This is a genomic window from Microbaculum mangrovi, assembly GCF_051390635.1.
Taxonomy (GTDB): Bacteria; Pseudomonadota; Alphaproteobacteria; order Rhizobiales; family Tepidamorphaceae; genus Microbaculum.
Genome location: NZ_JBPODT010000005.1, coordinates 168,207 through 280,474, shown reverse-complemented (window position 1 = coordinate 280,474; position 112,268 = coordinate 168,207). Strand labels below are relative to the sequence as shown.

Genomic DNA, 112,268 nt, shown 5'->3' with positions numbered 1-112,268 from the left:
GCACGTTGTTCGTGAAGTTGCGGAAGCCGTACGAGGCTGCCGCCAGCAGGCGCAGACCAGATTCTTCGGCCATCTTCTCGCGGACGTCCATGAAGAACGGCGTGTCCACGAACGCCATGCCTTCTTCATCGTTCGCGAACAGGTATGGCGTGGCGAGGATGAGCATGGGCTTGTAGAACGTGCTCATGGTCTGTTCGTCGCCGTGGGCCATCTGGATGGCGCCGCTCTTGGCCTGCTCCAGCGCGTCGGTCATGGAGCCGAGCTGTCCGGCCGGAGCGATCTCGACCGCGATCTTGCCGCCACTGGCACTTTCGACATAGGCCTCGAAGACCTGCCATCCCCTGTGCAGGGCGCTTTCCGTGGATTCGCCGTGACTGGCGCGGATCGTGTATTCCTGTGCCGAGGCGGATGCCGCCCCAAGCACCATCAATGCTCCGGCGAGCGCCAATCCTTTTCGAATAGACATGTGTCTCCTCCACTTGTTGAGAGATTGGATGGTGGGAATCGTGGGTCCGGGTTCGTCCCGGATAGTCCAGGGCTCAGAGAACGCCGTATTTGTCGTAGACGTCCTTCAGCAAGGCACCCTGAAGCAGTTCGTCCCTGGTGCGGTTCTCGCTCTCGACCTTGTCGAGGGCGATCTCGATCGCTTTCTCGGCGACGGCAGCAGGAATAGCGATCACGCCATCCACATCGCCGAAAATGAGATCCCCGGGAGCGACCGCCGCGCCGGCGCACCGCACGGGAACATCCATATTCATCATCTTGCCGCGGCCCTTGGAATCGAGCGGGCCGATCCCGCCGTGAAACACCGGGAACCCGGCAGCGCGGATGTGGCGGACATCGCGGACCAATCCATCGGTGACGCACCCCACCGCGCCGCGCATCCGCGATGCCGTGGTCAGAAGCTCGCCCCAGGGGGCGATCCGCGTGGTCGGGCCGTCGCATGCGAGAACAGCGACATCGCCCGGCTTCAGATCGTCGATGAGCGCGATCTCGATTTCATAGGGGTTTTCGTCGGGAGAGACGGAATAGGTCGGCATGTAGAGGCCGGTCCGCGCATGACCGAATAGGGTCAGGCCCTCATCCAGCGGGCGCACGAAGGGTGCCATCGCCTGGTTCCGATAGCCCAGACCGTCGAGGACATCCGACAGGACGGCCGTATAGAGTTGTGCCGCCAGCTTTTCGAAATCAAATAACGCGGGCATTTGATCCCTTCTGCAGGGGTGTTAAACGTTTAACTACGACGTTAGGGCAGTGCTTTTCAGGCGTCAACTGGAATATGAGAGTGCCATGGCGAAACAGGGTGAACCGACAAGCAGGCGTCCGACCATTCATGGCGTCGCCGCGCGCGCGGGGGTCTCCACGGCAACCGTCTCGAAGGTTGTCAACGGCAAGGAGACCGGCGTTTCCGCTGAGACCCGACGCAGGGTCGAGGCGGCAATTCGGGAGATGGGATACAGGCCCAACCGGATCGGGCGCAATCTGCGCACACAACGTCACGGCGCGGTCGGCCTGGCGATCGTAGACCCGTCTCCGCGTTTTCTGGCCGACCCGTTCACGACCAATCTGGTCGCCGGCCTCAGCAATCACCTGAGCAAGAACGATTTCGGCCTGCTGCTCTATGGCGTCCTGCCCGGGCGGCTGGCGGAATGTTCCCTGATCCGCATTTCCCAGGTCGATGCCATCTGCCTGAACCCCAGCGGCGATCGCGCGGAGCGCATCGAGTCCATGCGGCTTGTCGCCGGCCTGGGCCAACCTCTGGTGGTCTTCCAGGACCAGCCGGTGCCCGATCTGCCGGATGCCTGTTTCGTCCGCCAGGACGATCACGGCGGATCGGCGGCGATCGCGCGGGAACTCCTGCGCCGCAATCCGCGCCGTGCCGCCATGGTGATCACCGACATACAGTGGCCCGCGGTGGAGAATCGTGTCGCCGGGGTCTCGGAAGTCTTCGCCGACCACAATGTCACGTTGGATCTGATCCCATGCGACGAGACCAGCGCCGTTGCGATTACGGATGCCACCACCAGTTATCTCGACCGCAACGGGATACCCGACGTCATTGTCGGCCAGAACGACCAGATCGCCATCGCTGCCATCCAGGTTCTGCGCAGTCGTGGCCTGAGGGTGCCCGAGGATGTGGCGGTGTCCGGCTTCAATGCCTTCCCCTTTACCGGCCTGGCCGTGCCGCCGCTGACCACGGTCAAGTCGCGCGCCTACGACATCGGGGTTACCGCGGCCAGCGCCATCATCGAACGATTGGAGAGCGGCCGCTTCAGCGAGACCGATCATCTGTTGCCGCTCGAACTGGTACGCGGCCAGTCGATCTGAGCAGCCCGACGAAAGCCGGGCTTTCGGGAACAACCGGACCTGCCCGGCGCGCACGGCGCACCGACCGCAGATTATTGGTCGGGAGCGAAGGCTAGCCTCCGACGGAGACTTCGAGCTTTCCGACGCCGGCGATGCTGGCGACGATCTCGTCGCCGGGTATCACCGGGCCGACGCCTGCGGGCGTACCGGTCAGGATCAGGTCGCCCGGCCGCAGCCGAAAGCGGCGTGACAGGGTGGCGATGATCTCCGGCGTCTTCCAGATCATCTGTGCGAGGTCGCCGCTTTGCCGCTCCTCGCCGTTGACCGACAGCGAAATCGTGCCCCGGTCCGGATGGCCAATCCGGGAGGCCGGCGTCAGCGCGCCGCACGGCGCCGAGCCGTCGAACCCCTTGGCCACGTCCCAGGGGCGGCCGAGCGTCTTGGCCTCCGCCTGCAGGTCGCGCAATGTCATGTCTATGCCGACGCCGTAGCCGAACACGCAGTCAAGCGCGGCATCCGGAGAGATGTCCGCGCCGCCGCTGCCCAGGGCGACGACAAGCTCGACCTCGTGATGCACCGCGCCGGCATCGGCGGGATAGGGAAAGATGCCGCTGGTCACGACCGCGGTCGGCGGCTTTAGGAAGAAGAACGGCGGTTCCCGATCGGGATCGTGACCCATTTCGACGGCGTGGGCCGCATAATTGCGTCCGATGCAGAAGAGACGGGCCACGGGAAACCGTCCCGAACGTCCGTCGACCGGCAACGAGACGACAGGGGCGGGCTCTACGACGTATTCCGTGCTCATCTCATGCCCATTCGAGGTTTGGGGTGAGCCAGTGCATGTGCCGCACCAGTTTGCGGGCCGACCGCCCGACGCCGATTGATCCTATGCCGTTTCCCAGTGACGTTGTCACGGCCCGGGTCCGTCTTTTCGATCGTCTTCCGTCTTGACCGTCCCTACAGGCGGGCGAAAGGCGGGGTTGATCGACCGCCGGAGCGGACCTGAGGATTATCGTCCAGTGCCGCGGTGCTCGCCGGCAAAGCCCCTGGCGACGACCGCGATATCGCTGGCCGTCACCGTCAGCGCATAGCCCTGTTCGCTGCGCGACAGGGCCTCCTCGCCGCTGGCACAATAGATGCCGCAGGGCAGGTGGGCGGCGACACAGGCCGAGCGCACCGCGTCGATCGCCGTCTCCAGCGCCGCTTCGACACCGTCAAAGCCGCCCAGCGACAGGGCAAGGTCGCCGGTTCCGATGAAGACGAAATCGAGACCGGGCGTCGCCGCGATCTCCGCCGCGTTGGCAACGCCCTCGACGGTCTCGATCATGGCGCCGACGACGGTCGTTTCGTTGGCTATCCGATAGTAGTCGGCAAAGTCGTGCAGCATCGGACGCACCCCGCCGCCGGATCGTCGGCCGTGCGGGGGATAGCGCGCCGCCTTGACCAGCGCGGCCGCGTCCGCTGCGGTCTCGATCATCGGTGCCAGGACGCCGTCGGCGCCGGAATCGAGTGCGGTGCCGACGGTCTGGGCCAGCGCGTCACCCGTGCGTACCAGGACCGGACGGTCGCCGCGCACCACCCCCGTGGCCTGCTCGATCGAGGTGCGATCCCATAGCCCGTGCTGCGCATCGATGACCACGACATCGAGGCCGGTCGCCGCGGCGACCTCGACAAGCGCGGGCGAGCCAAGCGAGAACCACGCAAGCTTGATGGCCTCGCCGGCGCGCAAGCGCTCGCGCAATCCCGTTTGTGGGCCGTCTTTAGTCAACGCCGCCGCCGCTCCTCTGTATCGGTATCTCGTTCCACCGCGCCGTTCGCCGTGTCGCGGAAATAGCTTTTCTCGGCCTCGTGCATGAAGGCCGCCATCCTGTCGTGCGCTGCCAGCGAGTCCCGACGGACGAAGGCGTCCAGCAGCAGCGCCAGGCCGTCGATCACCACATTCTGGGTCTGGGGGTCCGCGAGCGTGCCACGGCGGACGACCTGGGCCTGATCGGCAAAACGCAGGATCGTGTCGGCAAGCCGGCGATTGCGCAGCGCGGCGATCCAGGTCTCGCGAAACAGGATATTGGCGAGGCCGAGCGCCTCGGCGTCGCCGGCCGCGGCGGCCAGGCGAGCGTCCGTCTCGGCGCGACGCAGGATCTCGAGGCCGGCGTCATCCAGGTCGCGCGCAGCGTTCGCCGCCGCCCGCGGCTCGATCAGCTTGCGCACCTCGAAGATGTCGACGATGTCGCTCTCGTCCAGCCTCGGCAAAGCGAAGCCGCGGGTGGTGCCGACCAGATGGCCCTCGATGATGAGCTGCAGCAGGGCTTCCCGGACCGGCATCCGTGAGACCCCCGCCGACCGGGCGATCTCGACATCGACAAGACGGTCCTCGGCGCTGATTTCGCCGCGCCGCAGCTTATTGCGCAAATCCTCGTAGATACGATGGCGCAGATTGCCGCTCGCGGGGCCGGTTTCGGGGCCGGCCGGGGTGCTGTCGGTCGCGCTGCTCATCGCAAGGATATCCGAGAATCAGTATTCACTTGTGTATGCATGTTTCATTCCCCATCCCTAGCCTCTTGCGCCTTGTTGGCTGGATTGTCAACGCGACAGGGCCGATTATGGGCGGTTTCAGGCGTATATACCGCAATCGCCGATCTAAAACTATATAGAAAAGCCTTGACAGTGCCGCTCCTGGCGACCAGTGTTCCGAAAAATCAGTATACTAATTTGGCGGTCTCGCTCGCGGATCAAGAGGAGGAGAGTATGACGAACCTGAACAGACGGACGGCCCTGCAGGTCCTGGGCGTCGGTGCCCTGGTCGCCGCAGGCGGCGTGCCCCTGGCGTATGGTACCGAGGCGCGCGACAGCGCCAGCATCGCCTGGCCGTCGGATGTGCCCTCCTGGGACCCCAATCAGCGCTTCGGGCCGGACGCCCAGCCGCTGTTCAAGATGGTCTTCGATCAGCCCGTCGGCCAGAATCCCGATCTCGATCTCGTCCCCGAACTGCTGGAAGAGTGGGAGCTGAGCGACGACGCGATGGAGCTGCGCTTCCGCGTGCGCGACGACGTCGTCTTCCATGACGGCACCAAGATGACGGCGGAAGACATCCGCTACACGTTCTTCGAACGCATCAAGGCCGGGCACCCCATCGATATCGCCAACACGTGGCGCCGGGTCGAGGATATCGAAGTCATATCGCCCACCGAAGGCGTCATGCGCTTTTCCTCGCCCATGCCGACGGCGCCGCAGTGGCTTGCCTTCCAGGGCGGGTTCGTGGTGCCCAAGCACTATCTCGAGAAGGTCGGCCTGGAAGGCTTTCGCGAGAAGCCCGTGGGCACGGGGCCCTACCGGCTCGTCGAATATCAGATGAACTCGCGGATGGTGTTCGAGCGCCACGAAGCCTACTGGCGCGGCCCGGCGCCGCTCAAGCGGATCACCGTCGATGTCATCAAGGAATCCTCCGCCCGCGTGGCCGCCATTCAGTCAGGCCAGACCGATCTGACCATCAACGTGCCGGTGCGCGAGGCCGAGCGCCTGGGCGAGAGCGGGAAGTTGATCGCGGAGCTCAATCCGATCACCCGCGTCATCCTTCTGCAGGTGCGCCACGATCTGGCCTTCGCCGACGAGAACGTCCGCCTCGCCGCGCATCACGCGATCGACAAGCAGGCGCTGTCCAAGGCCTTCTACGGCGGGGCCGCGGTGCCGCTTTCGGTAATGGCGCCGCCCGGTACGCCCGGCGAGGTCGCGGACTTCGAGATCCCCTACGATCCCGAGAAAGCCAAGGCGCTGCTCGCGGAGTCCGGGTTCTCGCCGGACAATCCCGTCAAGCTGACGCTGGCGGCCACGAACGGTCATTTTCCCAGCGACTTCGACATTGCGCGCGCCTTGTTGCAAATGTGGAAGAAGGTCGGTATCGAGGCCGAACTCGACGTCATCGAATACGCCAAGTATTTCGAGCTGAACCGCGGCGACAAGCTGCCGGAGGCGACGCTCTATTCGTGGGACAACGCCACCGGCGACCCGGAGATCTTCACCGGCTACATGCTCAATCCGGAGATGCCGTTCTCGTCGTGGAAGGGTGACGAGCCAGGCCCGCAGGTGCTGGAGCTGTTCAAGGAGCCGGACTATGAAAAGCGCGTAGCCGGCTATCGCGATCTCAACCGTCGCGCCAGTGAAATGGGGGCCGTGATGCCGCTTCTGCAAAGCGTTCAGACCCTGGTGCGAAAGCCGGATCTGACCTACGAGAAATTCGGTAACGGCTGGGTTCTCGGCCGCACGCTCGAATGGGACGCGGAGTGATCCGGACAGGTTCAATCGGTGGCGGGCGCATCGCGATGACGCCCGCCAATACCGGCCCGTTCGTCTCGCGGTGATCGTTGTCGGGACCTGACGTTCTGTCGGCAGCGGCCCGGCGGGGCCGGGACAGCCCGGATTGGCCGGGACAGCCGATCGCGTCCCCCGTTGCCCGGTGAGCGCGGCACGGGCCCCGGCTTTCCGCCGGTCCATCTGCACCGGTCGATGCCGCCGGTTGATGCCATTGTGGAGCGGCGATGTTCGCAACCATAGTCAAGCTTGTGCTGCGGCGGCTGTTGATCGCCGTCCCGACACTGGTTCTGGTGTCGCTGCTGCTGTTCGTCATCCTGCGGCTGCTGCCGGTGGATCCGGCCGTCATGTCGCTGCCGCCCAACGCCAGCGTGGCGGATGTCGAGGCGAAGCGGCTGGAGATGGGCCTGCACCTGCCGCTGATCCACCAATACGGCATCTGGCTCGGGCAGTTGCTGACCGGCGATTTCGGGACGTCGATCCATTTCCGCAAGGACGTGTGGGACCTGATCCTGGCGACGCTTCCCGCCACGATCGAGCTGGCGACGCTGGCGATGCTCATGGCGGCGGTCCTCGGCGTCGCCGGCGGTCTTCTGCTGTTCTACACCCGCGACACGCGCAAGGAAGCGGTGATCGATGTCGGATCGATCGCCCTGCTGTCGGTTCCGGATTTCCTTTGGGCGCTGTTCTTCATGCTGGTTTTCGGCGTGACGTTCGACCTGCTGCCGTTCATCGGCCGGCTGAGCGCCGATGTCGAACGGCCGATGGTCACCGGCTTTTTGCTGCTCGACACGCTGCTTGTGGGACGGATCGACGCCTTCATCGACGCCAGCCGTCACATGATACTGCCCGCCCTGGCCCTGGGGCTGTCGGCGGCGCCGCCGATCATGCGGATCCTGAGGTCGAGCCTGTTGGACGTTTATCAGGAGGACTATGTCCAGCAGGCGCGGCTGCGGGGCATTTCGGAGCGGCGCATCCTCGTGCGCCACGCGCTCAAGAACGCCTTCCTGCCGACCCTCAGTCTCATGGGCGTCCAGTTCGGGTTCCTGTTCGGCGGCACCCTGCTGGTCGAGGTGATCTATTCCTATCCCGGCATGGGCAACCTGATGATCGACGCGATCCGCAACGCCGATCTGCCGATCATCCAGATCGTCGGCCTGACCTATTGCGTCATGGTGCTGACGATCAGCGTCGCCGTCGACGCGCTCTACCTGATCCTCAATCCCAAACTCCGGTGAGGACCGTCATGACCGCCTTACCCCTATGGCTGCGCTCGGGGCGCGTTCAGATCGGGCTCGTTCTGCTCGCGGTGGTGACGTTCTGCGCGCTTTTCGCGCCGTTTCTGGCGCCCAACGACCCCAACGAGCAGAACCTGCTGGCGACGCTGCTGCCGCCGATGTGGATGACCGGCGCCGATCCGGCCTATCCGCTCGGCAGCGACAGCCTGGGCCGCTGCATCCTGTCGCGCCTGATCTACGGAGCGCGGGTGGCGCTGACCGTGGCGTTCTTCGCCTCCCTCGGCGCCATGATCCTCGGCGCCGTCCTGGCGCATGTGGCCGGCTATTTCGGCGGCTGGGTCGACTGGCTCATCGGTCGCGTCGTCGATATCTGGCTGTCGTTTCCGCCGGTGATCCTGTCGCTCATCCTCATGGTCGGACTGGGCACCGGTCTGCAGAACGTCATCCTGGCGATCATCCTCGTCGACTGGACGCGGTTCTGCCGGGTCCTGCGCAGCGACGTGATGGTGGTCGCGCGCCGCGACTATGTCGCCGCCGCGCGCCTGCTCGGCTTCTCGCACTGGCGCACGATCACCCGGGAGATCGCGCCGGCCACCTGGCCGCTGCTCATCACCCTGCTCAGCCTGGAAATGGGCGTTGCCGTGGTCGTCGAGGCGATCCTGTCCTTCGTCGGCATGAGCGTCGGCGCCGATACCCCCGCCTGGGGGCAGATGATCGCTGACGCCCGCCAGGACCTCTACCTGGCGCCATGGACCCTGATCGCGCCGATCCTGGCCGTGTTCGCCACCGTCTTCGCGTTCAATATTCTCGGCGACGGCCTGCGCAGGAGCCTCGACACACGCCTGACGCAAACGGAGCGCGCCTGACATGGCCCTATTGGAAGCGGACAGCCTGTCGGTCGGCCTGCACACCAAGGACGGCGTGCTGGACGCGATCACCGAACTCTCGTTCCGCCTGGAGCGTGGCAAGACGCTGGGGCTGGTCGGTGAATCGGGCGCCGGAAAGTCGATGATCGGGCGGACGATCGCGCAGCTCCTGCCCAATGGCTTCGCCGTGACCAAGGGAAGGCTGTCGTTCGACGGCGAGGACCTGGTGGCGATGCCGCCCGCCCGCCGACGGGCGCTGCTCGGCCGCGACATCGCCTTCATCCCGCAGGAGCCGTTGTCGGCGCTCAACCCCGTGCTGACCATCGGCCAGCAGATGCGCGAGCACCTGCATCATATCGGCGGTGAGGACGGCCGACGCTGGCGCGATCGGGCGATCGCGGCGCTCGATGACGTGCATCTTCCCGATCCGGCCGGGCTCCTGGCGAAGTACCCGCACCAGCTTTCCGGCGGCATGTGCCAGCGCGTCCTGATCGCGATGGCCTTCGCCAGCCGTCCCAAGCTGCTGATCGCGGACGAACCGACGACGGCACTGGACGTCACCATCCAGGCGCGGATCGTGGCGCTGATCGGCGAGATGCAGCGCCGCGACCAGAGCGCGGTCCTGTTCATCACCCACGACCTGCGGCTGGCGGCCGAGATCTGCGACGAGGTCATGGTGCTCTACGCCGGCCGCCAGGCCGAGCACGGACCGGCCGCCACGCTCTTCACCGAACCGGCGCATCCCTATACGCGCTGCCTGGAACTGGCGGTGCCGGACATCGATGGCCCGGCCCGGGGGCTCTATGTGTTGCCCGAGCGGATGCCCGGCCTGCGCGCGATCGCCGACCTGACCGGCTGCCGCTTCGCGGCGCGCTGCCCGCTGGCGGCGGATGACTGCCGGGCCAAGGAACCGGCCTTGTCCGAGGTTGCGCCCGGGCATCGTGCGGCGTGTTTCCGCGCCGGCGAGGTCTCCGCCATCCGGCCGCCGGAGGCCGACAGCGTGCCGCCGGCCGTCGGTGACGGCGTGCTGCAGGTCGCTGATATGCGCAAGGACTACGTGACCCGGCGGCGTCTGATCCGGGCCCCCATCGTGTTCCCGGCCGTCAAGGCGGCGAGCTTCGAGCTGCGTGACCGCGAGTTCGTCGGCATCGTCGGCGAGAGCGGCAGTGGCAAGTCGACGATCGCGCGCATGCTGGTCGGCCTCGAACAGCCGACGGCGGGGCGGATGTCGCTGCTCGGCCGCGAGGTCGCCGGAAACGGCCGCGACACGCGCGCCTTCCGCCAGTCACATATGCAGATCGTCTTTCAGGACCCGCAGTCGGCCCTGAACCCGCGCCGGCGGGTCGCCAGCATCATCACCCAGGCCCTGGAGGTGGCCGCCGAGCCGGTCAGCGCGGCCGAGCGGGCCGACATCGTCGCGCGGCTACTCGCCGAGATCGGGCTGGCGCCGGAAACGGCGTCGCGCTACCCCTCGCAACTGTCAGGCGGACAGAAGCAGCGGGTCAACATCGCGCGCGCCATCTGCGGCGTTCCGCGCATCTTGGTGGCCGACGAGATCGCCTCCGGTCTCGACGTCTCGGTGCAGGCCCAGCTCATCAAGCTGTTGCTGCGGCTGCGCGAGGAGCGTGGGTTTTCGATGCTGTTCATTTCGCACGACCTGGCCGTGGTGCGCCACCTGTGCGACCGTGTGCTGGTGATGTTCAAGGGCGAGATCGTCGAGAGCGGTCCGACCGACGACGTATTCCTGAACCCGCAGCACGACTATACCCGCACCTTGGTGGCCTCGGTGCCGCGCGGCGCGTCGGCCGAGACGCCGGCGCCCGAGCGTCAGAGTGCGGCTCAATGACGACGCTGGCGCCCGGGCGGGCTGTCGCCGGGCCGGCCGATTGCGACGGGGACGGACAATGCCGCAGCACGCCGAGCACTTGAACGGCCGCCGCTACTATGGTGGTCGCAATCTGGCCCGGGCGGTCTCGTTTGCGGACCTGCGCCAGATGGCGCAGCGGCGTCTGCCCCGGTTTGTGTTCGAATATCTCGAAGGCGGCGCCGAGCAGGAAGTCACGTTGCGCCGCAACCGCGCTGTCTTCGACGACATTCAGTTGATCCCGCGCACGCTGGTTCCCCTCGACCGTATCGACCTCTCCACGACGTTGCTCGGAAGCCCGGTGCCGTTGCCGGTCGCCGCCGCGCCGACCGGCTTCAACGGTCTACTCTGGCGTGACGGCGATCTTGCGCTGGCCAGGGCCTGCGCGCGGATGGGCGTTCCGTTCATCCAGAGCACGGTGTCGAACGCGCGCCTCGAGGACGTCGCCGGCGTCGCCGGCCTGCGGCACTGGCTCCAGCTCTATGTGTTCCGGTCGCAGGATTTCCTCGAGCGCCTTATCGCCCGCGCCGAGGCGGCGGGATGCGAAGCGCTGGTCCTCACCGTCGACAGCAACGTGTTCGGCAACCGGGAATGGGACAAGCGCAACTATCGCTCCGGCACCGATCCGACGCTCGCGAACAAGATCGAGGCGCTGCGCCACCCGCGCTGGCTCGCCAGCGTTCCGGCCAAGGGCGTGCCGAGCTTCGGCAATCTGCTGGAGTTCCTGCCGGAAGACCAGCGCAAGATGGTGCATGCGGCGAACTGGGCCCGCGAGGCGATGGACACCGGGCTCGACTGGGACAGGGTCGGCTGGCTGCGCAAGCGTTGGACCAGGCCCTTGTTGATCAAGGGATTGCTGTGCGTCGACGATGTCGCCATGGCGCACGCGCAGGGCGCCGACGGTGTCGTCCTCAGCAACCATGGCGGAAGGCAGCTCGACGGCGCGGTCTCGCCGATGTCCGTTCTGCCGGCGATCGCCGAGGCGTTCGCGGGGCGGCTGACGATCCTCGTCGACAGCGGGTTTCGACGGGGCACGGACGTGCTGAAGGCGCTCGCCCTGGGCGCCGACGGCGTTCTTCTCGGGCGGACGTTGCTGTACGGCCTGGCCGCGGGCGGCGAGGCCGGCGCGGGGCGGGCGTTCGACATCCTCTTCGAGGAGACGCGCCGGGCCGCGGCGCTGTCGGGCTGCCGGACACGCTCCGAGATCGTCGCCGACCGATTGGTTGTGCCGGCCAGGGTCGATCCCGCCTACTGAACCTCGTTGACGTAGCGGTGGCTCGTCGTGTCGGCGTGATGGATCGCGAAGATCGTCGGCGTGTTGGTCTGGTCGTAGGCCATCTCCTCGATGACGAGCACCGGCGCATTGGGCGGGAGCTCCAGCGCGCGGGCGATCGTCTCATCGGCCAGTTGCGCGCTGAGTTGCTCGCGCACCGCCGAAATCCGCACGCCGTAGGTCTCCGCGATATGGGCGTAGAGCAGGTTCGGCAGGTCCTCGGCCGGGCGCGATAGCCCGGGAAAGCGCGCCGCGTCCATGACGAAGCGGTCGTGCATCACCGGCTTGCCGTCGACGCAGCGCACCCGGTCGATCCGCAGGACGTTGTCGGCTTCGCCCAGATGCAGCGCCTCGGCCTCCGCGGGCGTGGGTGATCCCACCTGCACCGAAAGCGGACGGGACTCGGCGGTGGTGAGGGCGCCGTCGGCGCGGTGCAGCCTGAAGTACTTCAGCAAGAGCGCCAGGCTGTGCTGCGGCGTCCGGCCGGTGACGACCGTGCCGGTCTTGCGGCGACGGCTCAGCAGGCCGTCATTGGTGAGATCCAGGAGCGCCCGGCGTACCGTGCCGGTCGCCACGCCGAATTGCTCGCCGAGCGCGATTTCGCTCGGCAGCACCGTGCCGGCCGGCCAGCGGCCGGACAGAATGGCCTCGGTGATCTGCCGCTTGACGACCTCGTACAGCGGCATGCTGTGCGCCGCGGCGGGCGTGGGCCACGGCGCATCGCGACCCGTCGCGGGCTTGGCGTCGTCAGAGGCGGACATTTGGCTTGCATCCCTTATTTATATAAACTATATAGTAATACCACAAACAAAGCCAGCCGACATGCGTTTCGGGTGCACCTGAGATCCCACGTGTGTCAGGGGGCTCCGGCAGCAGGAGGAGAGACCCATTATGCCGATTCGACAGAGTGTATTCGCCTTCAGCGGCAGCGCCAGCCGGCCGTCCAAGACGCGCGCGCTGGTGGAGACCGTGGTCGAGCGCCTGGGTCGCCATGCCGACATCGACGCCTGCGTCGAGGATTGCGGCAGCTTCATGAGCGAGCCGTTGACCTACGACCGTGGCCGCCTCTGCGAAGCGGGACGAACGATCCTGGACGGGATCGAGCAGTCCGACCTGCTGGTCGTCGGCTCGCCGGTCTACAAGGGTTCCTATTCCGGCATCTTCAAGCACGTCTTCGATCTCGTCGATCCGATAAAGCTCCACAACAAGCCGGTGCTGATCTGCGCGACAGGTGGCGGCCATCGTCACGCCCTCGTCGTCGAGCACCAGCTTCGGCCGCTCTTTTCCTTCTTTTGCGCGCGCACCGCACCGGTTGCCATCTATGCTGGCGACAGCGATTTCCGCGACGGGTCGGTCTCGGCCCCCGATCTCAACGACCGGATCGACCAGGCGGTCGAGGATTTCGCCATGATGGCGCGCCAACCGGTCCTGCAGGTCGCCTGCTGAGCGGCACCCAGCCTCTCTTTCCATCCTGAATCCGCCGTAGCCGGTCCCGCCGGCCGGCCCGGCCTCTTGCGGCGCATCACTTTCGAAGACAGGAATTGTCATGAAACAGATCAAACTCGGACTGTCGGCCTGGCGCATGGGCTATCACATCGCCGCCTGGCGGCACCCCAGCGTACAACCCGACGGCTCCATGGATCTGAGCCATTTCAAGACGGTTGCGCAAGCCGCTGAGCGTTACCGCTTCGACCTCATCTTCATGCCGGACGAGCTGGCAATTCGCGGCGAGGACAATCCCGAGGGCGCGCGTAGCCGCGGCAGTCATGTCGCCGAGCTGGAGCCGATCACTCTCCTGTCGGCTCTCGCCGCGCTGACGCAGCATGTGGGCCTGGTGTCGACCGGGTCGACCACCTACGCCGAACCCTACAACATCGCCCGCCAGTTCCTGTCGCTCGATCATCTGAGCAACGGCCGCGCCGGCTGGAACGTCGTCACGTCGTGGGGAAAGGAAGACGCGCTGAACTTCGGCCATCTGGCCACGCCCGACTACAACTCGCGCTACGAGCGTGCGTCCGAGTTCGTCGACGTGGTGCGCGGCCTGTGGAACAGCTGGGACGCAGACGCGTTCCTGCGCGACAAGGACTCCGGCCTGTTCTTCGACCCTCAGAAAATGCACGTCCTCGATCACAAGGGCGACCATTTCAACGTTCGCGGCCCGCTGCACATGGCGCGCTCGCCGCAGGGCGAGCCGGTCATCTTCTTCGCCGGTGACTCGGAGGCCGGCCGCGATGTGGCGGCTAGGGCAGCGGACGTGGTCTTCACGGCCAAGCAGACCCTGGAGGACGCGCAGGCCTTCTATGCCTCCGTCAAGGGCCGCCTCGCCGCGAACGGCCGCACCGAGGACGAGCTGCTGATCATGCCCGGGCTGATGCCGATCGTCGGGCGCACGCGCGCGGAAGCCGAGGCCAAGTACGAGGCGCTGCAGAACCTCATTGATCCGCTGATCGGTCTGTCTTCGCTCTACGACCGGCTCGGCGATCTGTCCGGCTACGATCTCGATGGGCCGGTGCCCGAGCCGAAGGATCCGGCCTTCCGCAGCCGCGCCGAGGTGATCTACAAGCTGGCGCAGAAGGAAGGCTATACGATCCGCCAGCTCTACATGGCGCTGGCGTCCGGCCGGGGCCACCGCGTGGTGATCGGCACCGCCGAAGACGTCGCCGATGCCATGCAGGAATGGCAGGAAGGCCGCGCGGCCGACGGCTTTAACATCATTCCGACCCATCTGCCCGAGGCGCTCGACGATTTCGGCACCCTCGTCATTCCCGAGTTGCAGCGGCGCGGGCTTGTGCGAACAGAATATGCCGGCACCAGCCTGCGCGACAATCTCGGCCTGCCGAAACGGGGGCTGTAATGGCCTTGCCGGCGGTTGCCGTCAGCCGCCGGCGCTGACAGACGCGATAGTCGATGAGGCGCGGCCGGCCGAACGGCCGTCCTTGTCGACGACGCGGCTCGCCGGAGCGAGCGCGAAAAGGTGATCCCGGCCTATTACAGCCGCGGTCCCAACCGTGGCGGACTACCTCACGGGGCGCCCAACCATGGTCCGACGACGGCGGTTCTGTCCCCGCCGCGCGCCGATTGTCCGCCTACTCCCCTATTCCCTGACATGCCGGTCGTTGAGAAAAACCGTCGAAACGGCGGCAACCGTCACGACGGCCATTCGGGGGCATAACGCTTCAGTGTCTCGTAGAACCGATCGGCCGCCTCGCTCCAGGGCCAGGGATTGCCGAAATCCGGCAGCGGCTCGGGCAGGGATATCCATGGCCGCGGTTCGGGCGCCAGGAAGTCACGTTTCTGAGCGGCGAGCGCGCGGGCATCGATTTGATTGACGGCGGCGGCGATGGCCACCGGCGGAGGCCAGTCGAGGCCGAAGCGGGCGTGTATCGCGGCGGCGGCGCGTAGTCGCAACTGACGGATAGCGGCCAGCGCCATCGGCGCGAGCACGGTCATCGCATTCAGTTTTGGGCCCTGGTCGTCGCCGAGATAGGCTTCGTGTCCGTCGTTCAGGAGACCGTAGGCGCGCAGTTCGAGCGGCAGCGCCTCGGCGACGAACACCGAATGCTGGGCGACGGAGATCACGATATTCGGCGTGGCGCCGGCGAAGCGGGGAATTTTGGCTAGGTGTTCGGCCAGATCCGCGGGATGAACCTGCTCGGGGGTCGGCTCGAGCAGGTCGAAGGCGCAGCCGCGTGCCGTCTGCACCCACGTGTAGGGATGATTCATCATACTCGACTGGCCTCCGCCTCCAGCCTTGATAGCCACGCGGCGAATGCCGCCTGCAAGTCGCAAATTGGCCTTCTGGCCTTGTTCCGGTGATCGGTGAGGCTGCGACACCACAGCGGTCTGCTGCGCCACACACGGATCCGGCTGCCCGTGGCACAACGTCGGGTAGCCATCCGATTCCGCATCCTGCGTCGGGCTTGGATAACGAGCCGTAAATTTGGAATGCGGTGCAGCAAACGAATTCCATGCTTGTGGAAAACCGGGCACTCCGTGGTCTTAGGCGGGCTCAACCGAAACCGGACTCCTGCTCGGCGTTGGCGCCGGCGGCCAGTTCGACGATCTCGTTGGTGATTTCTTCCTGGCGCAAGCGGCGGTAGACGGCGGTCAGCTCGTCCAGCTTCTCGCCGACGTTGTCGCGGGCGGCAATCATGGCATGCATCCGCGCGTCGTTCTCGGCCGCGAACGACACCATGACCGCCTCGCAGAGTTCGGCGAACATGTACTCCTCGGCCAGCTGGGCGAGGAGCGACCTGGGATCCTGCGTGATCAGTGGCGGGACCAGCCGACCCGAGACCGGAAAACGGGTGAAATCGAGCGGGACCAGAGCCCGGTCCACGATCTCGACCGGTCCACCCGACGCCGGGGCGGCGTGAACGATGGCGACTTGGGTCGCTCCCGCCGACAGCCTTTCATAGACGGCGTCGGCCAATCGGTTGGCGAGCGATGGAACTTCTTCAGCGTGGGCCGCCATGGCTGCCGACCAGTCGACCGACAGGCCACGTTCCTGGGCAACCATGAGCCCGCGATCGCCGGCCAGGAGCAGGTCGGTCGGGGCGCCGTCCGCGGCCTGTATGTGGCGCTCGACCGTGCCAAGCACCCGCTCGTTGAAGGTCCCGGCAAAGCCCTGCTCGGAGCAGAGGGCGATCACGATGTGGTGCTCGGTACCGTGTCGGGGATTGGCCGGAGCCTCTGAAGCCGGCAGCAGCGCGAGCGCTTCGCCGATCGCGTTGCCGACCGTATCGGCATAGGCGCGAATGCCGGCGAGCCGGCTTTTGGCTTCGCGCGCCCGCGAGGCGGCGATGCCGCGCATGGCCGTGACGACGGCCTCAAGCTGGTGGACGCTGCCGATGCGTTGTTCGACGTCGCTCAGCCGTTCGGTCATGGCGCTGCCGTCGAGACTTGCGATGCGGCAGTCACCTCAGCGACCAGGGACTGGACCGCGGCGACAAGACCCTCGCGTGCGGAGGCCTCCAGCGTGCCCGTTTTCGTCACGGAATTCACGGCTTGCGCTGCGCTGGCGTCGAGGTGGCGGGCGAGCCGCGCCCGAACTTCGTTCATCGCGTCAATCGGGCAGGTATCGAAGATCCCGTCGGCCAGCGCCGCAAGCAAGGCCACCTGGTCGGGCAGGCGCAGGGGCGAGAAGCGCGGCTGGGTGAGCAGGGCGCGGATGCGCTCGCCGCGGGCGATCTGCGCCTTGACGCGGGTGTCGGATATGCCGCCGAAACGGGTGAACATCTCCAGTTCGAGAAACTGCGCGTAGTCGAGGCGCACGCGCCCCGAGACGTCGCGCAGGGCGGGCTTCTGCGCCTTCCCGCCAACCCGGCTGACGCTCAGGCCGACATCGACCGCGGGCCGCTGGTTGGCCGCGAACAGGCGGGAATCGAGGACGATCTGGCCGTCCGTGATCGAAATCAGGTTCGTCGGGATATAGGCCGACAGGTTGCCGGCATCGGTCTCCGCGATCGGCAACGCCGTCAGCGATCCGCCGCCGAGAGCTTCGGACAGCTTCGCCGACCGCTCCAGCATGCGCGCGTGCACGTAGAAAACGTCGCCGGGGTAAGCCTCCCGGCCTGGAGGCTCGCGGGTCAGCAGCGCCAGTTCGCGGTGCGTCGCGGCATGCTTGGTCAGGTCGTCGATGACGATCAGCACGTCGCCGCCGCGATCTCGGAAATACTCCGCGATCGTGAAGCCGGCGAAGGGCGCGATCCATTGCAGGCCCGGGGCGACCGCGGCGGGCGCCGTGACGAAGACGCAGCGCTCGGGCGCGCCGTGTGCGCGGACGGCCTCGATCACCCGCTCGATCGCCGAGGCCCGTTGCCCGATGGCGACGTAGACGCAGACGATATCGGAGTCCCGCTGGTTGATGATCGCGTCGACGGCCAGCGACGTCTTGCCCGTCGCGCGGTCGCCGATGATCAGCTCGCGTTGGCCCCGCCCGAGGGCGAAAAGCGCGTCGACGGCGAGGATTCCGGTCTCGACCGGTTCGGATACGAGATCGCGCTCGATGATGGCCGGCGCGGGCCGCTCGATCGGGTGGCGCTCTTCGGCCGCGACCGGCTCGTCGCGATCGAGCGGCCGGCCGAGAGGGTCGACGACGCGGCCCAACAGGCCCGGGCCGACCGGAACGCGCACGACTTCGCCCGTGCCCGTGACCCGGCTGCCGGCCTCGATCTGCGTCACGTCGTCGAGAACGACGACGCCGATCAGGTCGGCATCCAGCGTCATGGCAAAACCGTAGCGATCCCCCTCGAACCGCAGCAACTCGTCCAGCCGGGCGTCGGGCAGGCCGGAGACGAAGGCGATGCCGTCGCCCACCCGCTCGACTCGCCCGATGGTTTCCGCCTGGGGCCCCAGCCGCGCGCTCGCGACGGCCTCGCGGCTCCGCTTGAGCCACAGCTTGTCGAGACCTTCAGACGTGCTTTTCGTCATGGTGGTTCAGATCGGCTTGGAGACGGTCGAGGTCCGCGCGGAAACTGTTGCGAACCTCGGCGTGCGGTCCATGCAGCTCCAGTCCGGCAATCAGCTTCGGATCGACGGACACCTCGATCTCGACTTCTCGGGCGAGGGCCTTTGCCAGCGCCTTGCGGCAGTCCGACTGTTCCTGGTCCGTCATCGATCGCGCCGCGGCGATCCGCAACGGCGTCCCGTCGGCGCCGAGATCGGCGCGGATGTCATCCGGCAGAGCGGCGACGCCGTCCGCCAGGCCATCGACGAAGCCGCCGACGCGCGCCTGGTCGGGAAGGCGGTCGAGCAGCCTGGCGGCGATGTCGACGGCCAGGTTGCCGGCTTTCTCGGCGACCTCGTGCTGGCCAGCGGCGCGCGCCCGGGCAATGTCCTTTTCGGCTTCCGAGCGGATCTTGTCGGCCTCCTCGCGCGCCGTCGCGATCACAGCCGCCTTCCGCTCCTCGGCTTCCTCGTCCGCTTCCTTCAGCGCGTCGCCGCGGCTTGCGGCGAGCCTCGCCGTTTCGGCCTGGGCCTTGGCCTTTTCATCTTCCGCGGCCGCCTTCGCGGCCTCGGCCTGATCAACGATCCGCTCCGCGGCGGCCTGGCGCCGGGCAAGGATGTCGGCGACAGGCCGGAACAGGAACCGGCTCAACAACCAGACGAGGACCAGCGCGTTGATCGCCTGGAGCCCGAGTGTCCACCAGTCGATCCGCATGTACCGACCGCCGCTACTGGACGAACGGATTGGCGAACAGCACGAGCAAGGCGATGACAAGGCAGTAGATCGCCATCGTCTCGATCATCGCGAGGCCGACGAACAGGGTTCGCGAAAGCGTTCCGGCGGCCTCGGGCTGGCGGGCGATCGCGTCCATCGCCGCGGCCACCGCGCGCCCTTCCGCCAGGGCCGGCCCGATCGCACCGAACGACACGGCGATCGCGGCCGCGAGGATGCTGACAATCTCGATCCAGTTCATGATTTGCCTCGTGGTTGGTCGTCGCCTTTGGATCGGTCGGACTGCGTCTCGCTCACGGCCGCGCCGATGAAAACCGTCGCCAGGACCGCGAAAATATAGGCTTGCACGGTGCCGGTCAGCAGATCGAGCGCCATGAGCGGAATGGGCACGAGCAGGCCGGCGAGCGACAGGATGATCCCGATGATGAATACGCCGCTCATGATGTTTCCGAACAGACGCACGATGAGCGAGAAGGTCCGGGTGAACTGCTCGACAACGTTGAGCGGGATCATCACCCATGTCGGTTCGGCGAACGTCTTGAAATAGCCGGCGGGACCGCGCGTGCGGACGCCGAAATAGACGGTCGCGCCCAGCACGACCAAGGCGAGGGCCGCGTCCGTCTCCAGACGTGCCGTCGGCGGTTCCACGCCCGGCACCAGTGAGGACCAGTTGGCGATGAGCACGTAAATGAAGATGGTGCCGATGAGTGGGCGATAGGGTGCGGGATCGACCTGCATCGTGTCGCGGATCTGGCCGTTTACCGCGTCGACGAGAAGTTCCAGCGCCGCCTGGGTCTTGGAGGGGCGAAGCGACAGGCGGCGTGTGGCGATGAGCGACAAGACGACCAGCAGCGCCATGATCGCCCAGGTCACGAGCACCGGTTCGGTGATCGGCATTGGGCCGATGTGGAAAACCGGTTCGAGGACGAAGGGAGATGCGTTCATCCGACAGGTCCCAGGCGCCTAATGACGACCTGACGGGCGACGAGCAGCCCCAGTGCGCCGGCCAGCAGCGGCAGCGCTCCGAACCGCGACAGGAAGATGAAGACCGCTGCCAGCAGGCCAAACCGGCCGAACTGGATGGCGAGCGCCATGACCATGGATCCGGATCGCGCGAATATCTGAGTGTTCCACCACAGCGAGCCGAAGTGCACGGCGCCGACGACGAGACCGACGAGCAGCCCAAGGCCGAGCTGGGAGATCAGGGAAACGGTCGATGCGCTCATTGCCTGTGCATCCATCTCCAGGCGGACCAGAAGCCGAAAGCCGCGCCCAGCATGAGCAGGGGCGCGGAGAAGAACACGCCGGTCTCGAACACCCGGTCAAGCCATCGCCCGGCGAAGAGGCCGACGAGCGTGGGAACGACGATCGTCCAGCCGAGGATACCGATCTGTCCGAACCGCATTCCGAGCGACGGTTCGGGAGTCTCGCGGCCCTCTTCCGTGCGCGCGGCCGCCCGCCTGGCGGCGTCCGCCAGCTTCCCGGATCCATTCGGGTGCTTGGCCGCGCTCACGGCGTTCCTTTCCCCCGGTCCGGCGACATCCGGTCGGGCTGTGGCCAGTCCTGCTGTCGCTCCGGTTGAAGATACCGCATGAGCTGGCGTACGGCACGGGCGTGGAGACGCGTCTGTTCGACGCGCGCGCGGCGGTCGGCGTCGGACTCCTCCGCGCGCCGGGCGCGGACCATTGCCGCCAGCTTGCCGAGGTCTTCGCCAAGGACGCCCTGCCGGCAGGCAATCGCCACGTTCTGGCCGTCGCTGACCGACAGGACGCCGCCGCGGACCGCGCAGTAATGCTCGGCATCGTCGGCCGTGCGCCAGCGCACGACCGAGGCCGGCAGTACCGTCAGCATGTCGGTATGGTTGGGGAGTATCCCGAAACCGCCGCTCAGATCCTCGGCGCGCACGGACCGGATGTCGCCGTTGTCGACGAGCACGGCGGCCGGCGTGGTGATGACGAGATGCAGCGCCGCGCTCACGTCCCCGCTCCCCCGGTTCCGGTTCGCGCCGGCTCGGCCGCGGCCCTGGCCGCCTTCTCCTTCTCGCGGCCCTCCTCGAGCGTGCCGATCATGTAGAACGAGCTTTCCTGCCAGTCGTCGCACTCGCCCGCCAGGATCGCCTTGCACCCGGCGATCGTGTCGGCGACGTTGACCGACCGGCCCGGAACGCCGGTGAAGGCTTCCGTGACACCGAAGGGCTGGGTGAAGAAGCGCTGAAGCCGCCGCGCGCGTTCGGCGATGCGGCGGTCCTCGGCGCCCAGTTCCTCCATGCCGAGCAGCGAGATCACGTCCTGTAGCTCGCGGTAGTGCTCGAGCGTCTGGCGCACCTGGACGGCGACGTTCGCATGCTCGTCGCCGACGACGAGCGGATCGAGCAGGATCGAGGACGAGCCGATCGGGTCGATGGCCGGGTACATGCCCTCGGCCGCCATGGCCCGTGACAGCACGACCATGCTGTCGACGTGGGCTGCGATCGTCGTCACCGCGGGATCGGTGAAGTCGTCGGCGGGCACGTAGACCGCCTCGATGGCGGTGACGGACGAACCGCCGACCGAGGCGATGCGCTCCTGCAGCGCGCCGACCTCGCTGGCCAGCGTCGGCTGGTATCCGACCCGCGAGGGAAGGCGTCCGAGCAGCCCGGAAATTTCCGCGCCGGCCTGAACGAAACGGAAAATGTTGTCCATCAGCAACAGCACGTTGCGATGGCCTTCGTCGCGGAAATACTCGGCGATCGTCAGGGCCGACAGCGGCACCCGCCACCGCGCGCCGGGCGGCTCGTTCATCTGGCCGTAGACGAGAACAGTCCGGTCGAGCACGCCCGACTCGCGCATATCCAACAGCATCTCGTGGCCTTCGCGCGAGCGTTCGCCGACGCCGGCGAAGACGGATATCCCCTGGTAGCCGGAGACCATGGCGTGGATCAGCTCCATCACGAGCACCGTCTTGCCGACGCCCGCGCCGCCGAACATGGCGGCCTTGCCGCCCTGCGCGATCGGTGCGAGCAGGTCGATCACCTTGATGCCGGTGGCGAACAGGTCGGTCGCTCCGGTCTGCCGGGCGAGCGGTGGCGGGCGGCGATGGATCGGGCGTTTCGGCACGTCATCGGGCAGCGGCGCCCCGCTGTCGCCGATGCGGCCGGTGACATCGAGCAGGCGTCCGAGAACGGCATCCCCGACCGGCATCTCCAGCGGACCGCCGGAGAGACGAACCCGGGCGCCGCGCTTGAGCCCGGCGGTTGCCTGCAATGCGACGGCGCGCACGACGTGCCTATCGCGATGGGCCTGTACTTCGACGATGATCGGTTCCGCTTCCGGCGCCTCTATGACGAGGGCATGGTCGATCGGCGGGAGTGGTGGCGCGGCGAAGGATACATCGACGACAGCGCCGCGAACCGCAACCACGCGCCCCGAGACCTGTTCCTCACTTCCCATCGAAGTGCCGCTCTTTGCCAGTCGGTTGGCATTCGGACGGTATCACACGGACCGCCATCCGGCGACATGGTGCCGAGCCGCGCGAAGCAGGTCAAATCGTTGTTACCGGCTCGACGGTCAGGGGGCGAAATGCGCAGATCCCGGAAGCCCGCCGCCGGGATCGGTCACGGTCCGCCGGGACCACGCCGACGCCGATAAAAGTACGGCGTTGCCTCCGCCGGGCCCAGCGATCACGGGCGTCCCGGCGACATGATGATCTCGATCCGGGGGCGAACCATCCGGTGCTGCCGGGCAGCGCACGAGGACCGCCCGGACCCTGGAACACGGTAACCCTTCGACTCGCGGGCGCTTGGAAAGACGGCTATACTTAGGGTTTGCGGCCATGGCGGGCTGGGCATGCCCGTAGCGAGTGTGCGATGCGAGCAGCCCCTGAAAGTGCGAAAATCGACGGTCTCTTCGACAAGATGGAGAGCCGGGCGAAGGCCGTGCTCTTCGCCGATGTCGTCGGGTCTGCACGCCTGTTCAAGACAGACGATGATGACGCCATTCGCTCATGGCTGTCTCTCGTCGGGCACGTGCAGGCCGAACTGCTGCCCGAGCATCGCGGCCGGCTTGTCAAGAACCTGGGAGACGGAATATTCACGGAGTTCCAAGAGGTTGCCGACGCGGTTCGCTTCGCGTTCGCGATCACCGTCGAACTCGACCATGTGAACGCTTCGCTTCCCTCCGGCCGCAAGATGCATCTGCGCGTCGGCATCGATGTCGGTGACGTGCTCACTACCCACGACAACGACCTCTACGGTCAGCACGTCAACATCGCCGCGCGCCTGATGTCCGTCGCCCGCCCGGGCGAGATCGTCGCGACCGCCGAGGTGCGCGATGCGCTGTCGAACGAACTCGACGCCGAATTCGAGGATATCGGCGAGTGCCATCTCAAGAACGTCGCCCATCCCGTGCGCGCATTCCGGGTCCATCCGATCGGAACACACCCCAGCGTTGTGCCCCTGCTCCGGTACGAGGACCTGCTTCCGACGGTCGCCGTCATTCCGTTCGCGCCGCGCAGCCGGTCGCGAGACCACTATGCGCTCGGCGAGGTGCTCGCCGAGGAACTGATCGTCGCACTGTCGCGCTCGTCCGAACTGAACGTCATTTCCCGCCTGTCGACGACAGGTTTCCGCATGCGCGAAAGTCCGCTTGCGCAGATTGGCCAGACGCTGAAGGCCGACTTCGTCATGTCCGGCACCTATAGCGGCGACCGCGATCACGTCGTTCTCGATATCGAGCTTGCCGAAGTGAAGAGCGGCCGGGTGATCTGGTCGAGCCGGATCAGCGAGAACGTGCCGGACCTGCTGAAGGACGCGGCGGCCATCTATCAGATTGCCAAGGATTGCCAGAACGCGATCCTTCGCACCGAGATGCAGCTTGCCCTGTCCAGCCCGATGCAGACGCTGGAAGCCTATTCGCTGCTGATGAGCGCCGTCGGCCTGATCCACAGGCTGTCGCGACGCCATTTCGGCTATGCCGGCGAGCTCCTGGAGGAACTGATACAGCGGTCGTCCAGCCAGCCGGCGACCGCCCTGGCCTGGAAGGCCAAGTGGCATGTTCTTTCCGTGCAGCAGGGCTGGACGGACTCGCCCGCCCGCGAGACGGCCCTGGCCCTTCAGTGTACGCAGAACGCCCTGGACTACGATCCCACGAACGTTCCCGCGCTGGTCGCCGAGGGCTTCGCCCTGACCAATCTGGCGCACCGGCTCGACGAGGCCGAGCACCGCTACGACATGGCGCTCGACTACAATCCGAACGACGCGATGGGACGGTTGCTGCGGGGCACGCTCTATGCGTTCAAGGGGCAGGGTGAGGCGGCGATGACCGACACCGAACTGGCCTTGCACCTGTCGCCGATCGACCCGCACAGGTATTTCTACCTGTCGCTTGCCGCGTCGGCCGCCGTCGCCGCGGAGAACTACGAGCGCGCGCTCGAACTTTCGAAACTGTCGCTGCGCTCGAACCGGGCCCATACGTCGACGCTGCGCGTCAAGGCGGTCGCCGAGATGCGGCTCGGCCAGGTCCGCGAAGCGAAGCAGACGGTTGCGGAGCTTCTCAGTCGACAACCCGATCTGACCGTCCATCGGTGGCTGGAGACTTCACCCAGTGCGTCATTCAAGATCGGGCGCGAGTTCGCCGAAACGCTTAAGCAGGCCGGACTGCCGCCGTAGGCAGACGCGGCAGCATCGACAGGCCGAGGGTAGAGCCAAGGGGAGGACGCCATGACTGGTCCGGAATCTGCATCGCCGGAAGGCGGATTTGGAGGCTTCGGAGGCTTCGGAGGCTTCGGGGGATTTGGTGGTTTCGGAGGCTTTGGTGGATTCGGCGGATTCGGAGGTTTTGGCGGCTTTGGCGGCTTTGGTGGTTTCGGCGGAGCGCCGGCCTTCGACTCGCCGCTCGTCGTCAATGCCCTGATCACCAATCGCGATGGCATCGCGGGAAACTGGATACCGGTCACAGCCGCCATCCAGGAAAACAAACAGGAGTACGACGCCTATCTCGGTCGGCTCTCGCCGGCCGTACGCGGCAGTCTGTTCATATTCGAACTGGCCTCGCGGCTCGGCTACACATTCGAGTCGACGGGCGACGACACCGGCGCGGCCCATGTCTGGCATCTGGAGTTGACGCAGGGCGGAACCGGGCTGGTGCCGCCCGACGCGGCATACAAACCACTCGCGACGCTGATCCGTCCAACGATGGCGATCTTCAAGGCGCAGTTGAACCTCGTCGCCAACTACGCCGACCTGCGGCCGGATCGTGCCTCGGAAGTCATCGCGCAGCTTGCTACGCCGACCGAGTTCCTGCGGTCGATCGCATACATAAATCCATCCCGAACCCCCTACACGATAGAGCTCCTGTCGGTGGCGCAGGGGCTCGCCAATCTGGTCGAGATGCGGTTCAAGTACGCGCTTGCCTGCAAGCGGCCGATCGAGTTCTCGCCGCAGATCCAGCCGATGATCCTGACGCCGACCCACGGGTCGCTGCCGAGCGGCCACGCCACGGAGTCGTTCACGCTTGCCCGCACTCTCCTGCTGCTGCTCCGGGACGCGGGCGTCGTGCCCTACGACGACACGATCTGGTCCGTCATGCTGATGCGGCAGGCCGCGCGAATAGCAATCAACCGTACCGTCGCCGGCGTGCACTTTCCCGTCGACAGCGTTGCCGGCGCGATCCTGGGGCTCACGCTCGGTGTCTATTTCGCCGGCCGGTGCACCGGTCTCGGCAATGCGCTGAAGGCATGGAGCTTCAACGGGACCGAGTATCCCGCCACCGCCGATTTCGATTGGACGCTGCTCTACAACACGGCCACCGAGACCCAGACCGGCCAGGACGACTGGGCCACCGAAACGACCTCGGCACTGGATGCCAACGATCTTCGCTCCGCGCCGCTCGCGTGGCTTTGGCACCACGCGAAGCAGGAGTGGCTCGATCTCGTGGACGAGGGGGCCTGAGGCGGGCGGATCGCTGAACGGAGGGCGTTGCCATGTTGCGCTGGCACGAAGAGAAGAAGCCCGAGGACGTCGTCAATCCGATCGCGGATTTCCGCCTGACATTGGCGACCCAGCTCAAGCCGGGCCTCAAGGACCCCTGGTGGAGCGTCCTCTTCGAACTCGAGGACACCTCGCTGGACGATCTGATCAGGGCGGTCGATGCCAGGGAGGACCTCAAGGGATCGTTGTTCGTTCCCAGCCTCTACGGAAAGGAAGACCGGGAGGCGACTCCCCGGCTCCAGTATCCGACCGTCTATGCGAAGGAGGTGCTGATCCGCGAGGCCAACGACCGCAACAACGAACTCGGCGTGAACCGGATCGTGCTGGGAACGATCGCTCCGCCGGGCGTGATCGACTTCGGGGCCGAGACCCTGGCCGCCGGCCTGCCCGAGATCGAGGTGCCGGACGGAACCGTTGTCACGGCCGTCATCGACAACGGTATCGCCTTCGCGCATGAGCTGTTTCGCACCGCGCAGCTCGACAAGTCGCGTGTTGCGGCGTGCTGGATCATGGACGCGCCGCCGGATCCCGCCCTGGCGCTCGCGGTGCCGCAGGGCCGCGCGCTGACCGGCGGGGAGATCGACGGGATGCTGGCCACCAACATGATGGCCGGCCTGCTGGACGAGGATCGGTTCTACCGGGACGCCGGATTGATCGACTATGCCGTTCCGGGCTTCAAGCCCGCCGCCCTGCGCGTCTCGCACGGAACCCATGTCATGGGGATCGCCGCGGGATATGTTCCCGGCCAGATAGACGAGACGCGGCCGATCGTGTGCGTGCAGCTGCCCACGGAGGTGACGATGGACGTCACCGGCGCGGATCTGTCGCCGCTCCTCGGGCTGGCGATCCAGTTCATCAAGAAGCAGGTCCGGCGCTTCCGATTTTCCGGCGATCCGGGCCGGCGGGTCCCGCTCGTCGTCAATTTCAGCTACGGCAATTTCGCGGGCCCCCACGACGGCACCGGCGTGGTGGAGCGCATGATCGACAGGAAGCTCCGGCCGAACGCCCCCTACGAGCGGCAGGTGACGCTGCCGGCGGGAAACGGCAATCTGGCCCGGGCCCACGCCGAGATCCGGTTTCGGAACGAAGGGGACGTGGCGGAGCTCGACTGGCGTATCCAGCCCGACGACCTGTCGGCGAGCTACGTCGAGATCTGGCTGCCGTACCGGGAAAATCCGGCGGATATGGTGGAGGTGCGCGTCACGCCGGCCGGCGGGCCGCAAAGCGATCCCGTCGTCACCTCTCCCGGCTCGGCCCATGATCTGCTGTCCGGCCAGAACAGCATCGTCGGCCGGCTCTGGTACGCCTTTCAGCCGCACCCGACGCGACGCGGTCTGGTGACCATCAGCGCCCTTCCGACCTATAGCCACGATGATCCGGCGACCGTCGCGCCGGCGGGTGTCTGGAAGATCGAGATCAAGAACCGCTCGCTGACCGAGACGGAGCCTGTCCGGGTCTGGATCCGCCGCGACGAGACGCTGCCCGGCTTCCCCCATTTCGGTCGCCAGTCGTATTTCGACAACGATTGCTATGTCCGCTTCGACGCCATCGGCGCGCCGCTGCCGACGGACCCGCCGGGGTCCGACTGCGTGGTCAGGCGCAGCGGAACGCTGAGCGGCTTCGCCTGCGGCGAACGGCCTTCCGTGCTCGCCGGATTTGTCGAAGCGACCGGCGAGCTGGCGGACTATTCCGCCGCCGGCCCGATCACGGCGGCGTTCAACGAAGTGAACCCGAACCGGACCGGACCCGATGCCGCGGCGGTGAGCGACGATACCCCGGTGTTGCGCGGCGTGCTCAGCGCCGGATCGCGCAGCGGCTCCCTCGTGGCGCTGAACGGGACGAGCGTCGCCGCGCCGCAGGCGGCGCGATGGATCGCCGGTAGGCTCGCCGCCGGTCAGAGCGGCGACCGGGTGGCGGTCAACGCGTGGGGCGCAGCCGAGGACGGCAACTTCGTGCCTCCGCCAAAACCGGCCCTTCCGCGCGTCGGTGGCGGGCGGACGCTCCGCGCCGTCCGTTTCGGACCGGACCGCAAGGCCTGACGGCATCTGATTGTCGTAGCGATCGCCTGTCTGACGGCCGCGGCCTCTTCGGTCCGCCGCGCGGCGACGGACCCGTTCCCCGCCTCGTCGTGATAACCGCAGCCTATGATCCCCAGGGATGATTTACGGCCGAAGGGCCGGCACGCATAAGTTCATAGATCGTTGATCGCTGGAGGATCCCGTGTCGGGTGCAGACGTGCCGTGCGCCGCAGAGCCGGCCTATTCGGGGACGGATGATGCGATGGCCTACGATCGTCGGGCGCGTGCTCTGTCCGACGCGTCGACGCTGACGCCCGAGGCGGTGCTGCGCTACGGCGAGGACCCGGCACAGGCGATCGAGCTCTATGTGCCGACCGGTGCTGCCCGCGGCGACGATCTGCCCGTGCTCGTGTTCCTGCATGGCGGCGCCTGGATCGCCGGCGGGTTCGACTGGCTGCGGTTCATGGCCGAGGCCGTCGTTGCGCAGCCCGCGATATTCGCCGCCGTCACCTATCGTCTGGCCCCCGATCACAAATGGCCCAGCCAGTTGGAAGACGGGATCGGCGCATTGCGGTCGATCCAGGCGCGGATCTCCGACTATGGCGGCGATCCTGATCGCATCGTGCTGGGCGGGCATTCGGCGGGCGGCCAGATCGCTGCCATGACCGTTCTGTCCCGGCAGGCAGCACCGGTCCACGCGTGCATGCCGGTCAGCGCTCCGATGGACCTGCGCTACGGCGGGGTCGCGTCCGACACCGGCAAGGGGCGGGTGTACCGCTTTCTGTTTCGCGCGGCGCAAGACGACGCCGGCGCGAGCCCGATATGCGCGCTTTCCGGCAATCGGACGCCGTTTCACCTCATGTGGGGCGAGAATGATTTCGACCATATCCGCGATTCGAACGCGCGGATGTGCGGAGCCCTGCGCGATGCCGGCCAGCCCGTCACCAGCACCATCGAGCCAGCTGCGGGGCACTTCGACACGCACTTGCGGCTGAACAGCCCCGACGACGACTGGTACCGGGCCTTTCGGGATCTTGCCGGTCGGCCCGGCAGGTCCGTCGGCGCGTGCGGATAGAGACGAAACAACGCAAGGGCAAGCCGCGGATCACGGTTGCCTTGCGCGATCCAATCGTAAAGGAGGAAGACCATGAAATCTTTGTTTGAGACCTTATCTGTTGCCGCAGCGGCCGCTTTCCTGACGGTCTGCGTGTCCGGTTCGGCCGCCGCCCAGACGGTTCTGACCGTGTCCGGGTGGACGCCCCCCAAGCATCACTTCACGCAGCTCATGCAGAACGACTGGGCCGAGATGGTCGAGCGCGAGTCTGGTGGCCTGCTGAAGATCCGCTATCTGCCTAAGGCGCCCATGGGTGCCGCCCAGACGTTCGACGGTGTGCGCGACGGCCTGGTCGACATCAGCTTCATCTCCCATGGCAACAACGCTGGTCGTTTCCGGCTGACCAAGATTGCCGAATTCCCGCTTCTCGCGAACGATGCCGAGACGCTTTCGGTGGCCTATCAGCGTGTCTTCGAGCGCAGTCTGGCCGAAGCCAACGAGCATGACGGCGTCGTGCCGCTCGCGATGTTCACGCCGGGGCCGGGCCATCTGATGTCGCCGAAGACCGCCTATCTGGACAAGGCCTCGCTGCAGGGTCAGAAGCTGCGCGCGCCCGGCGGCATGGCGTTCGAGCTCGCCACCGTCCTCGGCGCGGCTCCGGTGTCCCGTCCGGCCTCGGAGCTCTACGAGCTGCTGAACGGCGGGATCGTCGATGGTGCCTTCATGCCGGCCGACGTCTTCGGCGGCTGGCGGCTGGAGGACCTGATCCAGCACGTCGTTTCGGCTCCCGGCGGCTTCTACAACGCCAGCTTCGCCCTGGTCATGAACGAGGACAAGTACAACTCCCTCACCGATGAGGAAAAGGCGGCCCTGGCCAAGGTGACCGGCGAGACCTTCTCGCGGATCGCCGGTCGTGCATCCGACGAGGCCGATGCCCGCGGCTGGAAGATCTACGAGGAGAAGGGCGGCGAGGTGCATCAGGCCCCGGACGCGTTCGTGGAGGAAATCCGCGCCTCGATCAGCCCGCTCGAAGCGGATTGGGCAAAGTCGGTCGAAGATACCAAGATCGATGCCGCCGCCGCTCTGGCCGACCTCCGCGCCGAGATCGAGAAGATGAACGCCGAATAGGGGTTCATCGCGATGGCAGGGCGACCCAGCGTGACTTCAACGAAGCAATCCGGCCGGATCCGGCTGGTATGGCGACGTGTCGTGCAGGCACTCGAATATGCGGCGGCGCTCATCCTCGCGGGGATCATGCTGCTGACCGTGGTCGATGTCGGGGCACGGTACGCGTTCCAGCGGCCGATCGCCGCCGGCTTCGAGGTCACCGAGATGGCCATGCAGGTGATGATCTATCTCTGCATCGCGGTCGCCGTTGCCAGCAACGATCACATAAGGGTCACCCTTATCGACCCGGTCCTGAAGCGGGTGTCATGGCTCAAGCGAACGATCGACGGTGTGTCGGGCGTGGCGATCGCGATGGCACTCGCCGGGATGGGCATCGCCATGATGGGGCTGGCCGCCGGCAAGTCCGGTGAGGTGACGCTCGTGCTGGGGCTGCCGATCGCGGCCGTGGCCTGGACGATCGCCCTGACCCTGATCCTTTCGGCGGCCCTGGCGGCCTATGCCGTCGTGGCCGGCCCTACCGACGACGAGGCCGAGGATGACTGAGTTCGTCATCGGCCTCGTTGCCCTAGTCGGCTTCATCCTGATCCGGATCCCCGTCGCGCTGGCGATGGGGATCATCGGGTTTGTCGGCTACGCCCACTACATGGGCTTCTCCGTCTCCAGCAAGATGGTGGCGGGCTCGGCTTTCGAGTTGGGCAGTTACATGCTGACCGTCATTCCGCTGTTCGTGCTGATGGGCAATTTCGTTGCCTCCAGCGGGCTCGGCCGCGACCTGTTCCGTGCGGCCTATGCCTTCATCGGCAGGATGCCCGGCGGGCTGGCGATTTCGGCCATTCTCGCCTCGGGTGGATTTGCGGCGATTTCCGGGTCCAGCGTGGCATCCGCCGCCACGATGGCCAAGGTGTCCTATCCGCCGATGCGCTCGTTCGGCTATTCGGAGTCCTTCTCGCTGGCCACTATCGCCGCCGGCGGTACCCTGGGAATCCTCATTCCCCCGAGCGTCGTGCTCATCATCTACGGGATCCTGGCGGAGCAGAATATCGCCAAGCTCTTCCTGGCCGGCATCGTGCCGGGCCTTCTGGGCATGCTTCTCTATACCCTGGCGGTGGGCTTCGTCGTCGCGCGCGACCGGGATGCGGGACCGCGCGGCGAGTATGTTCCCTGGTCCGAGAAGTGGCGCGCCCTGCGCGAGGTCTGGGGCGTGATCGCCCTGTTCGTGCTGGTCATGGGTGGGCTTTACGGCGGCGTTTTCACGGCCACGGAAGGCGCCGGCATCGGGGCGTCCGGCGCGCTGCTTCTCACGTGGATCCGGGGGGCGATGACCCTGGCGGTGTTGCGGGATGCGTTCCTCGGTGCCGTGCGCACGACCGGCGCCCTGTTCCCCATCCTGCTCGGTTCGACGATCCTGGGGAACTTCATCGCCATGACCGGCGCGCCTGAAACGCTCGCCGACTGGATCGGCGACATCGACCCGCATCCGGCGATGCTCCTGTTCATCATCGTGATGCTCTATCTGTTCCTCGGCTTCTTCTTCGAGAGCTTCTCGACGCTGTTCATCACCATGCCGATCATTCTGCCTCTGGTCGATGCGGCGGGTTTCGATCTGATCTGGTTCGGCATCATCGTCGTGGTGACCATCGAGATCGGTCTCCTGACCCCGCCCTTCGGGATGAACGTTTTTGTGTTGACGTCGGTGTTCCGGAATATCGCCCCCGGCCCCGTCTTCAGGGCACTGGTTCCGTTCATCGCCGCAGACTTCATTCGTGTCGCGCTACTCGCGTTGTTTCCGGCGCTCGTCCTTTTCCTGCCGTCCCTTATGTGACGCCCTCGAACCGCGTCCAGGAGTTTCCCATGTCCGAAGTCATCCGCTCCGTTGAAACCGTGGGCGAGGCCATCCTCGAAATGCTGCAGCTTCGCGGTGTCGACACCGTGATCGGCGGCGCGCCGACCTCGATGATCGAGGCGTTCGCGAAGTACAGGTCGCAGGGAAAGCCGGCGCCGCAGGTCATTCTCACGCCGCACGAGCAGACCGCCGTGGCCATGGCGCACGGCTATTTCGCGGCAACCGGTCGGCCCCAGGCGGTCTATCTCTATTCCACGGTCGGTACCGCCAATGGCGTCGGCGGCATCATAAACGCAGCGCGCGCGCGCGTTCCCATGGTCATTCTGTCGGCCCGGTCGCCGATCGCCGAACAGAGGGGCGTCGCCGGCGCGCGCGACATCCATGTGCAGTGGTCGCAGGAAAGCTACGACCAGGCCGCGATGGTGCGCGAATACGTCAAATGGGACTACGAGATCCGCCGGCCCGACCAGGTCGCCGACGTGATCGACCGCGCGCTCGAGGTCGCCATGGCCGAGCCCCAGGGTCCGGTCTACATCTCGATCCCCCGCGACGTGCAGGCGGCCGCCATGGACGAGATCCGCGCGAGCGCGGCATCTCGGCGGATCACCGATGCGCGGCTGATGCCCGATCCGGCCCGACTCGACGAGGCGGCGGACCTGCTCGCGTCGGCCGAAAACCCCGTTATCGTGACCTCCGAGCTCGGCAAGAGCGCTGCCGGCCGCGCGGCGCTTGCCCGCCTCTGCGATGTGGGCGGGTTCGGTGTCCTGGAGGCCAGCCCGGTCTACAGCAATCTCGACCCGGAGCATCCCTGCCACCTCGGCTATATCTTCGCGTCCCAGGTCAGCCCCGATCTCGAAAAGGCGGATGTCATCTTCGTCATCGAGTCGGATGTGCCGTGGTTCACCGCCCGCGTCACCGTTCCGGACAGCGCGAAGGTCATCCAGCTCGGCATCGATCCGTTCTATCAGCGCCTGCCGATGCGCGGGTTTCCGTGCGACGTGCCCCTGATCGGGCATCCGGAGCCTGCCCTGGACGGGCTGATCGCAAGGCTGGAAAGCCGCATTCCGGCCGAACTGCGCGACGGCCGGATCGCCGCGCATCGCAGCCGGCGCGATGACCAGCAGGCACAGCTGCAGGACGCGATCGCGCGCGACGGGCAACTGTCCGAGATCACGCCGCTTTGGGCCAACCATTGCATTTCGCGGCTTCTCGACGACGACACCATCGTCGTGAACGAATATCCGATCGACCTGCGCGTCGTGCAGCCCGGCGCCGCCGGCAGCTATTTCGGCCCCTCCCATGCCGGCGGGCTCGGCTGGGGCTTCGGCGCCGCGCTCGGCGTCAAGGCCGCGCGGCCCGACAAGACGGTCATCTGCACCCTGGGTGACGGGTCATACTATTATTGCGTGCCCGCCTCCTGTCATCAGATCGCGGCGGCGGAAAACCTGCCGATGCTGATCGTCGTCTTCAACAACGGTGGCTGGAACGAGGTCCGCAAGAGCGTCGTCAGCACCCATCCGGAGGGGTGGGCTGCGAAGGCGAACGAAGTTCCCTTGACGCGCTTCGGAGTCCGGGCCGGTTTCGAGAAGATCGCCGATGCCTTCGGCGGTTATGGCGCCGTTGTCGAGGATCCGGCCGAGCTTCTTCCCGCACTCGAGGCGGCGTTGCGCGCGGTCAGGGACGAAGGCCGGCACGCCCTCGTCAACGTCGTCGTCAGCGTCTGACGCCGTGCAGGGGCAGGAGATGAGCGTGACCATCGAAGACATCCTGGCCGAGCAGCGCGCGGCCTTCCGGGCGGAGGGGTTCGCCTCTCTGGAATCCCGGCGCGATCGCCTGACGCGGCTTTCCCGCGCGGTGCTCGTCTCCGAAGCGGAGCTCGTGGAGGCTCTGCAGGCCGATTTCACCAACCGCTCGCCCTTCGCGACACGGGCCGGCGACATCCTTGGCAGCGTCGCGGCGATCGAATATCACCTCGACAACCTCGAAGGCTGGATGAAGGCGGAACGGGTACTGTTGCCGTCCGAGGTCGAGGCGCACGGCACCTTCGCCGAAGTGCACTACCAGCCGTTGGGTGTGCTCGGTGCCATCATCCCGTGGAACGGGCCCGTGCTGATGGGCTGTCTGGCCGCGATGGGCGGCCTGGCCGCCGGCAATCGCGTCATGCTGAAGATGTCGGAACTGGCGCCTGCGACGGGAGAGGCCTTCGCGCGCGCGATATCGCGCTATTTCGACCGCTCGGAACTCGCCGTGATCAACGGGGACGCCACCGTGGCGGCCACGTTCTCCAGCCAGCCCTTCGACCACCTGCTGTTCACCGGCTCGACGGCGACGGGCCGCAAGGTCATGCGCGCGGCAGCGGAGAACCTGGTTCCGGTCACGCTGGAGCTCGGCGGCAAGAGCCCCGTCATCATCGGCGAGAGCGCGGACCTGCGGACTGTCGCCGACAGACTCGTGGCGGGCAAGCTGGCCTCTGCCGGCCAGGTCTGCGTGTCGCCGGACTACGTGCTGGCGCCCGCGGGCAAGGTCGAGGCCCTGGTCGGCGAATGCCGGCGCGCGGCCGAAGAAATCTTCCCGCAGATGATGCAGAATGTCGACTACACCAGCCTGATCGACCGGCGCGCCAATGCGCGCATGACGGCGCTCCTGCACGGGGCCCTGCAAATGGGCGCGCGCCTCGATTTCATTCCTGCCGACATGACGCTCGATGACCTTCCCGCCGAAGGACGCTTTCCCTTCGTGCTGGTCACCGGTGTCAGCGACGACATGGCGGTGATGCAGGAGGAGATTTTCGGGCCCGTGCTGCCCATCGTCGGCTACGAGACCGTCGATCTGGCGCTGGCGAAGGTGGCGTCCGGCGAACACCCCCTGTCCGCCTATTATTTCGGCGAGGACGAGGCGGAGGCGGCTCGCGTCGCGGCCGCGATCCAGACCGGAAGCGTGGTCATCAACGACGTCAGATGCCAGCTCGTCTACGAGGCGCTGCCGTTCGGCGGAGTCGGCAAGAGCGGCATGGGGCGATATCGCGGCAGGGCCGGGTTCGTCACCTTCAGCAACCGCAAGACTGTCCTGCACCAGAAAGCGCCGGACGCGGCCCTGGCGCGCGGCAGGCCGCCCTATTCGCCGCAGGCCCACGAGACGATATGCCAGGCGATCGCGCTGAAGAAGGCGCAGTACGAACTGGATTGAGACCGGGCGGCCGTCTCCTGGCGTCCGCCTATGATCGCGCAAGGGGCGTCCCGTCGATCGGGCGCCCGTAGATCAGGAGGCCGGATCGCGGCCTTCAGCCTTCACCGCGGTTCGCGCAGGACATGGCCCGCCCGATAGAGCGCGGACAGAAGCTCGGACCGGTTCGCATAGCCGGTCTTGGCGAGGATCGCCTTCACGTGGTTCTTGACCGTGGGCAGGGCGATTGCCAGCAGGCGCGAGATGTCCTGGTTGGGATAGCCGGACAGCAGAAGATCGAGGACCTCGCGTTCGCGTACAGTCAGGCCCGTGAGGATCTGTCCTTCCTTGTTGTGCACGAGCGCCGTGCACCACAGGTTGGCGAACATCGGCTGCATCTTCGACAGGCGGGCCATCTCCTCGGCCGTGAATTCCCGCTCTCCGTTCAGCCGGACGTAGCGCAGGCCGGCGCGGATGCTGCCTTCGGCATCGCGCAGGAACACCTCGGCCTTGTGCTTGATGCCCAGAACCTTGCGGAAACCGTCCACATACTCCTGGCTTTCCGCATCGACGCCGAAGCCGGGAGTCGTTCCGAAGACGCTTTCGTTCAGTCGGGCGAAGTACCGCGGATGGTACGGGTCGAGCGCGACAAACTTCGAGTAGAGCCCGCCCCAGTACTCGTTCGTGGCGCTGCTTATGTGGCCGAAGGGCTGAAGGCGATCATCGACCTCGTACAATACAATACGCTCGGCCGGCACGATGAGGCGGGCCGTGTCGAGTATGTAATTCTTGGCGGAGATAATATCCATTGTCGTAGAGCTGTCTCGTGACGGCTTGTCAGACGTGCCAATGCCCGGTCCGGATCGGGAACTAAGCGAGCCGCGACAAGGCTGTCAACCGACCGGCGGTTGGTCGCTTCATGCGGCGAAGGCAAAGGCTGTCCGGATATTTCCGGCCTTGCTGACAAGTTTCGTCGGCTACTGCGCGATATTCGGGAGCTGCCTTGGGCCGCGGTCTGTTTTCTGCCGGGTGCGGGCGCGTTGTTTGCTCCAATCGGGCGCGACGTTCCCGCGGCAGACAACGCGATCGCGCCTTTCGTCGCCTTGCGCCGCCGGAACCCTTTCAAGATCAAGGCGGCGGGACCTGCCTAAGCAAGGCATGTCCCGCCGCCTGAATGTCGCGGCTTTGACGATGTGACCTAGTTGCCGACGCCGGTCGACTTCTCGGTCAGCATGGCCTGGTAAAGGTAGGCCACCTGGGTGCGGTTGGTCGCGTTCAGCTTCCGCATGAGATTGCGGATATGCACCTTGACCGTGCTTTCCCGCATGTTCAGCTCATAGGCGATGATCTTGTTCGGCTTGCCTTCGCGCAGCTTCTCGATGACCGCGTGCTGCCGGTCGGTGAAGAACGAATGCGGAGAGCGTTCGGCCGCTTCGGCCGCGTCCTTCGCCATGTGCCGCGACGCGATCAGGGCGCTCGCGGGGACATAGGTCCCGCCTGCCAACACCAGGTGCAAGGCCTCGACTGCCACCTCGAGCGATACGCTGGAGGGAAGGTATCCCTTGGCGCCGACATCGAGAGCATCGAGAACGTGCGCCGGATCTTCATTGTCAGCGACGATGATGATCGGCGGAACGGAGCCCCGGCCCGAAAACACCTCGGTCACGTTTTCGATTTCCGAACGCACATTGGCCGAGACGGGAACATAGAGAAACACGGCGCTGGGCGGCGGCTGGTCGTCGGCCATGCGGATCCATTCGGTGATATCGGGGATCGCCACAATCCTCGCCGCAGCCGCCGAAAGGCGAAAGCATTCTTCGAAACACTGACGCAGCAGCGTTCTGGGTTCCACAAACAGAACCGGCGCTGCAACGCGGACATCACTTTCGGCCTTATCGCTAAGGCCGGTATCCTTTAGGTGGTCGTCGTTACTGACGTTCATAATTTCCTCTCCGCTCTTACGACGATCGGTTCCCACTTTTGTTGAACGTGAACCGAAACCAATTGGCGGCCTCACCGAACGACTAGCACTATTGTTGCGAAGACGACTAATCGAATTCCGTGAAATGTTTAACTGTTAAGTTTAACTTCCAGGGAGGCACTGATCCGTCCCTCGTCGGTTTCGCGATATCTTCCGGGCGATTCATCTCAGTGTTGAATGTACGCCGGCTAGTAAAATATGTCGGCCCGTCCACGGAGCGCAAGAAGACCGCAGGCGCCAGGCGTCGGATACGCTGATCATGACCACCGCCAAGGGCACGCAGACGAAGAAGGAGCGGCATTGGCTCAAGATCAATCGTGCGCCGGTTCTCAGCTTGTGGGCCGGCGTCGTTGCCGAATGTCTCGGCTTCGATCGCGCCGAAGCGCTGACGCTTGGCCGTGCGGTCGCGGGCCTGAACGCCTATTCCAAAGGCGTCTCGATCGGCCTGTTCCAGCCGGCACCGCACGAGGTCAAGGAAAAGCGCAGATCGCTGCGGAAACACGAAGCCCTGTCGGTCGATCTTCTGGGGCGGGCCGTCCCCGTAGCGCAGACCGATGCCGGGCTTCGAGCCCTCAGCAAGGACAGGCCGATCAAGCCGGACAGCGTTCGGCGCTACCTGGAGAGCAAGTTCGGTGATGCCCTGGACGATGCCCGCGAGGCCATGATGTGCCTGGCCGGGTCGATGACCCGCGCCGAACTCGCGGAGCACGCCTACCGGCTCTACGAGGAATTCCGGCCGGATGTGCCATCCGGGGCGAAGGGATGGGGGGCTGCGGGTCCGCTCGATCTTGATAAGATCCGGCATATGGCAAACTGAGAGGCGGCGTCCGGCCCGTTCCCGAACGTCGCAAAGGGAGGAGATCGACGTCCGATGTTCAAGCTGATCCTGGTTCCGATCGACCTGTCCGATCCCGAATTGTACCAGCGCGCGGTTCACGTCGCCGCCGACATGGCCCGTCAGTCCGGCGGCAAGATCCGATTGATGACGGTCATCTCCGCGGTGCCGCCATCGGTTTCGCAGTATGTTCCGCCCGAAATCCACGGACAGGTCGTCGATGAGGCGAGAACGCGACTGAACCTGCTTGCTACGGAGACCGGCCTTGGCGATGCCGCTTCGGCGATCGTGCGTGACGGCGCCGTCTATCACGAAGTGCTGGCCGAAGCCGAAGACGCTGGCGCCGACCTGATCGTCATGGGGTCTCACCGCCCCGCGATGTCGACCTATCTGCTTGGATCGAACGCGGCGCGCATCGTCCGCCATGCAACCTGTTCGGTGATGGTCATCCGCTGAGTCCGCCGCTGTCGCGCGGCGGGCGCGGGGCCCAAGCCCCGCTTGTCGGCGGAGCGGCGGCCAGCTTACCTTGCCGATCGGACAGCTTGGTCCCAAGACGGAGGCTGGCCCGGAAGGCTGGAACACGACCATTGCGACGCCATCAGACAGCCCAAGGAGCGAAGCGGTCCACATGATGCGGGATTATCACGCTGCCGAGATTGACGCCTGTCTGGACACGCTCGGCGCGACGGCGGCGGGCCTCTCGACCTCGGACGCCGCGCAGCGGCTGGAGACGCATGGCGCCAACAGGCTTCCGCAACCGCCAAGGCGGCCCGCGATCCTGCGGTTCCTGTCCCACTTCCACAATATCCTGATCTACGTTCTGCTCGGCTCCGCCGTGATCACGGCGGTCCTGCAGCACTTCACCGATATGGCCGTCATTCTCGCCGTCGTGATCGCAAACGCGGTGATCGGCTTCATCCAGGAGGGCAAGGCGGAGAGAGCGATGGAATCGATCCGCGGCATGCTCGCGCCCCACGCGGCCGTGCTGCGCGACGGCGAACGCCGCAGCATCGAGGCCGAAGAGCTGGTGCCCGGCGACATCGTTCTGCTGGAGCCCGGTGACAAGGTTCCCGCCGATCTGAGGCTGATCCGCGCGCACGGCCTGCAGGTGCAGGAATCGATCCTGACCGGCGAATCCGTCCCGGTCGACAAAGCCATCGCTCCCGTGGCGGGCGACGCGGCGCTCGGGGATCGTTCCTCGATGGCCTATAGCGGAACGATGGTGACCAGCGGCCAGGGGCGCGGCGTCGTCGTCGCCACCGGCGCACATACCGAGATCGGGCGCATCAGCGGTCTATTGGCGGAGGTGGAGGTTCTCGCCACGCCGCTCGTGCGCCAGATGAACGTGTTCGCGAAGTGGCTGACGATCCTGATCCTGCTGATCGCCGCCGTCCTGCTCGTCTACGGCTACTTCGTCGATCACCACGAATTCTCGGAGATGTTCATGGCCGTGGTTGGCCTGTCGGTGGCCGCCATTCCCGAGGGCCTGCCGGCTGTCCTGACGATCACGCTGGCCGTGGGTGTCCAGGCCATGGCGCGGCGCAACGCGATCGTACGCCGCTTGCCGGCGATCGAGACGCTGGGCTCGGTATCGGTGATCTGCACCGACAAGACCGGGACGCTGACGCGCAACGAGATGATGGTGGCCTCGGTGGCGGTGACCGGCCATCTGTTCTCGTTCGAGGGGACAGGGTACGAGCCCGAAGGCGCCGTGCTGCTCGCCGATAGTCGGGTCAACGGGCTGGACCATCTGCATCTGAACGAGCTGGCGCGGGCCGCTGCGTCCTGCAACGACGCGTCGCTGCACCTTCGCGAGGGATTCTGGACTGTCGAAGGCGATCCGATGGAGGGCGCGCTTCTGGCGCTTGCGGGGAAGGTCGGCGTCGATGTCAGCCAGGAGCTGTCGGCGCGCACGCGCACGGACGAAATACCCTTCGACTCGCGCCACAAGTTCATGGCCACCCTGCATCACGACCATCCGGGCCACGCCGACATATTCGTCAAGGGCGCGCCGGAGCAAATACTCGCGATGTGCGCCGAGCAGCGTGGCGCATCGGGCGACGGCGCGCCGCTGGACGAAGCCTTCTGGACAGACCGCGCCGACAGCATGGCCGCGCAGGGCCAGCGGGTGCTCGCCATCGCGACACGGCAGGTGGAGGCCGGACAGACCGCGATCGATTTCGCCGACGTCGAGGGCGGCCTGGTCCTTGTGGGTCTGGTCGGGCTGATCGATCCGCCGCGGGCGGAATCGATCGAGGCCGTCGCCGAGTGCCGCCGGGCGGGCATACGGGTCAAGATGATCACGGGCGACCATGCCGGAACCGCCGCGGCGATCGGCAAGCTGATCGGTCTGGAAAACACCGGCAAGGTGCTCACCGGCCGGGATCTGGACATGATGGACGACGCGGAACTGGCCGTGGCCGTGTCCACGGTGGACATCTTCGCGCGCACCAATCCCGAGCACAAGCTGCGGCTGGTGATGGCCCTTCAATCGCAGGGTATCACCGTGGCGATGACGGGGGACGGCGTCAACGACGCGCCGGCGCTCAAGCGCGCCGACGCCGGCATCGCCATGGGCAGGAAGGGCAGCGAGGCGGCCAAGGAGGCGGCCGAGCTGGTGCTCGCCGACGACAATTTCGCGTCCATCGTCGCGGCGGTGCGTGAAGGGCGGACGGTCTACGATAACATCAAGAAGGTCATCAGTTGGACCCTACCGACCAATGCGGGCGAGGCGATGACCATCGTCGTGGCGCTATTGTTCGGCATAACGCTGCCGATCACGCCGGTCCAGATCCTGTGGGTCAATCTGATTACCGCGATCACACTGGGCATAGCCCTGGCGTTCGAGCCGACCGAGGACAACACCATGCGTCGGCTGCCGCGGCCACGCGACGAACCGCTGCTGACCGGCGCGCTGGGCTGGCACATCGTGTTCGTGTCGATGCTGTTTCTGGGCGGTGTCTTCGGGATCTACGCCTACGCCGTCGACCGCGGCTACTCGGTCGATCTGGCCCGGACGATGGCGCTCAACACGCTGGTCGTCATGGAGATTTTTCACCTCTTCTTCATTCGGAACATCTACGGCACCTCGCTGACGTTGAAGGCCGTGCGGGCGACGCCGGTGGTCTGGGCGACGGTGATCGCGGTTACCGTGGCGCAGTTCGCGATCACCTATATCGGGCCGTTGCAGCGGGTCTTCGCCACCGAGGCGGTGCCGCTGACCGACGGCGTGCTGATCGTGGCGATGGGCGTCATGCTGTTCGCGATCGTCGAAGTGGAGAAACAGCTGCGCCTGAGCCTTGTCGCGCGGACCAGGTATCGCGCCGGCGTCGAGTAGGACACGGGCTGGTCCCCCGCATTCGACGCCGAGAAAAGCCAGTGTCCTGGCGGGGCCGCCATCGCGCTAGCCGGCGAAGGCGCGGACCGCGGCGAGAGCCTGGTCGATGTCGGCCGGCGTATGGTCGGCGGAAATCTGGAAGCGGATCTCCTCGTCGCCCTTCGGAACCACCGGAAAGCCCAGCCCGGTCGCCAGCACGCCGCTCTCGAACAGGTGCGCCACAAGCCGCGTCGTCTTCGGCGTGTCGCGCACCATCAGCGGCACCACGGGATGCTCGCCGGGGATGGTTTCCCAGCCGAGATCGACGAGCCCCTGCTCGAAACGCCGGGTCATGGCGTGCAGATGGGCAAGCATGTCATGCCCGCGCGCGCTGTCGACGATGTCGACGGCCTTGACGGCGGCCGCCGCCTCGCCGGGCGTGATCGGGTTCGAATAGATGTAGAACGGGGCGGTCTCGCGCAGATAGTCGACGAAGGTCCGGTCGCCGGTGACGTAGCCGCCGTTGACGCCGAACGCCTTGCCGAGCGTGGCGACCAGCAGGTCGCAGGGGCCGGAGGCGGTGACCTCCTCCGTGCCGCGGCCGGTCTTGCCGAAGGCGCCGATGCCGTGGGAATCGTCGACGACGACGAGCACGTTCTCGGGATAGTCGCCGTCGTATTTCTTCGCCAGAGCCATGATCCGGTCGAGCGGGGCATGGTCGCCGCGCATGCTGAAGATGCCGTCGGTGACGACGATCGCGCGCCCGCACGCGCCGCTCGCCTCGCGAAGGTGGCGCTCGAGCTCGTCCATCGCCAGATGGGCGTAGATGCGCTTTTCGCCCGGCTCGGAAAGCCGGATGGCGTTGATGATGCAATTGTGGTTCAGCGCGTCGCTGATCACCGCCGTCTGCGGTGTGATGAGCTGCGGCAATAGCCCCATCACGGTGGCATAGGCGGAGGAGAATATCATCGCCGCCTCGCGGCCGTGGAAGGCGGCAAGCCGTTGTTCGAGCGCGAGATGCGGCGTCCAGGTGCCGGAGATGAAGCGCACCGCGCCCGGCCCGGTGCCATAGGCGCGCACGGCCTGCTCCTCCGCCGCGATCAGATCCGCGGTGAACGACAGGCCGAGATAGCTGTTGGCGTTCATGCGCAGGAACGGCCGGTCGCCGTGGCCTTCCAGCAGGAAGCGCGGACCCTTCCCGTCAGCGGGCGGTATGACCGCGCGGATCACGCGCTCGAGGCCCTTGCGCGTGCCCGCGGCCGTCAGCGCGTCCACCTTCGCGTTCAGCAGGTCCAGCAGCCGGTCATGGGGCATGTCGGGTCTCCCGGTTCGCTCAGGCCCGGCTGGCGGGCTTCAGTCGCGCGCCGAGCTTTTCGATCATGTCCGCGCACATGGCGTCGAGGTCGTAGCGTGGCGCCCAGCCCCAGTCGGCGCGCGCGGCGCTGTCGTCGAGCGATCGCGGCCAGGACTCGGCGATCGCCTGGCGCACCGGGTCGACATCGTAGTCGATGACGAAGCCGGGGATCTGTCGTTCGATCGCCGCCGCCAGCTCGGCCGGCGTGAGGTTCATCGCCGTGACGTTGTAGGCGTTGCGGTGATTGAGCCGCGCGGCGTCCGCCTGCATCAGCTCGATCATCGCGCGTATGGCGTCGGGCATGTACATCATGTCGAGCCGTGTGTCGGCGCTCAGAAAGCAGGTGTAGTGGCGGTAGCGGATCGCCTGATGGAAGATCTCCACCGCATAGTCGGTGGTGCCGCCGCCGGGCGGGGCGGAATAGGAGATCAGGCCGGGCAGCCTCAGGCCCCGCGTGTCGACCCCGAAGCGCTGGGCGTAGTAATCGGCCAGAAGCTCGCCCGACACCTTGGTGAGGCCATACATCGTGGTCGGGCGCTGGACGGTGACCTGCGGCGTGTGATCGCGCGGCGTCGAAGGGCCGAAGGCGCCGATGGAACTGGGGAAGAACACCGCGCAATCGTATTGGCGGGCGACCTCGAGGACGTTGTAGAGCCCGCCCATGTTGACGCTCCAGGCGATCTGCGGCTTGTCCTCGGCGACCGCGGAGAGCAGGGCGGCCATGTGATAGATCGTGCCGATGTCGTGGCGGCGCATCACCTCGTGGATCTGGTGTGGCCGCGTGCAGTCGACATGTTCGTAAGGGCCCGCCGATCCGCCGTTGCCGGGCTGCAGCATGCGGATGTCGGTGGCGATGATGCGCTCCGCCCCGTAGTGGGCCCGCAGCGCGGGAACGAGCTCGCTGCCTATCTGGCCGAGCGCGCCGGTGACCAGGATGTTGCGCACGATCGTCTCGCTTGCCTGCCTGCCTGCGAACCAGCATTGCACGAAACCGGTGATGGCGGCGCGAATAAAATCCCGGTTAGCCCGCGCCGCCGGGGATGCGGTCGGGGGGCTCCGGCTGGACGCAGCGTTCCCACGGCCACAGCCGGCCCATGGCCAGGTAGATGAAGGAGCCGGACCAGGTAATCAGCAGCAGCCCGTTCAGGGCCTCGATGCCCGCGATGAAACGCAGATGGCCTCCGGGGAATACGTCGCCGAGCCCGAGAGACGTGTAGGTGACGATGGAGAAGTAGAGGTAGTCGAGTTCGCTTATGACCGGGCGTCCGCCGAAGTCGCCAAGCCGCAGGACGTTGACCGAGACCGCATAGGCCGCGGCATACAGCACGACTTCGCCGAGATGGGCCATCAGCGTGATGAAGACGATGGACAGCACGCGCTGCCGTGGCCGCATGGCGACGCGCGCCATCCCGCTCGAAAGCCAGTGCAGGATCGAATAGTGAAATCCGGTCGTCGCCAGGACCAGGCAGAGCGAAAGGATCACAGCGATGCCGATGGCGACCCTCCCTGTCCGGGTCCATTGGGGCGTTCGCAGCCGCGTCGGCGACGCCGCGCCGATCATCCATCGTGAATTTGCCTCACCGCGCGACCGAATTGATTGATGCGCGTTAAAGAATGAGGGCCGCTTGAACGGGTAAATGTTTCCCGTGTGGCGGTAATCGAGAAGCCCTGCCGCGGCAGTTGTTTCGCTTGGCGGCGGAGGGGAGTCGATGCGCATCGAGCCGAGACCCGAGCAGGAAACGTCCTGGTATCTGCGGCCCTTCTTCTGGAACCAGCGCCGGAAATACGGGCAGGTTCTGGACGCCGCGCGTCTCTGGGCCCGATCGCCGAAGCTGTTCGTCGCGGTCGCGTGCCTGTACGGAGTGATCGACAGGAGAGGCTCGCCCATCGAACCGTCGCTGCGCTCGCTGATCACGGTCCGGGTGTCGCAAATCAACCACTGCCCGTTCTGCGTCGATCTGAACTCCGCGACACTGCTCAAGCGGGGCGCGGGCTGGGACAAGGTCGTGTCTCTCGGCAACTGGCGGGACAGCGCGATCTACAGCGACCGGGAACGAAGCGCCCTTGATTACGCCGAGGAGATGACGGTATCCGGGCCCGGCGTCCGCGACGACACCGTGAATACGCTGCGCGATCACTTTTCCGATGATGCGATCGTCGAGCTGACCGCGCTGATCGCCTTCCAGAACCTGTCGAGCAAGTTCAACGCGGCCCTCGGTGTTCCGCCGCAGGGGTTCTGCGAACGTCCCGTCGCCGCGGACGGCGAGGCGGTTCCGGACGGGGCGCGTTGGGCACGCGAGCAGACGGTGGGAGAGGCCTGATGCTGGCTCGGGACGTCATGACGACCAATGTCATTACCGTCGGGCCGGAGACCTCGGTCCGCGATATCGCGAGACAGTTGGTGACGTCTCGCATCAGCGCGGTCCCCGTGGTCGACGACGACGGTCAACTCGTGGGCCTCGTCAGCGAAGGCGATCTGATGCGGCGGCCCGAAACCGGCGCCGCGCGTCATCCGTCCTGGTGGCTGCGGCTGCTCGCCGAGCCGGAGACCAGCGCACGCGACTATGTGAAGTCGCACGGGCTCAACGCCCGGGACGTCATGACGCGCGACGTCGTCACCATCGCCGAGGATGCCTCGCTGGAGGACGTGGCGACGCTTCTGGAGGGGTATCGGATCAAGCGCGTGCCGGTGGTTCGCGACGGGAAAGTCGTCGGCATCGTCAGCCGCGCGAACCTGCTGCACGGATTGGTCGCGCGCGGACCGGGCACGGCGCCCTCGCTCGACGATCGCGGGCTTCGCGACGCGCTGGACAAGGCCGTCGCCGATACCGGCATCCGCAAGGAATTCATCAATATCGTCGTGAACGACGGGGTCGTCCGGCTCTGGGGCGCGGTTGAGACCAATGCCGAGAAGCAGGCGTTGCGCGTCGCCGCCGAGGGCACGCCCGGCGTGAAGGGCGTCGAGGATCACGTAGGCGTCCTGCCGCAAATGGTCCGGGCGGTGATCTGGGCCGAGTGAGCGGAGCGCCGAGGCGGTATCGCGCGCGCAGGCCGCGTCACCCGGCACAGTCAAACCGGTCTCGGAGCGCCGGTGTCGTTTCCAAGTGTCCAGCGCAAAAGCAGGGGAGGGAGATAGCGATGAAACGTCCAACAGGGATCGTCGCCGCCATAGTCGCCGTTGGCTTCGTCGCATGGGGCGGAGATGGGGCGCTCGCCAAGAGCCACGGCGAGCCCGGCGAAGCGATGGAAGGGCAGGCGATCGCGCCCGGCCTGGCCATGCCGGGGATGGACCCGATCCGCGGCCGGGACCTGTTCGCCAGCAAGGGGTGCGTCGTCTGCCATGCGATCAACGGGGTCGGCGGCGAGGACGCGCCCGCGCTCGACGCCGATACGATGCCGGCGCCGATGAACCCGTTCGAGTTCGCCGCCAAGATGTGGCGCGGCGCCGAGGCGATGGTCTACCTGCAGCGGGAGGAGCTGGGCGAGCCGATCGCGTTCGACGGCGCGGAGCTGGCCGACATCATCGCCTTCGTCCATGACGCCGAAGCGCAGCGGCAATTCTCGGCCTCTGACATCCCGGCCGGGGTCCGGGATTTGATGCATCACATGGAGGACGGCGACGACGACCACGGGGACGCGGACGAGGACCAGGAGGCGGCCGAAGACCGCGACGAGGCACACGATTGAGGCGGTGTGTTTGTGCTCTGGTGGGTGTACTTCAGGTCGTGGTCGGCAGGTCGCCAACGTCGGAATGTGTCCGATGCGACCTGACCCGGTCTTCGGTCGGTTCGCTATGCGGCATTCCGGCGTGATCGACGCCGGGTCGTGAAAGTGCTTCCCCGTGAGGCTGCAGGCGCCGCGTGAGCCGGGACGGGCGTGTTGGCACAGACGGGGTCGTCCTCCGGCGCTCAATTGATGCCCGGTATCCAAAGTACCAGGGCGGGGAAGGCGATCAGAAAGACGATCTTGAGCAGGTCGATCAGCACGAAGGGAATGACGCCCCGGTAGGCCGTGCCAACCGACAGATCGGGTGCGATACTCTTCAGAATGAAGATGTTTATCCCGAACGGTGGCGTCAGCACGCCGAGCTCGACCAGCAACACCATGATCACACCCCACCACAGCAGGTCGAAGCCCAGGGCCTGGACAATCGCCGCGGATGTCGAGGCGGTGATCATCATCACCGTCGTGCTGTCCATGAAGGCGCCGATCAGAATATAGAAGGCGACCATCAGGCTGAGCACAGCCCATGTCGGAAGTCCCAGGCCGACCACGCCGTCCGTGATCGTCTGGAGCAGAGAGGTGGATGCCAGGAAAAAGGTGATGATCAGGGCTCCGATGATCATGAAATAGATCATCGAAGTCGAGCGCGTCGCGGCAGCGGCGATCGACCAGAAAGCGCCGTTGGATAGCTTTCTGCGCCACAGCGCGACGACGAACGCGAATACGGCGCCGAGCGAGGCGGCCTCGGTCGCCGTCATGATCCCGAAGAAGATCGATCCCATGACCGTCGCGAACATGAGAAACACCGGCAGGCAGACCGCCGCCGATTCCCGCAGTTCCCGACGATCCCAGCGTCCGCCCGACGGCGCCGCGTTCTTGTTTGCGGCGACCCAGATCAACACGACCGCGGCATAGCAAATGACCGTAATCACGGCCGGCACCAGGATCGCGAGGTACATCGCTCCGATCGATTCCTCGACCAGCAGGGCATAGATCACCACGACCGTCGATGGCGGAATCAACTGTCCGAGGGTGCCGCCGGCGGCGATGACGCCGGATACCAGGGGGCGGGCGTAGCCGCGGCTGGTCATCTCGGGATAGGCCGCCGTTCCGATGCTGATGATCGTCGCCATGGAGGAGCCGGTCAGCGCGCCGAACCCGGCGCAGCCGCCGATGGTTGCAAGCGCCAGGCCGCCGCGGAACGGCGCGAACAGGGCATGGGCGAAGCGGTAGATGTCGTTGGACATGCCGCCGGCGATGGCGAACCCGCCCATCAGCAGGAAATAGGGAATGACACCGAGATCGCTGCTGCGCAGCAGGCCCAGCGTTTCGGAGCCGGCGATGTTGAAGGCGGCGTTCGGTCCGAAGGTCGCGGTGATGCCGAGCATGGCGACGCCGCCGAGAACGGCGGCCAGCGGGACGTAGAACAGAAGGGCGCCCCAAACCAGCACGATCACGATCACGCTGGCCGTCAGCATGTCGGACTGGAAAGCGGGCCTGGGGAGCGAGATAGCGGCGACGACAGCGGCGAGGGCGAGGAGCGTGCCGCCGCCGATCACGAGCGTGGAGCGGACCGGGCGCCCTACCCTGCCGGCAAGGTCGAGGGCGGCGACGGCCTGGGCGGGGATGCAAAGCAGGAAGAGAATGAAGATGACCGTGTAGAACGGCCATAGCTTCCACTGGCGGATCGGCGTTTCCATACCGCGCTCGTAGGACAGTACCAACTGGTCGAAGACGGCCACCGCGAGGCAGACGATGAGGAACAGGTAGAGGAAGGCGCCGATCGCCCGAAGGACCGACTGCTGGCGTTCGCTCAAAACCCCCGACAGAAGATCCACCTCGAGATTCGCCCGCTGCGACAGCCCGCTGGCCAGCACCGAGGCGATCGCCACCGAGAACAGGGTCGAGAACAGTTCGTTGGAACCGGTGATCGGGGCGTTGAGCAGCCAGCGAAAGATGATGATGTCGACCAGGTTCAGAATGCCGATCGCCAGCATGATGACGACGCCGAAGGAGGCGATCTTCTGGTTCGCGTTCTTCAACGCAGTATCAATGCGCTGAAGCAGGCTGTCGCGCTGCCCGGTCGCGCCGCCAGCAGTGTCGTTCAATGACGGTTCCATTTGCTCAACGTCGTCCACTTGCTTTCGCTCCGCTGGAGCGATGCGGGATTACTGATCCGAAAGGGGAGCCGGCCCGAAGGAGCCGCCTGGCCAGGGGTGGGCCAAACGGTTCCGGCGACGCGCGCCGACGACGGGCGCGGCTTTGGGGGCGGCGTGTCAGTCGGCCGCGGCGGCGTACTCCGCCTTGAAGGCATCGAGGACGGCTTGGCCGTCGGGAGTGCGTTCGATCCACGACGCGATGACGGGTGATATCAATTCCCTGACCTTCTCCAGCTCGGCCTCGTCGAAACGGCTGGCGGAATACTGAGGCTCGTTGGCGGAGCTGGCCGTGATCCCGTCGATGAATTCGTCATAGGCCTGACCCAGGCGGCGCGTGCCGTCTTCGCCGGTGAACGAGTCAAGCACGGCCCTGCCCTTGGGGCTGAGGCCTTCGTAGAAGGACTTGTTGATCACGACCGCGGTCGGAACGCCACCGAAGGTTACGTTGATCAGATGCTGGTGCAGAAGCTCCGTCAGACGGAACGATTGAAACGTGTCCGGGCTGGTGATCACGGCATCGACCACACCCCTGCTCGCCGCCTGATACATCTCGGTGGGCGATATGAACGCGGGCGAGGCCCCAAGGGCGGACATGGCATCGGCGGTGTTCTTGTCGCTTACCCGGACCTTCAGCCCGGCGAGCGACTCCAACGACGTGATCGGTTCGCGCGAGCGAAGCGTATTGGAGGCGAGCACGCCGAAGAGCAGCAGCTTTCCCTCGGCGAACTCGTCGCCAAGCAAGCCCTTCTCCTGAAGTTTCCATAGCGCCAGGGAGGCGCGGGCTGGGTCGCCGCCGACCAGCGGCAGTGTCGTGACGGTAGACCGCGGGAACGGCTGGCCGGTGGCGGGCAGAACCCAGATCCCCATTTCAGCAACGCCGGTCACAACCCTGTCGACGATGTTCGCCGTGTTGGCGAAGGTCGGGCCGAGGATCTGTATCTCGAACTCCCCGTCCGCGGCCTTGTTGATCTCCTCAGCCCAGGGCCGGTAGACCTCTTCGATCAACGGGCTCGTCTCGGGCAGCGTCGTGGCGAAGCGGACGACGGTCTGCGCCCATGCGGACGTGCTGAAGGACGCAAGCCCCAAAGCCAGAAGAGACGTTGTTGCCTTCGCTTTCCACCAGGCCTTTGCGGAACTGGCGTCTGTATTGATGAATATCACGGTTATTCCTCCACTCGATGAAGCACGGTGTCTCAATCGCCCACCTGCCGTTGCGTGCTGTCAGGTGAACGCCTCTTGGATCATGTCGCTGTCGGGGACGGACGCCTTCCCATCTGCTGCGATGGGACGACCGGTTCCTTCCCGGAGCGCCTTCCGTTCACCGGAAAGCGCGACGACGTCGCCTCTGTCGGTAGCGTTCGCGGCATCGTTCCGGGGGACGTGAATCGCTTGGATGGGGATGGGGTTGTTCGCTGGCGTGGTCGTGAGCCCGAGGGCATCCGGTTCCGCCAGGGCGGGTAGCGTGCCGCCGAGAAATACGGTGTCCCACACCTTTGCGACGCGCGCTGCCATCGAACGAATATCCCCCCTGCTCTCGAATGGAGCAGATTTCATTTGCTTTAGCCGATGCCGACGGCTTCAGTTCGTATCGACCCGGCGACTGCGGCGTCTCCAAAATATCTTATTTCTAAAATAATATAGATGGAACGGTTTCCGCATGCAACAGCGTTGTCTGGTGCGCGCGGGAAACCGGTGCGCTGGCGGCGATACCGCGGGCATGGATCGGGGCAAATGGCGCCCGAACGGGCGACGGCGCGATCGCGCAAGCTATTTGTTGCAGCGGCCCGCTCTCGACATTTCCGTCCGCCTTCCAAACAAGAGCCGGCCGGGGGCGAAAACGTGGTGCAGAGATTGCCGGTCAACAACGCCATATCCTAAATAATTCATATTATTCAATATTATGACATGATCCTGGGTGGATTCTGGTGGGGGCGCAATGGCTTCAGTCTGATCCGATTGGCTGGCAGCAAATCAACAATTGAGGACGATCAAAACCGGCGCGCTGACCTGGCATTCCCGCCATGCATCGTGCACGGTCTAAGGCGCTTTCGCCCGTGAGGGCGGAGGGCACACATCGACGTGCTCTATCGCGACAGGCGCCGATGAGGTCGCACGGCTTCGATCCTCGGATTCCGGAATGGACAGGAACGCAGTCAGACTTGTCCACCCGTATCCTGGCGCTCGCCCAAGTTTCCAGTTCCCTCTAAAAACCTATATACAGCAACGATATTGCTACCTATCTGAGGCGGCGTTCGGGGTCGCGATCGGCGGATACTATATCCTTTATACATAAAATAAGTTGACGCTCCTGGGGCGCGATGGTTCAATCTTTCCTGACACGGGCTGATTCAGCCTGCTCGCCAGCCGCGGCCCCGCTAACCGCAGAGACCTCGCAGATGAATTTTGACTTCTCGGAAGACCAGAAACAGCTCAAGCACGTCGTCAATCGACTACTGGCCGACAATTGCTCCGTCTCTGTTGTCCGTTCCGCGATGGAAAAGCACGATGGCGTCGACTGGGCCTTGTGGGAAACCGTGGCGGGCATCGGGCTGATGGGTACGAATATCCCGGAAGCCTATGGTGGAGCGGGGTTCGGTTATCTGGAGCTTTGCGTCGTCGCCGAGGAGTTCGGCCGGGCTCTCGCGCCCGTCCCGTTCGCCAGCAGTGTCTACCAGTTCGCCGAATACCTCGTGCATGGTGGTACGGAGACGCAGAAGTCCGAGTTGCTTCCGCAGGTGGCTGCCGGACAGCTCATCGGCACGGTCGCGCTCGATGGTGGGCGAGGGTACGGCGGCGTGCCGATGTCCTTCGCCAATGGCAGGCTGTCGGGCGTCTCTCCGATCGTCGTCGATGGCGGGTGCGCGAGCTGGGCCATCGTCAGGGCATTGGATACGCGGTTCGACCGGGACGGCCTGTTCCTAGTCAACCTCACGGCGCCCGGTGTTGCCCGCACGCAGGTGCAGCTGTTCGACCGGATGCACAAGGGCGTTCGCCTCGAGCTGTCTTCCGTGGAGGCCGAGCCCCTGGCCGTCAGCGGGCTTCTCGACCACGTTCGGGACGCGACAGCGGTGCTGCTTGCCTTCGAGCAGGTCGGGGGTGCGGAACGCTGCATCGAAATGGCCACCGAATACACGCGCCAGCGCTTTGCCTTCGGGCGGCCGGTAGGCTCGTTTCAGGCGATCAAGCACATGCTCGCCAATATGTTCATCACGGCCACGCTCGCGCGCTCGAACGCCTATTACGGGGCCTGGGCCCTGGCAACCGGGTCCGACGAATTGCCGGTGGCCGCCGCGACGGCCCGAGTCAGCGCGACCCATGCCTTTCAGGAGTGCGCGATGAACAACATCCAGGCCCACGGCGGCATCGGGTTCACCTGGGATATCGACTGCCACCTCTACTACAGACGGTCCAACTTTCTCGCGATCGCGTTGGGAGGCCTTTCCGACTGGGAAATCGCGCTCGTCGACAGGCTGTCCGCGCGTCCCCATTCGATCTGACGATTCCGAACAGAAGGACCCAGACAGTGGATTTCGACGATTCCCCCGAAGAAGCCGCATTTCGGCGCGAGGCGCGCGATTGGATCGAGGCGAATGCGCCGGTGGAGCACCTGGGCGCCTTGAAGCGCTCCGGCTTCGGCTTGCTGGAAATCGACGCGACCGAGGCCGAGAAGGTGGCCCTGGGGCGCGACTGGCAGCAAAAGAAATACGATGCCGGCTGGGGCTGCATCCATTGGCCCGAGGCCTATGGCGGGCGCGACGCGAGCCCCGTTCAGAACATCATCTTCCATCAAGAAGAGGGGCATTACGCGAAACTGACCGAGCGCCTCATCGTCGGCCTCAGCATGTGCGCGCCGACGCTGATGGTTCATGCCAGCGAGGACATCAACAAGACCCTGCTGCCCAGAATGGGGCGATCGGACGATATCTGGTGCCAGCTCTTTTCGGAGCCCGGCGCGGGCTCGGACCTGGCGGGAATCCGGACGCGGGCGGAAAGGACCGGCGACGGCTGGCGCATCAACGGACAGAAGATCTGGACCAGCGGCGCCCACTATTCGCAATGGGGCCTGCTTCTGACGCGCACGGATTCGGAGCTGCCGAAACACAAGGGGCTGACGATGTTCATCGTCAGGATGGACACGCCCGGCATCGAGGTGCGGCAGATCCGTCAGATGAGCGAGCAGTCCGGGTTCAACGAGGTGTTCTTCACCGACGTCCATATCCCGGACGAGCACCGTATCGGCGACGTCAACGATGGCTGGCGCGTCGCGCTGACGACGCTGATGAACGAACGCATGTCCGTCTCGACAACGATGACGACGGGGTTCGAGGAGCTGTTCGACTTCTGCCGAACCTGGCAGATCGACGGCAGGCCGGCGGTCGAGAACGATCTGGTCAAGGGGCGTCTGGCGTCCCTGGCGGTCCGCGCCAGCGGGCTCAAGTACACCTCGATGCGCGCGATCTCGGAGCTGTCCCAGGGCAATACGCCCGGTCCCGAAAACTCCGTGCTGAAGCTCGTGGCGGCGGCCGCGCGACAGGAGGCGGCCAAGTTCGCGCTGGATCTGCAGGGCAATATCGGGCTGGGGATCGGCGCCGACGCCTATGACGAAGGCCGGTTTCAGGCGATGCTCATGCGCGCTCCGGGAATGCGGCTCGAGGGCGGCTCCGACGAGATCCAGCGGTCGATCCTGGCCGAGCGCGTGCTGGGGATGCCGGGCGACCCCAGGGTCGACAAGGACATTCCCTTCTCCCGCGTGCCGACACGGTAACGCCGAGCCATGCGTGCCATGAGGGACGAGACGATATCGGGGCCGCTCGCCGACGTTCGCGTCGTCGAACTCGCCGCAATCGGTCCCGTCCCATTCTGCGGCATGATGCTGGCCGATCTCGGGGCGCGTGTTGTTCGCATCGATCGCAGTATGGCCGGCCCGATGGACCGATACGCGCCGGAAAATCGGGGCCGCACCGCGCTCGCGCTCGACCTGAAGTCAGAGGCGGGCCGGACACGCGCTCGCGACCTGATCGCTGGGGCCGATATCGTGATCGAAGGGTACCGTCCGGGCGTGATGGAGCGGCTTGGTCTCTGTCCCGAGGTCGTCCTTGCGGCCAATCCCGCGCTGGTCTACGGGCGCATGACCGGCTGGGGCCAGACCGGCCCCTACCGCGACGTCGCCGGCCACGACATCAACTTCATCGCCGTCTCGGGGGCGCTGCACGCAACCGGGCCGGCCGAGCATCCGGTTATCCCGCTAAACCTGGTCGGAGACTACGGCGGCGGCGCGATGCATCTGGTGGCCGGGGTGCTGGCGGCGCTGCATCACGCCCGGCGCACGGGCAGGGGCCAGGTCGTCGATTGCGCCATGAGCGATGCGGCGATCTCCCTGATGAGCATGATCTACCAGAAACGCGCGGAGGCCGAGTGGCGGGACAGCCGCGCCTCAAACGTCATCGACGGCGGCGCCCATTTCTACAATGTCTATCGGTGTCGCGACGGCGCGTGGATCGCGATCGGGGCGATCGAGGCGCGTTTCTATCGTCTGCTTCGCGAAAAGCTGGACCTGCAGGGTCCGCTGTTCGACCGGCAGCTCGATCGGTCGGCCTGGCCGGCGCTGAAGGCTCGGCTGTCCGAGATCTTCGCCCAGCGCACCCGAGCCGAATGGTGCGCGCTGCTGGAGGGCAGCGACGTCTGTTTCGCGCCGGTGCTGAGCATGGACGAGGCCGCCGAGCATCCCCACAACGTGGCGCGCGGCGCCTTCGTCGAACGCGATGGCAGGCTCACGACGGCGCCGGTGCCGCGGCTGTCGGCGACGCCGGCTTCGATCCGCCCGGGCGCGGCGGTCGGGCCGGCCGACACGGCCGAATTCCTGAAGGACTGGGCCATCCAATGACGATGATCGCGTGCAGGGGCGGCGGCACCATTTGCCGGCGCCGCAGGAGGAGTTGACCTTGGGTACGACATCCCGGAGGGGATATCTGGACGGCTACCGGGTCGTGGATCTCACCGATTTCAGGGGGCTCATGGCCGGACGGCTGCTTGCCGATCTCGGCGCCGAGGTGGTGGCGGTCGAGCCGCCCGGCGGCGCCGTCGCGCGAAACGAGCCGCCGTTGCTGGGCGCAACCGGGGTCTCCCGCCTCTGGGCCGCCCTGTCCCACAACAAGAAGAGCGTGACCTGCGATATCCGCAGCGAGGACGGCCGGGCGCTTCTTCTGCGGTTGTGTTCGGCGGCGGATTTCCTGCTCGTCTCCGGTACCAGGCAGGAGGTCGACGCCCTCGGCCTCGATGACGATACGCTGCGACCGCTCAACGACCGCCTGATCCATGTGACGATGACGCCGTTCGGCCGGACGGGGCCGAAGGCGAATTTCGCCGACAGCGATCTCGTCATCTGGGCGGCCTCGGGGGCGCTGGAACGCAACCGCGTCGACGGCCGCGTGCCCGTGCGCATCGGGACGTCCTACCAGGCGTATTTCCATGGCGCGTCGGACGCCGTCGTCGGCGCCCTGCTGGCGCTGGCCGAGCGCGCCCGGTCGGGGCGGGGGCAGGGGGTCGACATCTCCTTCCAGGAATCCCTGGTCGCCGCCAACCAGGGCCAGGGGCTCTATCCGCTGGTCAACGACGTGGCCGCCGGCCCCCAGGACGGCGTCACGATCTTCCCGACGGTCTGGAAGACCAGTGACGGCTACGTCCAGTTCACGCTGACGAGCGGACCGGCCACGGGGCATTTCAGCAACAACTTCATGGCCTGGGTCGCGGAAAGCGGGATGCTCGCCGACGATCTCGCGGCCTTCGACTGGCGCGACCTGCCGCAGACTTCCGGCTCCGGCCTGTCGGCAAGCGGCGCGACCAGGGAGAAGTACGCGGAGAAGGGCATGGGCGACAACGAGCGCGCCCGGATCGAAGAGGTCATCGCGTCGTTCTTCTCCACGCGCGGCACCGACGAGCTGCTGACCGCGGCGCGCGACAGGCGGCTGCTGCTGGCGCCGATCCTGTCGGTCGCGGACATCATGGCGAGCGAGCACCACGACGCCCGCGGCGCCTGGTTCCCGACGGGCGATGCCGACGCATCCGGCCCATGCCTGCCAGGGCGGTTCGCGCGCATCCGGCCCGAAGCCTTCGTCAATCATGGCGGCAGCGGTCCGGCAGGCGCGGCCAACGGCGATGTCTACGGCGGCTGGCTCGGGATGTCCGGCGACGAGGTGGCGCTCCTCCAGACCAACGGGGTGATCTGATGCGGGAAGCAGCATTGGCGGGCGTCAAGGTCGCCGATTTCTCATGGGTGCTGGCCGGCCCCACGGTGGGCAGGGCGCTCGCCGACCACGGTGCGACGGTGGTCCGGGTCGAGTCGGCCCGGCGGGTCGACCTGGCGCGCGCGCTGTCGCCCTTCACCGATGGCGAGTCACGGCCCGACAACTCGGCGCTGGCAAGCGACCTCAATGCCGGAAAGCTCGGTCTGGCGCTCGACCTTGCGATACCCGAGACCCGCGAAGTCGCCCGCAAACTGTGCGACTGGGCCGATATCGTCCTGGAATCGTTCAGCCCCGGGACGATGAAGGCCTGGGGCCTGGATTACGATTCGCTGCGCCGGTCGAACCCCGGCCTGATCATGCTGAGCACTACGTTGATGGGGAATTTCGGCCCGCTGTCGAAGCTTGCCGGCTTCGGCAGCGCCGGGTCCTGTCTGTCGGGGATACACAATGTCACCGGCTGGCCCGACATGGTGCCGACCGGCTATTGCGGCCCCTACACCGATTTCGTGGCGCCGAAGTTCAGCCTGATAGGGCTGCTGGCGGCGCTCGATCGCCGCGCCCGAACCGGCGAGGGCGCCTATATCGATCTGTCCCAGGTGGAAGCGGGCCTGCAATACATGGCCCTGGAAATCCTCGAGTATTCGACGAGCGGCAGCGTCGCCTCGCGGCAGGGAAACGCCGACCCCGCCCTATGTCCGAACGAGGTCTATGCCTGCGCCGCGCGTGATCAGCGCGAGCGCTATGTCGCGATTTCGATCCGGACACAGGCCGACTGGAAGGCCCTGATCGACGTGCTGGCGTTGTCGGGTATCGATGATCTGATCGATGTGGGCCTCGAGGCGCGCAAGGCGCACAGGGAGCGGATCGATGCCGCCATCGCCAGAGCGGTAGCCGACGAGCCAGCCGAGCGTCTCGAAGAGCGGCTCCAGAAGGCGGGAATCCCGGCCTACGTGGCGCTGCACGGTAGCGAACTGCCGCGCGATCCCCAGCTCAGGGAACGCAATCATTTCATTGCCGTGGAGCATCCCCGGCGCGGGCCGACGTACGTCGAGTCCACCCGCATCCAGCTATCGCAGACACCGGCTCGGCCCCGCGGTGCGGGGCCTGACATCGGCGAGCATCAGACGATGGTTCTCCAGGAAATTCTGGAGATTCCGGAGGATGTCATCCGTTCGTATCGGCAGGCTGGCGCATTTTTCTGAAAACAGACGAAAGGCAAAGTAACGTGGATATTCCCAAGTTCGAAACCCTTCTGCTCGAAGTGGACGGGCCTGTCGCGACGATCACTCTCAATCGTCCCGAAAAGCTCAACAGCATCAGCCTGACGCTGCGCGAAGAATTCCTTCGCGTGTTGGAGCTTTTGAATCCGGGCGATGCCATTCGCGTGGTTCGGCTGAAAGGCGCGGGGCGCGCGTTTTCGACGGGATACGATCTCGAGGGTGGTTACGACGTTATGTCGGGCCAGTCTCGACTATCAGTCGAAACTGAAGACGAGGTCAGTCGGCTAGGTGAGTCGTTCATCGCGCAGGATCGCGACAACCTGCGCCAGGTGACGGTCTGGCTTCATCGAATCCGGCGGTTCCGAAAGCCGATCGTTGCCCAGGTCCATGGGTACTGTCTCGCCGGCGGTCTCGACCTGATCGGCGTCTGCGATACGGTCATCGCCGCCGAGGACGCGCAATTCGGGCATCCGGCGTCGCGCGCGCTGGGCCTGCCCACCACGATCGGCCTGTTGCCGATCAAGGCCGGTCCTCTCAAGACCAAAGAGATGCTCTTCACCGGCGACAACATCAGCGGAACCGAGGCGCAGCAGTGGCAGATCATCAACCGGGCGGTGCCGGCTGACGAGCTCGACAAGCAGGCCATGAAATACTGCCGCCGTATCTCGCTGCTGCCCCTGGACATGCTGACCGTGCACAAGGACGTCGTGAACCGGTGGGTCGACAATATGGGATATGGACCGTCGGTCGACACGACCACCGATCTCAATACCATCTCGCACCAGAGCCCGTTCACCGCCGAGTTCATCCGCAAGGCGACGACGGAATCGCTCAAGGCGGCCCTGGATTGGCGCGATGGTCGCTTCAAGCGCCAGGCCGAGGAATGAAATCGGTCCGGCGCTGAACCGATTTTCCGATCGGACTGGATACGGAACAAGGGGATGGCCGACAGCGGCCATCCTCTATGCGCTATCGCCGAAGGCCGTGGAACAGCTCAGTCGCCCTTCGAAAGGGGGCAAGGCCCGAGCCTCCGCGGTGCCCGCCGAATGAATTGGAAGCCGAACTCCGAAGGTGTCAAACTCGCTTTTCGATTCGTGACCGAAAGCTTCCGGACACTACATCAACAGACTTCGGGAGACGGGAAGCGATTTTTTCCAAAGGCAGACAATGGCGCGCGCAAAGTCGAAACAATTAGCCGGCACCCCGCCAGCATCCATCCGTGTGAGGACCTGGCTTCGTATGGCCAGTCTCTACCGCATGGTGGACAAGCATCTGAAGAAAAAACTGAATACGGAGTTCGGCACCACGCTGGTGCGGCTCGATATTCTTTATACTCTGGATATGAATCCGGAGGGCCTGAGCATGGGGAGCCTGTCTTCGGAACTCTTCGTGACCAATGGCAACATCAGCGGCATCGTGAAGGATCTTTCGAAGAGTGGGCTCGTCGAGATGGCGCCGGCATTGACGGACCGCCGCTCCATGATCGTCACGATAACCGCCGAGGGGCAGGACTACATTAAAGATATCGTCGAAAGCCACCACGAATGGGTGGAAGACCTTTTGGCCGACATGTCGCAAACGCAATTGCTGCAGCTGTCGGAGCTTCTCCGTGCCTTGAAGAAGTCCGTCGCCCCCAAACTCGAAGACCGCCTCGCCCACGACGACTGATCAGCCTCTCGGGGGCAGTTCCGAGAGGCGACGAGGTTGCCCTCCCGGACGCCGGTCAGGCCGTCCGCTTGCGGCGCAGGAACGGCACGGCAATCGAAGCGATCAGCAGGACGGTCAGCACGAGGAAGGTCGCGCTGATCGGCCGCTCGATGAACGTCGCCATGTCGCCGCGCGAGAACAGCAGCGCGCGACGGAAGTGCTGCTCCAGCAGCGGCCCGAGAATGAAGCCCATCAGCATGGGCGCGGGCGGGTAGCCGTACTGGCTCATGATATAGCCGATGAGGCCGAACGCGATGACGACGTACACGTCGAACGCGCTGTTGTTGACGCTGTAGACGCCGACGCAGATGAAAAAGATGATCAGGGGAAAGAGCACCCGTTTGGGGACGGTGAGGATGCGGACCCAGACTCCGATCAGCGGGATATTCAGGATAAGCAGCATCAGGTTTCCGATCCAGAAGCTGACGACCAGGCCCCAGAACAGATCCGGATTGGTGGTGAAGAGTTCCGGTCGCGGGACGATGCCGTGTATCAGCATCGCGCCCATGAGGACGGCCATCGTCGCGTCGCCGGGAATGCCCAGCGCCAGGGTCGGGATGAACGCGGCCTGGGTCGAGGCGTTGTTGGCGGCTTCGGGGGCCGATATGCCCTCGATCGCACCGCGCCCGAACCGCTCCGGCGTTTTCGAGCTGCGCTTCTCGATCGCGTAGGCGAGAAACGCGGCAAGGGTCGGTCCGGCGCCGGGCAGCACGCCGATGAACGAACCGACGATGGAACCGCGCACGGTGGGCTTGACCGCGAGCCGCAGATCTTCGCGCGTCGGGATCAGGTCGCGCATCCGCACCTTCGAAATGGTGCCTTTCGGCCGCTCGGGCGTTCCGGCGTTCTTCAGGATCTCCGCGACCCCGAACAGCCCCATTGCCATGGCGACCAGATTGATGCCGTCCTGCAGGCGGAGCAGGCCGAACGTGTAGCGCACCTCGCCGGACGTGCTGTCGATGCCGATCGTGGAAAGCAGCAGGCCCGCCACCACCGCGAGTATGCCCTTGATCGGCGAGCCCAGCGACATCGTCGCCGCGGCGACGAGGCCAAGCAGCATGATCGAAAAGTACTCCGCCGAGGAGAACGCCAGCGCCATCTGCCCGAGCTTCGGCGCGAAGCTCATCAGCAACACGATTGCAAAGCAGCCGCCGGCGAAAGAGGTGATCGTGGTGATGAACAGGGCGACACCGCCACGGCCCTGTTTCGTCATCGGATAACCGTCGATGGCGGTGACCGCCGTGGTCGACGTGCCGGGCAGGTTCAGGAGGATGGAGGCGGTCGATCCGCCGTACTGCGCGCCGTAGAAGATGCCCGCCAGCATGATCAGGGCGCTCATCGGCTGCAGGTGGTAGGTGACGGGCAGGAGCATTGCGACGGCCGCCAGGGGGCCGATGCCCGGCAAGACCCCGATCAGCATGCCCACCGTGACACCTATCAGGCAGAACAGCAGGCCTTCGGTCGTTACCGCGGTCTGTATTCCAAGGCTGAGGCCGGAGATGAGATCCAAGGTGCTACCTTCCGAACGGTGTCAGGGGGATGCCGATGAGGATGACGAACAGGACGTATCCCCCGATCGCGGTGAGGGTGGCGACGATCAGGCCGTGCTTCCAGGTGTTGTCGGGCTGCGCCATGCCGGCGAGAAAGACCATCGGCATGGTGGCGAGGAAGAAGCCGGCCGTGTCGATGAGCAATGCCCATGTGACGATGCCCATGAGGATGAACGCCGTCGCGCGCGGATGCAGCCTTTCGGCCGGCTCGTCGTTCTCGCCGTCCTCGATGAACACGGAGATGACGGCGAGCAGCACCAGTCCGATGGACAGTGCAAGGGGCACGAAGCCGGCGCCCATACGCGTAATCGTACCTAGCGGATAGTCGACAAAGGCTTTCACGCCCGCGGCCACGCCCGCGATCGCGAAAACGCCGGCCACTATCCTGTTTCCGGTCACATGAGCGATCCATCCGGATCGCGTCGTTGGACCGCCACTGCTCTTGCGGATTTCGGTCATGGTTGTCCGTCCCAAATTGTCAACAGTTTAGATTTGCGAGATCGTGCTGGCAAGCGCCAAACATGCGCCGCGCTAGATCAATGTCGTTGTATTGCTAGGTTTCCGCCTGAATTCCCGGGAACTAAGGCGCGAAAGGACCCGTCAAATTTCCGCATAAGTGTTGACACTCACGCCCGATGGGCTAAAAATGTCGACACTTTTGAACTTCATGCAGGGCGGAGGTCGTCTCTATGACGAAAGCGCGTCGATTTCGCGAACTTCTGGGTGCCGATGACCTCGTCGTTTCGGTCGGAGCCTATGACGGCTACAGCGCACGGCTGATCGAGCAGGCCGGTTTCAAGACCGTGGCCACCACCGGGGCGGCCATCGCCAATGCGCGCCTGGGGCTGCCCGACATGGGGTACATGGGGCTGGCCGAGAATCTCGACCAGTGCCGCGCGATCGTCCGCGCCGTCTCGCTGCCGGTCACCTGCGACGCCGATACCGGCTACGGCAATCCGCTCAACGTGCATCACACGGTTCGCGAATTCGAGGCGATCGGCGCGGCCGGCATCAATATCGAGGACCAGATCAGCCCGAAGCGGTGCGGCCACATGAAGGGCAAGGAAGTCGTCTCGCGCGGCGAGATGGTGAAAAAGATCGAGGCGGCCTGCCTGGCGCGCCGGGACGACGATTTCGTCATCATCGCACGGACGGACGCCCTGGCCGTCGAGGGCTTGGAGCCGACCCTGGAGCGCATCAGGTCCTATGCGGGCGCGGGCGCGGACGTCATTTTCGCCGACGCGGTCGACAGCGAGGAGACCGTCAGGCAGGTGGTGGAGGCGGCCGGTGTCCCGGTTTCCGTCAATATGGGATTCGGCATCCGCGAGCGGCCGACCACGCCGCTGATCCCGCTGCCGCGGCTGAAGGAGCTCGGGGTCAGGCGGATCAGCCTGCCGCGCATGCTTCCCGCCGCCGCGATCATGGCCATGCGCAACGCCCTCGTCGTGATGAGGGAGGTCGTGGAAACCGGCGTCCCCGTCAACCGCACGGACATGCTCGCCGGCATCGACGAGATCTGGGAGCTGATGGGCTACAGCGACGCGCGTGATCTCGAAGACCGTCTTCTGACCCTCGAATCGCTCGACTCGAAGTACGGCCGCCCGTCCACCGCGGCCGAATGAGGTTTGACCACAACCAAACGGAGGAACTGCATGTTCAAGGTATTCAAGGCCCTTACCGCGGCCATCGCCCTCACGGCGGTGGCGGGTGCTGCATCGGCGCAGGATTATCCGAACCGCTCCATCTCTGTCATCGTTCCCTATTCGCCGGGCGGTACCGACACGCTCGCGCGCACGATCGCTCAGGGGCTTTCCAATGAGCTCGGGCAGACCGTCGTCGTGGAGAACAAGCCCGGCGCCGGCGGAACGGTCGGCGGCTCGTTCGTCGCGAACGCCGAGCCGGACGGCTACACCTTCCTCTTTGCCGTGAGCTCGGTCCAGACCGTTGCCCCCCATCAGCGCGATCTGCCCTACGGGTTCGACGCATTGCGTGGTGTCGCGCGCGTCTCGGTCGGCCCGAACGTCATGGCCGCACGCAAGGACGCGCCGTTCACGACCATGGAAGAGATGGTCGTCTACGCCAAGGAAAACCCGGGCGAGGTGAGCTATGGCAGCGCCGGAACCGGTGGCGCGACCCACATCGCCTCGGAGGCGGTTGCGCGTGCGGCCGACGTCGAGCTGTTCCACATCCCGTTCCAGGGCGTGACGCCGGCGGTTGCCGCGGCCGTGGCCGGTGAAGTCGATCTGGTGCTCGGGTTCGCGTCCGCGATCCTGCCGCAAGCGGAAGCCGGCAAAGTGACCGTGCTGGCGCAACTCGGCGAAGGTCGCGCCAAATTGCTACCCGACGTGCCGACGCTCAAGGAGAGCGGCATCGACCTCGAACTGCCGGTCAACATCGGCTTCTGGGCCCCGGCGGGAACGCCCGACGAGGTCGTGAACGCCTTTGCCGCGGCCGTCGAGAAAGTCATCACCAGCGATGAACTGCAGGAATACGGCAAGAAGACGCTCAGCGAGCTGCAGTTCGCCGGCCCCGCGGACTTCGATGCCATGCTGGCGAAGGAAGACGCCTTCTACGAGGAGCTTCTCTCGACCATCGACTTTTCGAAGTAAGTCCTTTCGACAACGAAGAAGCCCGCGCCTGGTGCGCGGGCTTCATTCACGCCTGCTTGTCTTCATCGAGCAGCGTCTGCAGCGTTTCCGTGGCGCGGGCGATATGGGCCTGCATCAGCGAAGCGGCGAGGTCGGCGTCACGCGCGCGCATCGCGCGAAGGATCTGCCAGTGCTCGGCATAGGCGTTTTCGCGACGGCCGGGCGTGCGTCCGGACTGCGAGCGGTACAGGCGCAGCAGGTAGTAGAGTTCGTCGCACAGCAGTGAGCGGATCCGCTCGTTGCCGCACCCCTCCGCAATTCTTACATGAATGTCGAGCGCGGGATGCCGGTTCTTGTTCTTGGTGCCGGTGAACTCCTCGAACAAGGCCTCGAGGGCCTCGTCGGACATGTTCAGGGTCGCAAGGCGGACGGACATCGCCTCGACGGCCTCGCGGAGCTGGAACACCTGCACCATGTCCTCGACGGTGAGCGAGATGACGCGGGCCTTCAGGTACGGTTCCTTGACGATCAGGCCGGTGCCCTGCATCCGCTTGACAGCCTCGCGCACCGGTCCACGGCTCACGCCCAGTTCCGCGGCCAGCCCAAGTTCGTTGACCGCGCCGCCCGGCGGGATGTCTCCCTCGAGGATCTTCGACAGAAGCGTCTCGAAGACCTCGTCAACAATGGTGCGCGCCGTGCGATCGAGCATCCGGACCTCGTCGTGTGTCAACAATTGAAGTTCGAAGTACCCCAATTCGCCGGATTTCTCAATGTTCATCCGCGCAAATGGGCGCGAAAATCAGGGAAGTGTTGACACTTTTCGGTGTGCCACTACAATGAACAGAAATGACGAACCGATCCTCCAAATCGCAAAGCGTGGTAACGAACCTGCCCGTGGATGGCCGGGGCGATCTTCATTGCGTGGACCTCAAAGGGCTGACGTCGGCGCGAACGGCACCACTGCCGCGATGCCTTCTGCCCGTTCTTGAAAACATTGCCGTCCAATCGCTGCACGAAGATGGGAATGCGGCTGAACTCGCCGCCGTGGCCGGCTGGTTGCCGGGCGATGGCGAACTTGTCGTCACCCTGGCGCCCAATCGGGTGATGTTCCCGGACAGCAGCGGCTTGCCCGCGCTTCTCGATCTGGCCGCGGCCCGGGACTATGCGGCGGAGCGGGGCCTGGACCCCGCGGCGATCGAGCCGGTGATCCCGGTCCAGCTGGTGATCGATCATTCGCTGATTGTCGACAGTTACGGCCGGCGGGATGCGATACGCATAAACGAGCGGCGCGAATTCGAACGCAATCGCGAACGGTACGCGTTCTTCAAGTGGGCCGAGCAGGCGTTCCGGAACCTCACGATCGTTCCTCCGGGCTCGGGGATCATCCATCAGGTTCACCTGGAAAAGCTCGCCGAACTGGTCGTTCAAAGGGACAGCCCGGCCGGCAAGCTCGTTCAGGCCGAATTCGTGATCGGCTGCGACTCGCACACGACGATGATCAACGCCATCGGCCTGCTGGCTTGGGGTGTCGGTGGCATCGACGGGGAAATGGCCGCGCTCGGCCTACCGTACTCAGTGCGGATACCGCGCATCGTCGGCGTCCGGCTGAAGAACCGGCTCGCGGCCGGCGCCATGCCGACCGATCTCGTTCTCGCAATCACCAAGAGGCTCCGCGATCACGACGTCGTGGGGGCCTTCGTAGAATTTTTCGGCGATGGGCTGGACCATCTGCCCGTGCCGGACCGCGCGACCATCGCCAACATGGCGCCGGAATACGGTGCTACCGTCGGGTTCTTCCCGATCGACGCGCACACGCTCGCCTATCTCCGGCAATCGGGCCGGTCGGACGATCACGTGCGCCTGGTCGAGGCGCACGCGCGCGCGACCGGGATGTTCCGCGATGTGGGTGATCCGGATGCCGAATACAGCGAGATCGTCGAGATCGATCTTGCGACGATTTCGCCGGCCGTGGCCGGTCCGCGCCGTCCGCAGGACCTCGTCCCGCTCGCCGCGTTGAAGGACAGCTTCCGCAAGAGCCTGACCGCGCCGCGTGCCGAAGGAGGCTTCGACGTGCCGGCGGACGAAGCGCAGAAACGCGTCGCCTTGAACCTACACGGAAACCATCACGAGCTCGGACACGGTGCGGTCGCCGTGGCGGCGATCACGTCGTGCACCAACACCTCCAATCCGACCGTGATGATAGCGGCCGGCCTGTTGGCGCGGAACGCGGTCGCGCGGGGGCTGACGGTGCCGCCGTGGGTCAAGACCTCCCTGGCGCCGGGATCGCGGCTCGTCACCGACTACCTGTCCGAACTGGATCTGATGCCGGCCCTCGAGGACCTGGGCTTCCATCTGGTCGGCTACGGCTGCACCACGTGCTCGGGCAAGTCCGGCCCGATCGATCCCGCGATCATGGAGGCGGTCGAGGATGGTGGCCTCGTGGCAGCCTCCGTCCTGTCGGGAAACCGCAACTTCGAGGGGCGAATTCACAAGAGCTGCCGCGCCAACTACCTGGCCTCGCCGCCGCTCGTCGTGGCGTTCGCGCTGGCCGGACGGGTCGACATCGACTTCGACACCGAACCCCTGGGCCATGATCGCGACGCAAACCCCGTCTTCCTGCGCGACCTGTGGCCGGCTCCCGGCGAAATCGAGGACCGTGTTTCCAGAAGCCAGAACCCGGACCGGTTCCGGTCCAGCTATGCCAGCGTCTTCGAGGGCTCGCCGTTCTGGGACGAACTGCCGTCGGCCCGCGGCGTGCTGTTCCCGTGGGATAGGGAGTCCACCTACATCAAGCGCCCGCCCTTCTTCGAGCTGGATGGCGAGGGAATGCCGGACGGGATCCGCGACGGCAGAGTCCTCGTGATGGCCGGCGATTTCACGACCACCGATCATGTGACGCCAAGCGGCGAAATCCTGGCCGACAGTCTCGCCGGCCGCTATTTGGTCGAGAACGGCGTCGCGCCAAAGGACTTCAATGCGGTGACCCAGCGCCGCGGCAATCATGAATTCATGGCGCGCATCACCTTCGCCAACCAGCGGATGCGCAATCTGCTTGTCCCGGACAAAGAGGGTGGCGTGACGCGCCTGGAGTCGCAAGGCGAACCGATGGCGATCTACGAAGCCGCCGAGACGATGCGCAACGATCGGCAGACGCCGATCGTGATCGCCGGGCGCAGCTATGGCATGGGCTCAAGCCGTGACTGGGCCGCCAAGGGACCGATGCTGCTCGGCGTGCGGGTCGTGCTGGCTGTTTCGTTCGAGCGAATTCACCGCTCCAACCTCATCAGCCTGGGTATCCTGCCGCTCTGCTTCAAAGCCGGCGAGACGGCCGAAACGCTCGGCCTGACCGGGTTCGAGACGTTCGAGTTCGCGGGCATCCGCAAGGCGCTCGAAGACGGCGCGCCGGTGACCGTCACCGCCAATCGGAACGGTGAAGTGATCCGCTTCGAGGCACGCGTCGATGTGGCGAGCGCGCACGAGCGCGACCTGCTGCTCGGGGGCGGCGTTTTCCGCAAGCTCGTCGTCTCGATGTCCGATCCCGCGCATTCGGCCAGCACTTCAGATTCGGCCAACACTTCGGATTCGGAAAGACACGCATGCTGACTCCAGTTTCCAACGAAACCGCCTGCCGCACCGTTCTCGACTATCTGCGCGCGATGGAAGCCCGCGATCTCGATGCGGCGCAGGGCTTTCTCGCCGCCGGCGCCGTGCTGGTGTTTCCGGGCGGACGGTGTCTGGCGTCGGTACACGAGGTCGCCGCAGGGTCGGCGCGGCGCTATCGCCACGTCGCCAAGACCATCGATCGGTGCGAGGCCTGGCCCACGGCGGATGGCGTTTCCGTACTCGTGACGGGAACGCTCTACGGCGAATGGGCGGACGGTGAGGCGTTCGACGGAATCCGGTTCATGGATCTGTTCGACCTGGCCGGCGACCGGATCACCGGCCAGTACGTCCTCAACGAAACGGCGGAATTTGCCATCAAGAGGAATTCCGGAGATCTCGGGAGCGGTTCATGACGTACGACCTGGTCCTGCAGGGCGGCGAGGTCGTCTTTCCCGGGCAAGGCGTCGAGCAGGCCACCCTGGCCGTGCGCGACGGGCGTATCGCGGCGGTTCTCGACGCGTCCGAAAAACCCGCCGCCCGGCGCGTTCTGGACTGCCGGGGCAAGCATGTGTTCCCGGGCCTGATAGACCCCCATACCCATATCGGCTTCGGCGACAAGGAAAACGACTGGGATACCGAGACCCGGACGGCGGCCTTGGGCGGCGTGACCGGTCTGATGAGCTTCTGGCGCGGCAATGAGTTGCTGCAGTCGACCGGGACCTGGCGTGCCGAAGCCGACAAGCGCGCGGCCGTGGATTTCGGGTTCCATTTCGGCATCACGTCGCACGCCCACGTGGCCGAGCTCGAGTCTGCGATGGCCACCCATGGGGTGCTGTCGATCAAGGTCTACCTGATGTACAAGGGGGCGACCGGGGCGGCGAAAGGCTTCACCGAAGTCGACGACGGTCTGCTCTATGCGGCATTGGCGATGGGGGCGAGCATTCCCGGTGCCGTGGTCGGCGTTCATTGCGAGAACACCGAGGTTATCCCCCTTTTCCGAGAGCCTCTGAAAAGCGCGGGGCGCGACGACCTGCGCGCCTGGGACGAGCAGTCGCCGGGCTTCCTGGAAACGGAAAACGTGTTCCGCGTGGCCTATTTCGGCGAGAAGGCGGGCTGTCCGGTCAATATCGTGCACATGTCGAGCGCCGAGAGCCTCGACCTGGTGCGCCGGATGCGCCATCCGAACCGACCGCCGATTCATGTCGAGACCTGCATCCACTATCTGAGCCTGTCGCATGACGAGCCGATCGGCGCGATCGGCAAGGTGAATCCGCCCTTGCGGTCCCAGGCCGATATCGACGGTCTGTGGGAAGGGGTGCGCGATGGCGCGATTTCGACGATCGGATCCGATCACGTGCCGCGCAAGCAGTCGACCAAGGGGCCCAGTATCTGGGAGGCTACCGCGGGGTTTCCCGGCATAGCGCAGATCCTGCCGGTTGTGATCGAAGAGGGGTATTTCAAGCGCGAGATCGCGTTGGAGACCCTCGCGGCCGCTACCAGCAGCAATGTCGCCGCGCTGTACCGGCTCCCCCGAAAGGGCCGTATCGCACCGGGCTACGATGCCGATTTCGCCGTCGTCAATCTGGATGGCGTGACGCAGGTGCAGGCGTCCGATTACCCGTCCAACTCGGATTACTCTCCCTACGAGGGAAGGCGGCTGCGCGGCCGGGTCGAGGCCACCGTTCTTCGCGGAACGGTTCTGGTCGACAACGGCCACTGGGTCGATGAGCACGCCCCGTCCGGCCGCTATCTCTTCAGGCGATAAGAAAGGTAACGCAATGACTGAACGCGTCTGGGACAAGTTCCTTACCGACAAGGACAAGCGGGTCTACCAACTGGCCGGCTACGGAAAACGCGGCGGCTTCGGAACCCGTCCTGCGCTCTTCATCATCGACGTGCAGTACAATTTCTGCGGCGATGCCCCGGGCGAAGACGTCGAGGACGGACTCAAGACGTACCGGACCCACTGCGGCGAAGCCGGGTGGAAGGCCGTGCCCCATATCGAGAGGCTGCTGAAGCTCGCACGGGCGAAGAACCTGCCGGTCTTCTATACCCAGTCGGAGCGTCGCCCGGACATGATCGACAGTGGTGTCCAGGTCGGCAAGAACCACCGGGGCGGCGAGAAAACGGGCATCGAGGGAACCCACGCCACCCAGACCGTGGCGCCGATCGCCCCCGAGCCGCAGGACATCCTGATCGGGAAGCGCAAGCCGTCGGCCTTTTTCGGCACGCTGTTCATGAGCCACCTGAATTTTCTCGACGTCGACACGCTCATCCTGACCGGCTGCACGACGTCCGGCTGCCTGCGTGCGACGGCCGTGGATGCCTATTCGTATAACTTCAAGGTCGTCATCCCGGAGGAGACCGCCTTCGACCGGTTCGAGGCGAGCCACGCCATCAACCTGTTCGACCTGAACTGCAAATATGCCGACGTCATCCCGGTCGACGAGGTCGCCGACTATCTCCAGACGGTCGACGGGCGCGAGGCGGCATAGGATTGCCCGGAATGGCCCCGTCCATCCAGGGATGGACGGGGTCGATCCAGCGTAGGGATGGCGCGGCCCCGCGGCAATCGCAGAGCGCCGCGCCGACTATTCCCGCCGACCGGATTCGGCCAGATCGTTCCATACCTTCTGGTCGGCGAGCAGGCCGTCGCGGATCGTGAACCGGTCGATGAAACGGATGCCGCTGAAGGCGGCGCCGTCCAGCCACTCGCCCGACAGTGTGCCGAAACAATAGACGACCGGGCCGTCGGCGTCGGCGGCGACGTCAAAGCGCTCATAGGTCTTCCGCACGAAGCGGTAGCGCTCCCGTGCCCATTCGACCAGCTGCTTGAGCCGGCCGAACTCGGCGCCGCCGGGAAAGGTCATGCGGAAATCGTCGGCCAGGAACGCCCTGGCGCCGTCCAGGTCGCGCGCTTCCATCGCCGCGAGAAAGGCGCCGACGAGGTCGACGGGATCGGCCAGCGGTTTGCCGGGCTGCCGCCGCTGCCGGCCGCGCATGTAGCTTTCGGCCTTCACCTCATGGATCGCAACCGTCACGCCGTCGAGAGGCGCCGCGATGACGGTGCGAACCGCATCCGTCAGGCGCTCGCCCAGACGCGTCCTGGTCTCGGCGTCGTATCCCTCGATCAGCGTCAGTTCGATTACCGGCATTCCCGTGCCCTCCGTTTCTTGTGAGTACCCTCTTGCGCTCTCGCGCGATGAGCTAATAGTATATCTATATACCATTAAGAAAACGGGTGGCGATGCATCACCCGTCTGGAGAGCGGAAAGTCGGGAGCGCGGAGAACGGTGACAACGGCGTCTGTCTCGGGGCAAGCGAAAGCACCGCGCGCACGGCTTAGAGCCTCCAGCGCCGTCGATCCCGAGTCGCGCGTTCCGCTCTATCACCAGATCTACGTCGTCCTGCGGAATCTCATCTATTCGGGCCAGCTCGGCGCCGGCGAACTTGTCCCCGGCGAACAGGAACTGGCCGAGAGTTTCGGCGTCTCGCGCATCACGGCGAAGCGGGCGCTGAACGAGATGGCCGCCGCCGGTCTCGTCGTACGCGAGCGGGGCCGCGGCACGCGGGTCGTGCACCGTCCGCCGGCGCCGCCGGTGACGGCCTCCTTCGAGGGATGGCTGGAAAACATCTCGCTGATGGGCATCGCGACCGAGGCGCGCGTCCTGGAGTTCGACTACGTCGCGGCCAACGAGGATGTGGCCGGTGCGCTCAGGATCGCCACCGGCGACCTCGTGCAGCGTTCCGTGCGCGTGCGCAGCGTCGACGACGAGACGATGTCGTATCTCGTCACCTGGCTTCCCGAAGACATCGGTCGCGGCTTCGAGCGCGAGGATCTCAGCCGCTACGCCCTGCTCACGCTGCTGGAGCGGGCCGGCATCCGCGTGGCATCGGCCCGGCAGACGGTCAGCGCCACGGTGGCCGATCCGGCCGTGGCCGCGGCGCTCGGAATTGATCCCGGCGCGCCGCTGCTCGAGGTTCGCCGCCTGGTGCTCGACGCCAGCGACCGGCCCGTCGAGTACATCCGGGTTCTGTACCGGCCCGACCGGTATCGTTTCGAGATGAACCTGGAGCGGGTTCATCGCGCCGAAGGCATGCGGTGGACGGCGCAACCGACCGCCGCGCCGGAGGTCGTGGTCAATAACAAGCAAACGTATCGCACTAAACCAAAAGGGAGTGGACAAAACGATGGCTGACAAACGCAAGACCAGCGGACTGAGCAAACGCGATTTCATGGCGGCTGCCGGCGCGACGGCGATGGTGGCGGGTGTGGGTGGTTTCCCGGCCGTGCTCCGCGCGCAGCCGGCGAATGTGAAGATCGGACTGATCCATCCGGTGAGTGGCTTCATCGCCTTCTCGGGCACCCAGTGCCGCGAGGGCGCCCTGATGGCGATCGAGGACATCAATGCCGCCGGCGGCATCAAGTCGATGGGCGGCGCCAAGCTGGAAGCGGTGCTGGCCGACAGCCAGGGCAAGCCGGATATCGGAGCGGCCGAAGTGGCGAAGATGGCCGAAGCCGGCATCGACGGCATCGTCGCCGGCTATTCCTCGGCGATCTCGCTGGCGACCAGCCAGGAAGCGGCGAAAAGCAATACGCCGCATGTCGTCGACGTCGGCGTGTCCGACGAGATCATCAAGCGCGGGCTGCCCAATACCTTCCGGTTCAGTCCCGGCTACGGCGTGATCGCCAAGTTCGCGGTCGAAAATCTCGACAAGATCAACAAGGCGGCCGGCTCGCCCGCCAAGACCGCGATGATCATCCACGAGGAATCGCTGTTCGGAACGGGTTCCGCCGGGCTCCTGCAGAAGGAGCTGCCGGGTATCGGCATCGAGGTCGTCGAGGTGATCAAGCACGCCAATCCGACGCGCGACTTCACCAACATCGCGCTGCAGATCAAGGCGAAGAACCCGGACCTCGTGATCCCGGCCAACTATTACAACGAGTACGTTCTTCTCGCCCGTACGATGCGTCAGCAGAAGGTGCAGCCGAAGGGCATCTACTCGGTGCTGGGCGGCGCTGCATCCAGCTACAAGTTCGTCAACGAGTTCCCGGAAGCGGCCCAGTACATCATGGACTGCAATCACTGGTTCAACCCGAAGTCGGACATCGCGCTGCAGCGCAAGTCGGCCGCGGAGGCGAAGGGGCTGATCTACACCTACGAGGTGTTCCTGGCCTACAACGCCGTCGCGTTCCTGGCCGATGCCATCGACCGGGCGGGTTCGACCGACAAGGACGCGGTGATCGCCGCGCTCGGCAACTCGACCTGGGACAAGCATGGCATGCCCTACGGCCCGACCAAGATCGTCGGCGGCCAGAACGAGGGCGGGCAGCCGGTCAACACGCAGGTGCTCGACGGCGATATCCAGGTGATCTTCCCGGAGGAGTTCGCCTCGGCCGCCCCCGTCTTCCCGATGCCGGCGTAAGGGGGCCGATCATCGCGCACATCGACTGGCGGGCACGGTTGCCCGCCAGTCTTCTTAGCCGCCGGTCTTCTCCGCCGCTGTTCTCGATGCCGCTGTACTCGAAGTAGCCAATGAGCGAGTTCTCGATCCTCCTGCCGTCGCTTCTGAACGGCATCACCACCGGCGCCCTGTACGCGCTCGTGGCGCTCGGACTCACGCTGATCTACGGCGTGCTGCACATCATCAATTTCGCGCATGGCAGCCTGCTGATGGTGGCGTTGTACGGCGTCTATTTCCTAGCCGTCGGCTTCGGGGTGGGGCCGTATCAGGCGTTGATCGTCATGCCGGCCGCGATGTTCGCGATCGGCTACCTCCTGCAGCGCTACGTCATCGGCAAGGCGAGCCATCAACGCGACGAGAACATCCTGCTGGTGACGCTCGGCCTGTCGATCGTCATCGAGAACCTGGCGCTCTACCTGTTCCGCTCAGACACCCGTATCGTCGACACGCCCTGGTCCTTCGAGACGATCGAGTTCCTCGGCGCTTTCCTGCCGTTGCCGAAGGTCATCGCGTTCTTCGGCGCGCTGGTGACGGCCGCCGCGCTCTGGGGTCTGATGACGCGCACGGATCTCGGCAAGGCGATCCGCGCGGTGGCGAAGGAGCGCAAGGGCGCCCGCCTCGTCGGCATCGACGTCGACCATGTCTTCGCCATGAGCTTCGGCATCGGCATCGCCTGCCTCGGCATCGCCGCCTGTCTGCTGATGCCCAGCTACTACGTCACGCCGCAGGTCGGCCACGGGTTCGTGCTGATCGCCTTCACCATCGTCGTGCTCGGCGGCATGGGCTCGTTCGTCGGCGCGCTGATCGGCGGGCTCATCATCGGAGTGGTGGAATCGCTTGGTGGTCTGTTCCTCGGCGAAAGCCTCGGCCAGATCGGCATCTTCGCCATCTTCATCCTGATCCTGCTGTTCCGCCCAACCGGGCTGCTCGGGCACAAGGTGTGAGCTGAATGAGAAACCTTGCCGCCCTCGTTGTCGTCTTCGCCGGCCTCGGCGTGGCGCCGTACTTCATCGGCTCCGACGTCTGGCTCAACAGCCTGATCATGGTGCTGTACGCCGCGCTGCTTGGCCAGGCCTGGAACATTCTCGGCGGCTATGGCGGCCAGTTCTCGTTCGGCCATGCGGCGTTCTTCGGAACAGGCGCCTATACGGTGGCGGTGCTGCAGGTGCAGCTCGGTGTGAACCCGTGGATCGGGCTCGTCGCGGGAATGGTCCTGGCCGGTCTGGTCGCGGCCTTCGTCGGCGCGGTCAGTTTCCGCTACGGTCTGCGCGGTTCCTATTTCGCGCTCGTCACGCTCGCGTTCGCCGAGGTGCTGCGGATCCTGTCCAACACCGTGCCGTTCACCGGCGCCGGCGTCGGCATCCTGATCCCGCTCGATCCCGGTATCGCCAGCCTGCAGTTCACCGAAAAGAGCGGCTACTACTGGATGATTTGGGCGATGACGCTGGCCGCGTTCCTGGCGACGTGGTGGCTCGGCAATTCGCGCTTCGGGGCGCGGCTGATGGCGGTGCGCGACAACGAGGACGCGGCGCGCGCGCTCGGCGTCGCGGCGCTGCGCGTCAAGCTCGGCGGCATCGTCCTGTCGGGGTGCTTCTCCGGCCTCGCGGGCGTGTTCTACGCCCAGTACTTCCTCTATCTCGATCCAAGCATCGCCTACGGCCCCGCCATCTCGGTCGAGTCCCTGCTGGTGCCGATCGTCGGCGGGCTGGGAACGCTGTTCGGGCCCCTGCTCGGCGCCGTCGTCCTGCACGCGCTGTCGGAGATCACCCGCGACGTCGTCGGCGACGCGCCGGGTATCTCGCTCGTCATCTACGGTGCGCTTCTGGTCTTCATCGTCATGTTCCTGCCGCGCGGCCTTGCCGGTCTCGGCCGCATCTCCGTCCGCAGGCTCCTGCGTGCGAGGGCGGCATGATCCTGTCGGTCCAAGGCGTGTCGAAATCCTTTGGTGGGCTTCAGGCGGTGCGGGACGCGAGCCTCGACGTCGAGGAGGGTCGGATCGTGTCGCTGATCGGGCCGAACGGGGCCGGCAAGACGACGCTGTTCGCGCTGATCACCGGCTTCCACAAGCCCAATGCGGGCGCCGTCCTGTTCAACGGCGCCGACATCACCGGCGAGGCGCCGGAACGGATCGCCGCGCTCGGCATGGTGCGCACCTTCCAGATCGTGCAGCCCTTTGCCGGACAGACCGTACGCGACAACATCGCCGTCGGTGCCCATCTGCACCGCGCTTCGCGGCGGGAGGCGCTGGCGAAGGCCGAGGACGTGGCGCTCCAGGTCGGGCTCGCCGACCGGCTCGATCAGGACGCCGCGTCGCTGACGGTGGCCGGGCGCAAGCGGCTCGAGGTCGCCAAGGCGCTGGCGACCGATCCGAAACTGATCCTGCTCGACGAGGTGATGGCCGGCCTCAATCCGACCGAGGTGCGCGATGTCATCCCGATCATCACGCGGATTCGCGACAGTGGCGTCACCATCGTGCTGATCGAGCACGTCATGCAGGCGGTGATGAGCCTCTCGGAGCACACATGGGTGCTCAACCAGGGCGAGATCATCGCCAATGGGCCGCCGGCCGAGATAGCCAGGGACCCGGCGGTCATCGAAGCCTATCTCGGGCACGGCATGGCGACCCGGATCGCCGAGGGGGCCGGCCATGCTTGAGGTTGCGGGGCTGCACGCCGGCTATGGTGAGACCGAGATCCTGCGCGGCATCGACCTGGAGATCGCGAATTCCGAGATCGTCGCCCTTTTGGGATCGAACGGCGCCGGCAAGACCACCTTCAACGCCGTGCTGTCCGGCCTCATTCGCCCGTCGGCCGGACGGATCCGCTTCGACGGCGCCGACATCGCCGGGTCCGATCCGGCAACAATCGTCAAGGCCGGGCTTGTCCAGGTTCCGGAGGGGCGCCATGTCTTTCCCAACCTGTCCGTCAAGGAAAACCTCGAACTCGGCGGCTACCGTCGCGGCCGCGAACGGCGCAGCCACAATATCGAGCGCGTCCTAACGATCTTCCCGCGCCTGCAGGAGCGCATGGCGCAGAAGGCGGGCACGCTGTCTGGCGGCGAACAGCAGATGCTCGCCATCGGACGCGGCATGATGTCGGAGCCGAGACTGCTCGTTCTCGACGAGCCGTCGCTCGGCCTGTCGCCGATGCTGGTGGAAGAGATGTTCGCGCTGATCGGCAAACTGAACGAGGAGGGCCTGACGATCCTGCTGGTCGAGCAGAACGTGCGCCAGTCGCTGGAAATCGCGACGCGAGCCTTCGTCATGGAGAACGGCGCCATCGGTCTGTCCGGCCCGGCCGACGAACTCATGCGCGACCCGCAGCTGCAGCGGTCGTATCTGGGAATCTGAACCATGCCGATGACGCTCGCCGAAAAGATCATCGCCCGCGCATCGGGCCGCTCCGCCGTAAGCCCCGGAGAGATCGTAACCGCTCGGGTGGACCTCGCGATGATCCACGATTCGGGCGGTCCGCGTCGGGTCGAGCCGATCCTGAAGCGGCTCGGCGTCGGGTTGTTCGACCGCTCGAAGGTGGTGCTGATCTCCGATCACTTCGTGCCGGGAGACGACGAGGCCGGTCGCGAGATCCTGGACCTGACGCGCCGCTGGGCGGCGGAGAAGCAGGTTGCCTTCTATGACGGCGAGGGGATCTGCCACGTGGTGCTGCCGGAGCGCGGCCACCTGAGACCGGGCATGTTCGTCGTCGGCGGCGACAGCCATTCCCCGACCGGGGGAGCCTTCGGCGCCTACATGTTCGGCGTCGGCGCGACCGAGATGGCGGGCGTTCTGGCGACCGGCGAGATCTGGATCCGGGTCCCCGAGACGATCCTGATCGAGTGGCGCGGACGGCTCGGCGACGGCGTCACGGCCAAGGACATCATGCTTGCCCTGTGCGGCCGGCTCGGCATGGACGGCGGCCGCTACCAGGCCGTGCAATATACCGGCGAGGCGATCGAAAGCCTCGACATGCAGGAGCGCATGACGCTGTCGAACATGGCCGCCGAGCTCGGCGGGCAGACCGGTCTGATCGCGCCCGACGCGACGACCGCCGGGTATGTTCGAGGTGCCGGCGGTGAACCCGGCGATATCACGGACTGGCAAGGCGACGCGGGCGCAACGGTCGCCGAGCACCACGTCTTCGATGCGGCGGCGCTTCAGCCGCAGGTCGCGGCGCCGCACTCGCCGGCGAACGCCGCCGATGTCGACGCCTATCCCGACACCCCGGTCGATGTCGCCTATATCGGCGCCTGCACCGGCGCGAAATACGTGGACCTGGAACGGGCGGCGCGGATCCTGCGCAGACGCAAGGTCGCCTCAGGCGTACAGTTGCTCGTCGCGCCCGCCTCCCGGCGTGACCAGGAGCGTGCCGCCGCGGACGGCATCATGGCGGTGTTCGAGGCGGCCGGCGCTAAGGTCCTGCCGAACGCGTGCGGCATCTGCGCCGGCTACGGCAATGCACGGCTCGGCGAGGACATCACCTGCATCTCCTCGACCGCCCGCAACTTCAAGGGCCGCATGGGCGCGGCGTCGTCTCGGGTCTATCTCGCCTCGCCGTTCACCGTCGCCGCCTCGGCCGTCGCCGGGCGTATCGCCGATCCGCGGCCGATGCTCGCCGAGGGAGGTCCGGCATGACGACGGGACGCGCTTTCGTCTATGGCGACGACATCGATACCGACCAGCTTGCGCCGGGACAGTACATGGCCGCGCCGATCGAGACGCTCGCCGCCCATTGCCTCGAAGCCGTCGACCCTGCGTTCGCGAGCACTGTCGGGCCGGGCGACGTGATCGTCGCGGGCCGGAACTTCGGCATGGGCTCGTCGCGCGAGCAGGCGGCGCAGGCGTTGAAGGCGCTCGGTGTCGCCGGGGTCGTCGCGCGGTCCTTCGCCGGAATCTTCCACCGCAACGCGATCAATGTCGGTTTGCCGGTGTTCACGGCAGATGTGGGCGACCGGATCGCCGCCGGCGACGCGGTGACGCTCGACGTCGCGGGCGCCCGTCTCGTCAACGAGACGGGGGGGATCACCATCGATCTCGATCCGCTGCCGGCGTTCCTGCTCGAGCTCATCAATGACGGCGGCCTCGTGCCGCACCTCGAAAAGCGGTTCGCCAAGACCAGGGCGAACAAACGTGCACAGAAGGAGTCCCGCGTATGACGCGTCTCAAGACGCGCCTCGGCAACGGCAAGATCCTTGTCGCACCCGGCATCTACGACGGCCTGTCGGGCCTCGTGGCGGAGCGGGCGGGGGCGGAAGCCGTCTATTTGTCCGGCGCCAGCATCGCCTATACGCGCTTCGGCCGCCCCGATGTCGGCCTCGTGTCGATGAGCGAGGTCGCCGACACGATCGCGGCCATCCGCGACCGGATCGCGACCCCGATCGTCGTCGACGCCGATACCGGTTTCGGCAACGCCATAAACGTCAAGCGGACCGTGCGCCAGTTCGAGCGGGTCGGTGCGAGCGCGATACAGCTCGAAGACCAGACCCTGCCGAAGCGCTGCGGCCATCTCGACGGCAAGACCCTGGTGTCAGTCGGCGAGATGGTCGGCAAGATCAAGGCCGCCCTCGACGCCCGCGCGGGCGAGGACACGCTGATCATCGCCCGCACTGACGCGGTGGCCGTGGACGGGCTTTCGGCGGGCATAGACCGCGCCGCGGCCTACGCGGAAGCGGGCGCCGACGTGCTTTTCGTCGAGGCGCCGAAGAGCGTCGAGGACATGACCGAAATCGTCGCCGGGCTCGGTGACCGGACGCCGCTGATGGCCAACATGGTCGAGGGCGGCAAGACGCCGGCGATGACGGCGGCCGATCTGGAGGCACTCGGCTTCGCGCTCGTCATCTTCCCGGGCGGGGCGGTGCGCGCGATCGCGGCGACGCTCGAGGGCTACTATTCGAGCCTCGTCGCCCATGGCAGCAACGAGCCGTTCCGCGACAACATGGTCGATTTCGAAGGGATCAACCGGATCGTCGGAACGCCGGAATTGCTGGCGGAAGCGCGCCGCTACGACGAGGAGCAGCAGTGATGGCGATCGATCCGATCACGCTGGCGATTCTCAAGGGCCGGCTCGAGCAGATCGCCGACGAGATGGACGCAACGCTGTTCCGCTCGGCCTTCAACCCGATCATCGCCGAAGCGCACGACGCCTCGCACGGCATCTATGATGCGGCGAATGGCGACACGCTGGTGCAGGGCAAGTCGGGGCTGCCGATCTTCGTCGGCGTCATGGCCTTCGCGGTGAAGGCGGTGATCGAGAAGGCCGCTGCACAAGGCGGCCCGCGCGACGGTGACGTCTGGATCTTCAACGACCCCTATGCCGGCGGCACGCACCTGTCCGACTTCCGGCTCGTGCGGCCCCTGTTCGCGAACGGCGAGGTGTTCTGCTACCTGGCTTCGGTCGGCCACTGGCACGACGTCGGCGGCAACGTGCCCGGCAACTACAACCCGGTCGCCACCGAATGCTTCCAGGAAGGCATGCTGATCCCGCCGGTGAAGCTGTTCGACAAGGGCGAGCTGCGCCAGGACGTGATCGACATCCTGTCGGCGAATTCGCGGCTGCCGACGTCGCTCTACGGCGATCTGAACGGCCAGATCAACGCGCTCGATCTCGGCGTCCGCCGCATGCAGGAACTGCTCGGCGAATACGGTGCGGAGACCGTGGCCGAGGCCCTGGGCGAACTCAAGGTCCGCGCCGCGCGGCTGATGCGGGCGCAGATCCGGGACCTGCCCGACGGCACCGTGTCGGCGGAGGATTTTCTCGACAATGACGGCATCGTCGACGAACCGTTGAAGATCGCGCTCGACCTCACCATCGAGGGCGAGCGGATGCGCATGGATTTCTCGCGGTCGGCGGCGGCCTGCAGCGGGCCCCTGAACATCTCGCGAGCGACTACGGTCGCCGCCTGCTACGTCGCGCTCAAGCACGTCTTCGGCGACGTGCCGGCCAATGCGGGCGTGCTCGAACCGGTCGACTTCGTCATTCCGGAGGGCTCGATCCTGGCGGTCGACGCCCCGAAGCCCGTCGGAGGCTATACCGAGACGATCCTGCGGCTGATCGACGTCGTCTTCCAGGCCGTGGCGACGATCGCGCCGGAGCGGTCGAACGGCTGCGCCTACGGCACGATCAACGCGCTGTCGCTTGCCGGACACCGCGGCGACGGGCGGCGCTGGGTCATGTTTTCCTTCTTCGGTGGTGGCCATGGTGGCCATCCCAAGGGCGACGGCCTCAACCACGGCAACGCGCCGATCTCGACGGCGACGATCCCGCCGCTGGAAATCCTCGAAGCGGCCTATCCCGTCCGGTTCACCCAATGGGCGCTCAGGCCGGATTCGGGCGGGCCCGGCAATCATCGTGGCGGTCTCGGCGCCGTGTACGAAATCGAGCTCATCGAGGAGAGCGCCGATGCGTTCCTGTTCGGCGAGCGCGGCCGCTTCGCGCCGCCCGGCGTCGTCGGCGGCAAGCCGGCCGCGTTGAACCGGTTCGTCTACGACACCAGCGAGGGAGAGAAGTCGCCTCCGATGACGTCCAAAATGGTGGGTGTGAAGCTGGCACGCGGCCAGCACGTGCGGCTGGAGACGCCGGGTGGCGGCGGCTACGGCGATCCGATGACGCGGCAACCGGAGGCAGTCGCGCGCGACGTCGGCCTCGGCTTCGTGTCGCGGGAAGCGGCCGAGGCCGACTACGGCGTCGTGATCGACGCCGACGGCAAGGTCGACGAAGCCGCGACGCGGGCGCGGCGCCAGGCGAGTGCGGCGGCATGAGCGGGCGGCGCTACGCGATCGGGGTCGATGTCGGCGGAACCTTCACCGACATCTTTCTGTGGGACGAAGAGACGGGGCGCGTCACCACGGCGAAAGTGCCGTCGACGCGCGGCGACCAGTCGGTCGGCTTCGTCGAGGGGATTTCGGCCGTCGCCGACGACTTCGCCGATATCGCGACGGTGGTGCACGGCACGACAGTGGGCACCAACGCTCTGCTGGAACGGAAGGGGGCGCCGACCGGGATCATCACGACCGAGGGGTTCCGCGACGTTCTGGAAATGCGGCGGCGCGACCGGCCGACCACCTGGGGGCTATGGGGCATGTTCACGCCAATCGTGCCGCGCGACCGCCGCGTCGAGGTGCGCGAGCGGGTTCTGGCCGACGGCAACGTTCTGCAGACGGTCGATCCGGGCGAGGTCGCCGAACGCGCCGAGGCCCTGCGGGCGGCCGGCTGCGAGTCGGTCTGCGTGTTCTTCATCAACGGCTACGCCAACAACGACAACGAGACGATCGCCGTCGAGGCGGTGCGTTCGGTCTGGCCGAACGACTACGTGACGGCGGCGACCGAGATCATCCCCGAGATCCGCGAGTTCGAACGGTTGTCAACGGCAACGCTCAATGCCTACCTGCAGCCGGTCGTCTCCAGCTATCTCGACCGTCTGGAAACCGCACTCGACAACCGCCATTTCTCCGGCGACGTGCTGATCGTCCAGTCGAACGGCGGCGTCATGTCGGTGGAGACGGCCAAGCGCTATCCGGTGCGCACCGCGCTTTCCGGCCCAGCGGCCGGCGTCATCGCGGCGAAGGCGATCTCGGCGGCGGCAGGATTTCCCAATGTGATCACCTGCGACATGGGGGGGACGTCCTTCGACGTGTCGCTCATCGCGGGCGGCGAGGCGGCGCTCGCCGCGCAGACGGCGATCGACTTCGGCATGGTCGTGCGCACGCCGATGATCGAGATCACGACGATCGGCGCCGGCGGGGGATCGATCGCCCATGTCGACGAGGGCGGACTGCTGCGGGTCGGTCCGGAATCGGCCGGCTCCAACCCGGGGCCGGTGTGCTACGGCCTGGGCAACGATCGCCCGACCGTCACGGACGCCAATCTAGTGCTGGGGCGCATCAACGCGGCCCGGCCGATCGGCGGCAAGCTCGACGCGCTCGATGTCGAGGCGGCGCGCGCGGCGATCGCGCGCGAGATCGCCGCGCCGCTCGGCATCGACGTGATGGAGGCCGCGGAGGCGATCCTCAAGGTCGCCAACGCCAAGATGGCCGGCGCGATCCGGCTGGTGTCGATCGAGCGCGGCTACGATCCCGACAAGTTCGCGGCCATGCCGTTCGGCGGCGGCGGCGCGCTGCACACCGGCGCGCTCCTCAAGGATGTCGGCCTGCGCTCGGCGCTGGTGCCGCGCTATCCCGGCGTCACCTCGGCGCTCGGCTGTGTCGTCGCCGACATGCGCCATGATCGCGTGCAGACCGTCAACCGGCTGCTCGACGAGGTCGACGCACCCGCTCTCGGCACGGAAATGCAGGCGGTCGCCGCGGAGACGGAAATGCTGCTGGCGCGCGCCGGTGTCGCCTTCGAGCGGATCGACCGGGTGTTCGAGCTCGACATGCTCTATCTCGGCCAGACCCATACGGTCACGGCGCCGGTCGAGATCCCGTCCGGCGGGTTGACGGTAAAGGCGATCCGCGCGGCGTTCGAGACCGCCTATCGCCGTACGTTCGGGCGCCTGCTCGCCGGCATTCCGGTCCGGGTGATGAACTACCGCGTCGCGGTGATCGGCCGGCGTCCTGCCTTTGACATGACCGTGTTCGCCCCGTCTTCCGACCGGGTACTCGAGGACTGCCGCGTCGGTTCCCGGCGCGTGCGCGTCGACGGCGAGGACATCGAAACGCCGGTCTACGAGCGGCTCGATCTGTCGGAAGGGACCGAGATCGCGGGGCCGGCGATCCTCGAACAGCCCGACACCACGATCTTCATCGATCCCGGCCTGGTCGGGCGCGTCGACCGTTTCGGCAATGTGGTGATCACCCGGCAGGCGAGGGCGGGCGATGCGTGAGGCCGGTTTCGATATCGCGCGCACTGGGCTGCTCATCGTGGATCTGCAGAACGATTTCCTGCATCCCGACGGCGCATACGGGCGCGCCGGCCAGTCGGCGGCGGACATCGCGGCATTGCCCGAGCGGATCAAACCGCTCGCCGACGCCTTGCGGGCGAAGGGCGGCTGGATCGTCTCGACGCAGTTCACGCTGGTGCCCGGCAAGGGCGGCGAGCCCTTCATCTCGCCGCACCTGAAGACGCTGCGCCCGTTCCTCGCCCGCGGCGACTTCGAACCGGGCGCATGGGGTCACCGGCTCGTCGACAGCCTGCAGCCGGCCGACCTGACGGTCGAGAAGGTCGCCTATTCCGCCTTCTTCATGAGCCGGCTCGAGTATGTGCTGCGGCGCGCCGGCATCGACAGCCTCATCGTCTGCGGCATCGTGACGAATGGCGGCGTCGCCTCCACCGTGCGGGACGCCCATGTCCGCGACTTCGAGGTCACGGTGTTGTCCGACGGCTGCGCCGCGTTCCGCAGCGACGTGCACGAGACCGCGCTGGCCGATCTTTCGAGCATCGTATCGGTGCGCACCTGCGCACAGGCGATGCAGCTGATCGAGGCGGCGTGAGATCATGAGCCCGCGCATCGCGGCAGCGGCGAACGTTGACTTCGAGACGCGCTGCGATGTGCTGGTGATCGGCGCGGGCGCCTGCGGGCTGGTGGCGGCCCTGCGGGCGGCCGATGCCGGGGCCGACGTCATCGTCGTCGAGCGCGACCACAGCCCGACCGGATCGACCTCCATGTCGTCGGGGTTCATTCCGGCGGCGGCGACGCGGTTCCAGGCGGCGCTCGGCATCACCGATTCCGCCGAACGGTTTTCCGAAGATATCCAGCGAAAGGCCGGCAACGAGGCCGATCCGGCAATCGTCGAGGCCGTAACCCGCGAGATCGGGCCGGCGCTCGAGTGGCTTGCCGACAGCCACGGCCTAGACTGGCTGGTGCTGACTGACTTCCTTTATCCCGGCCACTCGGTCCATCGCATGCACGCGGTTCCCGAAAAGACCGGTGCCGGGCTGATGGCCCGGCTTCTCGCGGCGGCCGAGGCGGCGGCAATCCCGATCGTCACGGACGCGCATGCGACGACGCTGTTCGCCGAGCCGGACGGGACGGTCGCGGGACTAGAGACCGTGCGCCCCGACGGCGCTGCGGAGAGGATCGGCTGCGGCGCGCTGGTGCTTGCCTGCAACGGCTACGGCGGCAACCGCGACCTGGTTCGGCAGTACATCCCGGCGATGGCGGACGCGCCTTACTACGGCCATCCGGGCAACGAAGGCGACGCGGTGCTGTGGGGCGGAGCGCTCGGGGCGGCGACGCGGCACCTGGGCGCGTGCCAGGGCCATGGTTCGCTCGCGCATCCGCACGGCGTTCTGATCACCTGGGCGCTGATGATGGAAGGCGGTATCCAGGTCAACGTGGACGGCGCGCGCTTCTCCAACGAGCACCAGGGCTATTCGGAGCAGGCAATCCGCGTCCTGGAGCAGCCCGGCGGCATCGCCTGGGACGTCTATGACGGGCGACTGCACGAGCTCGGTCTCGCCTTTCCGGACTACCGGGACGCCGACAGCGCCGGGGCCATCCTCGGCGTCGACACGGTTGCCGGGCTCGCCGCGCTGATGAAGGTGCCGGCCGAGGCGCTGGAGAACACGCTTGCCGATGTCGAGCGTTTTCGCAGCGGCGCGCAACAGGATCCTTTCGGGCGCGATTTCACCGGGCAACCGGGGCTGAAGCCGCCCTATCACGCGGTCCGGGTCACCGGTGCCCTGTTCCACACGCAGGGCGGTCTCGTCGTCGACGGTTCCGCCCGCGTTCGAAAGGCCGACGGTGCGCCGGTCGCCAATCTGTTCGCCGGCGGCGGTGCGGCCTGCGGCGTCTCCGGAAGCCGGATCGAGGGATATCTCTCCGGCAACGGTCTGCTGACGGCCGTCGCGCTTGGCTCGATCGCGGGCCGTGCGGCCGCGGATCGGGTCGGGCGGTCGGATTAGGCGCCAAGCCCGATAGTCGGTCGCGGAGGCGGATTGCCCGTACCGGGTCAGCCGGCGGTGCGGGGCGTCCCGACGATTTCCTCCGGTTCGTCGGGTGGGGGGCGGGCGCCGGACAGAAACTCGCCGAGCGAATGCAGCCCGTCCACGTGATCGCAGAAGACCTTGAGAACGACGAGCAGGGGTACGGCGATCAGGACGCCGATGACGCCCCATACGAAACCCCACAGTAGCACCGACAGCAGGATGGCCACGGGATTGAGCTCAAGCCGCCGGCCCAGGATCGCCGGGGTGATGAAGTTGCCTTCGAGCGCGGTGATGCAGAGATAGACGAGCGGCGCAACGAGCGCCTGGAGTATGGATTCGAAGGTTACGAGCGCGACGGCGGCCGACACCAGGACGCCGACGGCCGCGCCGATATAGGGGAGGAAGTTCAACAGCATCGCGGCAAGCCCCCACAGGATCGGGTTGGGCATGCCCACAAGCCACATCGACGTGCCGATGATGATCCCCAAGGCGACGTTGATCGAGGCAACGGTCAGCAGGTAGCGGGAGACGATCCGTTCGACGTCGTAGGCAATCCGCAGCGCGCGCTTCTTGTCGCTCAGCCTTGGCAGGACGCGGACGACCTTTTCGTAGAAGGTCGAGCTGTAGGCCAGCATGTAGAGCGTCAGGCCGAAGGTGACGAGGATCGTCGCCCCGATTCCGGCAACGTGGTTCGCCGCGCGGTTTAGGAGGCCAGGCTGGCGGACGCTGACTTCCTGAACGGTCGGGTCCTCGGATTCGGCGATCTTCTGGACTTCCTTTCCAGCTTCGTTCACCGCTTCCACCGGTTTCCGGATGCTCTCGAGCCGATCGCGCAGTTGCCGCCCGATACTGGGCGCGTCGTTTATCCATTCCATGATCGGTTGGGTCAGGGTCAGCGATCCGACCATCAGCGTCGCCGCCAGGCCGACCACGAGCACGCTGGCCGTCAGTCCAGAGGGAATGCCCCGACGGTTTGCGGTGCGGACGATCGGACTGAGCGTCAGCGACAGCACCAGTGCGACCGCGATCGGCATGAACAGACCCCGCCCGAAATACATGCCGAACAGGACTGCCGCCCCGGCGATGATGAACAGGGATGCGCGCACGGGCCCGGACAACTGAACGACGACGGGTCCTGCGGTTTCACATGGGGTATCCGCCGGTGATCCCGGCGCGGGTGATATGGTCATGGTCGCCTCGAAAAGATCCTCTATGGAAACGCGCAAGCCGGCTAATTGGTTCCGGTCGCACGGGGACATTTCGAAACGATCACGCAGACCGCGAATTGCGATGTTTGTCGGAACCATCCGGCCAGTTCGCCGTTTTCCCAGCAGGCCGGTCCCGACAGCGATATCGGCGCTGACCGGACCGGAAAACCATCAACGGCAACACGCAGCCGCGCGTGTCGCGATACGAAGACGCCGTAACCTCGGCGCCCGGCCCGCGCGTCGGAAAGGAGACCCATGAACTGGGATCAGATCGAAGGCCAGTGGAAGCAGTTTACCGGCAAGGTACAGGCCGAATGGGGCAAGCTGACGGACCGCGATCTCGATGTGATCGACGGCAATCGCCAGCAGCTCATCGGCCTGATCCAGGAGCGCTACGGAGTGGCGAAGGAAGACGCCGAACGGCAGGTCGACCGCTGGCTCAACCGTCACTGACGATGCGGTTTCCTGCGGTGATCCTCCAATTCGTACCCGAACACGGAGGATCGCAGTGACGCGTGATGATGCGACTGCGGGAGGCGGCGCCAGTCTGCCGCGCCCGAAGTCGTCGCCATCTGTTCCCGAGTGATCGCCGGGGCTGTTTCCCTCGCCCCGGCCAGGACGTAGCCGGCTACCGGCAAAGCCCGCGGGACCTTTGGTCCCGCGGGCTTTTCGTCGTTCAGTTCCTGGCGCCGTGGCCCGTCGATCGGGATCAGAGAAACGGGCGCGGGGCTTCGTCGGTGTCCTCGACCTGGGCGATATCGAGCAGGATTTCCTTGTCGCGGATCTCGAGGATCCTGTCTTCCCAGGAGATGCATCCGCGTGCCTTGAGCTTCTTCAGGGTCTTGTTCGTGTGGACAAGGGACAGGCCGAGCGTGTCGGCGAGATGCTGCTGGGTGATCGGAAGGTCGATCTTGTCGCCTTTCGTCAGACCGACACTGCGGGCGCGTCTGTAGAGATGCCAGATGAGGAAAGCAATGCGCTCGAGCGCGGTGCGGCGGCCGACCGTCAGCAAATTCTCGTCCAGCAGCCGCTCCTCCCGCGAGGCGAGCCAGGTCACGTCGAAGGCGAGCCCGGGGTGGCGCGTATAGAGGCTCCACAGCTTATCGCGCGGAAACACGCACAACAGCATGTCGGTCAGCGCCTCGACGCCGTGGCTCATGACCTCGAACACGGAACTTTGCAGGCCGACGAGATCGCCGGGCATGGCATAGTTGAGGATCTGCCTACGGCCGTCCGGCAAGGTCTTGTACCGGAACGCCCACCCCTCCAGCACCGTGTAGAGGTGCGGGCTATTGGTTTCCTCGAGCACGATCGGCGCGCCCGGACTGATGGTCAGTTCGCCCTGCTTGAACCCGTCCATGAACCCGAGTTCCTCGTCGGTGAACGCACGGAAGCAGTCGTGTTTCCTCAGCGGGCATTGCCCGCATCGAACCTTTATCGCGATATCGCCCGCCGCCACTTTGCGCCCTCTCCCGGATGTGTCTTTTTTCAATGACAAAGTCCCGCCTCGGTTCCATCATAGCCACTAAAAATACCCTTTCCGGCGGTGCTCGCCGCGCGGATGAAGGTGGTGCATGCTGGCAGGAGGTATGGACGTGGCTGCTTCGCGGTCCCGCGCGGCACTATTTCTGATGGACAGCGACGCGCTGGCGTTGGAACTGGAGGGCGTCTTGCGCGCCGGCGGGACAGAGTGGATGGTCATGCTGACCCGTGCCGTGGACTCCGCCAGGGCCGCCATGCTGACCGGGCCCGTGGATGTGGCCGTGCTGGTTCCCGCAGCCGCCGAGGCGATCGACGATCTGGTTGCCGGCCTCCACGATCTCGGTACGCCGACGATCCTTGTTGCCACTTCGGATCGCGACCCGACCGACCCGACCCCCAAAGACCTGCTCACCCGGCTTGCCTATCCGTTGGACCCGGATGTGCTGAAATCCGCATTGCACGCCTATGCATGCGGAAGCGGCGATCCTTCCCGGCCGCATGGCTCTCCTTCGCAAGTCCAATAGTGGACCGCAGCGAATTTACTCACATTCGAGTGCCAGATGCGGCGGCATCAGGCTCGAAAAAGGCGTCGGAGCCAGTCCCGATCGCCGATTGTCTCCGTTCTTCAGGGGCCGGTAATGGACCAGATCGTTGAGTATCTCTTCGGCGCGGCGAACTTCGTGCCGCACGGCTATTGCATGACGTGGCGACCGGACCTCGTGGCGTTGCATGCGATATCCGACGCCGGCATCGCGGCCGCCTATTTCGCCATTCCGCTGGCCATCGTGGTCTTCGCCAGGCGCAGGGGGGACATCACGGGCGAGGCCAGGCAGATCGCGATCCTGTTTTCGGCCTTCATCGTCCTGTGCGGCATCACCCATCTCGGCGGCCTGCTGACGCTCTGGTATCCGTACTACGGTCTCGACGGGATGGCCAAGGCGGCGACGGCCTTCGTGTCGATCATGACCGCGATCGTCGTCTGGCGAATGTTGCCGCGGCTCGTGGCCATTGCCTCGCCGCGCCAGATCGAGGCGATCAACCAGCGGCTTGTGGAGGAAGCCGCGGCGCGCGACCGCGCCTATGGCGACCTAGAGGCGGCCCGGCGCGACCTGGAGCGGCAGGTCGCCGAGCGGACCCGGGAACTCGCCGAGGTGCGGCAACTGTTCGAGGCGGCCACGCGCGGCGCGCAGATCACGGTGTCCTCGCAGGACCGGGACCTGCGCTACACCTGGATCCACAACCCCTGGCTAGGCATGAACGAGACCGATGTCGTCGGCAAGGCGGATGAAGCTCTGTTCCCCGAGCCGGCGTGCTCGACGATCGTCGGGCACAAACGGCGCGCGATCGAAACCAGCAGGCCCGACACCTTCGAGGTGGAGATCCCGAACGGCGATGCGTCCTCCTGGTACCGCATCGATGTCACGCCGCTGACCGACGGCCAGGGCGGGGTCACCGGGATCGCCTGCACCGCCATCGACATTACCGGGCCGAAGCGGCTGGAGGAAATGCGCGCCGATCTCAGCCGCCGTCTGTCGGAATCGGTGCAGCGCTTCAACGTTGCGCTCAGATCGGGCGATATCGTCGTCTTTTCGCAGGATACCGATCTTCGCTACATCTGGACGAACAGGAACGATACCGCGCTCCGGCCGGTCGTCGGCAAGACCGACGCCGACCTCCACAAGGAACCCGACCTGACGCCGATCGTGGCGCTGAAGACGGAAGCGATGGCTGCGAAGGAGCCGCGCTCGGGCGAGATCCGCGTCGACAGCGGTGATGCGGTTCGCTGGTTCGATCTGTTCGTCGAGCCGACCGTTGCCGTCGACGGCGTCGTCACCGGCGTCACCTGCGCGGCGATAGACATCACGGATGCCAAGCGCAGCGAGGAGCAGATGCGCCTCGTCATGCGCGAGCTGACTCACCGCTCCAAGAACCTGCTTGCCGTGGTGCAGGCGATCGCGCGGCAGACCGCACAGCAGGCCGGCACGGTCGCGGAATTCGTCGACGGATTCGGAGAACGGCTGCGGGCGCTGGCCGGCGCACAGGACCTGCTGGTGGCCGAGAACTGGTCGGGTGCCCGCCTGGAACAGGTGATTCGCGGTCAGATCGGGCACTACATGCCGCAGGACCGCTCACGCGTGGTCGTCGAGGGGCCTGACGTCAACTTGACGCCCGAGGCGACGCAGGTCCTTGCGCTGGCGCTGCATGAGCTCGCCACCAACGCGGCGAAGTACGGGGCGCTGTCGAACGACGTGGGTATCGTGACGGTCACGTGGTCGCTCGATGGCACGGGCGACGACGTCGCCTTGCATTTCGAGTGGCAGGAGACAGGCGGGCCGCCGGTGGAGCCGCCGACGCGCCGCGGCTTCGGGCGGATCGTCGTCGAACAGAATGTGGCGCGGTCGCTGGATGCGCAGGTCGACCTGCAGTTTCCGCAGCAAGGGGTGCGGGCGAATTTCGTGATTCCGCTCGAGCAGCTCAATCCGCCGGTGCAGCGCTGAGTTTTTCGAGTGCCGCAGCCGCGGCCGCCTCGACCTCGTCCCGATCGGCATCGTTGCCGATCTCGCGACGCGCGTCCTCGAGAATCAACTCGATGTGCTTCTCCAGGAGGTCATGGTGCGAGGAGTGCGCGACGCTCGCCAGGCGACCGATGGCGCGGATCAGGCGCAGCGTCACCGTTACGTTGCCGGCCGAGGCGCGGCGCAGCGGATGCAGCGCGGTGCCGACCAGGGTCTCGACCGAGACCCCGTCGAACCAGAGCCTCGGCGTGCCCTCGCTGTCCTTGGTCAGCGGCGGCGGTGCGTAGCCGCGCACCGGCAGCGCCAGGGCCGCCGAGAGCTGGTCTATGCAGGCAATCGCGGTATAGCTGTCGTTGACCCCAGGCGACAGCGCCCGCATCGCGATCTCGACCAGAAGGTGCACGGAAAACTCCGCGTCGGACTCCGATGTTCGCCGTCGCTCGAGGAACATCGCCGAGCGGATGACATCGTCGAGGCCCTCAAGATCCTCCGCCCCGGTGACGACGGCGATTTCCTGTCCCGCGATCACGAAGTCGCCTTGCCGGACCTTCATTTCGACGAACGCGTCGACCTCGCGCGCCGCAGCCGAGATGGCGTTGGCGTCGAGCGCGGTCACGTAGCCATCGGCGACGCTGGAAACCGTAGTGGCCGCGCCATCCCCGCGCAGGTCTTCGAGCGGCAGGTCGTCAGCCGTTTCGCGGGCTCCGATCTTCTCGAGTTCGTCAATGAGCTGGGCCGACACACGACCGATCTCGTTGTCGATCGAGACCCTTTCCGCGACCGAGCGGATGAAGACGATGAGGGACGCCAGTGTCACGCCGGTCAACAGGAGGGCGCCGAAGGTGGCGCCGCGCGGCACGGTCTCGGCGTCGATGCGGCTCAGGACAATGACGGTGTAGCCGAAGGTGCCGACGAGGAGGCCGGCGGTCACCTGGGTGGTGCGGTCGTTGGTGAAACGTTCGATCAGGCGCGGGCCGATATTGCCGGCGGCCAGCGTGAAGACAATCAGGGTGAGCGAATAGACGAGGCTCAGCACCGTCATCATCGATCCGGCGATGACGGAAAGCAGCGTCCTGGCGGTATCGGGATTGAGCGGCGGCAGCACGCGGTCGATCGTGTCCGACACATGGTCGCCGCCGAGATCGAGCTGCAGCGCGCCGACCGCCAGCAGGATGGCCAGCAGCGCGAAGAGCGCGGGTACGGCCACGAAGCTGCGGGCCAGACGGGCCCACGGCCGCAGAAGCCCGCTCAGGGAGACGGAGACATCAGGCATCGCAGCACCTCGACGAGCTTCACCGCATCCACCGGCTTCTGCAGGATTGGCACGGTGTCGCCGTAGCGCTGGACGAGTTCGGAGGTCTGGTAGCCGGTGCACAGGACGAAGGGGATAGAGAGATCGCCCAATCGTTGCGCGACCGCCGCGCTAGTTTCGCCGCGTCCGAGGTTGACGTCGAGAACGCCTGCGTCCGGCCTCTCGCCGTCGATCAAGCCCATCGCCGCGGCGACATCCGCCGCCGGGCCGACGACCCGGTATCCCGCGTCGAGCAGTACCGTCTCGAACTCCATCGCGATCATGAATTCGTCCTCGAGAATGAGGACGCGCGCCTGATCACTCATGCCATTGCCCCCTTGGCGAGGCGTTCGCGGAAATGGATGGTGGCGGTCATCGGCCTGATCCGGTCCCATGGGATTTCTATGCGGCAGTTCACGCCTTCCGGCGCGAATTCGAGATAGGTGCTGCCATCGAGATCGTAGGTGATGCTGCGCTCGAGCAACAGCGACCCGAAGCCGCGCCGCTCCGGGATCCGGACCTTCGGTCCGTCGCTCTCGCGCCAGTGAAAAATCAGCTTGCGGTCGTCGTCGTCGCCTTCGAGCGACCAGTCAATATCGAGCCGCCCATCCGCCACCGACAGGGCCCCATACTTGATCGCGTTGGTGCCGAGTTCGTGCATCGCCAGCGCGAAAGCGAGCGCCCCCTTCGGATTTATCCGGATCGGCGCCCCGGTGACCGTTATCGAGCGGCCTTCCTCGAAGGGCTGGATCTCCTGCAGGACGACGGTTCTGAGATCGGCGCCGACCCAACGCTCGCGGGCGAGCAGGTCGTGGGCGCGCGCCATGGTCGTGATACGTCCGAGCAGGGCGTTCTCGAAGGAATCGACCGTGTCATGGCTGTGTGCGGTGCGGCGGACGACACCCTGGACAACCTGCAAGGTGTTTTTCATTCGATGGTCGAGCTCGCGCATCAGCAAGCGTTCGGTTTCGGCAGCCTCGACACGTTCGGTGACGTCGAGGGCGGAGACGACGATATGGGTGATTTCCCCGTTGACCGCGGCGATCGGCCTGACCGAGACGTCGTACACGGACTGTCCCGCCTCCGTTTCCGTGGACAAGACGTCAAGGCGCCTTTCCTCTCCTTCGGCGGCGCGGGCGATCGCCAGATGCAAGGCGTCCTTGTTGGCCGGATCGCTGTCCCACAGCGGCAGCTCGTCGATGGTCCTGTCGACGAGATCGGCCTCGCCGTTCGCAGCGTGATCCAGCGCCGTGCGGTTCGCGGTGATGACCCGGCCGCGCGGATCCGTCATGAACACCAGCGGCACCAATCCGTCGAGGGTCCGGCGCAGCCGGGTTTCGGCGGACAGCAGGTCGCGGCCGCGCCGCGCGGCCGTCGAGTATCCGATGACGGCGGCGGCGGCGCCCAAGCCGGCCAGAAGCACCAGTGTCATCAGCGCGTATCCGCGGGCATAGTCGGTCAGGCCGGGCCCGCCGCTGACCCTGATCTGCCACAGCCGGCCCGAATGGTTCTGCTGGTCGACAACGAGAAACGGTTCGGAATCGTCCGTCACGTTGGGGGAATCGACCGGCGCGCCACCGGCGAGTTCCAGCGGACCGATCTCGACTTCGACGTCGCGAATGTCGGCGGATGTGGACCTGGCGATGGCGATGAGCTGGTCGAGTTCGATGCTGCCGCTGACGATGCCGACGACCTCTCCGCCGACGACCACGGGCTTGTAGAAAATGACCCCTTGCACCGGCTCTTCGCCGCTGGTGACGAAGGTCACGACCTCGGTCGACGTGCCGAGGCCGTACTGGGCCGCCATATCGACGGCAAACCGACGTTGCGGGTGGGATCGGATATCGAAGCCGTAGACCGGTGCCACGTTGGGGAAGAAGTAGGATGCGTTCACGGGGTAGTAGACGGGACTGGCATCGGCGGGTACGCGCCGGCCGTCCTCGATCGCCCAGATTCCGGACGTGCTCTTGCCGCTGCGCTGCAGGCCGGCCTCGAACGCGGCGCGTCGTTCAGCGTTCACGCGCGGATGATAGATCAGCGAGCGCAGGCCCAGGACCGGGCCCATGCCTTCCACGAAACGGGTGAGATCCTCTTCGCTGGCCGCCGGCTGGCTGGCGTAGAGGCCCTGGACGGCGCGCACCGTCAGGAGCGCGCGATCGAGGACCAGATCGACATTCGCGAGGGCCGCCTTGGCCGAGGCCGAGAACGCCGACACCTGGCTTTGGCGCCACGACATGTAGGCGAACGCCGACGCGGCGATTGCTATCGCCACGATTGCGAAGGCTGCAAGACGACTTTGCGCGGCTGTCATACAAACGCACCCATACCCTCGCCGGAAACGCGCGAGGTAGCGAAAGGTTCCACATCGATCGCCATTTTGTGAAGGATGGAGCCGTAGTGGTCGTTCAAGCCACGGACCGGGTCGTCGATGCCGGGGTGACGATCGGCTGCGATGTTTGGTCGGGGCCGAATTCCGCCACCGACTCCACGGCGAGGATTTCGGCCAGTTTCTGGCGGGCGCGGTTCACCCTGCTCTTGACGGTGCCGACGGCGCATTCGCAGATTTCCGCAGCCTCGTCGTAGGACATGCCCGATGCGCCGATAAGGACCAGCGCCTCGCGCTGATCCGGCGGAAGCTGTTCGAGCGCCGCGCGGAAATCCTTGAAATCCATGTGGCCGGACTGGGCGGGATGGGTCGCCAGTTGGGCGGCCATGGCGCCATCGGCGTCCTCGACTTCCCGACGCCGCTTGCGCAGTTCGGAATAGAAGCCGTTGCGCAAAATGGTGAACAACCAGGCACGCATGTTGGTGCCTTCCTCGAAGCTATCGAGTTTGCTCCAAGCCTTGACCAAGGCCTCCTGCACCAGGTCGTCGGCGCGGTCGGGGCTTCCGCACAGCGACATCGCGAAGGCGCGCAGATTGGGGATGTGCTCGAGGAGTTCCTTGCGCGGGTTCATTCGTCTGACTCTCCGCCTGACCCTTCGCGCCGGGCCCGATGGCTGTCCGGGCTGGCGTCCGGGCCGCTTTCCCTGGACACCCGGTCGAGCTGTTCGAGCAATTCGACGAGCCGGTCGGGGATCGGTTCGTTCAGGTACGAGTCGTACATGGACTTGAGCTGCACGCCGATATGGGCCTGCAGACCCTCGTCCAGAGCGGCACTTGCCTCGGTTTGCGATTCTGGCTTGGTCACGTCGTGTTTGCTTTCATCGTCGCTGGACATCAGTGCTCCCCATGGCGGCCGGATCGATGGTTAGGCGGCTGCCACTCCCGAAGGCGAAACGCGATCGCCACAAAATGGTTCCAAGGCTCCGAGAAAATAACCGGATCGGCGGGAACCAGCGGCCGAATTCCGCGTTTAAAGAACAATAGTCAGGGGTTTTCAGAGGGAGTCCATATGTCGATCGCCATGACGATTGCGCCGCATCTTCTGTATTTGCGGCGGTTTGCCCGTGCGTTGACGGGCACGCAGGCAAGTGGTGACGCCTATGTCGCGGCCTGCCTTGAAGCGATCATCGCCGATCAGGGCCTGTTCGACACCGCGCTCGAGCCGCGCGTTGCGCTCTACAAGGTGCTGGTCGGGATCTGGGGCACGATCGACATCAACCACCGGGGCGACGGACCGGCGACGCCGTTCGAGCGCAACCTCGACGCGATCATGCCGCGGGCGCGCCAGGCTTTCCTTTTGACGACCGTGGAGGATTTCTCGCTGCCGCAGGCCGCCACCATCCTGAACAGCGACGAAGACGGCGTCCGCTCGCTCATCGACGAAGCCGGGCGCGAGATCGCCGCGCAGGTGTCTACCAACGTGCTCATCATCGAGGACGAGGCGATGATCGCCATGGACCTCGAGGCGCTGGTGACGGGGCTCGGTCACGAGGTCTCCGGCCTCGCGCGGACACATGGCGAGGCGATCGCCGCGGCGCGCGATCGACGTCCGGGCCTGGTGCTCGCCGATATCCAACTGGCCGACGGCAGCTCGGGCATCGACGCGGTCAACGAGATGCTGACGGAAATCGACGTGCCGGTGATCTTCATCACCGCCTATCCCGAGCGTCTTCTCACCGGTGAGAGGCCTGAGCCGGCCTTCCTGATCACGAAGCCGTTCCAGACCGACACCGTGAAGGCGGTCATCAGTCAGGCGCTGTTCTTCGACACGCGCGCCGGGACGCAGCCGCAGGCGGTCGCCAGCGGCTGAGACTTCCGGCACACATCCGGTCTTCGATCAACGGGCGCTTCGGCGCCCGTTTTTGCTGCGCGTGACGAGCGGGCGGAAACCATTGCCGCGTTCCGGCGTTCATCTATCAGCACGGCACACTATCGATCGAAAGGAGAGCAGGATGCTTTACTGGGCCTTGGTCTTTCTCGTTGTCGCACTGATCGCCGGTGCGCTGGGGTTTGGCGGAATCGCGGGCACGTCCGCGGGTATCGCGCAGATCCTCTTCTTCATCTTCCTCGTGGCTCTGGCAGTGTCGGTGGTGATGCACCTTGCCCGCCGGGCGTGACGGGGAAAGATCGTTTCGACAGGGGCCGGCCGCCCGAAATCGCGGCCGGCCCCTTTTTGATTCTGCAGCCGTGACCGGTGATCTGCCGGCCGACCGGGAGGAACCAAAGCCGATGGCGCGCGTTGGTCGGGTGTGACGCCTCGCGGTTCGTCCCGGGGCGCGCTGATCTCGATGAATCCCCTCAAGGCACCAACAGGGAGAAAAAAATGGCCCGCGCCAGCAACGTTCTGAAGGTCAAACCTCACAGGGAAGACGTGCACACGGGTATCGCGGCGGCGGATCGCAAGACGATCGCCGCGTCCGTCTCCGGCATCCTCACCGATACGTATGTGCTCGTCATCAAGTCGCACGTCTATCACTGGAACGTGGTCGGCCCGCTGTTCCAGCCGCTTCACGAGATGACCGAGGACCACTACCAGAACCTGTTCGAGGCCTGTGACGAACTCGCCGAGCGGATTCGCGCCCTGGGGCATACGGCGCCCCTGACGGACCGCCATGTGCTCAGCGACAGTGCCATCCGCATCGAGAAGACGGCGCCGACGGCCGGCGAGATGATCAGGGACCTGATCGCCGACCACGAGGGGCTGTGCCGCAAGATGCGCGAGGCCGCCGAGTTGGCCGAGCAGAAGGGCGACTTCGTCAGCCACGATCTTCTGACCGGGCGCCTGACCTACCACGAGAAGGCTGTCTGGATGCTGCGCGCGATCATCGCGGACTGAGCCGTGCGGTTCAGTCGCCATTGCGATTCACGACAGAACGGAGACGACGACATGGGACAGAAATCACCAGTTAAAGCGCCGCGAGGCACAGCCCGATATGGTGCGGATGCGGTCTCGGCACAGCGCCGGAACGGACCCGAGCACAGCGATGAGGTCGCAAAGGCGATCGCGCGCATTCACGCCCGGGTCGATCAGACCGGCATCGGCGACCAGGCCGTCTACAAGGGGAACCGGCGCTCGGCGCCGAATTGAGGAGGACAGGCAAATGGGCGTTGAAGTTGGTGGCCTGTTCGGCCTCGTCGTTCTGGTTCTCGATATCTACGCGATCGTGAAGACCGTCGGATCGGGCGCCTCCACCGGTTCCAAGGTCCTGTGGATCCTGCTGATCCTCGTCCTGCCGGTGGTCGGGTTCATCTTGTGGCTGCTGCTTGGCCCCTCCAGGCCGGCCCGGCCCGTATCGACATAGGGAGATGGCAATGATCGACCGCCTGCCGCAGACACCGATCGACACCCCCGGCAACGCCGCGCGGGGCGCTTATGGCCACCCGATGGACGTCGTCGGCGATACCGGCCTCACCAAGGTGGAGAAACGCCGGATACTGACGGAATGGGCACAGGATGCCAGGGCCCTGAAGCGCGCGTCCGGCGAGGGCATGTCGGGCGGAGAGAACGCCAACCTCGCCGAGATCGAGCGCGCCCTGGATTTGCTGTGACCGTTTGCGGGCCGCTTTCGGCGATGGCGATCCCGAGTGGTCTGGCGTTGCTTGTCATCGCCAGTCTCGTTCCCCGTCCGAACCTCGGCTCGCCCGCCGGTTCTTTCGACCGATAACCACCCGCGGGCAAGGCCGGACCGGATGGGGCCCGAGGCATTCGTCGCGTAGGGGGACCGTGTTCGGCTAAGGCCGTCCGCGGGCTTTGCCCATTGATGCCTGCCTATCAGATGCGCAGTTTGCCCGAAAAGCGGGCGCCCGGATGCTCCAAGTATATTCACTAACCTCGGGAAATGTGATCGGATCGAGAAAAGGTATCCCGGCCATCGGCCGGACGTCTGGCTAAACGGTTACGCGACACGTGGTTCGACTTTATGGGCCTCCCTCCGATACCCTCAGTGCGGTTCCCGGGCGCCGCTTTATTCCGGCCGTTTTCACGAGACTTCTCACGAATTTCGCGTCCCGTTTCATTCGGTCCCATACGGCACCGAACGCCCTTTCATGCGCGCCGATCAGCAGGGTTCTCCGCTGCGAAAATACTTAACCAAAGTCAAGGCATCCGGACCCCCTCCATCCTATTGGAGTCCGGTCGGCGCGGTCGAGTTTCAGACCGCGTGGGATGTCGCTGATCGATCCGCGATCCGCACCACACTGTCGGGCCAAGGCTGAATAGATGCTCCAACTAGTGCCGCGATTTTCTTATCTCCGGGCAATCGCGGCGATGTTCGTCGCGCTGACATTGTTGGCGTCCACGGAGGGTCACAGCGCGCCGATCGTCACGACCTTCACGAGCGAAGTGCCGGTCGGCGAACTTGTGCCCGGCGCCGATGAGTACGGCCCGCTCGACGAGACAACCCTCGTCGTTCCGGCGATCCGGGACGGCGAGACGATCGGCTATGTCTTTCTCACGTCGGACTTCGTGGAGACGACCGGCTATTCGGGCAAGCCGATCCACACCCTGGTCGGCATCGACACGGATGCGGTGCTGACCGGCGTCCGGCTCGTCAAGCATTCCGAGCCGATCGTGCTGATCGGCATCCCCGATTCCCGCATCAAGGCGGTCACCGAGGGCTACGCCGGCCTCGATCTCAAGAAGGAGGCGGCGGCCGGCGGGTCGGCGCACGATCTGGATATCGTCTCGGGCGCGACCGTCACGATCATGGTGATCGACGATTCGATCGTCCGCGCGGGACTGAAGGTGGCCCGGGCGCTTGGCCTTGGCGGCCTGAGCAGCGGCGCCGCGGCCGCAGGGCCGACCAAAGCCATCGACATGGACAAACCCGTAGAGGTGCTGGACTGGCAGACGCTTGTCGGCGACGGCTCGGTCCGGCGCATGTCCCTCGACGTTGGCCAGATCAACGAGGCCTTCGCCCGTCACGGTGATGCCCGTGCCCGCAAGCATCCCGAAAAGGGTGCGCCCGAGGACAGCTTCATCGACCTCTATGTTGCGCTGGTGAGCGTGCCGACCATCGGCCGCAGCCTTCTCGGCGAGGCGGAATACCGCAATCTCGAAGCTTGGCTCGAAGAGGGCGAGCAGGCCATCCTTGTCCTCGGCCGCGGCCGGTACTCGTTCAAGGGCTCGGGCTACGTTCGCGGCGGCATCTTCGATCGCATCCAGCTCATCCAGGGCGACGTCTCGGCACGCTTCTTCGACCGTCAGCACCGGCGGCTGGGCACGCTGGCGACGGACGATGCGCCCACCTTCTCCGAACTCGACATCTTCAAGATCCCGGCCGGGATCGGGTTTGATCCGGCAAAGCCGTTCCGTCTGCAGCTTCTGGCCCAGCGACCGGTCGGGGCGATCGAGAAACTGTTCCTGACCTTCGACCTCGGCTACCAGACGCCGGCGCCCTATCTGAAGTCCATTGCCGCGCAGCCGCAGCCGCAGCCGGAGATGGCGCCGATCGCCCAGGCGGAGGCTTCGGAATCGAACGAATTGTGGCGCCGGATCTGGGTGACCAAGCGCCTCGAGGTCGTCGTCCTGGGCGCGATGCTGCTGATTCTGACGGCGGCGTTCTTCTTCCAGATGCAGCTCACGCGGTACGAGCGCCTGACGTTCTGGTTCCGCATCGGATACCTGACGGTGACGCTCTTCTTCCTGGGCTGGTACGCGAATGCGCAGCTCTCCGTGGTCAACGTGCTGGCGTTCTTCAACGCCCTCGTACACAACTTCTCCTGGAGCGCGTTCCTGATGGACCCGCTCGTCTTCATCCTGTGGTTCTCGGTGGCGGCCTCCCTCCTGTTCTGGGGGCGCGGCGCCTATTGCGGCTGGCTCTGCCCGTTCGGGGCCCTGCAGGAGCTGACCAACCGGTTCGCCAAGCTGATCCGGATACCGCAATACGCGGTGCCGTGGGGGCTGCACGAGCGCCTGTGGCCGGTGAAGTACCTGATCTTCCTCGGTCTGTTCGGGATGTCGCTCTATTCGCTCGAGCTTGCCGAGCACTACGCGGAGGTCGAACCCTTCAAGACGGCGATCATCCTGAAGTTCATGCGCGCCTGGCCGTTCGTGCTGTTCGCGGTCGCGATCCTGGCGGTCGGCTTGTTCGTCGAGCGGTTCTACTGCCGCTACCTGTGCCCCCTGGGGGCGGCGCTCGCCATTCCCGCACGGCTGCGCATGTTCGACTGGCTGAAGCGCTACCGGGAATGCGGCAATCCCTGCGCGCGTTGCGCCAACGAGTGCATGGTCCAGGCCATCCACCCGGAAGGCAACATCAATCCCAACGAATGCCTGCAGTGCCTGCATTGCCAGGTGCTGTACCAGCACGAGAAGAAATGCCCGGTCGTCATCGCGAAGCTCGCCAAGCGCAGACGCTTCGAGGAGCGCACTGGCATTGCCAAGCCGGCGGCGAATTCCGCCAAAGAGGCGCCTGCCGCCGCCGAATGAAAACTGCACCCACGTTCCAGAAGAAGGAGAAGGGAAATGACGGCTGAACACAATAAAGAGGGTATCTCCAGACGGACCCTCTTGTCTGGCACCGCGACCACGGCCTTCGTCGCCGGAGGTGCGGCTGTTGGCGGAACCGGGGCGCTGTTGTCGACGTCATCGGTCACACCCGCCTTGGCCCAGGGCAGCACGCCCAAGTACGAGCTGTCGCCGGGTGAACTCGACGAGTACTACGGCTTCTGGTCGAGTGGGCAGACGGGCGAAATGCGCATCGTCGGCGTTCCCTCGATGCGCGAGCTGATGCGGATTCCGGTGTTCAACCGCTGCTCCGCGACCGGGTGGGGACAGACCAACGAGTCGCTGAAGATCCTCACCGAGGGACTTCTGCCGGAAACCAAGGCGTTTCTCGCGGCGCACGGACTCCAGACCTACCAGAACGGAGACCTTCACCATCCGCACATGTCGTTCACCGACGGCACCTACGACGGCCGCTATCTGTTCATGCAGGACAAGGCCAATACCCGTGTCGCCCGTGTGCGTTGCGACGTCATGAAGTGCGACAAGATCATCGAGATCCCCAACGCTAACGATATCCACGGCATGCGGCCGCAGAAGTATCCGCGGACCGGCTACATCTTCGCCAACGGCGAGCATGAGGCGCCGCTGGTCAACGACGGCAAGATCCTTGACGATCCGTCGCAATACGTGAACATCTTCACGGCGATCGACGGCGACAAGATGGAAGTCGCCTGGCAGGTGATCGTCAGCGGCAATCTCGACAACACCGACTGCGATTACCAGGGCAAGTATGCCTTCTCGACCAGCTACAACTCGGAGATGGGGATGAACCTCGCCGAGATGACCGCGAACGAGATGGACCACGTCGTGATCTTCAATCTCAAGGAGATCGAGAAGGGCGTCGCCGAGGGCGACTATCAGGAGCTCAACGGCGTCAAGGTCATCGACGGGCGAAAGGGCAACAACAAGAAATACACCCGCTATGTGCCGATCCCGAACAGCCCGCACGGCTGCAACACGGCACCGGACAAGAAGCACGTCGTCATCAACGGCAAGCTGTCGCCGACCTGCTCGGTGATCGACGTCGAGAAGGTCGACGCCCTGTTCGAGAGCGACGCGGAGCCGCGTTCGTGCATCGTCGCCGAGCCGGAACTGGGCCTTGGACCGCTACACACCGCCTTCGATGGCAAGGGCAACGCCTTCACGACGCTCTTCCTCGACAGCCAGGTGGTGAAGTGGGACATCGAGAAGGCCGTCCGCGCCTATGCCGGCGAGGATGTCGACCCGATCATTTCCAAGGTCGATGTCCACTATCAGCCGGGCCACAATTCGACCAGCATGGGCGAGACCGCGGAAGCGGACGGCAAGTGGCTGATATCGATGAACAAGTTCTCCAAGGACCGGTTCCTCAACGTCGGCCCGCTGAAGCCGGAGAACGAGCAGCTCATCGACATTTCGTCCGATGACATGAAGATCGTGCATGACGGGCCGACCTTCGCCGAGCCTCACGACAGCATCATCGTGCATGCCTCGAAGGTGAACCCGAAGATCGTCTGGGACCGCGACGACCCGATGTGGGAAGATGCGCGCAAGCAGGCGGAAGCCGACGGCGTCGACCTGGAAGATGGTGCCGACGAGCCGATCCGGGACGGCAACAAGGTGCGCGTCTACATGTATTCGGCCGCGCCGACCTTCTCGATGGAGTCGTTCACCGTAAAGCAGGGTGACGAGGTGACGATCTACGTCACGAATATCGACGACGTCGACGACCTCACGCACGGCTTCACCATGTCCAACTACGGCGTGGCGATGGAAGTCGCGCCGCAGGCGACGGCCTCGGTCACCTTCATCGCCGAACGGCCCGGCGTCCACTGGTTCTACTGCCAGTGGTTCTGCCACGCTCTCCACATGGAGATGCGCGGCCGCATGTTCGTCGAGCCGCGGAGCGCCTGATCCATGCTGCGCCGCCTGACGCTGTCTTCGTTGCTCGCTGCCACGGTCGCGGCTGTTTCGGCGCAGGCCGCCGAAACGGTCGTGGCGCCGGCGCCGGGCGCGTTGCAGGCGGCCATCGACAACGCGCAGCCGGGGGATGTCCTCCGGCTGCGTCCCGGCGTCTATTCCGGTGCCATCTTGATCGAAAAGCCGCTCACCGTCGCAGGAACGGACGGCGTCGAGATCCAGGGCGGGGGAACCGGCACCGTGATTACCGTGACGGCGCCGGACGTGGTCGTGTCCAGGGTGCGGGTGTCCGGCTCTGGGTCGTCGCACCAGTCGATCGATTCCGGGATCAAGCTGACGAAGACCGCCGACCGCGGAGCCGTCCTGGACAGTGAATCGATCGGGAACCTCTACGGGATCGATATCCATGGCGCCAGGGATGCCCGGGTGGCGGGCAATCTCGTGGTCGGCCGCACCGATTTCCGCATGAACGAGCGCGGCAACGGCGTCTATGTGTGGAACGCGGCTGGCGCGGTCATCGAGGGCAACACGGTCCGCCAGGGCCGCGACGGAATCTTCGTCAACACGAGCGCGCGCAACGTCATTCGCGACAACCGGTTCGAGGATCTGCGCTTCGCGGTCCACTACATGTATGGCGGCGACGGCGAGATCGTCGGCAACGTTTCGGTCGGCAACCATCTCGGCTACGCCCTGATGTTCTCCGACGGGCTGACCGTGCGCGACAATATTTCGATCGACGATCGCGACTACGGCATCATGCTCAACTATGCCAATGGCGCGACGATCGAAGGCAACTACGTGCGCGCGGCGGCCGAGAAGTGCCTGTTCATGTACAACGCCAACAAGAACCGGCTCGCCGACAACCGGTTCGAGGCTTGCGAGATCGGCATCCACTTCACCGCCGGCTCGGACCGCAACACCATCGTCGGCAACGCTTTCATCGGCAATCAGACCCAGGTGAAGTATGTCGGCACGCGCTATCTCGAATGGAGCGATGCGGGCCGCGGCAACTACTGGAGCGATCACGCCGCCTTCGACGTCAACGGCGACGGCATAGCCGACAGCGCCTATCGCCCCAACGACATCATCGACCAGGTGCTGTGGACGCAGCCGGCGGCGAAGCTCCTGCTCGGCAGCCCGGCGGTCCAGCTGGTGCGCTGGTCGCAATCCCAGTTCCCGGCGCTGCTACCCGGCGGAATTGTCGACAGCGCGCCGCTCATGACACCGGTGGACATTCCGGTGCCCGGCGAAGGAGGCCGGTCATGACCGCGATTCTCGAATCCCGCTCCGTGTGCCGGGACTTCGGCCGCCATCGCGCCGTCGACCGGGTGAGCCTTTCGGTCTCGGCCGGCGAGCGTGTCGCCCTGCTCGGACACAACGGCGCCGGCAAGACCACACTGTTCAAGATGATCCTCGGCTTCCTGCGTCCGACGGAAGGCACGCTCATGGTCGCCGGCCATCCGCCCGGTTCGGCGGCGGCGCGGCGGGCGGTCTCCTATCTGCCGGAGAACGTGGCCTTCCAGAAGTCCCTGACGGGACGCGAGATCATCCGCTTCTACGCCAAGCTGAAGCGGGCCGACCGGGCGGCGGCGGAGGCGCTGCTCGACCGGGTCGGCCTCGGGGTGGCGGCCGATCGGCGCGTCGGCACCTATTCCAAGGGCATGCGGCAGCGGCTCGGGCTCGCCCAGGCGCTGATCGGCGCACCGCGCCTGCTCCTGCTCGACGAGCCGACCAGCGGCCTCGATCCGATCTCGCGGCAGGAGTTCTACGAGATCGTCACCGAGATCGCCGCGCGCGGCACCGCCGTCTTCCTGTCCTCGCACAGCCTGACCGAGCTGGAGGCGAAGACCGACAGGGTCGCGATCATGCGGTCGGGCCGGCTCGTCGCCGATGCCCCCCTGGCGAAACTGCGGGCGGAGGCCGGGCTGCCGATCCGCATTCGCGTCGAGGCGACGTCCGCTGACACGGATGCTCTGGCCAAGCAACTCGGCGGCAGCCGCGTCAACGGCTGCGCCGTCGAGATCCTGTGCTCGGCCGACCGGAAGGTGGAGCGGCTGAACGCCATCGGCGCGCTCGGCGCCGCCATCACGGATATCGACGTCACCCCGCCGAGCCTCGACGATGTCTACCGCCATTTCTCCGGCGAGACGGATCAGGGGGATCAGTCATGATCGTCAACATTCTCGCCATTGCAGCCCTCGAGCTCAGGCTCGGCATACGCAACCGCTGGGTGATCCTGTCCGTCCTGATCCTGACCCTGTTCGCCGGGATCCTGGCGTTGGTCGGCTCGGCACCGACCGGGACGGTCGGGGTCGACCGCCTGACGGTGACGGCGGCGAGCCTGGCGACGCTGTCGGTCTACCTCGTGCCGCTGATCGCGCTTCTGCTGGCTTTCGATACGGTGGCCGGGGAGATCGACAGGGGCACCTTGCAGCTCGTCCTTGCCTGTCCCGTCTCCCGCTTCGAGATCCTCGCGGGCAAGTTCGTCGGCCACCTCGCGGTTCTGTCGATCGCCGTGGTCGTCGGCTACGGCGTATCGGGCGCGGCGGTCGCGTTTACCAGCGACGGCGGCTTTGCCGGCCTCGGCGTGCTTGTCCGCCTCATCGCCACATCGATCCTGCTGGGGGCGGTCTTCCTCGCGATCGGCTACCTGGCGAGCGCGCTGGTGCGCCAGACCGGAACGGCCGCCGCGCTTGCCGTCGGCGTGTGGCTGGTGGCGGTCGTGCTCTACGATCTGGGCCTCCTTGCCATCGTGGTCGTCGAGCGGGAAGGCGTGTTCGCGACGACGCTGTTCCCCTGGCTTCTGGTCGCCTCGCCGGGCGATGCGTTCCGGCTGTTCAATCTGGCGATGCTTGGCGCGGCGAAGACGCTGACCGGGATGGCGGGTATCGCCGAGGCGCTGCCGTTCCCGCCGGGCGTCGCGCTGGCAAGCCTTATCGCCTGGCTGGTGGCCGCGTTCGCCGCCGCCTGGTTCGTGTTCAGGAGGATCGAGCCATGATCCGGGCCGCGATGATCGCGATGCTGTCCCTGTCCGTTGGCGGCTGCTTCGAGGACGCGGTGGTCGAGAAGCCGGATCCCGTCGCCATGACGGCGGAGGCGGTGGGGCATTACTGCCAGATGAACGTGCTCGAGCACGAAGGTCCCAAGGCGCAGATCCATCTCGCCGGGCTTCTCGCGCCGCTGTGGTTCTCTCAGGTGCGCGACGCGGTCGTCTACACCCGGTTGCCGGAGGAGACCGCCGAGATCACTGCGATCTACGTGAACGACATGGGGCGGGCCAAGAGCTGGGCGGAGCCGGGCGACGCCAACTGGGTGGACGCCGACGAGGCCTATTTCGTCATCGACAGCCGGCAGACCGGCGGGATGGGGGTGCCGGAAACGATCCCCTTTGGCGTGCGAAGCGCCGCCGAGACCTTTGTGAGCCAGCACGGTGGCAAGATCGTGCGCTTTGCCGAGATTCCCGAAGACTACGTGCTCTCACCCGTCGACACCGCGTCGTCGGGCGAGCCGGGCGTCCCGGCACAATGACCGGCGTAATGACCCGCGCGGAGAAGACAATGCTGACCAGACGCCGTTTGATCGAGATTTCCGCCGCTGCCGCCGTCGTTCCGCTCGCGGCGGGCCGGGCGCCGGCCACGACGCGGCTGACCCGCTGGACCGGGACCGCCATGGGGGCGCAGACGTCGATCGTGCTGGCGCACCCGGACGAAGCCGAGGCGCAGCGGATCATCGAGACGGCGCGCGCCGAGATCGCGCGCCTGGAGGCGATCTTCAGTCTCTATCGGGACGACAGCGTCGTCGGCCGGCTGAACCGCGAGGCGCGCGTCGACCTTCCGCCGTTCGATCTGTTGTCGCTCCTGTCGCTTGCCGACGGCATCCACGGCGTGACGGGTGGCGCGTTCGATCCGACGATCCAGCCGCTGTGGCAGCTCTACGCCCGCCATTTCGCCGAACCCGGGGCGGCGCCCGGCGGGCCGGATCCGCAGGCCGTCGCGGCGGCGCGGGCAAGGACGGGCTGGAAGAACCTCGCGATCGACGACGCGTCGGTACGCTTTTCCAGGCCGGGCATGGCCGTGACGCTGAACGGCATCGCGCAAGGTTATGCCACGGATCGTGTCGCCGAACTCCTGCGCGCGGAAGGGCTTCGGAACGTCCTCGTCAATGTCGGCGAGATCCGGGCGCTCGGCCGCCATCCCGATGGCCGCCCGTGGAAGGCCGGACTGGCCGAGCACGGGGACGGCCCCGCCGAGGAACGGCTGGATATCGCGGAAACGGCGCTCGCCACCACGGCGCCGCGCGGAACGGTCCTGGATGCCGCCGGCCGCGTCCCGCATCTCATCGATCCGGCCACGGGCAGGCCCGGCGGGGTGTGGCGACGGATCTCCGTGCTCGGGCCTTCGGCGGCGATGGCGGACGGGCTGTCGACCGCCTTCGCGGTGATGCCGCAGGCGGCCATCCGCGAGGGCCTGGAACAGTATCCGGGCTATCGGGTAATCGGCGTCGACGAGGCGGGCGTCCGTCTGGACCTTTCGGCCTGAGCAGGTGCGCGGAACGGGGCGGCGATCGGGGGCGCGGTCAGGCGCGCGAGCGAAACACCTCGGCGCGGTCCTGTTCCACGAGCTGCTGCAGATGCGCGATGTCGTCCACGATCGCCATGTCGCGGCGGATCGACAGGCCGCACGCTTTGAGGCGCTGAAATGCCCGCGACAGGCTCTCCGGCTTCATGCCGAGTTTGCCGGCGAGCAATGCCTTGTCGTACGGGATCGCGATCGTGCACGAACCCGACCGGACGGGCGCCAGCGACAACAGGAACCGTGCCACGCGCTGCGTGCCCGTATGGGCCTTCAGCTCCTCGATCTGGTTGACCAGCATATGCAGGTGGCGCGAGGTCGAGGCGAGCATCGCCAGGCCGATCTCCGGTGACTCCATGACCAGGTCCAACAGGTGCCGGGACGGAATGTGCAGCAGGCGGGCGTCCGACACCGTTTCCCCGGTCGCCGGGTACTTTCCGGACACGAACGCGGCCGCCTCGGCGAAGCTCTCGCCGCGGTGAAAGACGCCGATGACCGCTTCGTCGCCGGACGGCGTGGTGCGGAAGATCTTCACCCAGCCGTCCAGGACCACATAAAACGCCTCCACGGGCTCATCCTGCAGGAAAAGCATTTCGCCGCGCGCATGCGTGTTGATCCTGGCGTGCTTCAGGAGCTTGGCCAGTGTTTCGTCGTTGAGCCCGCTGAACAGCGCGGTGTTTCGAAGAGCCGCCAAGTCATTGGCCTGCAACGTGATTCCCATGGACGTCGTTTTACCTTTCGGTCCCGCGGTGACGCATCGTGCAGGCTATGACAATCCGGCGATGTCCCAGCGATGTCGCAGCCTGATTTTGGATACAGGTTTGTCGCGCCAAACGCCAGCCGAAGCCGTAGAATCGGGAGCGACACAATGGCCTGGACCGCGGCATGTCCGCATCGGAATTCGGGGTGGCAATGCCGCGCGTCAAATGATAAATAGGTATTTGAAATACCTATTGGGACATGCCATGACACATGCTGAACGACGCGCCCTGATAACCGAAGAGATCAGAGAGCGGACCGGCATAGACGAAGCGCTGATCGGGCGTCTCGTTGACACGTTCTACGGGAAGGTCCGCAACGATGAGCTGCTCGGGCCGGTGTTCGAGGCGCGCATCGGGAACTGGCCCGTGCACCTGGAGCGGATGCGGGCGTTCTGGTCATCGGTCGCGCTGATGACCGGCCGTTACCACGGCCAGCCGATGGACGCGCACCAGCCTCTGCCGGTCGACGCGCGCCATTTCGATCGCTGGCTCGCCTTGTTCGAGGAAACGGCCATCGAGATCTGTTCCGACGTCGCCGCCGACCATTTCATCGAGCGCGCGCGCCGGATCGCGGATAGTCTCGAACTCGGTATCGCGTCCTTCAACGGCATGCTGGTCATGAAGGGGCAGCGGCTGGTGCGGCCCGATACGGACGTTGCGCTGCCGCAGGGCGCCGGCAGCTAGAGGATAGGCCATGATCGCGGACGACCCACCGTCGACCTACGCTTCGCCGCCCTGCTTCATGCACGAGGCCGGCGACGACGGCCCCGCGGAGGCAGCCGGCGGTGCGGTTCCCCTGCGAAGCGACGTCAAGCGCTGGCGCAAGGCGGAACGCGAGCGGCTGATCGCCGAGAGGCTGGCGGTCCCGAACGCGGTGCGGTCGGGACACGGGAGCCGGATCGCCGCCGCGCTGGAAGCCGCGATCGGCGGTGTCTCGGGGGTGACCATCAGCGCCTACTGGCCATTCAGGGGCGAACCGGACCTGCGCCCCTTCATGGAGCGAATGACGTCCCTCGGCGCGCGATGCGCCCTGCCGGTCGTGGTCGAAAAGGCGGCGCCGCTGGTATTTCGCGCCTGGCGTTCGGGCGACCGGCTGGAACGGGGCATCTGGAACATCCCGGTACCCGCCGAGGGCGCCGACGTCCTGCCAGACATCGTCATCGCCCCCGTCGTCGGATTCGATCCGTCCTGCTACCGGCTCGGCTACGGCGGCGGGTTCTTCGACCGCACGCTGGCCGCCTTGCCGCGCAAACCGCGCGTGTTCGGCGTCGGCTACGAGAACGCCGCCATCCGGACCATCCACCCGCAACCCCACGATATCCCGATGGATACGGTGATTACCGAGGATGCCGTGTATTCCGCGGCAGAGGCGTCGTCATGAGACCGAGAGACGACGCCCTGGCGGTTGAGTTCGAGAACGGCGAGATCAGCATCGATGCCCGCGTGATCGGCAAGGGCCTCGATCTGGACCCGCCGGTCGTGCTGACGCGCATGCGGGAGGGGGCGATCACGAGCCTTTGCGAGCGCGGGGTCGACGAGGACGCCGGCCACTACCGGCTGACGTTTTTCCACAAGAGCCGCCGTTGCCAGATCGTCGTCGACCGGGATGGCAGGATCGTACGGCAGTCGACGCTGGATTTCGGCGACAGGCCCCTGCCGCGATCGGCTCGAACGAAACGCTCCCTTCCTTGACCGCAGGCGTACCGGTCCCCGAGCGGGGCATGGCCGATCATGTCGGCCGATAGAGGCGTCTCAGCAGGATCGGCGTCAGATACATCGGGATCTGGTAGCAGCCGATAAAGAGGAGCAGGGGATCGGTCGTGCTTGCGGGCAGGGCGACCAGGAACAGGGCCATGTTCCGATTTCCGGCGACGATGCTGTAGGCCGCCCGGCTGTCCTTCAGCCTCGAATTGCGCAGCGCGAACGCGACGGCGACCTGAAGCCCGAGATTGGCGGCGCATGCGATCGCCAGCCAGAACAGGAAGGTGGCCGGCGTTTCGACCATCGCCGGACCGACGGCGGACATCAGGCCGACCACCAGGACCGCCATGGCGATGGCCGAAAGGCCGTCGATCGCCCGCAGCGTTTCCGGAGCCGGCAGCGGCAACAGGAAGCCGCGGATCAGGAAGGCGACCCCGCCGGCGATGGCAATGACGCCAAGCAGGCGCCCCGCGGCGAGCAGCACCTCGCCGGCCGTCCCCAGTTCAGGCACAAGCCAGAACGGAATCAGCACCGTCGCCGGCAGTACCGCGGTCCCGAAGATCAGCAGTCGCAACGCCGGTGCCGGGTCGTTGCCGGTCAGCAGCGTCAGGTTCGGGCTGCCCGATATGGAAGACGCCGACAGCATGAGGACCAGCGACAGCGCGATCGGGTGGTCGAGCCAGCCGCCGGCCATCATGACGAGGATGGCCGCGGCCGGTATCGCAAGCTGAAACAGTAGCGTGAGCCCCGCCGTGACCGACAGGTCGCCGACCGCCCCCAATGCCTGGCGCGGGCCGATGCGAAGCGCGGCGACGAACAGCAGGAGCGCGACCAGTTCCGGCAACCAGGCCTTCATAACCACGGCCGCGCCCGGCAGGGCGATGCCGGCGACGAGCCCGGCGATTAGGAGTATCCGGCCGTGCCGCGCGGCGTATCCCAGCAGCGATACAAGACTCGTCACATCAGTCCTCTGGGGCTCAATACCGCCGCGGCCGAGCCGCTGATCGCGAGCGAGGCGGAGCGATAGCGGGTCAGGGGCGGCGAACCGAGCAGCGCAAGGCCGGTAACCGACAAAGCCTAGCCTCCCGGACGCTGGCGCATGTTCTCGGGCAGCCACGTCGCCAGATCGGGGAAGGCGATCAGAACGAAAACCATCAGCACCATGATCAGGAACATCGGCACCGCCGCGCGGGCGATGAAGTTCATTTCGTGTCCGGTCATCCCCTGCAGGACGAAGAGGTTGAAGCCGATCGGCGGGGTGATCTGCGCCATCTCGACGACCACGACGATGAATATGCCGAACCAGATGATGTCGATGCCGGCCTGCCGGATCATCGGTTCGACGACCGCCATGGTCAGCACCACCGACGATATGCCGTCCAGGAAACAGCCGAGCACGATGTAGAAGACGAGCAGCGCCATCAGCAATTCGAAGCGCGTCAGGTTGAGCGAGTCGATCAGTGTCGCCAGGCCGCGCGGCAGGCCGGTGAAGCCCATCGACAGCGACAGGAACGCGGCCCCGGCGAGGATCAGGGCGATCATGGCCGATGTCCGCACCGCCCCCATCAGGCTTTCGACGAATGTGCCGACGGTCAGCGATCCCTGACCCGCCGCGAGCGCCAGCGAACCGAGAACGCCGAAGGCGGCCGCTTCGGTGGCGGTCGCCAATCCCAGGTACATCGACCCGATCACCACGAGGATCAGGCAGATGACCGGAATGAGGAAGCGCGAGTTCCGCACCTTCTCGGCGAAGGTCATCTCCGGCTCGGGCGTGGGATGGTAGGTCTTCGAGACCTTCGAGTAGATCGCGACATACGCCATGAACATCGCCGCCAGGACGATGCCGGGAACGATGCCGGCGATGAAAAGCTTCGTGATCGACTCGTTGATCGTGACGCCGTAGACGATCAGCGTCAGCGACGGCGGGATCATCAGGCCGAGCGTCGCTGCCCCGGCCAGCGTGCCGATGACCATCGTCTCCGGGTAGTCGCGCCTGCGCAATTCGGGAACGGACATCTTGCCGACCGTGGTCAGCGTCGCCGCCGACGACCCCGAGACGGCGGCGAACACCGTGCAGCCGACGATGTTGGTGTGGACGAGCCCGCCGGGAAGCCGCGCCATCCAGGGCGACAGGCCGCGGAACATGTCTTCCGACAAGCGCGTTCGATAAAGGATCTCGCCCATCCAGATGAACAGCGGCAAGGCGGTGAGCGACCAGGACGACGACGACGTCCAGATCGTCGTGATCATCGCATCGCCGGCCGGCCGGGTGGTGAAGAGCTCCATGCCGACAAAGGCGACGCCGAGAAGCGCGAGCCCGACCCAGACACCGGTTCCCAGAAGCAGGAACAGGACGAACAGGAAGATCGCGATCGGAGCGAGTTGTTCCATCGGTCCGTTCCTACTCCGCGTGGCTCTGATCGATGAGATCGGTCTTGATGCCGTGCGAGCCGGTCACCAGCAGGCGGACGAGGTGGTCCCAGAAGCACAGCGCCAGCAGGACTGTGCCGGCCGCCATCGACAGCTGCGGTATCCAGATCGGCGTGGCGTCCAGCCCCTGGCTGATATCCTGAAGCTTCCAGGACCAGTACGTTCCCCTGACGGCGTACCAGGCGAAATAGGTCGAGGCGGCCGTTCCGATGGCGAAGCACCAGATCTCCAGCCATCGGCGGTGCTTGCCGAGGGCGTTCAGCAGGATCGAGACGCGGATGTGGGCGCCGTGATTGAGCGCGTAGGCGAAGGCGAAGAAGGACGCCCCGGCCATGCAGTAGCCGGCATAGTCGGTGGCGCCGGGAAACACCTGCCCCGTCCATCGCGCCAGCATCTGCAGCACGATCAGGACCAGGATGGCGACCGTAAACAGTGCCGCGACAACGCCGCCGGCCAGATAAACCGCGTCGAGGACTCGCCGCAATGCGCGACCTGTCGCCAGCATGGTCAAATCCCCCCTGATGAAATGAGGCGCCGGGACCGGGGGGCGCCCGGCCCCGGTCCCGGCACCGGCATCACATGGACTTGTAGGTTTCGACGATCTCCTTGCCCTGTTCGCCGGCCGTTTGGAGCCATTCGTTCGTCATGATCTCGCCGAGGGCCTGCAGTTCCTTGACCAGCTCGGGGTTCGCGCGCTCGACGGTCATGCCGTTTTCCTTCAGGCCGTCGAGCGTGAACTGCGTGTACTCCTTGGAGCGGGCGAGACCGTCGGCCTGGGCCTTGGCGGCGCAGTCGCTCACGGTCGTCCTGGTGGCGTCATCCAGGCCGTTCCAGGCGTCCATGTTGACGAAGACCGCATTGCGGGGCAGCCACGCGTCGACCTCATAGAAATGGCTGAGGTGCTCCCAGACCTTGCGGTCGTAGCCGGTCGCCCCGGACGAAATGAAGGCTTCGGCCACGCCGGTCGCCAGCGCCTGCGACAGTTCCGCGGCCTCGACCTGTACCGGCAGCATCCCGGTCAGTTCCGCCATGCGCGCCGTCGCTATCGAATAGGAGCGGAACTTGGTTCCCTTCATGTCCGCGACCGAGCCGATCGCCTTGTTGAAGTAGAGGCCCTGCGGCGGCCACGGCACCGAATACAGGTAGTGCAGGTTGTCCTCGGTCAGCGCTTCCGCGATCTTCGGTTCGGCGATCTTCCAGAGCGCCTCGTGCTCGTCGAACGACGACACCAGGAAGGGAATGGAATCGACGCCGTAGAGCGGGTTCTCGTTCTGATGCGCCGAAAGCAGACGCTCGCCGATCGGGGCCTGGCCGGTCTGCACCGCGCGCTTGATCTCGTTTCCCTTGAACAGAGAACCGGACGGGTGGGTCACGATCTCGAGCTTGCCGCCGGTGCCGTCGGTCACGCATTTTGCGAAGTCGGCGCCGATCTCGGAATGGAAGTTGGTGGCCGCGTAGGCCATCGGCATATCCCATTTCTCGGCCGTCGCCGCGCCGGCGCCGACGATCGTGACGGCCGTTGCCGCCATTAAGGTCCACACTGCTTTCATGACATCTCTCTCCCTCTAGTAAGCCGTTTCAACGTACTCCGATCTTAACGAAACCGGGTAGGGGCATAAGGCGCAAGGTCAATATTCGGATTGCGCCGCGAAACCAGCTGCGAAATCAGCCGTCCGGTCTTCGGCCCGCCCGTCAGGCCGACATGGT

General features: G+C 65.9%; 108 protein-coding genes (2 of these 108 cut by a window edge). 67 read left to right on the top strand and 41 right to left on the bottom strand.

Annotated features, from left to right (window positions below; all coding sequences use genetic code 11):
- Both ACSF9G_RS22035 and ACSF9G_RS22030 read right to left on the bottom strand, forming a co-directional pair.
- A protein-coding gene (locus tag ACSF9G_RS22035; protein WP_436644304.1) for a TRAP transporter substrate-binding protein crosses the window boundary here: on the bottom strand, positions 1–466 show its start. Its footprint begins 563 nt before the window's first position; 466 of the gene's 1,029 nt are visible here — the first part of the coding sequence; it begins with the start codon at positions 464–466; its stop codon lies beyond the left edge, outside the window.
- Between the two features lie 73 nt (positions 467–539).
- Positions 540–1,205, bottom strand: a complete 666-nt coding sequence (locus tag ACSF9G_RS22030) for an RraA family protein (protein ID WP_436644303.1) — start codon at positions 1,203–1,205, stop codon at positions 540–542.
- Between the two features lie 85 nt (positions 1,206–1,290).
- Between ACSF9G_RS22030 and ACSF9G_RS22025 the strand changes: the two genes are divergently transcribed.
- Entirely contained in the window at positions 1,291–2,328 is a 1,038-nt protein-coding gene (locus ACSF9G_RS22025; RefSeq protein WP_436644302.1) for a LacI family DNA-binding transcriptional regulator, read from the top strand.
- A 91-nt stretch (positions 2,329–2,419) separates the two neighbouring features.
- Here the strand turns inward: ACSF9G_RS22025 and ACSF9G_RS22020 are convergent, their stop codons facing one another.
- The 3 genes from ACSF9G_RS22020 to ACSF9G_RS22010 all read right to left on the bottom strand — a co-directional run bounded on the left by ACSF9G_RS22020 (position 2,420) and on the right by ACSF9G_RS22010 (position 4,800).
- Positions 2,420–3,112, bottom strand: coding sequence for a fumarylacetoacetate hydrolase family protein (locus tag ACSF9G_RS22020; RefSeq protein WP_436644301.1), 693 nt, complete (start codon positions 3,110–3,112; stop codon positions 2,420–2,422).
- Between the two features lie 204 nt (positions 3,113–3,316).
- On the bottom strand, positions 3,317–4,075 hold the full coding sequence (locus tag ACSF9G_RS22015; protein WP_436644300.1) for an HpcH/HpaI aldolase family protein: 759 nt from the start codon (positions 4,073–4,075) through the stop codon (positions 3,317–3,319).
- The gene (locus ACSF9G_RS22010; RefSeq protein ID WP_436644299.1) at positions 4,072–4,800 is read right to left on the bottom strand and encodes a GntR family transcriptional regulator; all 729 of its coding nucleotides are present in this window, start codon (positions 4,798–4,800) and stop codon (positions 4,072–4,074) included. The genes ACSF9G_RS22015 and ACSF9G_RS22010 overlap by 4 nt, the downstream gene beginning before the upstream one ends.
- Before the next feature lie 252 nt (positions 4,801–5,052).
- Here ACSF9G_RS22010 and ACSF9G_RS22005 point away from each other — a divergent pair, with 252 nt between their 5' ends.
- The 5 genes from ACSF9G_RS22005 to ACSF9G_RS21985 all read left to right on the top strand — a co-directional run bounded on the left by ACSF9G_RS22005 (position 5,053) and on the right by ACSF9G_RS21985 (position 11,835).
- Positions 5,053–6,588 carry an ABC transporter substrate-binding protein gene (locus ACSF9G_RS22005; RefSeq protein WP_436644298.1) on the top strand — a complete coding sequence of 512 codons (1,536 nt, stop codon included), beginning with the start codon at positions 5,053–5,055 and terminating at the stop codon, positions 6,586–6,588.
- Between the two features lie 251 nt (positions 6,589–6,839).
- Positions 6,840–7,850 carry an ABC transporter permease gene (locus ACSF9G_RS22000; RefSeq protein WP_436644297.1) on the top strand — a complete coding sequence of 337 codons (1,011 nt, stop codon included), beginning with the start codon at positions 6,840–6,842 and terminating at the stop codon, positions 7,848–7,850.
- A gap of 8 nt (positions 7,851–7,858) precedes the next feature.
- Complete coding sequence (locus ACSF9G_RS21995) at positions 7,859–8,716, top strand: ABC transporter permease (protein WP_436644296.1); 858 nt, start codon at positions 7,859–7,861, stop codon at positions 8,714–8,716.
- Between the two features lies 1 nt (position 8,717).
- Positions 8,718–10,562, top strand: a complete 1,845-nt coding sequence (locus tag ACSF9G_RS21990; RefSeq protein WP_436644295.1) for an ABC transporter ATP-binding protein — start codon at positions 8,718–8,720, stop codon at positions 10,560–10,562.
- 58 nt (positions 10,563–10,620) lie between these two features.
- Positions 10,621–11,835 carry an alpha-hydroxy acid oxidase gene (locus ACSF9G_RS21985; protein WP_436644294.1) on the top strand — a complete coding sequence of 405 codons (1,215 nt, stop codon included), beginning with the start codon at positions 10,621–10,623 and terminating at the stop codon, positions 11,833–11,835.
- Here ACSF9G_RS21985 and ACSF9G_RS21980 read toward each other — a convergent pair.
- On the bottom strand, positions 11,829–12,614 hold the full coding sequence (locus ACSF9G_RS21980) for a GntR family transcriptional regulator (RefSeq protein WP_436644293.1): 786 nt from the start codon (positions 12,612–12,614) through the stop codon (positions 11,829–11,831). The genes ACSF9G_RS21985 and ACSF9G_RS21980 overlap by 7 nt on opposite strands.
- A 130-nt stretch (positions 12,615–12,744) precedes the next feature.
- Here ACSF9G_RS21980 and ACSF9G_RS21975 point away from each other — a divergent pair, with 130 nt between their 5' ends.
- Both ACSF9G_RS21975 and ACSF9G_RS21970 read left to right on the top strand, forming a co-directional pair.
- A complete protein-coding gene (locus ACSF9G_RS21975) occupies positions 12,745–13,299 on the top strand; it encodes an NAD(P)H-dependent oxidoreductase (RefSeq protein WP_436644292.1) in 555 nt (184 codons plus the stop codon).
- Positions 13,300–13,399: 100 nt separating this feature from the next.
- Positions 13,400–14,707: an LLM class flavin-dependent oxidoreductase gene (locus ACSF9G_RS21970; RefSeq protein WP_436644291.1), complete on the top strand. Its 1,308-nt coding sequence runs from the start codon at positions 13,400–13,402 to the stop codon at positions 14,705–14,707.
- 293 nt (positions 14,708–15,000) lie between these two features.
- On the opposite strand, the gene ACSF9G_RS21965 is transcribed toward ACSF9G_RS21970, so the two are convergent.
- The 10 genes from ACSF9G_RS21965 to atpD all read right to left on the bottom strand — a co-directional run bounded on the left by ACSF9G_RS21965 (position 15,001) and on the right by atpD (position 22,461).
- Complete coding sequence (locus tag ACSF9G_RS21965; protein ID WP_436644290.1) at positions 15,001–15,708, bottom strand: hypothetical protein; 708 nt, start codon at positions 15,706–15,708, stop codon at positions 15,001–15,003.
- 154 nt (positions 15,709–15,862) lie between these two features.
- The gene (locus ACSF9G_RS21960; RefSeq protein WP_436644289.1) at positions 15,863–16,738 is read right to left on the bottom strand and encodes a F0F1 ATP synthase subunit gamma; all 876 of its coding nucleotides are present in this window, start codon (positions 16,736–16,738) and stop codon (positions 15,863–15,865) included.
- Positions 16,735–18,285, bottom strand: coding sequence for a F0F1 ATP synthase subunit alpha (locus tag ACSF9G_RS21955; protein WP_436644288.1), 1,551 nt, complete (start codon positions 18,283–18,285; stop codon positions 16,735–16,737). The genes ACSF9G_RS21960 and ACSF9G_RS21955 overlap by 4 nt, the downstream gene beginning before the upstream one ends.
- Complete coding sequence (locus ACSF9G_RS21950; RefSeq protein WP_436644287.1) at positions 18,266–19,015, bottom strand: F0F1 ATP synthase subunit delta; 750 nt, start codon at positions 19,013–19,015, stop codon at positions 18,266–18,268. The genes ACSF9G_RS21955 and ACSF9G_RS21950 overlap by 20 nt, the downstream gene beginning before the upstream one ends.
- A gap of 13 nt (positions 19,016–19,028) precedes the next feature.
- A complete protein-coding gene (locus ACSF9G_RS21945; protein ID WP_261617297.1) occupies positions 19,029–19,274 on the bottom strand; it encodes a F0F1 ATP synthase subunit C in 246 nt (81 codons plus the stop codon).
- Entirely contained in the window at positions 19,271–19,978 is a 708-nt protein-coding gene (locus tag ACSF9G_RS21940; protein ID WP_436644286.1) for a F0F1 ATP synthase subunit A, read from the bottom strand. The genes ACSF9G_RS21945 and ACSF9G_RS21940 overlap by 4 nt, the downstream gene beginning before the upstream one ends.
- Positions 19,975–20,259 (bottom strand): ATP synthase subunit I, encoded by a 285-nt coding sequence (locus ACSF9G_RS21935; protein WP_436644285.1) that lies wholly within the window; start codon positions 20,257–20,259, stop codon positions 19,975–19,977. The genes ACSF9G_RS21940 and ACSF9G_RS21935 overlap by 4 nt, the downstream gene beginning before the upstream one ends.
- Positions 20,256–20,546 carry an AtpZ/AtpI family protein gene (locus ACSF9G_RS21930; protein WP_436644284.1) on the bottom strand — a complete coding sequence of 97 codons (291 nt, stop codon included), beginning with the start codon at positions 20,544–20,546 and terminating at the stop codon, positions 20,256–20,258. The genes ACSF9G_RS21935 and ACSF9G_RS21930 overlap by 4 nt, the downstream gene beginning before the upstream one ends.
- The gene (locus tag ACSF9G_RS21925) at positions 20,543–21,010 is read right to left on the bottom strand and encodes a F0F1 ATP synthase subunit epsilon (protein WP_436644283.1); all 468 of its coding nucleotides are present in this window, start codon (positions 21,008–21,010) and stop codon (positions 20,543–20,545) included. The genes ACSF9G_RS21930 and ACSF9G_RS21925 overlap by 4 nt, the downstream gene beginning before the upstream one ends.
- The gene (gene atpD, locus ACSF9G_RS21920) at positions 21,007–22,461 is read right to left on the bottom strand and encodes a F0F1 ATP synthase subunit beta (protein WP_436644282.1); all 1,455 of its coding nucleotides are present in this window, start codon (positions 22,459–22,461) and stop codon (positions 21,007–21,009) included. Before atpD ends, ACSF9G_RS21925 begins: the two co-directional genes overlap by 4 nt.
- Before the next feature lie 416 nt (positions 22,462–22,877).
- Between atpD and ACSF9G_RS21915 the strand changes: the two genes are divergently transcribed.
- The 9 genes from ACSF9G_RS21915 to ACSF9G_RS21875 all read left to right on the top strand — a co-directional run bounded on the left by ACSF9G_RS21915 (position 22,878) and on the right by ACSF9G_RS21875 (position 35,226).
- Positions 22,878–24,677 carry an adenylate/guanylate cyclase domain-containing protein gene (locus ACSF9G_RS21915; RefSeq protein WP_436644281.1) on the top strand — a complete coding sequence of 600 codons (1,800 nt, stop codon included), beginning with the start codon at positions 22,878–22,880 and terminating at the stop codon, positions 24,675–24,677.
- A 51-nt stretch (positions 24,678–24,728) separates the two neighbouring features.
- The gene (locus ACSF9G_RS21910) at positions 24,729–25,958 is read left to right on the top strand and encodes a phosphatase PAP2 family protein (RefSeq protein ID WP_436644280.1); all 1,230 of its coding nucleotides are present in this window, start codon (positions 24,729–24,731) and stop codon (positions 25,956–25,958) included.
- A gap of 32 nt (positions 25,959–25,990) precedes the next feature.
- Positions 25,991–28,036, top strand: a complete 2,046-nt coding sequence (locus tag ACSF9G_RS21905; RefSeq protein ID WP_436644279.1) for a S8/S53 family peptidase — start codon at positions 25,991–25,993, stop codon at positions 28,034–28,036.
- Between the two features lie 241 nt (positions 28,037–28,277).
- Positions 28,278–29,090 carry an alpha/beta hydrolase gene (locus ACSF9G_RS21900; RefSeq protein ID WP_436644278.1) on the top strand — a complete coding sequence of 271 codons (813 nt, stop codon included), beginning with the start codon at positions 28,278–28,280 and terminating at the stop codon, positions 29,088–29,090.
- A gap of 72 nt (positions 29,091–29,162) precedes the next feature.
- Positions 29,163–30,197, top strand: a complete 1,035-nt coding sequence (locus ACSF9G_RS21895; protein ID WP_436644277.1) for a TRAP transporter substrate-binding protein — start codon at positions 29,163–29,165, stop codon at positions 30,195–30,197.
- A 30-nt stretch (positions 30,198–30,227) separates the two neighbouring features.
- Positions 30,228–30,740 (top strand): TRAP transporter small permease, encoded by a 513-nt coding sequence (locus ACSF9G_RS21890; RefSeq protein ID WP_436644276.1) that lies wholly within the window; start codon positions 30,228–30,230, stop codon positions 30,738–30,740.
- Positions 30,733–32,019, top strand: coding sequence for a TRAP transporter large permease (locus tag ACSF9G_RS21885; RefSeq protein WP_436644275.1), 1,287 nt, complete (start codon positions 30,733–30,735; stop codon positions 32,017–32,019). The genes ACSF9G_RS21890 and ACSF9G_RS21885 overlap by 8 nt, the downstream gene beginning before the upstream one ends.
- A gap of 29 nt (positions 32,020–32,048) precedes the next feature.
- Positions 32,049–33,764: a thiamine pyrophosphate-requiring protein gene (locus ACSF9G_RS21880; protein WP_436644274.1), complete on the top strand. Its 1,716-nt coding sequence runs from the start codon at positions 32,049–32,051 to the stop codon at positions 33,762–33,764.
- A gap of 25 nt (positions 33,765–33,789) precedes the next feature.
- Positions 33,790–35,226 carry an aldehyde dehydrogenase family protein gene (locus ACSF9G_RS21875; protein ID WP_436644273.1) on the top strand — a complete coding sequence of 479 codons (1,437 nt, stop codon included), beginning with the start codon at positions 33,790–33,792 and terminating at the stop codon, positions 35,224–35,226.
- A 101-nt stretch (positions 35,227–35,327) separates the two neighbouring features.
- Here ACSF9G_RS21875 and ACSF9G_RS21870 read toward each other — a convergent pair whose 3' ends face one another.
- Positions 35,328–36,011 (bottom strand): LuxR C-terminal-related transcriptional regulator, encoded by a 684-nt coding sequence (locus ACSF9G_RS21870; RefSeq protein ID WP_436644272.1) that lies wholly within the window; start codon positions 36,009–36,011, stop codon positions 35,328–35,330.
- Positions 36,012–36,400: 389 nt separating this feature from the next.
- A complete protein-coding gene (locus tag ACSF9G_RS21865; protein WP_436644271.1) occupies positions 36,401–37,180 on the bottom strand; it encodes a LuxR C-terminal-related transcriptional regulator in 780 nt (259 codons plus the stop codon).
- A gap of 262 nt (positions 37,181–37,442) precedes the next feature.
- Here ACSF9G_RS21865 and ACSF9G_RS21860 point away from each other — a divergent pair, with 262 nt between their 5' ends.
- The 3 genes from ACSF9G_RS21860 (at position 37,443) to ACSF9G_RS21850 (ending at position 41,355) form a co-directional block, all read left to right on the top strand.
- On the top strand, positions 37,443–38,000 hold the full coding sequence (locus tag ACSF9G_RS21860; protein WP_436644270.1) for a hypothetical protein: 558 nt from the start codon (positions 37,443–37,445) through the stop codon (positions 37,998–38,000).
- 54 nt (positions 38,001–38,054) lie between these two features.
- Positions 38,055–38,474 (top strand): universal stress protein, encoded by a 420-nt coding sequence (locus ACSF9G_RS21855; RefSeq protein ID WP_436644269.1) that lies wholly within the window; start codon positions 38,055–38,057, stop codon positions 38,472–38,474.
- Between the two features lie 172 nt (positions 38,475–38,646).
- Positions 38,647–41,355 (top strand): cation-transporting P-type ATPase, encoded by a 2,709-nt coding sequence (locus ACSF9G_RS21850; RefSeq protein WP_436644268.1) that lies wholly within the window; start codon positions 38,647–38,649, stop codon positions 41,353–41,355.
- Positions 41,356–41,421: 66 nt separating this feature from the next.
- Here ACSF9G_RS21850 and ACSF9G_RS21845 read toward each other — a convergent pair whose 3' ends face one another.
- The 3 genes from ACSF9G_RS21845 to ACSF9G_RS21835 all read right to left on the bottom strand — a co-directional run bounded on the left by ACSF9G_RS21845 (position 41,422) and on the right by ACSF9G_RS21835 (position 44,249).
- A complete protein-coding gene (locus tag ACSF9G_RS21845) occupies positions 41,422–42,648 on the bottom strand; it encodes an aminotransferase class I/II-fold pyridoxal phosphate-dependent enzyme (RefSeq protein WP_436644267.1) in 1,227 nt (408 codons plus the stop codon).
- A 19-nt stretch (positions 42,649–42,667) separates the two neighbouring features.
- The gene (locus ACSF9G_RS21840) at positions 42,668–43,633 is read right to left on the bottom strand and encodes an L-threonine 3-dehydrogenase (RefSeq protein WP_436644266.1); all 966 of its coding nucleotides are present in this window, start codon (positions 43,631–43,633) and stop codon (positions 42,668–42,670) included.
- Between the two features lie 76 nt (positions 43,634–43,709).
- Complete coding sequence (locus tag ACSF9G_RS21835; RefSeq protein WP_436644265.1) at positions 43,710–44,249, bottom strand: ion channel; 540 nt, start codon at positions 44,247–44,249, stop codon at positions 43,710–43,712.
- A gap of 148 nt (positions 44,250–44,397) precedes the next feature.
- Between ACSF9G_RS21835 and ACSF9G_RS21830 the strand changes: the two genes are divergently transcribed.
- The 3 genes from ACSF9G_RS21830 (at position 44,398) to ACSF9G_RS21820 (ending at position 46,375) form a co-directional block, all read left to right on the top strand.
- Positions 44,398–45,009: a carboxymuconolactone decarboxylase family protein gene (locus tag ACSF9G_RS21830; RefSeq protein WP_436644264.1), complete on the top strand. Its 612-nt coding sequence runs from the start codon at positions 44,398–44,400 to the stop codon at positions 45,007–45,009.
- The gene (locus ACSF9G_RS21825) at positions 45,009–45,707 is read left to right on the top strand and encodes a CBS domain-containing protein (RefSeq protein ID WP_436644263.1); all 699 of its coding nucleotides are present in this window, start codon (positions 45,009–45,011) and stop codon (positions 45,705–45,707) included. The genes ACSF9G_RS21830 and ACSF9G_RS21825 overlap by 1 nt, the downstream gene beginning before the upstream one ends.
- A 119-nt stretch (positions 45,708–45,826) precedes the next feature.
- On the top strand, positions 45,827–46,375 hold the full coding sequence (locus tag ACSF9G_RS21820; RefSeq protein ID WP_436644262.1) for a c-type cytochrome: 549 nt from the start codon (positions 45,827–45,829) through the stop codon (positions 46,373–46,375).
- Positions 46,376–46,596: 221 nt separating this feature from the next.
- Here the strand turns inward: ACSF9G_RS21820 and ACSF9G_RS21815 are convergent, their stop codons facing one another.
- The 3 genes from ACSF9G_RS21815 to ACSF9G_RS21805 form a co-directional block, all read right to left on the bottom strand.
- Entirely contained in the window at positions 46,597–48,519 is a 1,923-nt protein-coding gene (locus tag ACSF9G_RS21815) for a TRAP transporter large permease (RefSeq protein ID WP_436644261.1), read from the bottom strand.
- Between the two features lie 168 nt (positions 48,520–48,687).
- Entirely contained in the window at positions 48,688–49,731 is a 1,044-nt protein-coding gene (gene dctP / locus ACSF9G_RS21810) for a TRAP transporter substrate-binding protein DctP (protein ID WP_436644260.1), read from the bottom strand.
- 60 nt (positions 49,732–49,791) lie between these two features.
- Positions 49,792–50,082, bottom strand: coding sequence for a hypothetical protein (locus ACSF9G_RS21805; protein WP_436644259.1), 291 nt, complete (start codon positions 50,080–50,082; stop codon positions 49,792–49,794).
- 884 nt (positions 50,083–50,966) lie between these two features.
- On the opposite strand from ACSF9G_RS21805, the gene ACSF9G_RS21800 reads away from it, so the two are divergent.
- From ACSF9G_RS21800 to ACSF9G_RS21770, 7 genes are all read left to right on the top strand, one after another.
- On the top strand, positions 50,967–52,067 hold the full coding sequence (locus ACSF9G_RS21800; RefSeq protein WP_436644258.1) for an acyl-CoA dehydrogenase family protein: 1,101 nt from the start codon (positions 50,967–50,969) through the stop codon (positions 52,065–52,067).
- Positions 52,068–52,093: 26 nt separating this feature from the next.
- Positions 52,094–53,335, top strand: coding sequence for an acyl-CoA dehydrogenase family protein (locus ACSF9G_RS21795; protein ID WP_436644257.1), 1,242 nt, complete (start codon positions 52,094–52,096; stop codon positions 53,333–53,335).
- 9 nt (positions 53,336–53,344) lie between these two features.
- Positions 53,345–54,454 (top strand): CaiB/BaiF CoA transferase family protein, encoded by a 1,110-nt coding sequence (locus tag ACSF9G_RS21790; protein WP_436644256.1) that lies wholly within the window; start codon positions 53,345–53,347, stop codon positions 54,452–54,454.
- Positions 54,455–54,512: 58 nt separating this feature from the next.
- Positions 54,513–55,796, top strand: a complete 1,284-nt coding sequence (locus ACSF9G_RS21785; RefSeq protein WP_436644255.1) for a CoA transferase — start codon at positions 54,513–54,515, stop codon at positions 55,794–55,796.
- Complete coding sequence (locus ACSF9G_RS21780; protein WP_436644254.1) at positions 55,796–57,016, top strand: CaiB/BaiF CoA transferase family protein; 1,221 nt, start codon at positions 55,796–55,798, stop codon at positions 57,014–57,016. The genes ACSF9G_RS21785 and ACSF9G_RS21780 overlap by 1 nt, the downstream gene beginning before the upstream one ends.
- A 23-nt stretch (positions 57,017–57,039) precedes the next feature.
- Positions 57,040–57,921 carry an enoyl-CoA hydratase-related protein gene (locus ACSF9G_RS21775; RefSeq protein ID WP_436644253.1) on the top strand — a complete coding sequence of 294 codons (882 nt, stop codon included), beginning with the start codon at positions 57,040–57,042 and terminating at the stop codon, positions 57,919–57,921.
- A 352-nt stretch (positions 57,922–58,273) separates the two neighbouring features.
- Positions 58,274–58,702 carry a MarR family winged helix-turn-helix transcriptional regulator gene (locus ACSF9G_RS21770; RefSeq protein WP_436644252.1) on the top strand — a complete coding sequence of 143 codons (429 nt, stop codon included), beginning with the start codon at positions 58,274–58,276 and terminating at the stop codon, positions 58,700–58,702.
- 55 nt (positions 58,703–58,757) lie between these two features.
- Here the strand turns inward: ACSF9G_RS21770 and ACSF9G_RS21765 are convergent, their stop codons facing one another.
- Together ACSF9G_RS21765 and ACSF9G_RS21760 are read right to left on the bottom strand one after the other, a co-directional pair.
- Positions 58,758–60,251 carry a tripartite tricarboxylate transporter permease gene (locus ACSF9G_RS21765; RefSeq protein WP_436644251.1) on the bottom strand — a complete coding sequence of 498 codons (1,494 nt, stop codon included), beginning with the start codon at positions 60,249–60,251 and terminating at the stop codon, positions 58,758–58,760.
- 4 nt (positions 60,252–60,255) lie between these two features.
- The gene (locus ACSF9G_RS21760) at positions 60,256–60,672 is read right to left on the bottom strand and encodes a tripartite tricarboxylate transporter TctB family protein (protein ID WP_436644250.1); all 417 of its coding nucleotides are present in this window, start codon (positions 60,670–60,672) and stop codon (positions 60,256–60,258) included.
- Between the two features lie 308 nt (positions 60,673–60,980).
- Between ACSF9G_RS21760 and ACSF9G_RS21755 the strand changes: the two genes are divergently transcribed.
- Together ACSF9G_RS21755 and ACSF9G_RS21750 are read left to right on the top strand one after the other, a co-directional pair.
- Positions 60,981–61,913, top strand: a complete 933-nt coding sequence (locus ACSF9G_RS21755; RefSeq protein ID WP_436644249.1) for an isocitrate lyase/PEP mutase family protein — start codon at positions 60,981–60,983, stop codon at positions 61,911–61,913.
- 30 nt (positions 61,914–61,943) lie between these two features.
- Positions 61,944–62,900 (top strand): Bug family tripartite tricarboxylate transporter substrate binding protein, encoded by a 957-nt coding sequence (locus tag ACSF9G_RS21750; protein WP_436644248.1) that lies wholly within the window; start codon positions 61,944–61,946, stop codon positions 62,898–62,900.
- A 46-nt stretch (positions 62,901–62,946) separates the two neighbouring features.
- On the opposite strand, the gene ACSF9G_RS21745 is transcribed toward ACSF9G_RS21750, so the two are convergent.
- Complete coding sequence (locus ACSF9G_RS21745) at positions 62,947–63,588, bottom strand: GntR family transcriptional regulator (RefSeq protein WP_261617258.1); 642 nt, start codon at positions 63,586–63,588, stop codon at positions 62,947–62,949.
- Positions 63,589–63,725: 137 nt separating this feature from the next.
- Between ACSF9G_RS21745 and acnA the strand changes: the two genes are divergently transcribed.
- From acnA to ACSF9G_RS21725, 4 genes are read left to right on the top strand one after another with little or no spacing between them, the layout of a single operon-like run.
- Positions 63,726–66,482, top strand: a complete 2,757-nt coding sequence (acnA, locus tag ACSF9G_RS21740; protein WP_436644247.1) for an aconitate hydratase AcnA — start codon at positions 63,726–63,728, stop codon at positions 66,480–66,482.
- Positions 66,476–66,895: a nuclear transport factor 2 family protein gene (locus ACSF9G_RS21735; protein WP_436644246.1), complete on the top strand. Its 420-nt coding sequence runs from the start codon at positions 66,476–66,478 to the stop codon at positions 66,893–66,895. The genes acnA and ACSF9G_RS21735 overlap by 7 nt, the downstream gene beginning before the upstream one ends.
- Positions 66,892–68,247, top strand: a complete 1,356-nt coding sequence (locus tag ACSF9G_RS21730; protein WP_436644245.1) for a dihydroorotase — start codon at positions 66,892–66,894, stop codon at positions 68,245–68,247. The genes ACSF9G_RS21735 and ACSF9G_RS21730 overlap by 4 nt, the downstream gene beginning before the upstream one ends.
- A gap of 13 nt (positions 68,248–68,260) precedes the next feature.
- The gene (locus ACSF9G_RS21725) at positions 68,261–68,977 is read left to right on the top strand and encodes an isochorismatase family protein (protein ID WP_436644244.1); all 717 of its coding nucleotides are present in this window, start codon (positions 68,261–68,263) and stop codon (positions 68,975–68,977) included.
- A 96-nt stretch (positions 68,978–69,073) separates the two neighbouring features.
- Here the strand turns inward: ACSF9G_RS21725 and ACSF9G_RS21720 are convergent, their stop codons facing one another.
- A complete protein-coding gene (locus ACSF9G_RS21720; RefSeq protein ID WP_436644243.1) occupies positions 69,074–69,637 on the bottom strand; it encodes a tautomerase family protein in 564 nt (187 codons plus the stop codon).
- Positions 69,638–69,775: 138 nt separating this feature from the next.
- On the opposite strand from ACSF9G_RS21720, the gene ACSF9G_RS21715 reads away from it, so the two are divergent.
- The 13 genes from ACSF9G_RS21715 (at position 69,776) to ACSF9G_RS21655 (ending at position 83,785) form a co-directional block, all read left to right on the top strand.
- Positions 69,776–70,681 carry a GntR family transcriptional regulator gene (locus ACSF9G_RS21715; RefSeq protein WP_436644242.1) on the top strand — a complete coding sequence of 302 codons (906 nt, stop codon included), beginning with the start codon at positions 69,776–69,778 and terminating at the stop codon, positions 70,679–70,681.
- The gene (locus ACSF9G_RS21710; RefSeq protein ID WP_436644241.1) at positions 70,674–71,909 is read left to right on the top strand and encodes an ABC transporter substrate-binding protein; all 1,236 of its coding nucleotides are present in this window, start codon (positions 70,674–70,676) and stop codon (positions 71,907–71,909) included. Before ACSF9G_RS21715 ends, ACSF9G_RS21710 begins: the two co-directional genes overlap by 8 nt.
- Before the next feature lie 110 nt (positions 71,910–72,019).
- Positions 72,020–72,892 carry a branched-chain amino acid ABC transporter permease gene (locus ACSF9G_RS21705; protein ID WP_436644240.1) on the top strand — a complete coding sequence of 291 codons (873 nt, stop codon included), beginning with the start codon at positions 72,020–72,022 and terminating at the stop codon, positions 72,890–72,892.
- 5 nt (positions 72,893–72,897) lie between these two features.
- Positions 72,898–73,860, top strand: coding sequence for a branched-chain amino acid ABC transporter permease (locus ACSF9G_RS21700; protein WP_436644239.1), 963 nt, complete (start codon positions 72,898–72,900; stop codon positions 73,858–73,860).
- Positions 73,857–74,603: an ABC transporter ATP-binding protein gene (locus ACSF9G_RS21695; protein WP_436644238.1), complete on the top strand. Its 747-nt coding sequence runs from the start codon at positions 73,857–73,859 to the stop codon at positions 74,601–74,603. The genes ACSF9G_RS21700 and ACSF9G_RS21695 overlap by 4 nt, the downstream gene beginning before the upstream one ends.
- The gene (locus ACSF9G_RS21690; protein ID WP_436644237.1) at positions 74,596–75,297 is read left to right on the top strand and encodes an ABC transporter ATP-binding protein; all 702 of its coding nucleotides are present in this window, start codon (positions 74,596–74,598) and stop codon (positions 75,295–75,297) included. The genes ACSF9G_RS21695 and ACSF9G_RS21690 overlap by 8 nt, the downstream gene beginning before the upstream one ends.
- A 3-nt stretch (positions 75,298–75,300) precedes the next feature.
- Positions 75,301–76,578, top strand: a complete 1,278-nt coding sequence (locus ACSF9G_RS21685; protein WP_436644236.1) for a 3-isopropylmalate dehydratase large subunit — start codon at positions 75,301–75,303, stop codon at positions 76,576–76,578.
- Positions 76,575–77,099 carry a LeuD/DmdB family oxidoreductase small subunit gene (locus ACSF9G_RS21680; RefSeq protein ID WP_436644235.1) on the top strand — a complete coding sequence of 175 codons (525 nt, stop codon included), beginning with the start codon at positions 76,575–76,577 and terminating at the stop codon, positions 77,097–77,099. The genes ACSF9G_RS21685 and ACSF9G_RS21680 overlap by 4 nt, the downstream gene beginning before the upstream one ends.
- The gene (locus ACSF9G_RS21675) at positions 77,096–77,965 is read left to right on the top strand and encodes an isocitrate lyase/PEP mutase family protein (protein WP_436644234.1); all 870 of its coding nucleotides are present in this window, start codon (positions 77,096–77,098) and stop codon (positions 77,963–77,965) included. The genes ACSF9G_RS21680 and ACSF9G_RS21675 overlap by 4 nt, the downstream gene beginning before the upstream one ends.
- Positions 77,962–79,701 carry a hydantoinase B/oxoprolinase family protein gene (locus ACSF9G_RS21670; RefSeq protein WP_436644233.1) on the top strand — a complete coding sequence of 580 codons (1,740 nt, stop codon included), beginning with the start codon at positions 77,962–77,964 and terminating at the stop codon, positions 79,699–79,701. The genes ACSF9G_RS21675 and ACSF9G_RS21670 overlap by 4 nt, the downstream gene beginning before the upstream one ends.
- A complete protein-coding gene (locus tag ACSF9G_RS21665; protein ID WP_436644232.1) occupies positions 79,698–81,764 on the top strand; it encodes a hydantoinase/oxoprolinase family protein in 2,067 nt (688 codons plus the stop codon). Before ACSF9G_RS21670 ends, ACSF9G_RS21665 begins: the two co-directional genes overlap by 4 nt.
- Positions 81,757–82,371: a cysteine hydrolase family protein gene (locus tag ACSF9G_RS21660; protein ID WP_436644231.1), complete on the top strand. Its 615-nt coding sequence runs from the start codon at positions 81,757–81,759 to the stop codon at positions 82,369–82,371. The genes ACSF9G_RS21665 and ACSF9G_RS21660 overlap by 8 nt, the downstream gene beginning before the upstream one ends.
- Before the next feature lie 4 nt (positions 82,372–82,375).
- Complete coding sequence (locus tag ACSF9G_RS21655) at positions 82,376–83,785, top strand: FAD-dependent oxidoreductase (RefSeq protein ID WP_436644230.1); 1,410 nt, start codon at positions 82,376–82,378, stop codon at positions 83,783–83,785.
- A 47-nt stretch (positions 83,786–83,832) separates the two neighbouring features.
- On the opposite strand, the gene ACSF9G_RS21650 is transcribed toward ACSF9G_RS21655, so the two are convergent.
- Positions 83,833–84,915 (bottom strand): AI-2E family transporter, encoded by a 1,083-nt coding sequence (locus tag ACSF9G_RS21650; RefSeq protein WP_436644229.1) that lies wholly within the window; start codon positions 84,913–84,915, stop codon positions 83,833–83,835.
- A gap of 357 nt (positions 84,916–85,272) precedes the next feature.
- On the opposite strand from ACSF9G_RS21650, the gene ACSF9G_RS21645 reads away from it, so the two are divergent.
- Complete coding sequence (locus ACSF9G_RS21645) at positions 85,273–85,470, top strand: CsbD family protein (RefSeq protein ID WP_436644228.1); 198 nt, start codon at positions 85,273–85,275, stop codon at positions 85,468–85,470.
- A 256-nt stretch (positions 85,471–85,726) separates the two neighbouring features.
- On the opposite strand, the gene ACSF9G_RS21640 is transcribed toward ACSF9G_RS21645, so the two are convergent.
- Positions 85,727–86,476 (bottom strand): Crp/Fnr family transcriptional regulator, encoded by a 750-nt coding sequence (locus ACSF9G_RS21640; RefSeq protein WP_436644227.1) that lies wholly within the window; start codon positions 86,474–86,476, stop codon positions 85,727–85,729.
- A gap of 136 nt (positions 86,477–86,612) precedes the next feature.
- Between ACSF9G_RS21640 and ACSF9G_RS21635 the strand changes: the two genes are divergently transcribed.
- Positions 86,613–87,023, top strand: coding sequence for a hypothetical protein (locus tag ACSF9G_RS21635; RefSeq protein ID WP_436644226.1), 411 nt, complete (start codon positions 86,613–86,615; stop codon positions 87,021–87,023).
- 114 nt (positions 87,024–87,137) lie between these two features.
- The gene (locus ACSF9G_RS21630; RefSeq protein WP_436644225.1) at positions 87,138–88,997 is read left to right on the top strand and encodes a sensor histidine kinase; all 1,860 of its coding nucleotides are present in this window, start codon (positions 87,138–87,140) and stop codon (positions 88,995–88,997) included.
- Here the strand turns inward: ACSF9G_RS21630 and ACSF9G_RS21625 are convergent.
- The 5 genes from ACSF9G_RS21625 to ACSF9G_RS21605 all read right to left on the bottom strand — a co-directional run bounded on the left by ACSF9G_RS21625 (position 88,975) and on the right by ACSF9G_RS21605 (position 93,526).
- Complete coding sequence (locus tag ACSF9G_RS21625) at positions 88,975–90,288, bottom strand: DUF2254 domain-containing protein (RefSeq protein WP_436644224.1); 1,314 nt, start codon at positions 90,286–90,288, stop codon at positions 88,975–88,977. The genes ACSF9G_RS21630 and ACSF9G_RS21625 overlap by 23 nt on opposite strands.
- The gene (locus ACSF9G_RS21620) at positions 90,264–90,632 is read right to left on the bottom strand and encodes a response regulator (RefSeq protein ID WP_436644223.1); all 369 of its coding nucleotides are present in this window, start codon (positions 90,630–90,632) and stop codon (positions 90,264–90,266) included. The genes ACSF9G_RS21625 and ACSF9G_RS21620 overlap by 25 nt, the downstream gene beginning before the upstream one ends.
- Positions 90,629–92,542: an HWE histidine kinase domain-containing protein gene (locus ACSF9G_RS21615; protein WP_436644222.1), complete on the bottom strand. Its 1,914-nt coding sequence runs from the start codon at positions 92,540–92,542 to the stop codon at positions 90,629–90,631. Before ACSF9G_RS21615 ends, ACSF9G_RS21620 begins: the two co-directional genes overlap by 4 nt.
- 169 nt (positions 92,543–92,711) lie before the next feature.
- Positions 92,712–93,263, bottom strand: a complete 552-nt coding sequence (locus ACSF9G_RS21610; protein WP_436644221.1) for a sigma-70 family RNA polymerase sigma factor — start codon at positions 93,261–93,263, stop codon at positions 92,712–92,714.
- The gene (locus ACSF9G_RS21605) at positions 93,260–93,526 is read right to left on the bottom strand and encodes a NepR family anti-sigma factor (RefSeq protein WP_436644220.1); all 267 of its coding nucleotides are present in this window, start codon (positions 93,524–93,526) and stop codon (positions 93,260–93,262) included. The genes ACSF9G_RS21610 and ACSF9G_RS21605 overlap by 4 nt, the downstream gene beginning before the upstream one ends.
- A gap of 174 nt (positions 93,527–93,700) precedes the next feature.
- On the opposite strand from ACSF9G_RS21605, the gene ACSF9G_RS21600 reads away from it, so the two are divergent.
- The 12 genes from ACSF9G_RS21600 to ACSF9G_RS21545 all read left to right on the top strand — a co-directional run bounded on the left by ACSF9G_RS21600 (position 93,701) and on the right by ACSF9G_RS21545 (position 105,636).
- Positions 93,701–94,501: a response regulator gene (locus ACSF9G_RS21600; protein WP_436644219.1), complete on the top strand. Its 801-nt coding sequence runs from the start codon at positions 93,701–93,703 to the stop codon at positions 94,499–94,501.
- A gap of 142 nt (positions 94,502–94,643) precedes the next feature.
- Positions 94,644–94,808: a DUF1328 domain-containing protein gene (locus tag ACSF9G_RS21595; RefSeq protein ID WP_261617228.1), complete on the top strand. Its 165-nt coding sequence runs from the start codon at positions 94,644–94,646 to the stop codon at positions 94,806–94,808.
- Positions 94,809–95,014: 206 nt separating this feature from the next.
- Positions 95,015–95,527 carry a Dps family protein gene (locus ACSF9G_RS21590; RefSeq protein WP_436644218.1) on the top strand — a complete coding sequence of 171 codons (513 nt, stop codon included), beginning with the start codon at positions 95,015–95,017 and terminating at the stop codon, positions 95,525–95,527.
- 265 nt (positions 95,528–95,792) lie between these two features.
- The gene (locus tag ACSF9G_RS21585) at positions 95,793–95,993 is read left to right on the top strand and encodes a PLDc N-terminal domain-containing protein (protein ID WP_261617225.1); all 201 of its coding nucleotides are present in this window, start codon (positions 95,793–95,795) and stop codon (positions 95,991–95,993) included.
- Positions 95,994–96,003: 10 nt separating this feature from the next.
- Positions 96,004–96,240 carry a hypothetical protein gene (locus tag ACSF9G_RS21580; RefSeq protein WP_436644217.1) on the top strand — a complete coding sequence of 79 codons (237 nt, stop codon included), beginning with the start codon at positions 96,004–96,006 and terminating at the stop codon, positions 96,238–96,240.
- Between the two features lie 718 nt (positions 96,241–96,958).
- Positions 96,959–99,121: a 4Fe-4S binding protein gene (locus ACSF9G_RS21575; RefSeq protein ID WP_436644216.1), complete on the top strand. Its 2,163-nt coding sequence runs from the start codon at positions 96,959–96,961 to the stop codon at positions 99,119–99,121.
- A gap of 36 nt (positions 99,122–99,157) precedes the next feature.
- Entirely contained in the window at positions 99,158–101,092 is a 1,935-nt protein-coding gene (nosZ, locus tag ACSF9G_RS21570) for a TAT-dependent nitrous-oxide reductase (RefSeq protein ID WP_436644215.1), read from the top strand.
- Positions 101,093–101,095: 3 nt separating this feature from the next.
- The gene (locus ACSF9G_RS21565) at positions 101,096–102,364 is read left to right on the top strand and encodes a nitrous oxide reductase family maturation protein NosD (protein WP_436644214.1); all 1,269 of its coding nucleotides are present in this window, start codon (positions 101,096–101,098) and stop codon (positions 102,362–102,364) included.
- The gene (locus ACSF9G_RS21560; RefSeq protein WP_436644213.1) at positions 102,361–103,269 is read left to right on the top strand and encodes an ABC transporter ATP-binding protein; all 909 of its coding nucleotides are present in this window, start codon (positions 102,361–102,363) and stop codon (positions 103,267–103,269) included. Before ACSF9G_RS21565 ends, ACSF9G_RS21560 begins: the two co-directional genes overlap by 4 nt.
- Complete coding sequence (locus tag ACSF9G_RS21555; RefSeq protein WP_436644212.1) at positions 103,266–104,096, top strand: ABC transporter permease; 831 nt, start codon at positions 103,266–103,268, stop codon at positions 104,094–104,096. The genes ACSF9G_RS21560 and ACSF9G_RS21555 overlap by 4 nt, the downstream gene beginning before the upstream one ends.
- Positions 104,093–104,626, top strand: coding sequence for a nitrous oxide reductase accessory protein NosL (locus ACSF9G_RS21550; protein ID WP_436644211.1), 534 nt, complete (start codon positions 104,093–104,095; stop codon positions 104,624–104,626). Before ACSF9G_RS21555 ends, ACSF9G_RS21550 begins: the two co-directional genes overlap by 4 nt.
- 29 nt (positions 104,627–104,655) lie before the next feature.
- Complete coding sequence (locus ACSF9G_RS21545) at positions 104,656–105,636, top strand: FAD:protein FMN transferase (protein ID WP_436644210.1); 981 nt, start codon at positions 104,656–104,658, stop codon at positions 105,634–105,636.
- Between the two features lie 37 nt (positions 105,637–105,673).
- On the opposite strand, the gene ACSF9G_RS21540 is transcribed toward ACSF9G_RS21545, so the two are convergent.
- Positions 105,674–106,363, bottom strand: coding sequence for a Crp/Fnr family transcriptional regulator (locus ACSF9G_RS21540; RefSeq protein ID WP_436644209.1), 690 nt, complete (start codon positions 106,361–106,363; stop codon positions 105,674–105,676).
- Positions 106,364–106,634: 271 nt separating this feature from the next.
- Here ACSF9G_RS21540 and ACSF9G_RS21535 point away from each other — a divergent pair, with 271 nt between their 5' ends.
- Genes ACSF9G_RS21535 through ACSF9G_RS21525 form a run of 3 tightly spaced genes read left to right on the top strand, consistent with a single transcriptional unit; the run spans position 106,635 to position 108,122 of the window.
- Positions 106,635–107,114, top strand: a complete 480-nt coding sequence (locus tag ACSF9G_RS21535; RefSeq protein ID WP_436644208.1) for a group III truncated hemoglobin — start codon at positions 106,635–106,637, stop codon at positions 107,112–107,114.
- Positions 107,115–107,124: 10 nt separating this feature from the next.
- A complete protein-coding gene (locus ACSF9G_RS21530) occupies positions 107,125–107,811 on the top strand; it encodes a 5-formyltetrahydrofolate cyclo-ligase (RefSeq protein WP_436644207.1) in 687 nt (228 codons plus the stop codon).
- Complete coding sequence (locus tag ACSF9G_RS21525; RefSeq protein ID WP_436644206.1) at positions 107,808–108,122, top strand: DUF6522 family protein; 315 nt, start codon at positions 107,808–107,810, stop codon at positions 108,120–108,122. Before ACSF9G_RS21530 ends, ACSF9G_RS21525 begins: the two co-directional genes overlap by 4 nt.
- Before the next feature lie 37 nt (positions 108,123–108,159).
- Here the strand turns inward: ACSF9G_RS21525 and ACSF9G_RS21520 are convergent, their stop codons facing one another.
- The 5 genes from ACSF9G_RS21520 to ACSF9G_RS21500 all read right to left on the bottom strand — a co-directional run.
- A complete protein-coding gene (locus ACSF9G_RS21520) occupies positions 108,160–109,092 on the bottom strand; it encodes a GumC domain-containing protein (protein ID WP_436644205.1) in 933 nt (310 codons plus the stop codon).
- A gap of 116 nt (positions 109,093–109,208) precedes the next feature.
- Positions 109,209–110,522 (bottom strand): TRAP transporter large permease, encoded by a 1,314-nt coding sequence (locus ACSF9G_RS21515; protein WP_436644204.1) that lies wholly within the window; start codon positions 110,520–110,522, stop codon positions 109,209–109,211.
- 10 nt (positions 110,523–110,532) lie between these two features.
- Positions 110,533–111,066, bottom strand: coding sequence for a TRAP transporter small permease (locus tag ACSF9G_RS21510; protein ID WP_436644203.1), 534 nt, complete (start codon positions 111,064–111,066; stop codon positions 110,533–110,535).
- A gap of 70 nt (positions 111,067–111,136) precedes the next feature.
- Positions 111,137–112,111, bottom strand: coding sequence for a TRAP transporter substrate-binding protein (locus ACSF9G_RS21505; protein ID WP_436644202.1), 975 nt, complete (start codon positions 112,109–112,111; stop codon positions 111,137–111,139).
- A gap of 44 nt (positions 112,112–112,155) precedes the next feature.
- A protein-coding gene (locus tag ACSF9G_RS21500) for an NAD(P)/FAD-dependent oxidoreductase (protein WP_436644201.1) crosses the window boundary here: on the bottom strand, positions 112,156–112,268 show its final stretch. The gene runs 1,138 nt beyond the window's last position; the window shows 113 of its 1,251 coding nt (coding positions 1,139–1,251); its start codon lies beyond the right edge, outside the window; its stop codon occupies positions 112,156–112,158.

Excerpts from the sequence above, each read along its gene's own strand:
- ACSF9G_RS21870 (WP_436644272.1), bottom strand. The coding sequence starts at position 36,011 with ATGGATATTATCTCCGCCAAGAATTACATACTCGACACGGCCCGCCTC.
- ACSF9G_RS21530 (WP_436644207.1), top strand. The coding sequence starts at position 107,125 with ATGATCGCGGACGACCCACCGTCGACCTACGCTTCGCCGCCCTGCTTC.
- ACSF9G_RS21850 (WP_436644268.1), top strand. The coding sequence starts at position 38,647 with ATGATGCGGGATTATCACGCTGCCGAGATTGACGCCTGTCTGGACACG.
- ACSF9G_RS21800 (WP_436644258.1), top strand. The coding sequence starts at position 50,967 with ATGAATTTTGACTTCTCGGAAGACCAGAAACAGCTCAAGCACGTCGTC.
- ACSF9G_RS21550 (WP_436644211.1), top strand. The coding sequence starts at position 104,093 with ATGATCCGGGCCGCGATGATCGCGATGCTGTCCCTGTCCGTTGGCGGC.
- ACSF9G_RS21940 (WP_436644286.1), bottom strand. The coding sequence starts at position 19,978 with ATGAACGCATCTCCCTTCGTCCTCGAACCGGTTTTCCACATCGGCCCA.
- ACSF9G_RS21510 (WP_436644203.1), bottom strand. The coding sequence starts at position 111,066 with ATGCTGGCGACAGGTCGCGCATTGCGGCGAGTCCTCGACGCGGTTTAT.
- ACSF9G_RS21955 (WP_436644288.1), bottom strand. The coding sequence starts at position 18,285 with ATGACGAAAAGCACGTCTGAAGGTCTCGACAAGCTGTGGCTCAAGCGG.
- ACSF9G_RS21835 (WP_436644265.1), bottom strand. The coding sequence starts at position 44,249 with ATGATCGGCGCGGCGTCGCCGACGCGGCTGCGAACGCCCCAATGGACC.
- ACSF9G_RS21645 (WP_436644228.1), top strand. The coding sequence starts at position 85,273 with ATGAACTGGGATCAGATCGAAGGCCAGTGGAAGCAGTTTACCGGCAAG.
- ACSF9G_RS22030 (WP_436644303.1), bottom strand. The coding sequence starts at position 1,205 with ATGCCCGCGTTATTTGATTTCGAAAAGCTGGCGGCACAACTCTATACG.
- nosZ (WP_436644215.1), top strand. The coding sequence starts at position 99,158 with ATGACGGCTGAACACAATAAAGAGGGTATCTCCAGACGGACCCTCTTG.
- ACSF9G_RS21910 (WP_436644280.1), top strand. The coding sequence starts at position 24,729 with ATGACTGGTCCGGAATCTGCATCGCCGGAAGGCGGATTTGGAGGCTTC.
- ACSF9G_RS21720 (WP_436644243.1), bottom strand. The coding sequence starts at position 69,637 with ATGCCGGTAATCGAACTGACGCTGATCGAGGGATACGACGCCGAGACC.
- ACSF9G_RS21695 (WP_436644238.1), top strand. The coding sequence starts at position 73,857 with ATGATCCTGTCGGTCCAAGGCGTGTCGAAATCCTTTGGTGGGCTTCAG.
- ACSF9G_RS21655 (WP_436644230.1), top strand. The coding sequence starts at position 82,376 with ATGAGCCCGCGCATCGCGGCAGCGGCGAACGTTGACTTCGAGACGCGC.
- ACSF9G_RS21665 (WP_436644232.1), top strand. The coding sequence starts at position 79,698 with ATGAGCGGGCGGCGCTACGCGATCGGGGTCGATGTCGGCGGAACCTTC.
- ACSF9G_RS21590 (WP_436644218.1), top strand. The coding sequence starts at position 95,015 with ATGGCCCGCGCCAGCAACGTTCTGAAGGTCAAACCTCACAGGGAAGAC.
- ACSF9G_RS21935 (WP_436644285.1), bottom strand. The coding sequence starts at position 20,259 with ATGAGCGCATCGACCGTTTCCCTGATCTCCCAGCTCGGCCTTGGGCTG.
- ACSF9G_RS21565 (WP_436644214.1), top strand. The coding sequence starts at position 101,096 with ATGCTGCGCCGCCTGACGCTGTCTTCGTTGCTCGCTGCCACGGTCGCG.
- ACSF9G_RS21685 (WP_436644236.1), top strand. The coding sequence starts at position 75,301 with ATGCCGATGACGCTCGCCGAAAAGATCATCGCCCGCGCATCGGGCCGC.
- ACSF9G_RS21535 (WP_436644208.1), top strand. The coding sequence starts at position 106,635 with ATGACACATGCTGAACGACGCGCCCTGATAACCGAAGAGATCAGAGAG.
- ACSF9G_RS21610 (WP_436644221.1), bottom strand. The coding sequence starts at position 93,263 with ATGAACCCGCGCAAGGAACTCCTCGAGCACATCCCCAATCTGCGCGCC.
- ACSF9G_RS21575 (WP_436644216.1), top strand. The coding sequence starts at position 96,959 with ATGTTCGTCGCGCTGACATTGTTGGCGTCCACGGAGGGTCACAGCGCG.
- ACSF9G_RS21855 (WP_436644269.1), top strand. The coding sequence starts at position 38,055 with ATGTTCAAGCTGATCCTGGTTCCGATCGACCTGTCCGATCCCGAATTG.
- ACSF9G_RS21585 (WP_261617225.1), top strand. The coding sequence starts at position 95,793 with ATGGGCGTTGAAGTTGGTGGCCTGTTCGGCCTCGTCGTTCTGGTTCTC.
- ACSF9G_RS21630 (WP_436644225.1), top strand. The coding sequence starts at position 87,138 with ATGGACCAGATCGTTGAGTATCTCTTCGGCGCGGCGAACTTCGTGCCG.
- ACSF9G_RS21790 (WP_436644256.1), top strand. The coding sequence starts at position 53,345 with ATGCGTGCCATGAGGGACGAGACGATATCGGGGCCGCTCGCCGACGTT.
- atpD (WP_436644282.1), bottom strand. The coding sequence starts at position 22,461 with ATGGGAAGTGAGGAACAGGTCTCGGGGCGCGTGGTTGCGGTTCGCGGC.
- ACSF9G_RS21845 (WP_436644267.1), bottom strand. The coding sequence starts at position 42,648 with ATGCCCCATGACCGGCTGCTGGACCTGCTGAACGCGAAGGTGGACGCG.
- acnA (WP_436644247.1), top strand. The coding sequence starts at position 63,726 with ATGACGAACCGATCCTCCAAATCGCAAAGCGTGGTAACGAACCTGCCC.
- ACSF9G_RS22020 (WP_436644301.1), bottom strand. The coding sequence starts at position 3,112 with ATGAGCACGGAATACGTCGTAGAGCCCGCCCCTGTCGTCTCGTTGCCG.
- ACSF9G_RS21980 (WP_436644293.1), bottom strand. The coding sequence starts at position 12,614 with ATGTCCGCCTCTGACGACGCCAAGCCCGCGACGGGTCGCGATGCGCCG.
- ACSF9G_RS21505 (WP_436644202.1), bottom strand. The coding sequence starts at position 112,111 with ATGAAAGCAGTGTGGACCTTAATGGCGGCAACGGCCGTCACGATCGTC.
- ACSF9G_RS21970 (WP_436644291.1), top strand. The coding sequence starts at position 13,400 with ATGAAACAGATCAAACTCGGACTGTCGGCCTGGCGCATGGGCTATCAC.
- ACSF9G_RS21755 (WP_436644249.1), top strand. The coding sequence starts at position 60,981 with ATGACGAAAGCGCGTCGATTTCGCGAACTTCTGGGTGCCGATGACCTC.
- ACSF9G_RS21605 (WP_436644220.1), bottom strand. The coding sequence starts at position 93,526 with ATGTCCAGCGACGATGAAAGCAAACACGACGTGACCAAGCCAGAATCG.
- ACSF9G_RS21825 (WP_436644263.1), top strand. The coding sequence starts at position 45,009 with ATGCTGGCTCGGGACGTCATGACGACCAATGTCATTACCGTCGGGCCG.
- ACSF9G_RS21600 (WP_436644219.1), top strand. The coding sequence starts at position 93,701 with ATGTCGATCGCCATGACGATTGCGCCGCATCTTCTGTATTTGCGGCGG.
- ACSF9G_RS21780 (WP_436644254.1), top strand. The coding sequence starts at position 55,796 with ATGCGGGAAGCAGCATTGGCGGGCGTCAAGGTCGCCGATTTCTCATGG.
- ACSF9G_RS22000 (WP_436644297.1), top strand. The coding sequence starts at position 6,840 with ATGTTCGCAACCATAGTCAAGCTTGTGCTGCGGCGGCTGTTGATCGCC.
- ACSF9G_RS22025 (WP_436644302.1), top strand. The coding sequence starts at position 1,291 with ATGGCGAAACAGGGTGAACCGACAAGCAGGCGTCCGACCATTCATGGC.
- ACSF9G_RS21730 (WP_436644245.1), top strand. The coding sequence starts at position 66,892 with ATGACGTACGACCTGGTCCTGCAGGGCGGCGAGGTCGTCTTTCCCGGG.
- ACSF9G_RS21960 (WP_436644289.1), bottom strand. The coding sequence starts at position 16,738 with ATGACCGAACGGCTGAGCGACGTCGAACAACGCATCGGCAGCGTCCAC.
- ACSF9G_RS21945 (WP_261617297.1), bottom strand. The coding sequence starts at position 19,274 with ATGAACTGGATCGAGATTGTCAGCATCCTCGCGGCCGCGATCGCCGTG.
- ACSF9G_RS21515 (WP_436644204.1), bottom strand. The coding sequence starts at position 110,522 with ATGGAACAACTCGCTCCGATCGCGATCTTCCTGTTCGTCCTGTTCCTG.
- ACSF9G_RS21770 (WP_436644252.1), top strand. The coding sequence starts at position 58,274 with ATGGCCAGTCTCTACCGCATGGTGGACAAGCATCTGAAGAAAAAACTG.
- ACSF9G_RS21545 (WP_436644210.1), top strand. The coding sequence starts at position 104,656 with ATGCTGACCAGACGCCGTTTGATCGAGATTTCCGCCGCTGCCGCCGTC.
- ACSF9G_RS21710 (WP_436644241.1), top strand. The coding sequence starts at position 70,674 with ATGGCTGACAAACGCAAGACCAGCGGACTGAGCAAACGCGATTTCATG.
- ACSF9G_RS21885 (WP_436644275.1), top strand. The coding sequence starts at position 30,733 with ATGACTGAGTTCGTCATCGGCCTCGTTGCCCTAGTCGGCTTCATCCTG.
- ACSF9G_RS22005 (WP_436644298.1), top strand. The coding sequence starts at position 5,053 with ATGACGAACCTGAACAGACGGACGGCCCTGCAGGTCCTGGGCGTCGGT.
- ACSF9G_RS21745 (WP_261617258.1), bottom strand. The coding sequence starts at position 63,588 with ATGCTCGATCGCACGGCGCGCACCATTGTTGACGAGGTCTTCGAGACG.
- ACSF9G_RS21560 (WP_436644213.1), top strand. The coding sequence starts at position 102,361 with ATGACCGCGATTCTCGAATCCCGCTCCGTGTGCCGGGACTTCGGCCGC.
- ACSF9G_RS21690 (WP_436644237.1), top strand. The coding sequence starts at position 74,596 with ATGCTTGAGGTTGCGGGGCTGCACGCCGGCTATGGTGAGACCGAGATC.
- ACSF9G_RS21975 (WP_436644292.1), top strand. The coding sequence starts at position 12,745 with ATGCCGATTCGACAGAGTGTATTCGCCTTCAGCGGCAGCGCCAGCCGG.
- ACSF9G_RS21950 (WP_436644287.1), bottom strand. The coding sequence starts at position 19,015 with ATGCGGATCGACTGGTGGACACTCGGGCTCCAGGCGATCAACGCGCTG.
- ACSF9G_RS21595 (WP_261617228.1), top strand. The coding sequence starts at position 94,644 with ATGCTTTACTGGGCCTTGGTCTTTCTCGTTGTCGCACTGATCGCCGGT.
- ACSF9G_RS21675 (WP_436644234.1), top strand. The coding sequence starts at position 77,096 with ATGACGCGTCTCAAGACGCGCCTCGGCAACGGCAAGATCCTTGTCGCA.
- ACSF9G_RS21555 (WP_436644212.1), top strand. The coding sequence starts at position 103,266 with ATGATCGTCAACATTCTCGCCATTGCAGCCCTCGAGCTCAGGCTCGGC.
- ACSF9G_RS21915 (WP_436644281.1), top strand. The coding sequence starts at position 22,878 with ATGCGAGCAGCCCCTGAAAGTGCGAAAATCGACGGTCTCTTCGACAAG.
- ACSF9G_RS21985 (WP_436644294.1), top strand. The coding sequence starts at position 10,621 with ATGCCGCAGCACGCCGAGCACTTGAACGGCCGCCGCTACTATGGTGGT.
- ACSF9G_RS21735 (WP_436644246.1), top strand. The coding sequence starts at position 66,476 with ATGCTGACTCCAGTTTCCAACGAAACCGCCTGCCGCACCGTTCTCGAC.
- ACSF9G_RS21880 (WP_436644274.1), top strand. The coding sequence starts at position 32,049 with ATGTCCGAAGTCATCCGCTCCGTTGAAACCGTGGGCGAGGCCATCCTC.
- ACSF9G_RS21660 (WP_436644231.1), top strand. The coding sequence starts at position 81,757 with ATGCGTGAGGCCGGTTTCGATATCGCGCGCACTGGGCTGCTCATCGTG.
- ACSF9G_RS21705 (WP_436644240.1), top strand. The coding sequence starts at position 72,020 with ATGAGCGAGTTCTCGATCCTCCTGCCGTCGCTTCTGAACGGCATCACC.
- ACSF9G_RS21830 (WP_436644264.1), top strand. The coding sequence starts at position 44,398 with ATGCGCATCGAGCCGAGACCCGAGCAGGAAACGTCCTGGTATCTGCGG.
- ACSF9G_RS21990 (WP_436644295.1), top strand. The coding sequence starts at position 8,718 with ATGGCCCTATTGGAAGCGGACAGCCTGTCGGTCGGCCTGCACACCAAG.
- ACSF9G_RS21750 (WP_436644248.1), top strand. The coding sequence starts at position 61,944 with ATGTTCAAGGTATTCAAGGCCCTTACCGCGGCCATCGCCCTCACGGCG.
- ACSF9G_RS21680 (WP_436644235.1), top strand. The coding sequence starts at position 76,575 with ATGACGACGGGACGCGCTTTCGTCTATGGCGACGACATCGATACCGAC.
- ACSF9G_RS21615 (WP_436644222.1), bottom strand. The coding sequence starts at position 92,542 with ATGTCGTGGCGCCAAAGCCAGGTGTCGGCGTTCTCGGCCTCGGCCAAG.
- ACSF9G_RS21725 (WP_436644244.1), top strand. The coding sequence starts at position 68,261 with ATGACTGAACGCGTCTGGGACAAGTTCCTTACCGACAAGGACAAGCGG.
- ACSF9G_RS21525 (WP_436644206.1), top strand. The coding sequence starts at position 107,808 with ATGAGACCGAGAGACGACGCCCTGGCGGTTGAGTTCGAGAACGGCGAG.
- ACSF9G_RS21805 (WP_436644259.1), bottom strand. The coding sequence starts at position 50,082 with ATGGCAGCGCGCGTCGCAAAGGTGTGGGACACCGTATTTCTCGGCGGC.
- ACSF9G_RS21625 (WP_436644224.1), bottom strand. The coding sequence starts at position 90,288 with ATGCCTGATGTCTCCGTCTCCCTGAGCGGGCTTCTGCGGCCGTGGGCC.
- ACSF9G_RS21905 (WP_436644279.1), top strand. The coding sequence starts at position 25,991 with ATGTTGCGCTGGCACGAAGAGAAGAAGCCCGAGGACGTCGTCAATCCG.
- ACSF9G_RS21895 (WP_436644277.1), top strand. The coding sequence starts at position 29,163 with ATGAAATCTTTGTTTGAGACCTTATCTGTTGCCGCAGCGGCCGCTTTC.
- ACSF9G_RS21580 (WP_436644217.1), top strand. The coding sequence starts at position 96,004 with ATGATCGACCGCCTGCCGCAGACACCGATCGACACCCCCGGCAACGCC.
- ACSF9G_RS21700 (WP_436644239.1), top strand. The coding sequence starts at position 72,898 with ATGAGAAACCTTGCCGCCCTCGTTGTCGTCTTCGCCGGCCTCGGCGTG.
- ACSF9G_RS21820 (WP_436644262.1), top strand. The coding sequence starts at position 45,827 with ATGAAACGTCCAACAGGGATCGTCGCCGCCATAGTCGCCGTTGGCTTC.
- ACSF9G_RS21620 (WP_436644223.1), bottom strand. The coding sequence starts at position 90,632 with ATGAGTGATCAGGCGCGCGTCCTCATTCTCGAGGACGAATTCATGATC.
- ACSF9G_RS21860 (WP_436644270.1), top strand. The coding sequence starts at position 37,443 with ATGACCACCGCCAAGGGCACGCAGACGAAGAAGGAGCGGCATTGGCTC.
- ACSF9G_RS21900 (WP_436644278.1), top strand. The coding sequence starts at position 28,278 with ATGGCCTACGATCGTCGGGCGCGTGCTCTGTCCGACGCGTCGACGCTG.
- ACSF9G_RS21995 (WP_436644296.1), top strand. The coding sequence starts at position 7,859 with ATGACCGCCTTACCCCTATGGCTGCGCTCGGGGCGCGTTCAGATCGGG.
- ACSF9G_RS22010 (WP_436644299.1), bottom strand. The coding sequence starts at position 4,800 with ATGAGCAGCGCGACCGACAGCACCCCGGCCGGCCCCGAAACCGGCCCC.